At 40.1% G+C, this 115,343-nt stretch carries 117 protein-coding genes and 1 other RNA gene (1 of these 118 running past the window's edge); 98 read left to right on the plus strand and 20 right to left on the minus strand.

Features of this window, described 5'->3' with window-relative positions; all coding sequences use genetic code 11:
- Window positions 1-196 precede the first annotated feature (196 nt).
- The 3 genes from spoIVA to LBN07_01955 all read left to right on the plus strand — a co-directional run bounded on the left by spoIVA (window position 197) and on the right by LBN07_01955 (window position 2,793).
- Window positions 197-1,675 carry a stage IV sporulation protein A gene (gene spoIVA, locus LBN07_01945; GenBank protein MDR0850226.1) on the plus strand — a complete coding sequence of 493 codons (1,479 nt, stop codon included), beginning with the start codon at window positions 197-199 and terminating at the stop codon, window positions 1,673-1,675.
- A 169-nt stretch (window positions 1,676-1,844) separates the two neighbouring features.
- Window positions 1,845-2,195: a diacylglycerol kinase gene (locus LBN07_01950; protein ID MDR0850227.1), complete on the plus strand. Its 351-nt coding sequence runs from the start codon at window positions 1,845-1,847 to the stop codon at window positions 2,193-2,195.
- A 67-nt stretch (window positions 2,196-2,262) separates the two neighbouring features.
- Window positions 2,263-2,793 (plus strand): hydrogenase maturation nickel metallochaperone HypA, encoded by a 531-nt coding sequence (locus LBN07_01955; GenBank protein ID MDR0850228.1) that lies wholly within the window; start codon window positions 2,263-2,265, stop codon window positions 2,791-2,793.
- Window positions 2,794-2,858: 65 nt separating this feature from the next.
- Here LBN07_01955 and LBN07_01960 read toward each other — a convergent pair whose 3' ends face one another.
- Window positions 2,859-5,708 carry an MMPL family transporter gene (locus LBN07_01960; GenBank protein ID MDR0850229.1) on the minus strand — a complete coding sequence of 950 codons (2,850 nt, stop codon included), beginning with the start codon at window positions 5,706-5,708 and terminating at the stop codon, window positions 2,859-2,861.
- A gap of 297 nt (window positions 5,709-6,005) precedes the next feature.
- On the opposite strand from LBN07_01960, the gene LBN07_01965 reads away from it, so the two are divergent.
- Together LBN07_01965 and polA are read left to right on the plus strand one after the other, a co-directional pair.
- The gene (locus LBN07_01965; GenBank protein ID MDR0850230.1) at window positions 6,006-8,108 is read left to right on the plus strand and encodes a cation-translocating P-type ATPase; all 2,103 of its coding nucleotides are present in this window, start codon (window positions 6,006-6,008) and stop codon (window positions 8,106-8,108) included.
- A 193-nt stretch (window positions 8,109-8,301) separates the two neighbouring features.
- Window positions 8,302-10,896 carry a DNA polymerase I gene (polA, locus tag LBN07_01970; GenBank protein MDR0850231.1) on the plus strand — a complete coding sequence of 865 codons (2,595 nt, stop codon included), beginning with the start codon at window positions 8,302-8,304 and terminating at the stop codon, window positions 10,894-10,896.
- Between the two features lie 102 nt (window positions 10,897-10,998).
- On the opposite strand, the gene LBN07_01975 is transcribed toward polA, so the two are convergent.
- Together LBN07_01975 and LBN07_01980 are read right to left on the minus strand one after the other, a co-directional pair.
- On the minus strand, window positions 10,999-11,739 hold the full coding sequence (locus LBN07_01975) for a hypothetical protein (GenBank protein MDR0850232.1): 741 nt from the start codon (window positions 11,737-11,739) through the stop codon (window positions 10,999-11,001).
- Between the two features lie 11 nt (window positions 11,740-11,750).
- A complete protein-coding gene (locus tag LBN07_01980; GenBank protein ID MDR0850233.1) occupies window positions 11,751-12,464 on the minus strand; it encodes a hypothetical protein in 714 nt (237 codons plus the stop codon).
- A gap of 199 nt (window positions 12,465-12,663) precedes the next feature.
- Here LBN07_01980 and LBN07_01985 point away from each other — a divergent pair, with 199 nt between their 5' ends.
- The 6 genes from LBN07_01985 (at window position 12,664) to trmD (ending at window position 16,418) form a co-directional block, all read left to right on the plus strand.
- On the plus strand, window positions 12,664-13,002 hold the full coding sequence (locus LBN07_01985) for a DNA-binding protein (GenBank protein ID MDR0850234.1): 339 nt from the start codon (window positions 12,664-12,666) through the stop codon (window positions 13,000-13,002).
- Between the two features lie 15 nt (window positions 13,003-13,017).
- Window positions 13,018-14,343 carry a signal recognition particle protein gene (gene ffh / locus LBN07_01990; GenBank protein MDR0850235.1) on the plus strand — a complete coding sequence of 442 codons (1,326 nt, stop codon included), beginning with the start codon at window positions 13,018-13,020 and terminating at the stop codon, window positions 14,341-14,343.
- Window positions 14,344-14,559: 216 nt separating this feature from the next.
- The gene (gene rpsP / locus LBN07_01995; GenBank protein ID MDR0850236.1) at window positions 14,560-14,871 is read left to right on the plus strand and encodes a 30S ribosomal protein S16; all 312 of its coding nucleotides are present in this window, start codon (window positions 14,560-14,562) and stop codon (window positions 14,869-14,871) included.
- A gap of 33 nt (window positions 14,872-14,904) precedes the next feature.
- The gene (locus LBN07_02000) at window positions 14,905-15,132 is read left to right on the plus strand and encodes a KH domain-containing protein (protein MDR0850237.1); all 228 of its coding nucleotides are present in this window, start codon (window positions 14,905-14,907) and stop codon (window positions 15,130-15,132) included.
- Between the two features lie 135 nt (window positions 15,133-15,267).
- Window positions 15,268-15,759 (plus strand): ribosome maturation factor RimM, encoded by a 492-nt coding sequence (gene rimM / locus LBN07_02005; protein MDR0850238.1) that lies wholly within the window; start codon window positions 15,268-15,270, stop codon window positions 15,757-15,759.
- The gene (gene trmD / locus LBN07_02010) at window positions 15,750-16,418 is read left to right on the plus strand and encodes a tRNA (guanosine(37)-N1)-methyltransferase TrmD (GenBank protein ID MDR0850239.1); all 669 of its coding nucleotides are present in this window, start codon (window positions 15,750-15,752) and stop codon (window positions 16,416-16,418) included. Before rimM ends, trmD begins: the two co-directional genes overlap by 10 nt.
- Before the next feature lie 207 nt (window positions 16,419-16,625).
- Here trmD and LBN07_02015 read toward each other — a convergent pair whose 3' ends face one another.
- The 4 genes from LBN07_02015 to LBN07_02030 all read right to left on the minus strand — a co-directional run bounded on the left by LBN07_02015 (window position 16,626) and on the right by LBN07_02030 (window position 19,170).
- Window positions 16,626-17,684, minus strand: coding sequence for a site-specific integrase (locus LBN07_02015; GenBank protein MDR0850240.1), 1,059 nt, complete (start codon window positions 17,682-17,684; stop codon window positions 16,626-16,628).
- A 274-nt stretch (window positions 17,685-17,958) separates the two neighbouring features.
- On the minus strand, window positions 17,959-18,471 hold the full coding sequence (locus LBN07_02020) for a hypothetical protein (GenBank protein ID MDR0850241.1): 513 nt from the start codon (window positions 18,469-18,471) through the stop codon (window positions 17,959-17,961).
- A 2-nt stretch (window positions 18,472-18,473) separates the two neighbouring features.
- Entirely contained in the window at window positions 18,474-19,001 is a 528-nt protein-coding gene (locus LBN07_02025) for a hypothetical protein (protein ID MDR0850242.1), read from the minus strand.
- Window positions 18,979-19,170 (minus strand): hypothetical protein, encoded by a 192-nt coding sequence (locus tag LBN07_02030; protein ID MDR0850243.1) that lies wholly within the window; start codon window positions 19,168-19,170, stop codon window positions 18,979-18,981. Before LBN07_02030 ends, LBN07_02025 begins: the two co-directional genes overlap by 23 nt.
- 537 nt (window positions 19,171-19,707) lie before the next feature.
- On the opposite strand from LBN07_02030, the gene LBN07_02035 reads away from it, so the two are divergent.
- From LBN07_02035 to tyrS, 5 genes are all read left to right on the plus strand, one after another.
- Window positions 19,708-20,226 (plus strand): hypothetical protein, encoded by a 519-nt coding sequence (locus LBN07_02035; protein MDR0850244.1) that lies wholly within the window; start codon window positions 19,708-19,710, stop codon window positions 20,224-20,226.
- Between the two features lie 256 nt (window positions 20,227-20,482).
- Window positions 20,483-21,322, plus strand: a complete 840-nt coding sequence (ylqF, locus tag LBN07_02040) for a ribosome biogenesis GTPase YlqF (protein MDR0850245.1) — start codon at window positions 20,483-20,485, stop codon at window positions 21,320-21,322.
- A 145-nt stretch (window positions 21,323-21,467) separates the two neighbouring features.
- Window positions 21,468-22,073, plus strand: coding sequence for a ribonuclease HII (locus tag LBN07_02045; GenBank protein MDR0850246.1), 606 nt, complete (start codon window positions 21,468-21,470; stop codon window positions 22,071-22,073).
- Complete coding sequence (locus LBN07_02050) at window positions 22,066-22,497, plus strand: YraN family protein (protein MDR0850247.1); 432 nt, start codon at window positions 22,066-22,068, stop codon at window positions 22,495-22,497. The genes LBN07_02045 and LBN07_02050 overlap by 8 nt, the downstream gene beginning before the upstream one ends.
- Window positions 22,498-22,785: 288 nt before the next feature.
- Window positions 22,786-24,009 (plus strand): tyrosine--tRNA ligase, encoded by a 1,224-nt coding sequence (tyrS, locus tag LBN07_02055; protein MDR0850248.1) that lies wholly within the window; start codon window positions 22,786-22,788, stop codon window positions 24,007-24,009.
- Between the two features lie 34 nt (window positions 24,010-24,043).
- Here the strand turns inward: tyrS and LBN07_02060 are convergent, their stop codons facing one another.
- Window positions 24,044-24,223 carry a hypothetical protein gene (locus LBN07_02060; GenBank protein MDR0850249.1) on the minus strand — a complete coding sequence of 60 codons (180 nt, stop codon included), beginning with the start codon at window positions 24,221-24,223 and terminating at the stop codon, window positions 24,044-24,046.
- Between the two features lie 111 nt (window positions 24,224-24,334).
- Between LBN07_02060 and LBN07_02065 the strand changes: the two genes are divergently transcribed.
- Window positions 24,335-24,595, plus strand: coding sequence for a helix-turn-helix domain-containing protein (locus tag LBN07_02065; GenBank protein ID MDR0850250.1), 261 nt, complete (start codon window positions 24,335-24,337; stop codon window positions 24,593-24,595).
- Window positions 24,596-24,877: 282 nt separating this feature from the next.
- Window positions 24,878-25,255 (plus strand): 50S ribosomal protein L19, encoded by a 378-nt coding sequence (rplS, locus tag LBN07_02070; protein ID MDR0850251.1) that lies wholly within the window; start codon window positions 24,878-24,880, stop codon window positions 25,253-25,255.
- 25 nt (window positions 25,256-25,280) lie between these two features.
- Here rplS and LBN07_02075 read toward each other — a convergent pair whose 3' ends face one another.
- Window positions 25,281-25,835 carry a hypothetical protein gene (locus LBN07_02075; protein ID MDR0850252.1) on the minus strand — a complete coding sequence of 185 codons (555 nt, stop codon included), beginning with the start codon at window positions 25,833-25,835 and terminating at the stop codon, window positions 25,281-25,283.
- A gap of 203 nt (window positions 25,836-26,038) precedes the next feature.
- Here LBN07_02075 and LBN07_02080 point away from each other — a divergent pair, with 203 nt between their 5' ends.
- The 9 genes from LBN07_02080 (at window position 26,039) to LBN07_02120 (ending at window position 36,612) form a co-directional block, all read left to right on the plus strand.
- Window positions 26,039-27,568 (plus strand): YifB family Mg chelatase-like AAA ATPase, encoded by a 1,530-nt coding sequence (locus tag LBN07_02080; protein MDR0850253.1) that lies wholly within the window; start codon window positions 26,039-26,041, stop codon window positions 27,566-27,568.
- Window positions 27,569-27,576: 8 nt separating this feature from the next.
- Complete coding sequence (gene dprA / locus LBN07_02085) at window positions 27,577-28,659, plus strand: DNA-processing protein DprA (protein MDR0850254.1); 1,083 nt, start codon at window positions 27,577-27,579, stop codon at window positions 28,657-28,659.
- Window positions 28,660-28,770: 111 nt separating this feature from the next.
- Entirely contained in the window at window positions 28,771-30,870 is a 2,100-nt protein-coding gene (gene topA / locus LBN07_02090; protein MDR0850255.1) for a type I DNA topoisomerase, read from the plus strand.
- 96 nt (window positions 30,871-30,966) lie between these two features.
- Window positions 30,967-32,304 carry an ATP-dependent protease ATPase subunit HslU gene (gene hslU, locus LBN07_02095; protein ID MDR0850256.1) on the plus strand — a complete coding sequence of 446 codons (1,338 nt, stop codon included), beginning with the start codon at window positions 30,967-30,969 and terminating at the stop codon, window positions 32,302-32,304.
- Between the two features lie 306 nt (window positions 32,305-32,610).
- Window positions 32,611-33,861, plus strand: coding sequence for a histidine--tRNA ligase (gene hisS, locus LBN07_02100; protein ID MDR0850257.1), 1,251 nt, complete (start codon window positions 32,611-32,613; stop codon window positions 33,859-33,861).
- A 107-nt stretch (window positions 33,862-33,968) separates the two neighbouring features.
- Complete coding sequence (trxA, locus tag LBN07_02105) at window positions 33,969-34,298, plus strand: thioredoxin (protein ID MDR0850258.1); 330 nt, start codon at window positions 33,969-33,971, stop codon at window positions 34,296-34,298.
- A 182-nt stretch (window positions 34,299-34,480) separates the two neighbouring features.
- Window positions 34,481-34,960: an Rrf2 family transcriptional regulator gene (locus LBN07_02110; GenBank protein ID MDR0850259.1), complete on the plus strand. Its 480-nt coding sequence runs from the start codon at window positions 34,481-34,483 to the stop codon at window positions 34,958-34,960.
- Window positions 34,957-36,126: a cysteine desulfurase NifS gene (nifS, locus tag LBN07_02115; protein ID MDR0850260.1), complete on the plus strand. Its 1,170-nt coding sequence runs from the start codon at window positions 34,957-34,959 to the stop codon at window positions 36,124-36,126. The genes LBN07_02110 and nifS overlap by 4 nt, the downstream gene beginning before the upstream one ends.
- A gap of 90 nt (window positions 36,127-36,216) precedes the next feature.
- Complete coding sequence (locus LBN07_02120) at window positions 36,217-36,612, plus strand: iron-sulfur cluster assembly scaffold protein (protein MDR0850261.1); 396 nt, start codon at window positions 36,217-36,219, stop codon at window positions 36,610-36,612.
- Between the two features lie 57 nt (window positions 36,613-36,669).
- On the opposite strand, the gene tsf is transcribed toward LBN07_02120, so the two are convergent.
- Together tsf and rpsB are read right to left on the minus strand one after the other, a co-directional pair.
- Window positions 36,670-37,368: a translation elongation factor Ts gene (tsf, locus tag LBN07_02125; GenBank protein ID MDR0850262.1), complete on the minus strand. Its 699-nt coding sequence runs from the start codon at window positions 37,366-37,368 to the stop codon at window positions 36,670-36,672.
- Window positions 37,365-38,153, minus strand: coding sequence for a 30S ribosomal protein S2 (rpsB, locus tag LBN07_02130; GenBank protein MDR0850263.1), 789 nt, complete (start codon window positions 38,151-38,153; stop codon window positions 37,365-37,367). Before rpsB ends, tsf begins: the two co-directional genes overlap by 4 nt.
- Before the next feature lie 291 nt (window positions 38,154-38,444).
- Here rpsB and LBN07_02135 point away from each other — a divergent pair, with 291 nt between their 5' ends.
- Entirely contained in the window at window positions 38,445-39,545 is a 1,101-nt protein-coding gene (locus tag LBN07_02135; GenBank protein MDR0850264.1) for a radical SAM protein, read from the plus strand.
- A gap of 42 nt (window positions 39,546-39,587) precedes the next feature.
- Here LBN07_02135 and LBN07_02140 read toward each other — a convergent pair whose 3' ends face one another.
- Window positions 39,588-39,749, minus strand: coding sequence for a hypothetical protein (locus LBN07_02140; GenBank protein ID MDR0850265.1), 162 nt, complete (start codon window positions 39,747-39,749; stop codon window positions 39,588-39,590).
- 194 nt (window positions 39,750-39,943) lie between these two features.
- A complete protein-coding gene (locus tag LBN07_02145) occupies window positions 39,944-40,345 on the minus strand; it encodes a hypothetical protein (GenBank protein MDR0850266.1) in 402 nt (133 codons plus the stop codon).
- Window positions 40,346-40,464: 119 nt separating this feature from the next.
- On the opposite strand from LBN07_02145, the gene LBN07_02150 reads away from it, so the two are divergent.
- The 7 genes from LBN07_02150 to rseP all read left to right on the plus strand — a co-directional run bounded on the left by LBN07_02150 (window position 40,465) and on the right by rseP (window position 45,339).
- Complete coding sequence (locus tag LBN07_02150; GenBank protein MDR0850267.1) at window positions 40,465-40,659, plus strand: hypothetical protein; 195 nt, start codon at window positions 40,465-40,467, stop codon at window positions 40,657-40,659.
- An 88-nt stretch (window positions 40,660-40,747) separates the two neighbouring features.
- Window positions 40,748-41,158: a Holliday junction resolvase RuvX gene (gene ruvX, locus LBN07_02155; protein MDR0850268.1), complete on the plus strand. Its 411-nt coding sequence runs from the start codon at window positions 40,748-40,750 to the stop codon at window positions 41,156-41,158.
- 24 nt (window positions 41,159-41,182) lie between these two features.
- Window positions 41,183-41,518: a DUF1292 domain-containing protein gene (locus LBN07_02160; GenBank protein ID MDR0850269.1), complete on the plus strand. Its 336-nt coding sequence runs from the start codon at window positions 41,183-41,185 to the stop codon at window positions 41,516-41,518.
- Window positions 41,519-41,712: 194 nt separating this feature from the next.
- The gene (gene frr, locus LBN07_02165; protein ID MDR0850270.1) at window positions 41,713-42,279 is read left to right on the plus strand and encodes a ribosome recycling factor; all 567 of its coding nucleotides are present in this window, start codon (window positions 41,713-41,715) and stop codon (window positions 42,277-42,279) included.
- A 23-nt stretch (window positions 42,280-42,302) separates the two neighbouring features.
- Entirely contained in the window at window positions 42,303-43,025 is a 723-nt protein-coding gene (locus LBN07_02170) for an isoprenyl transferase (protein ID MDR0850271.1), read from the plus strand.
- A 10-nt stretch (window positions 43,026-43,035) separates the two neighbouring features.
- Window positions 43,036-43,986 carry a phosphatidate cytidylyltransferase gene (locus LBN07_02175; protein ID MDR0850272.1) on the plus strand — a complete coding sequence of 317 codons (951 nt, stop codon included), beginning with the start codon at window positions 43,036-43,038 and terminating at the stop codon, window positions 43,984-43,986.
- A gap of 48 nt (window positions 43,987-44,034) precedes the next feature.
- Window positions 44,035-45,339 (plus strand): RIP metalloprotease RseP, encoded by a 1,305-nt coding sequence (gene rseP, locus LBN07_02180; protein ID MDR0850273.1) that lies wholly within the window; start codon window positions 44,035-44,037, stop codon window positions 45,337-45,339.
- A gap of 29 nt (window positions 45,340-45,368) precedes the next feature.
- On the opposite strand, the gene LBN07_02185 is transcribed toward rseP, so the two are convergent.
- Window positions 45,369-46,937: a hypothetical protein gene (locus tag LBN07_02185; GenBank protein ID MDR0850274.1), complete on the minus strand. Its 1,569-nt coding sequence runs from the start codon at window positions 46,935-46,937 to the stop codon at window positions 45,369-45,371.
- Between the two features lie 174 nt (window positions 46,938-47,111).
- Between LBN07_02185 and LBN07_02190 the strand changes: the two genes are divergently transcribed.
- The 28 genes from LBN07_02190 (at window position 47,112) to LBN07_02325 (ending at window position 70,403) form a co-directional block, all read left to right on the plus strand.
- Window positions 47,112-47,657, plus strand: a complete 546-nt coding sequence (locus tag LBN07_02190) for a hypothetical protein (protein ID MDR0850275.1) — start codon at window positions 47,112-47,114, stop codon at window positions 47,655-47,657.
- Window positions 47,658-47,809: 152 nt separating this feature from the next.
- Entirely contained in the window at window positions 47,810-48,268 is a 459-nt protein-coding gene (locus LBN07_02195) for a ribosome maturation factor RimP (protein ID MDR0850276.1), read from the plus strand.
- A gap of 84 nt (window positions 48,269-48,352) precedes the next feature.
- Window positions 48,353-49,516 (plus strand): transcription termination factor NusA, encoded by a 1,164-nt coding sequence (nusA, locus tag LBN07_02200; GenBank protein ID MDR0850277.1) that lies wholly within the window; start codon window positions 48,353-48,355, stop codon window positions 49,514-49,516.
- Window position 49,517: 1 nt separating this feature from the next.
- Complete coding sequence (locus LBN07_02205) at window positions 49,518-49,778, plus strand: YlxR family protein (protein MDR0850278.1); 261 nt, start codon at window positions 49,518-49,520, stop codon at window positions 49,776-49,778.
- 99 nt (window positions 49,779-49,877) lie between these two features.
- Entirely contained in the window at window positions 49,878-52,499 is a 2,622-nt protein-coding gene (infB, locus tag LBN07_02210; protein MDR0850279.1) for a translation initiation factor IF-2, read from the plus strand.
- Between the two features lie 329 nt (window positions 52,500-52,828).
- Window positions 52,829-53,185: a 30S ribosome-binding factor RbfA gene (gene rbfA, locus LBN07_02215; GenBank protein ID MDR0850280.1), complete on the plus strand. Its 357-nt coding sequence runs from the start codon at window positions 52,829-52,831 to the stop codon at window positions 53,183-53,185.
- Entirely contained in the window at window positions 53,169-54,167 is a 999-nt protein-coding gene (locus LBN07_02220; protein ID MDR0850281.1) for a bifunctional oligoribonuclease/PAP phosphatase NrnA, read from the plus strand. Before rbfA ends, LBN07_02220 begins: the two co-directional genes overlap by 17 nt.
- On the plus strand, window positions 54,164-55,018 hold the full coding sequence (gene truB, locus LBN07_02225; protein ID MDR0850282.1) for a tRNA pseudouridine(55) synthase TruB: 855 nt from the start codon (window positions 54,164-54,166) through the stop codon (window positions 55,016-55,018). The genes LBN07_02220 and truB overlap by 4 nt, the downstream gene beginning before the upstream one ends.
- A gap of 2 nt (window positions 55,019-55,020) precedes the next feature.
- Window positions 55,021-55,869, plus strand: a complete 849-nt coding sequence (locus LBN07_02230; protein ID MDR0850283.1) for a TIM barrel protein — start codon at window positions 55,021-55,023, stop codon at window positions 55,867-55,869.
- Between the two features lie 45 nt (window positions 55,870-55,914).
- Window positions 55,915-56,472, plus strand: a complete 558-nt coding sequence (efp, locus tag LBN07_02235; GenBank protein MDR0850284.1) for an elongation factor P — start codon at window positions 55,915-55,917, stop codon at window positions 56,470-56,472.
- A gap of 378 nt (window positions 56,473-56,850) precedes the next feature.
- Window positions 56,851-57,108, plus strand: a complete 258-nt coding sequence (locus LBN07_02240; GenBank protein MDR0850285.1) for a hypothetical protein — start codon at window positions 56,851-56,853, stop codon at window positions 57,106-57,108.
- A 235-nt stretch (window positions 57,109-57,343) separates the two neighbouring features.
- On the plus strand, window positions 57,344-58,255 hold the full coding sequence (locus LBN07_02245) for a stage III sporulation protein AA (protein ID MDR0850286.1): 912 nt from the start codon (window positions 57,344-57,346) through the stop codon (window positions 58,253-58,255).
- The gene (locus LBN07_02250) at window positions 58,252-58,752 is read left to right on the plus strand and encodes a stage III sporulation protein AB (GenBank protein ID MDR0850287.1); all 501 of its coding nucleotides are present in this window, start codon (window positions 58,252-58,254) and stop codon (window positions 58,750-58,752) included. The genes LBN07_02245 and LBN07_02250 overlap by 4 nt, the downstream gene beginning before the upstream one ends.
- A gap of 129 nt (window positions 58,753-58,881) precedes the next feature.
- Window positions 58,882-59,079: a stage III sporulation protein AC gene (spoIIIAC, locus tag LBN07_02255; GenBank protein ID MDR0850288.1), complete on the plus strand. Its 198-nt coding sequence runs from the start codon at window positions 58,882-58,884 to the stop codon at window positions 59,077-59,079.
- A gap of 8 nt (window positions 59,080-59,087) precedes the next feature.
- Window positions 59,088-59,477, plus strand: coding sequence for a hypothetical protein (locus LBN07_02260; protein ID MDR0850289.1), 390 nt, complete (start codon window positions 59,088-59,090; stop codon window positions 59,475-59,477).
- Window positions 59,474-60,673, plus strand: a complete 1,200-nt coding sequence (locus LBN07_02265; protein ID MDR0850290.1) for a stage III sporulation protein AE — start codon at window positions 59,474-59,476, stop codon at window positions 60,671-60,673. The genes LBN07_02260 and LBN07_02265 overlap by 4 nt, the downstream gene beginning before the upstream one ends.
- Before the next feature lie 63 nt (window positions 60,674-60,736).
- Window positions 60,737-61,222 (plus strand): stage III sporulation protein AF, encoded by a 486-nt coding sequence (locus LBN07_02270; GenBank protein ID MDR0850291.1) that lies wholly within the window; start codon window positions 60,737-60,739, stop codon window positions 61,220-61,222.
- On the plus strand, window positions 61,215-61,766 hold the full coding sequence (locus tag LBN07_02275) for a hypothetical protein (GenBank protein MDR0850292.1): 552 nt from the start codon (window positions 61,215-61,217) through the stop codon (window positions 61,764-61,766). Before LBN07_02270 ends, LBN07_02275 begins: the two co-directional genes overlap by 8 nt.
- Window positions 61,767-62,077: 311 nt before the next feature.
- Window positions 62,078-62,563, plus strand: a complete 486-nt coding sequence (locus LBN07_02280; GenBank protein MDR0850293.1) for a SpoIIIAH-like family protein — start codon at window positions 62,078-62,080, stop codon at window positions 62,561-62,563.
- 63 nt (window positions 62,564-62,626) lie between these two features.
- Window positions 62,627-63,013 (plus strand): Asp23/Gls24 family envelope stress response protein, encoded by a 387-nt coding sequence (locus tag LBN07_02285; GenBank protein ID MDR0850294.1) that lies wholly within the window; start codon window positions 62,627-62,629, stop codon window positions 63,011-63,013.
- Between the two features lie 47 nt (window positions 63,014-63,060).
- Window positions 63,061-63,453 carry a transcription antitermination factor NusB gene (nusB, locus tag LBN07_02290; GenBank protein MDR0850295.1) on the plus strand — a complete coding sequence of 131 codons (393 nt, stop codon included), beginning with the start codon at window positions 63,061-63,063 and terminating at the stop codon, window positions 63,451-63,453.
- A 35-nt stretch (window positions 63,454-63,488) separates the two neighbouring features.
- Window positions 63,489-64,679, plus strand: coding sequence for an exodeoxyribonuclease VII large subunit (gene xseA / locus LBN07_02295; protein MDR0850296.1), 1,191 nt, complete (start codon window positions 63,489-63,491; stop codon window positions 64,677-64,679).
- A gap of 1 nt (window position 64,680) precedes the next feature.
- Window positions 64,681-64,899: an exodeoxyribonuclease VII small subunit gene (gene xseB / locus LBN07_02300; protein ID MDR0850297.1), complete on the plus strand. Its 219-nt coding sequence runs from the start codon at window positions 64,681-64,683 to the stop codon at window positions 64,897-64,899.
- Between the two features lie 175 nt (window positions 64,900-65,074).
- The gene (locus LBN07_02305) at window positions 65,075-65,671 is read left to right on the plus strand and encodes a hypothetical protein (GenBank protein ID MDR0850298.1); all 597 of its coding nucleotides are present in this window, start codon (window positions 65,075-65,077) and stop codon (window positions 65,669-65,671) included.
- A 224-nt stretch (window positions 65,672-65,895) separates the two neighbouring features.
- Window positions 65,896-66,354, plus strand: coding sequence for an arginine repressor (gene argR, locus LBN07_02310; GenBank protein ID MDR0850299.1), 459 nt, complete (start codon window positions 65,896-65,898; stop codon window positions 66,352-66,354).
- A gap of 93 nt (window positions 66,355-66,447) precedes the next feature.
- Entirely contained in the window at window positions 66,448-68,142 is a 1,695-nt protein-coding gene (gene recN, locus LBN07_02315; protein ID MDR0850300.1) for a DNA repair protein RecN, read from the plus strand.
- Between the two features lie 62 nt (window positions 68,143-68,204).
- Window positions 68,205-69,428 (plus strand): SpoIVB peptidase, encoded by a 1,224-nt coding sequence (gene spoIVB / locus LBN07_02320; GenBank protein ID MDR0850301.1) that lies wholly within the window; start codon window positions 68,205-68,207, stop codon window positions 69,426-69,428.
- Between the two features lie 267 nt (window positions 69,429-69,695).
- Window positions 69,696-70,403 carry a sporulation initiation factor Spo0A C-terminal domain-containing protein gene (locus LBN07_02325; GenBank protein ID MDR0850302.1) on the plus strand — a complete coding sequence of 236 codons (708 nt, stop codon included), beginning with the start codon at window positions 69,696-69,698 and terminating at the stop codon, window positions 70,401-70,403.
- Between the two features lie 70 nt (window positions 70,404-70,473).
- On the opposite strand, the gene LBN07_02330 is transcribed toward LBN07_02325, so the two are convergent.
- Window positions 70,474-71,283, minus strand: coding sequence for a hypothetical protein (locus LBN07_02330; protein ID MDR0850303.1), 810 nt, complete (start codon window positions 71,281-71,283; stop codon window positions 70,474-70,476).
- A gap of 158 nt (window positions 71,284-71,441) precedes the next feature.
- Between LBN07_02330 and rsfS the strand changes: the two genes are divergently transcribed.
- The 10 genes from rsfS (at window position 71,442) to LBN07_02380 (ending at window position 81,998) form a co-directional block, all read left to right on the plus strand.
- Window positions 71,442-72,053 (plus strand): ribosome silencing factor, encoded by a 612-nt coding sequence (rsfS, locus tag LBN07_02335; GenBank protein MDR0850304.1) that lies wholly within the window; start codon window positions 71,442-71,444, stop codon window positions 72,051-72,053.
- A gap of 14 nt (window positions 72,054-72,067) precedes the next feature.
- Complete coding sequence (locus LBN07_02340) at window positions 72,068-72,988, plus strand: phosphatase PAP2 family protein (protein ID MDR0850305.1); 921 nt, start codon at window positions 72,068-72,070, stop codon at window positions 72,986-72,988.
- Window positions 72,989-73,111: 123 nt separating this feature from the next.
- Window positions 73,112-73,531 (plus strand): tRNA (adenosine(37)-N6)-threonylcarbamoyltransferase complex ATPase subunit type 1 TsaE, encoded by a 420-nt coding sequence (gene tsaE, locus LBN07_02345; protein MDR0850306.1) that lies wholly within the window; start codon window positions 73,112-73,114, stop codon window positions 73,529-73,531.
- On the plus strand, window positions 73,528-74,154 hold the full coding sequence (gene tsaB / locus LBN07_02350; GenBank protein ID MDR0850307.1) for a tRNA (adenosine(37)-N6)-threonylcarbamoyltransferase complex dimerization subunit type 1 TsaB: 627 nt from the start codon (window positions 73,528-73,530) through the stop codon (window positions 74,152-74,154). Before tsaE ends, tsaB begins: the two co-directional genes overlap by 4 nt.
- On the plus strand, window positions 74,147-74,581 hold the full coding sequence (gene rimI / locus LBN07_02355; GenBank protein ID MDR0850308.1) for a ribosomal protein S18-alanine N-acetyltransferase: 435 nt from the start codon (window positions 74,147-74,149) through the stop codon (window positions 74,579-74,581). The genes tsaB and rimI overlap by 8 nt, the downstream gene beginning before the upstream one ends.
- 17 nt (window positions 74,582-74,598) lie before the next feature.
- On the plus strand, window positions 74,599-75,330 hold the full coding sequence (locus tag LBN07_02360; GenBank protein ID MDR0850309.1) for an alpha/beta hydrolase: 732 nt from the start codon (window positions 74,599-74,601) through the stop codon (window positions 75,328-75,330).
- Window position 75,331: 1 nt separating this feature from the next.
- Entirely contained in the window at window positions 75,332-76,954 is a 1,623-nt protein-coding gene (locus LBN07_02365) for a UDP-N-acetylmuramoyl-tripeptide--D-alanyl-D-alanine ligase (protein ID MDR0850310.1), read from the plus strand.
- Between the two features lie 117 nt (window positions 76,955-77,071).
- On the plus strand, window positions 77,072-78,187 hold the full coding sequence (locus LBN07_02370) for a hypothetical protein (protein ID MDR0850311.1): 1,116 nt from the start codon (window positions 77,072-77,074) through the stop codon (window positions 78,185-78,187).
- A gap of 95 nt (window positions 78,188-78,282) precedes the next feature.
- Complete coding sequence (locus LBN07_02375; GenBank protein ID MDR0850312.1) at window positions 78,283-79,422, plus strand: D-alanine--D-alanine ligase; 1,140 nt, start codon at window positions 78,283-78,285, stop codon at window positions 79,420-79,422.
- 179 nt (window positions 79,423-79,601) lie between these two features.
- The gene (locus LBN07_02380; GenBank protein MDR0850313.1) at window positions 79,602-81,998 is read left to right on the plus strand and encodes a glycoside hydrolase N-terminal domain-containing protein; all 2,397 of its coding nucleotides are present in this window, start codon (window positions 79,602-79,604) and stop codon (window positions 81,996-81,998) included.
- Window positions 81,999-82,181: 183 nt separating this feature from the next.
- On the opposite strand, the gene LBN07_02385 is transcribed toward LBN07_02380, so the two are convergent.
- Window positions 82,182-83,357: a hypothetical protein gene (locus LBN07_02385; GenBank protein ID MDR0850314.1), complete on the minus strand. Its 1,176-nt coding sequence runs from the start codon at window positions 83,355-83,357 to the stop codon at window positions 82,182-82,184.
- Between the two features lie 79 nt (window positions 83,358-83,436).
- Window positions 83,437-84,474, minus strand: coding sequence for a UDP-N-acetylglucosamine--N-acetylmuramyl-(pentapeptide) pyrophosphoryl-undecaprenol N-acetylglucosamine transferase (locus LBN07_02390; GenBank protein ID MDR0850315.1), 1,038 nt, complete (start codon window positions 84,472-84,474; stop codon window positions 83,437-83,439).
- A gap of 225 nt (window positions 84,475-84,699) precedes the next feature.
- Between LBN07_02390 and LBN07_02395 the strand changes: the two genes are divergently transcribed.
- From LBN07_02395 to LBN07_02410, 4 genes are all read left to right on the plus strand, one after another.
- Complete coding sequence (locus LBN07_02395; GenBank protein MDR0850316.1) at window positions 84,700-86,652, plus strand: DNA gyrase subunit B; 1,953 nt, start codon at window positions 84,700-84,702, stop codon at window positions 86,650-86,652.
- A 127-nt stretch (window positions 86,653-86,779) separates the two neighbouring features.
- Window positions 86,780-90,025 (plus strand): DNA topoisomerase 4 subunit A, encoded by a 3,246-nt coding sequence (locus tag LBN07_02400; protein ID MDR0850317.1) that lies wholly within the window; start codon window positions 86,780-86,782, stop codon window positions 90,023-90,025.
- A 376-nt stretch (window positions 90,026-90,401) separates the two neighbouring features.
- Window positions 90,402-91,163, plus strand: a complete 762-nt coding sequence (locus LBN07_02405) for a polysaccharide deacetylase family protein (protein ID MDR0850318.1) — start codon at window positions 90,402-90,404, stop codon at window positions 91,161-91,163.
- 21 nt (window positions 91,164-91,184) lie between these two features.
- Window positions 91,185-91,859, plus strand: coding sequence for a single-stranded DNA-binding protein (locus tag LBN07_02410; GenBank protein MDR0850319.1), 675 nt, complete (start codon window positions 91,185-91,187; stop codon window positions 91,857-91,859).
- Between the two features lie 119 nt (window positions 91,860-91,978).
- Here LBN07_02410 and LBN07_02415 read toward each other — a convergent pair whose 3' ends face one another.
- The gene (locus LBN07_02415; protein MDR0850320.1) at window positions 91,979-93,868 is read right to left on the minus strand and encodes a hypothetical protein; all 1,890 of its coding nucleotides are present in this window, start codon (window positions 93,866-93,868) and stop codon (window positions 91,979-91,981) included.
- Between the two features lie 280 nt (window positions 93,869-94,148).
- Here LBN07_02415 and LBN07_02420 point away from each other — a divergent pair, with 280 nt between their 5' ends.
- The gene (locus LBN07_02420; GenBank protein MDR0850321.1) at window positions 94,149-94,655 is read left to right on the plus strand and encodes a sigma-70 region 4 domain-containing protein; all 507 of its coding nucleotides are present in this window, start codon (window positions 94,149-94,151) and stop codon (window positions 94,653-94,655) included.
- Here the strand turns inward: LBN07_02420 and LBN07_02425 are convergent, their stop codons facing one another.
- Window positions 94,656-95,480 carry a hypothetical protein gene (locus tag LBN07_02425; GenBank protein MDR0850322.1) on the minus strand — a complete coding sequence of 275 codons (825 nt, stop codon included), beginning with the start codon at window positions 95,478-95,480 and terminating at the stop codon, window positions 94,656-94,658.
- A 76-nt stretch (window positions 95,481-95,556) separates the two neighbouring features.
- Here LBN07_02425 and LBN07_02430 point away from each other — a divergent pair, with 76 nt between their 5' ends.
- The 18 genes from LBN07_02430 (at window position 95,557) to LBN07_02515 (ending at window position 112,086) form a co-directional block, all read left to right on the plus strand.
- Entirely contained in the window at window positions 95,557-96,975 is a 1,419-nt protein-coding gene (locus tag LBN07_02430; GenBank protein ID MDR0850323.1) for a terminase family protein, read from the plus strand.
- 6 nt (window positions 96,976-96,981) lie between these two features.
- Window positions 96,982-97,359, plus strand: a complete 378-nt coding sequence (locus tag LBN07_02435) for a hypothetical protein (protein MDR0850324.1) — start codon at window positions 96,982-96,984, stop codon at window positions 97,357-97,359.
- Window positions 97,343-97,579, plus strand: a complete 237-nt coding sequence (locus LBN07_02440; protein ID MDR0850325.1) for a hypothetical protein — start codon at window positions 97,343-97,345, stop codon at window positions 97,577-97,579. Before LBN07_02435 ends, LBN07_02440 begins: the two co-directional genes overlap by 17 nt.
- 34 nt (window positions 97,580-97,613) lie before the next feature.
- Window positions 97,614-99,503 (plus strand): hypothetical protein, encoded by a 1,890-nt coding sequence (locus LBN07_02445; GenBank protein ID MDR0850326.1) that lies wholly within the window; start codon window positions 97,614-97,616, stop codon window positions 99,501-99,503.
- A 160-nt stretch (window positions 99,504-99,663) separates the two neighbouring features.
- Window positions 99,664-100,269 carry a hypothetical protein gene (locus LBN07_02450; GenBank protein MDR0850327.1) on the plus strand — a complete coding sequence of 202 codons (606 nt, stop codon included), beginning with the start codon at window positions 99,664-99,666 and terminating at the stop codon, window positions 100,267-100,269.
- A gap of 23 nt (window positions 100,270-100,292) precedes the next feature.
- The gene (locus tag LBN07_02455; protein MDR0850328.1) at window positions 100,293-101,474 is read left to right on the plus strand and encodes a phage major capsid protein; all 1,182 of its coding nucleotides are present in this window, start codon (window positions 100,293-100,295) and stop codon (window positions 101,472-101,474) included.
- Between the two features lie 26 nt (window positions 101,475-101,500).
- Window positions 101,501-101,851, plus strand: a complete 351-nt coding sequence (locus LBN07_02460; protein MDR0850329.1) for a hypothetical protein — start codon at window positions 101,501-101,503, stop codon at window positions 101,849-101,851.
- A gap of 18 nt (window positions 101,852-101,869) precedes the next feature.
- Window positions 101,870-102,427, plus strand: a complete 558-nt coding sequence (locus tag LBN07_02465) for a hypothetical protein (GenBank protein MDR0850330.1) — start codon at window positions 101,870-101,872, stop codon at window positions 102,425-102,427.
- A complete protein-coding gene (locus LBN07_02470) occupies window positions 102,427-103,860 on the plus strand; it encodes a hypothetical protein (protein MDR0850331.1) in 1,434 nt (477 codons plus the stop codon). Before LBN07_02465 ends, LBN07_02470 begins: the two co-directional genes overlap by 1 nt.
- A 157-nt stretch (window positions 103,861-104,017) precedes the next feature.
- Window positions 104,018-104,317, plus strand: coding sequence for a hypothetical protein (locus LBN07_02475; protein MDR0850332.1), 300 nt, complete (start codon window positions 104,018-104,020; stop codon window positions 104,315-104,317).
- Between the two features lie 162 nt (window positions 104,318-104,479).
- A complete protein-coding gene (locus tag LBN07_02480; protein MDR0850333.1) occupies window positions 104,480-105,421 on the plus strand; it encodes a hypothetical protein in 942 nt (313 codons plus the stop codon).
- Between the two features lie 353 nt (window positions 105,422-105,774).
- On the plus strand, window positions 105,775-107,538 hold the full coding sequence (locus LBN07_02485; protein MDR0850334.1) for a ribonuclease J: 1,764 nt from the start codon (window positions 105,775-105,777) through the stop codon (window positions 107,536-107,538).
- Window positions 107,539-107,724: 186 nt separating this feature from the next.
- Window positions 107,725-108,372: an O-methyltransferase gene (locus LBN07_02490; GenBank protein ID MDR0850335.1), complete on the plus strand. Its 648-nt coding sequence runs from the start codon at window positions 107,725-107,727 to the stop codon at window positions 108,370-108,372.
- An 84-nt stretch (window positions 108,373-108,456) separates the two neighbouring features.
- Complete coding sequence (locus LBN07_02495) at window positions 108,457-109,686, plus strand: U32 family peptidase (protein ID MDR0850336.1); 1,230 nt, start codon at window positions 108,457-108,459, stop codon at window positions 109,684-109,686.
- A 48-nt stretch (window positions 109,687-109,734) separates the two neighbouring features.
- Window positions 109,735-110,235, plus strand: coding sequence for a hypothetical protein (locus tag LBN07_02500; protein MDR0850337.1), 501 nt, complete (start codon window positions 109,735-109,737; stop codon window positions 110,233-110,235).
- A 209-nt stretch (window positions 110,236-110,444) separates the two neighbouring features.
- Window positions 110,445-111,146 (plus strand): RNA polymerase sporulation sigma factor SigK, encoded by a 702-nt coding sequence (gene sigK / locus LBN07_02505; protein MDR0850338.1) that lies wholly within the window; start codon window positions 110,445-110,447, stop codon window positions 111,144-111,146.
- Between the two features lie 108 nt (window positions 111,147-111,254).
- Complete coding sequence (locus tag LBN07_02510) at window positions 111,255-111,623, plus strand: hypothetical protein (protein ID MDR0850339.1); 369 nt, start codon at window positions 111,255-111,257, stop codon at window positions 111,621-111,623.
- Window positions 111,586-112,086: a nitroreductase family protein gene (locus tag LBN07_02515; protein ID MDR0850340.1), complete on the plus strand. Its 501-nt coding sequence runs from the start codon at window positions 111,586-111,588 to the stop codon at window positions 112,084-112,086. Before LBN07_02510 ends, LBN07_02515 begins: the two co-directional genes overlap by 38 nt.
- A gap of 68 nt (window positions 112,087-112,154) precedes the next feature.
- On the opposite strand, the gene rnpB is transcribed toward LBN07_02515, so the two are convergent.
- An RNA gene (rnpB, locus tag LBN07_02520) (RNase P RNA component class A) lies at window positions 112,155-112,702 on the minus strand.
- A gap of 184 nt (window positions 112,703-112,886) precedes the next feature.
- Between rnpB and LBN07_02525 the strand changes: the two genes are divergently transcribed.
- A complete protein-coding gene (locus tag LBN07_02525; GenBank protein MDR0850341.1) occupies window positions 112,887-114,467 on the plus strand; it encodes a hypothetical protein in 1,581 nt (526 codons plus the stop codon).
- Between the two features lie 300 nt (window positions 114,468-114,767).
- Window positions 114,768-115,343, plus strand: the 5' end (the start) of a protein-coding gene (locus LBN07_02530; protein MDR0850342.1) for a replication-associated recombination protein A. 753 nt of this gene lie beyond the right edge of the window; 576 of the gene's 1,329 nt are visible here — the first part of the coding sequence; its start codon is at window positions 114,768-114,770; its stop codon lies off the right edge, out of view.

Below are 115,343 nucleotides of genomic sequence, written 5' to 3' on the forward strand. Positions count from 1 at the left end.
GGCTTCGGCGCTACGCGCCTGCAGAAATGTTCATTGATAGCTACATAAACAATTCTGAATATAGAGAATAAGCGGGGGCTTCGAAACCTTTTTATGAAAAGAGATGAGTGACTGATGCTTGCCGCTTTTTTCATGTTTTGGCATAACTAAAATCGGCGCAACATATACATTTATTAGCTTTTATTAGGAGGAGAGTATGAAGTCATATAATGTATATGAAGATATAGCAAAACGGACAAACGGCGATATTTATGTGGGTGTAGTAGGACCTGTCAGGTGCGGTAAGTCCACATTTATTTCAAAGTTTGTAAATACATTGGTTTTGCCAAACATAAAGGATGAATTCAGCAAAACAAGAGCAATTGATGAATTGCCGCAGAGTGCTGACGGAAAAGCAATCATGACCACTCAGCCCAGATTTGTGCCCAACGAGGCGGTGGAGATAAGAGTAAAAGACAGTGTAGACCTAAAAGTTCGCCTGGTGGACTGCGTAGGTTATGTTGTGGCGGGAGCCACAGGACATACTGACGGCAGCAAACCAAGACTTGTCAAAACTCCGTGGAGTGATACGCCTATGCCTTTTGAACAGGCGGCAGAGATTGGCACCAAAAAAGTTATCACTGAGCACAGCACAATAGCGGTGGCTGTTACCTGTGACGGAAGTTTCACTGACATTGAGAGGCAGAGTTATATTCAGGCAGAAGAAAGGATAGTGAAAGAGCTTAAAGCCACTAAAAAACCATTTGTGCTTGTTTTGAATACCGTAAAACCCCAGCATCCCGATACGCTTAATCTTTTGGATACACTTAAAGCTAAGTATGAAGTACCCGTTCTGGCAATGGATATAGCCAACCTGAACACTGAAAACATAGATGAGGTTTTTGAAGGTATTTTGGGTGAGTTTCCACTGACATCTCTTCAGGTCAAAATGCCGCAGTGGATGCAGGCGCTTCCGTTTGATGATGAGATAATAAAAGAGGTGGTGCTTGAAGCTAAAAATCTGATTGGGAACGTTGGCAAAATTGGTGAAATTGATACTGCTAGGGTAGCGTTTGAGAGCAGCGGATCATTTGAACCTCTCAGCATATCACAAATCAGGATGGGTGAAGGAGTTGTGAGCATTGAGGTTGTACCCAAGCCCGACTTGTTTTATAAGGTGCTTTCTAAACAGTGCGGACAGGAAATTTTGAGCGACTTCCATCTGGTGAGTTTCTTAAAAAAGCTTTCGCACGCAAAGGTTGAGTATGACAAAATAAAGGACGCACTTTTGCAGGTGGAGGAACATGGCTATGGAGTGGTCAGCCCCAGACTTGACGAAATGAAGCTTGAGGAGCCTGAGATTGTGAAGCAGGGCTCAAGATATGGGGTTAGGCTTAAAGCTTCGGCGCCTAGCTTGCATATGATGAAGGTAGATGTTGAAACGGAGATAAGTCCGATTGTAGGCACTGAGCAACAGAGCGAGGATATAGTGCGTTTTTTGCTAAAAGAATTTGAAAGCGACCCTAAAGGGTTGTGGGAAACAAATATGTTTGGAAAAAGCTTACACACTCTCGTGAACGAAGGACTTAATAACAAGCTTGTTCAGATGCCGGTCGAGGCACAGAAAAAGATGCGCAGGACACTTGGACGCATCGTAAACGAAGGTAAAGGCGGAATTATTTGTATATTGTTATAACAAAAACGGGGAAGGAGCTTCCTCGTTTTTTTTGACGGGCGGCCTTACTGCGCACTCTGTGAGTGCGCCAGAGCGCCGAATGGCGCTCCGCCTCAAAACCGTGCCACGGTTTTGAGGCATAAGGCCGCAGCTTTTTCACCAATTCTTCTGAATTTTCATAAAATTATATATGAAAAACAAAAGATTTTTGATAAGTTTGCGCAATGCTCTAAGAGGTCTAATGCGGGTTTTTGCTCTTGAAAGAAACTTTAGAATACATACAATAATTACACTTATTATTTTAATTTTGGGAGTGTATTTTAATTTAAACGCCTTGGAATGGGGCGTATTGCTGGGCTTTGTCGGTTTGGTGGTTATAACCGAAATAATAAACTCATGTTTAGAGCGCTTTTTAGATGCTACGCTTGCCTTTAGAAACAATCGGACGAGAGACATAAAAGATATGGCGGCAGGGGCGGTTTTGGCGGCTTCTGTTTTGGCGGTTATAGTGGGGTTGCTTATATTTTTACCAAAATTTTAAGCTGTCAACAAATTATAAATTGTTGCCTTTTGCTGTGATTTTTGATATACTGCTTTTGAGGTTTTATATGAAAAGCAAAAATTTGGATAAGATTATAATGCTCCAGCTTGTGCTGTCACTCTTGTCTAGTATAGCGCTACCGGTCGGAGTGGTAGGCACGGTTTTGTGTGCTGTAAATCTTGGGTCAGTGTTAAGCATACTTGGAATGGCATTTTTTATAGCGTGCATTTTGGTTGGCTTTTATGGAACACCGCTGCTATGGACATCTTATGCAAAATATAAGGGCATGGAAAAGATAAAGCGCGCCATCATTGACGAAAAAATTTCTGACACGCTACAGCTTTCAACTCACTGCAACACAAGCCAGAAAGAAACAAACCGCAGGATTGCCGCGCTTATTTCAGGGGGATATCTTAAAGGATATACGGTAGACAGAGGGTATACTCAGATTATAAATCTGGCTGAACAAAGTAAGCAGCAGGAGGTAAAGGCCGCCAACAATATTTGTGTAGTAAAATGCAGCGGCTGCGGCGCTAAATATGAAGTTAGCGCAGAGAGCAGAAAGTGTCCTTATTGCGGAAGTGCTAATGTAAGCTAGAATAATAAAAATTTGCCAAGCAATAAGGCCGCACATTTTAAAGAAAAACAACAGCAATTATGCTGTTATTTTTTTGCTTTTTCTTTTCCGGACTTATTTTCATATTCATAGCTCAAATACAGAGGCTCAGCAGTTTTGTTTGCACTGAAGTCTGCCTTGTAGGTCGTCTTTTTTATTATTTTGTCACAGAGTATGAGTATTTGAGGAAGTGAGAATATTATAACCAGCATGGATATCAAACATCCCAGCCCCAGAAGCTTGCCGAAGGCTGATATCAAAGCAACCTCGCTCATAAATCCTACAACAAAACTTGAAAGAGTGATAATCAGTCCGCTTGTGAGGATTGTTGTGATGGAACGCTCCAGCGCAATAGCAGCGCTTTTATATTTGTTGTTTGTTTTGCGCGCTTCAATATATCGGTCGGAAATAAGAATTGCATAGTCTATGGTGGCACCCATCTGAATGCACATAACAAGCAGATAGCAGATGAAAAATATGGGAGAACCTAGTATTGCATTGCTGCCCATTGTTATGAAGATGGCCCCCTGAATGAGCAAAGTCAGCAGCAGCGCAATAGAAATTGAACGAAAACTCATCAACAATATAAGTAAAATTGCAAGAAAGGCAATCAGGTTGATAGTGATTATGTCACTGTTAAAGGTTTCGCTTATGTCAAGCATAGTGGGGCTGCCGCCTGCTATGTAATTTTCACCGTAAAGCTGGTCGGTATAAACCCTTAGGTCTTTAATAAACGCAAAAGCGTTGGGGTCAGTAACGGCAAGATTAATATTGAAAATCAATCTGGAGTAGCTGCCGTTTTCAAACATGCTGCGGGCTGTATTTGCTGCCATGTATGCAGCGTCTATTTCCTGCTGATAGTCTGCTGCGAGAGTTGTTACTGTTTGGTTTTGGCTTAAATATTCAAATAATTCATAGACAGTGTCAAGCGGAGGAATGTCAAGGCTGTTTATCATATCTGCAAGCATAAAAGCGTATTCGTTGGGTAAATAAGGAAAGCTTCCCTGTTCGAGCATATCCACAATATCCACAAGCTGAAGGTTGGAAATCTGATATAGTGAATATATTGCGATAAACTGTGCCTGAGCCATTGGGTTTTGAGTAATTTGTATAAACGAAATATTTTGCACGATATAACTGATTATTATATGTGTTTCTATCGGTGTGTTAAAACTTTGCCCGAGGTCTGTCCAAATTTCTTCGGCATGAGTAGGGTCTGTGTTGTAGACCGCTGCAAACTGATAGGCGTCAAGCGGAACGGTGAGTGCCGCAACATTTTGATAAAGGTTGTCGATGACTGTCTGAAGCGGCTGCAAATAGGTTATCGCAAACTGCGAGGTGCTGGCCGCCTCTAAAAAGTCAATTAACATCACGCTGTCGGTGTCAGGGTCTTTTTGCATTAGGGCAAATACTCCCATAACTATGGGGTTGGGTATATTAAATTCGCTGACAAATTCGTTTGCGGAATATTCTTTTAAAAGACCGGTATTTAGGAATGTAAAGCTGCTGTTGATTATGTTTTGGCCGTGAGCCTGATAGTTTAGGATATAATCCTCAAGGAGCTTTTCTTTTTCATAGTCGCCCTTAGGCACCATAACAACAAGCCCGTTTTGAAGTCCGAATCTTTCCTGTATTTTTTTGCTGTCAACGTTTACCGCTGCGTTTTTATCGGTTGCTGTATTAATGCTGTAGGTATACTGAAGATTTGTCTGCTGAAAGTATGTTCCGACAACGATAAGTACCAGAATTATGCACGGAATGATAACTTTGGTTGCCTTTTGAAAACTTCCGAAGGTAAGTACTTTTTTGGGTTTATAAACTTTAGGTTCCTGTCCATTTGACAGGGCAGTGGCAAAGTTCTGATCGGCATTTGTGTTAAGTGAGTGAATTTCGTTATATCTTTTGTTCACACCGTTGAGAATTAGCGCGTGCATGCTTCGGTGTTTGGTTTTTTCAAGCGGTTTAGCCATCAGTAGAAGCACTCCCGGCATAAATAGAAATACGCAGAGCATGCTGATTAAAACACCCTTTGCAAGCACTAATCCTACGTCAAGGCCTATGGTGAACTGCATAAACATAAGCGCTGTCAGACTTGCAATTGTGGTAAGGCTACTGGATGACACCAGCCCAAATGTGCGGGCAAGAGCTGTGCTGAGTGCTTCCTTCCGGTTTTTATTTTTTTGTTTTTCTTCGTTAAAGCGATGCAACAGCATGATTGAATAATCCATTGCAAGAGCCATCTGCATTATGACACATATTGAGTGTGTTATAAACGAAACATTCGGCAGCAGAGCGTTTGTGCCTAAGTTTATGGCAATAGCTCCGCCCAGAATAATTGCAAAGATGAGAGGGTCTATCCATGAAGTGGAAGTGAAAATAAGTATCAATAGAATTATTACACAGGAAATTGCCAGAATAATCGGCATATTTCTGCTAAGAACAGTGTCCATATAAGAAGAGGAGATTACGTCACCCGATAAGTATATGTCGTATAGGTTCAATATTTGCCTTATATTTTCAATCACGTCTTTGGCCTCAGAACTATAGCCGTCATAATCCATGTTTACAACAAATAAGGCTGAATTGTCTTTATAATTGTTGTTTTCGTCATATACAACTGAGTTTATGCCGTCTACGTTTGCAAGCTGTTCCTTTATTTGAATGGCCTCTTGCGGAGTTATATTTTCAATCATAATTTGGGTGCTTGTTTGGCCTCCGAAAGCATCCGTGAGTTTTTTTATGGCCTCAACCGAAGGTGAGCCCTGTGGCAGATATTTTGTTATGTCGTTGTTGATATTAACTTTTGGAATAAAAATGCACGCAACAATAATACTTGCTACAAAAAAGACGAGAAGAAAAAGATGGTATTTAACTATAAAATTACTTATTTTTTTCATATTTTCCTATTATACTCTTTGATGGTCCAAAAGTCAATATGTCAATTGTTTTGAGAATACAACTTTTATTTTATTAAATAATTTGCGTTTGCGGGCTGTTGGTGATATAATATATTTGTGACAGAGTTCACATAAAATAAATTTATAAGATTTAGACAAATTTTAAGAGGCCTTGATGTTTTGATATTTTTGTTTAATATCTTTTGATAATATTTTGTTTTATTTAAAAGGTATGATGGCGGCACAAAATTTGAGGCTGTGTATTGTCATAGTTTTTGTGTCGTCTAAAGGGTGTATATGGAAGATTTGTGTGACTGCCCCGAGTGTCAGAAGGCCAGGGAGCGGCAAAAACTTTTAGAATGCGGCTGTGAGCAGAAAAATAGTGCGTGCAGTTGCGGATGCGGACATGAACATAAAAGCAATCTAAAACGACGGCTTATATTTTTGAGCATATCTCTTGTATGCTTGGTTTTGGGTTTTATTGATATATGGCATTTGGTGGGAATTGGAAGCGTAAGCTTTTTAGATTTTTCATATGTTGCAATAATACTGTGCGGATATCCTATCATAATCAGTGCCGTTAAAGGGCTTAAAAAGAAAAAGATAAACTCCAGCCTTTTGGTGACTGTGGCTATAATTGCATGTCTAATTTTGGAAGGGCTGAGGCTTGGCGGAGTAATGAGTGGTACACATATGCACGGCTATGTGTTTGCCGCAGGTGAGATTGCATTTTTAATGTCGCTGGGAGGCCTTTTGGAGGCTTGGACGGTCAATAGGTCACGTAGAGGTATTGAGAAACTAATTAGTATGTCGCCCAAAACTGCAAACATAAGATTTGGCGATGAAATTAAAAAGGTTGATATAGCTGAAGTTAAGATAGGCGACATTATTGTGGTTATGCCGCATGAGATGGTGCCTGTTGACGGAGTTATTATAAAGGGCGAGAGTGCCATTGATGAGTCTAGCATGACAGGTGAGTTTGTGCCTGTTGACAAGTGTGAGGGTGACAGTGTTTGGGGCGCTACATGGAATAAAATGGGTGCGATTGAAATTAGGGTAACCAAAGAACCTCAGAATATGACAATAAACAAGCTTACTAAGCTTGTGAGTGAAGCAGAGGGGCAAAAGGCACCCATATCGCGTCTTGCCGACAAATGGGCCGGCTTTATTGTTCCGGGTGCTATGCTTTTGTCTGTGGTGGTATTTTTGATTTCTTTTTTTGGCTTTGGTGAAACATGGATAGAAAGTTTAATCAGAGGAGCTACCATTTTGGTGGTATTTTGTCCGTGCGCCTTGACGCTTGCTACCCCCACAGCAGTGGCGGCTGGAATTGGCAACGGCGCATTTAATGGAATTATCATCAAGAGCGGAGACGCTATTGAGCGTATGTCAAGTGTAAAAACCGTTGCGTTTGACAAAACAGGTACAATCACTACCGGATGTCTTATGGTGCAGGAAGTTATACCGTTTGGCAAGCTCACCGCTGACGGGGTTCTGCAGCTTGCCGGAAGTGCTGAAAAGTATTCTGAGCACCCTATAGGAAAGGCTATATATAGTTATGCTAAAGATAAGGTAGCATTGATAGAGCCCAACGGCACAAAGTCGCTTTTGGGGGTAGGAGTTTCGGCCAAAATTGACGGCAAGCTTGTTAAGGTTGTAAGCTTTAAGAATGCTGCCGAGGAATATAAAGACAAAAATCTCAGCGTTCTTACAGAATATATTGACAAAGGCTATTCGGTGGTTGTGATTATATCCGGCTTTGCTGTTGCGGGGGCGATAGTTTTAAGTGACACAATAAAAAGCGGGGCAAAAGAAGTCATCAGCAGCATTAACACACGATATAATACTGTTATGTTGACGGGTGACAATATAAATGCTGCAACCACGGTGGCTGCTGAGTGCGGAGTTAAGGAAATCAGAGCAGGTCTTATGCCTGAAGATAAGCTTAATGCTGTGTTAGGTATTAAAAACAATAATAACAAAGTGTGTATGGTGGGTGACGGTGTAAATGACGCTCCTGCGCTGGCCGCGGCCGACTGCAGTATTGCAATGGGAGCCCTTGGTAGCGATATAGCCATTGAAACTGCTGATGTTGCCGTTATGAACAGTGACTTAAAAAGTGTTGAAAATATGCTTAAGCTCAGCAAAACTGTTATGAGAAAAATTAAAGTTAACATAGCAATATCAATGACCATCAGCTTTGCAGCAATTATTATGAGCACTCTTGGATGGCTGGACCCTGTTTGGGGGGCTGTTGTTCACAATGCGTCCTCAGTTTTGGTGGTGGGTAACTCTGCGCTGATTTTGCGCAAAAGCTATGGCAAAAAACCGCCTAAGCGGCATAAAAACGCGCAAAAGCAAAAACTACATCATATTCACACCAAAGGCTGCTGTGAATGAACATAAAAATTTTATTGAAATCTTCAGGCTGGCGAGAAAAGGGTACAGGGCAAGGTTCAGCGAGGTGTAAGAGGAAGTTTACACAAACGTAAATAAATGATTTGCATCAATGACAGATATGGTATATGTGCCCTAATTGGTGGTATGAGCTTTTTTGTTTGTTAAAAAAACAAAATTAAGGTATAATTTAGATATGGAAAAATTATTGATTATTGACGGCAACAGCATAATTAACCGTGCTTTTTATGCTTTACCTCTTCTTTCAAACAAAAACGGTGAATATTCAAATGCGGTTTACGGATTTGTAAACATATTGCTGCGGGCCATAAATGATATTTCTCCCACCCGCATTGTGGTGGCTTTTGACTATGGCAAAAAAACTTTCAGAAACAATTTGTATTCAGAATATAAGGCCACGCGAAAGGCTACACCCGAGGAGCTTAAGGTGCAGTTTCCGATTTTAAAACGTATGCTTGGTGCCATGAACATAAAGCTTTTTGAAAAAGAGGGTGTTGAAGCAGATGATATTATCGGCACAATTGCAGCAAAAACTCAGGCAGAAAAGATTATTTTGACAGGGGATAAAGACAGCTTGCAGCTTATTGATGATGATACCTCGGTATATCTGACCAAAAAGGGCATAAGTGAGATTATGCTTATGAATAAACAGGCCATCAAACGCGAGATGAACTTGGAGCCATGGCAGGTGGTTGAATTAAAGGCCTTAATGGGGGATGCTAGTGATAACATTCCGGGGGTAAAGGGTATTGGTGAAAAAACGGCGCTTGCGCTGATTTCGGAATACGGCAACATTGACAGCATTTATCAAAACATTGACAATATTAAAGGTAAAGTTCACGAAAATCTCAAAGATGGCAAAGAAATGGCATATCTTTCAAAAACTCTTGCCACAATTGACAAAAATGTGAACATAAAATTTTGTCTTGACGACTTTAAGTTTGACCGTCCGTTTAATGAAAGTGTTTATGAGATATTCAGAGAGTATAACTTCAATAGTCTTTTAAAGCGGCAGGAGTTGTTTAGGCCGGATATAAAAATAGAAAAAACCAATAAAGCTAAAATAGAGCAGCTGAAAGAGTATGGTCAGATTGAGGATTTGCTACAAAAAATAAAGACTGCAGGAGCGGTTACTTTTGAAATTTCTAATAGTATAAATATGTCGTATGACGACAAAACCGAATTTGTGATAGCTTTTGAAGGCAATCTTTTGGATCAGGGGCTTGAAAATGAAAAGGTGATAGAAATTCTAAAGCCTGTTTTTGAGGACGAAAAGATAGTTAAATATTTATATGATTATAAAGAGCAGAAGCATATTTTGAGCAAATTTAAGACCAAGCTTGAAGGCTGTAAGTTTGATTGTATGCTGGCTCATTATCTGATTTATGCGGGAGACCGGCCTACGCCCAAGCATAATTTGTGTGAGTTTTATAATCTTGAAAAAGAGTTTGTTTCCACCAACATATGGCATCTTGAAAAGACTTTAAAAAATCAGCTGGAGGAGTATAGTCTTAATAAATTATATTATGAAGTGGAGTTTCCGCTGATTGAGGTTTTATTTGACATGGAAACACACGGCTTTAAGGTTGACAGAAAGCAGTTGGATGAGCTTTCAGACAGATATACTGCTGAGCTTTCTGATCTTACGAAAGTAATATATATGCAGGCGGGCGAGGAGTTTAATCTGAACTCGCCAAAGCAGTTGGGAGTTGTGCTGTTTGAAAAACTTAAACTTAAAGCCTTTAACAACAAAAAGAATTCGACGGGCATAGAGATTTTGGAGGAGTTGCAGGATGCTCATCCGATTGTGCCGCTTATTATGCGTTTTAGACAGGTGCAAAAGCTTAACTCCACTTATGTTGAGGCGTTTAAGAATATCAGTAGCGGCGGAGATGTTGTTACAAAGCAACAAAGTCAACCAACTCGCAACGACGCGGGCTTTATTCATACGATATTCAATCAGACGCTAACCGCCACCGGAAGGCTGAGTAGCAGCGAGCCTAATCTTCAGAATATTCCCATCCGCAGCGAAGAAGGCAAGTATCTTAGGAAGATATTTATTCCGAGTACTGACGACGGCTGGCTGGTTTCGGCTGACTATTCGCAGATTGAGCTGCGTCTGCTGGCACACATGAGCAACGACCCTAATCTTATTAATGCATATATTGTAGGAAAGGATATTCACACTCAAACGGCAAGTGAGGTGTTCAGGGTGCCGTTCAGTGAGGTTACTGCAGACATGAGGAGAAGCGCAAAGGCTGTTAACTTCGGTATAATTTATGGTATAAGTGATTTTGGCCTAAGTCGCGGCCTTGGTGTTCCGGTAAAGCGTGCCAAGGAGTATATTGACACCTATTTTGAAAGGTATCCGAGTGTAAAGCAATATATGGACGGCAATGTTGAATTTGCAAAAAAACATGGTTTTGTTGTATCGTTTTTGGGCAGGCGCCGAAAGATAAACGAAATTTTGTCGTCAAACTATAACTTGCGTCACTTTGGAGAGAGGGCAGCTATGAATATGCCGCTTCAGGGCTCAGCCAGCGACATAATAAAGATTGCTATGGTACGCGTGTCTCAGGCGCTAAAAGTTAAGAAGCTTAAGAGCCGTCTTATTTTGCAGGTGCATGATGAGCTTATTGTTGACACCTATAAAGATGAGCTCAACGCTGTGATAACAATCCTTAAAAAAGAGATGGAAGGAGCGCTTCATCTGAGTGTGCCACTAACTGTTGATGTAACCGCAGGGAAGAATCTGTTTGAGTGTAAGTGAGGACTGTGCACATATGTCTTTTCACTAAGATAGTATGGTGTAGTGAAGCATCCCTTACTCTTGATTAAAGGATAGTAGAAAAAAAGACCTTAATGGTCTTTTTTAGTCGATTATTTTATATTCAAATCCGTCGTCGCCAACATTGGGATTTGGGCCGTCACGCGCGGGAAGGGGATTTTCGAGAATATTATTTAGTGTTTCTATGGTTATTCCCGTGGTATCAGTTTCTTGAAGGGCGAGATAAGCTATTTCATACTTATCAAGTTTTTCAATTAGTATTCGCTGGGCGCCATAAGACATCAAAGGAGAAGGAGTGGACAGTTCTTTATTTTGGCGATACATTTGATAAAAGAGCTTACATATTTCATAAGATGGACTCATATCGCTTAATCTGTAGGCTACCCTAGCTTGCTGTTCTTGACTGAGGAGAGGAAGTATTCCGTGTATATAGTTGGGGTTGGTTATCAGAATATTTGAGTCAAGTTTTAGTATATGCTTCACAACTTCTTTTTCAAAGGTTGCAAAATTGTTTCCTACATGCATAAGAATTCCTGCATCATCATTTATTTCTGAAAGCTTAGAATACCTACATACATTTTTCAGATCTTCATAATGCCTATTGCATTTAATAAATTCGTTGTTCAGGACTATTTCTGCCAGAATGTCCAGCTTTTTGTCTATAATAATATCCAAAAACCAATCGCCTATTCCGTCCCATACTATGTCTGCGCCGCTTTGCAGTTTTTTGTAATATAAGAACTGTTCTTTTTGTTTAAACCAATCAAAAAGTCCGTAACCGGGCATATGTTTTTGAGCTTGATTAATTTCTATTGAGTCTAGCATTATGTTCTCCTTTATCCAAACATCGGGTCATGGCTGCTTGCAGATGCCGGACGTTTGGGCATCGGAACCTGACGGATATCGTCTATAATTTCTTTGTTTAGTCCAGCACCGATAAGATCTGTAATATCACTTTGTTCAAGGTCGCTTAGCAAAATACGCTGCGCACTTTTTTCGATTTTGAATGCTTCGGGCGGAGAGTCGGTGTTGTAATCATATATAAGCATAAGATAACCTTTAATAAATTCAGTTCCTTGACTCTTGACGCCCCACATAATTTTTTCCTGCTGCTGTTCTGTCAAAAGAGTAATGAAAGGCAGATATGCCATATATACATCGCTTCTGCCCAGCTGAGGAAGTGTTTCTACAAATGTATCCTGAAAGGTTTTTAACTCACTGCAGACTTGCTCAGTTAAAGCAGGTATGTTAGGGTGTTTACCCCTAAAATCAACAGGTATATTTTTGGCAACTGAAAGCATTTTGTCGGCGCATCCGAACATGATCAGCGTTTGCATGTTTTGTTTAAGCAGCTTGTTTGCAAGCACGCTAAGATTTTCATTCATAACAATGTCATAAGCAAAAATGCTGTTACACCCCAAAAGAGCTTCAAACAATCTGACGCCTTCAGTTGTTTCGATAGCTTCCAAAACCTCAATATCTTTTTTACTAAGAATGGGCTCGGCTGTTCCGAATATTTTTCTGAGGCTCTCCTTTAGTTTATCAAACATATTTTCCCCTTCTTTGTATTATAATTAAATTATAGCACGGTAGGTTGGCGGTGTCAATACTCATTGAAAAATAATAGTTTTGAAAGAGTATGAGGTCCAATGGTATGGGGCCGGGATTTTGCGTTTTTATGTTGACAGGACAGAATATTTCTGATATAATGTGACGTGTAAAGAAAAAAAACTTTACGAGGTGACAGATATGAACGTAAAAGAGAATTTGGAATGCGGATTGCTTTTTGAGATTTATAAGTCACTTCTGACAAACAAACAGCAGGAGATTTTGAGTTACTTTTTAAACAGGGATATTTCAATAAGTGAAATTGCAATAAGTGTGGACAGCACCCGTCAGGCAGTGAATGATATTATAAAAAGAACACTGAAGACTCTTGAACAATATGAAAAGAAACTGAAAATCTTGGAAAAATTTAAAAAAATGCAGCAGGAAATTGAAAAACTTGAGGTCATATCTAAAAAACATACCGAAATAAAAGACCTTGAACAGATTACAAAAAAGCTTGATAAAATAAATTTGATATAAAAAAGGAGGATAGATATGGCACTATTTGAAAGTTTAAGCCTGCGTTTAAATCATATATTCAGCAAACTTACCAAGCGCGGAAAGCTTACTGAGCTTGAGATTAAGGATGCTATGAGAGAAGTACGGGTAGCGCTTTTGGAGGCTGACGTAAACTTTGCTGTTGCTAAAAAGTTTGTCAATATTGTCAGTGAAAAGGCACTCGGAGAAAATATCTTAACAAGTCTTACGCCCGGCCAGCAGGTGATAAAAATAGTAAACGAAGAACTGACTGCGCTTATGGGTAGCAAAAACACCAAACTTGAGGTTTCGGACAAACCGCCGACAATCGTTATGATGTGCGGCTTGCAGGGTGCAGGAAAAACCACTATGTGCGGAAAGCTTGCAATGATGCTTAAAGGGCAGGGTAAAAAACCGCTTTTAGTGGCGGGAGACATATATCGACCTGCAGCAATAAGTCAGCTTCAGGTGGTGGGTAAAGCCGCAGGAGCGGAAGTTTTTGAAAAAGGTACGCAAAGCCCTGTGAAAACCGCCAAACAGGCCATTGAATATGCAAACAAAATGGCGTATGACACGGTTATTATCGACACAGCGGGTAGGCTTTCTATTAACGAAGAGCTTATGAATGAGCTAAAACAAATCAAAAAGGAAGTGGCTCCCACCGAAATACTGCTCACCGTTGATGCCATGCTGGGTCAGGAATCGGTTAATGTGGCTGAAAAGTTCAATCAAGACCTTGACATAACGGGGGTGATTGTAACCAAGCTTGACGGCGACACAAGAGGGGGAGCTGCGCTCAGCATAAGAGAAGTTACGGGTAAACCCATAAAGTTTTGCGGTGTGGGTGAAAAAATCGGTGACATAGAACCGTTTTATCCCGACCGCATGGCTTCGCGTATTTTGGGTATGGGGGATGTCTTGACCCTAATTGAAAAGGCACAGGTTGCGGTAAGCGAAGAGGACACCAAAAAGCTTGAAAAGAAGTTTAGAGAAAACAACTTTAACTTTGAGGATTATCTCAGTCAGATGGAAAATATGAAAAAGATGGGCAACATAAACGACATGCTGGCGATGATTCCGGGGGCGGCGAGCAAACTCAAGGGCATGCAGGTTGATGAAAAGGAGCTTTTAAAAAACAAGGCGATAATTCAGAGTATGACCCAAAGGGAGAGGCGAAATCCTGATATAATAAAAGCCTCTCAAAAAAAGAGGATAGCTGCCGGTAGCGGCACGCAGATTCAGGATGTTAATAGGTTGCTTAAACAGTTTGAACAGACCAAAGACCTTATGAGGCAGATGCAAGGCGGCAAGAACATGCATAAGCTTAAGGGATTATTTGGATAAATCGGTCGACAGGTGGTGCACAAATATCATTCAACTAAGTATTTAAGGTAAGCGTGTATATGTATCTTTTCATTAAGGCTTCGGCGGCTTTGCCGCTTGCAAAACCTTCAAAGACACATATACACGCTTGCCTAGCCAACATATGACTTACAAAATTGTTTGCGTGATATATGTGTGCCACCTTAAAATAAAAAAAGTAAAAAAGGAGAAGAAAACATGGCTGTAAAAATAAGACTGACAAGACTTGGAGACAAAAAATCACCATTCTATAGAGTGGTTGTTGCTGACTCTAGAGTGGCAAGAGACGGAAAGGTTATTGACAATCTCGGCACTTATAACCCGCTTAAAAATCCGGCTGAAATTGTTATTAACAAACAGAAGGCTGCTGAGTGGATTAAGAATGGCGCAGAGCCTACTGAGACTGCTAGAACTGTTTTGGTTAAGGCCGGCGTAATTTTGAAAAAAGACGCCAAACCTTTTGCGCCCAAAAGCGTAACTAAGGCCCGCAAAGATACCAAAGCAGAATAATTTTTGGTTGTATCTGAAAACAAGGAGAATATAATGGAAAACTTGGTAAAATATCTGGTTGAAAATTTGGTGGAAGACAAAAGTGCCATCAAGATTGAAACAACACTTGACGGCGATATGAACATAATTCATGTTGCCGTAGCCGAAGGAGACATTGGCAGAGTTGTGGGCAAAGGCGGAAAGATTGCCGGAGCGATTCGCACTATTGTGCGCTCGGCAAGTAAGCGCACCGGCAAAAAATATGTTGTTAAGATAAACTGAAAAATTCAGTCCTCAGCAAAAGGCACAGACAAAAAGTCTGAGCCTTTTTTTGATTTTTTAGTTTGAAATAACAGCCTTTGGGTATAGTTCTATTTTTTGTTTTTGTTTTTGTGTTTTTTGTGATAATATATAGGCATGATAGAGATAGGAAAGATTTTGAAGCCTTGGGGACTTAAGGGTGAGGTTAAGGTTAAGCCTTATAACGAAGAGGCTTTTCGGGACCTGAAAAAGATTTATATAGACCAAAAGACTTATCTTGTGAAAACGTCAGGTGTGCGAATGGGATATGCCTATCTTTTGCTTGAGGATTTTGACACGCCAGAAAAGTCGGAGATTTTTCGCGACAAAGAAATTTTTGCTGACAAAAGTGTTTTGGGCATTCTGGGTGCTGATGAATATCTTATTGGTGAAATGCTGGGGCTTTTGGTGGTGGATGACACAGGCGACGAGTGGGGCAGAATTGTAAGTGTTGAGCAATATGGCAGTGCTGATGTTTATACCGTTGTCGGACGTAAGGGCGAAAATAGATTTCCGTTTTTAAGTGACCTTGTCAAAAAGATAGATTTTGAAGAAAAGATTATGACAGTGTTTTTGGAAAAACTTGAAGAGGTTGTGGTATGCGGATAGATATTCTGACACTGTTTGTTGATATGTTTGAAAGTTTCAAGCATAGTATAATAAGCAGAGCCGTAAAAAAAGGCGCAATTGAAATAAACCTGATTGATATAAGAGCATTTAGCAATGACAAGCATAAAAAGTGCGATGATGCTCCTTTTGGCGGAGGCAGCGGTATGGTTATGACCCCGCAGCCGCTTTATGACGCTATAAAATCTGTCAAAAAAAGAAACTCGCATGTGATTTATCTCAGCCCCAAAGGTAGTGTGCTAAATCAGCAGAAGGTTCAGCAGCTCAGCAAGTTTAAGCATTTGGTTTTGGTTTGCGGGCATTATGAGGGCATCGACCAGCGTGTGATTGATTTACTGATTGACGAAGAAATTTCGGTAGGGGATTACGTTTTGACCGGCGGGGAGCTTGCCGCCGAAGTTTTGACGGACGCTGTAAGCCGTTATGTGGACGGAGTGATTGAGAAAGGCTCGATTGAGGAAGAGAGTTTTGTGAGCGGACTTTTGGAGTATCCGCACTACACAAGACCTGCGGAGTTTAAGAAACTGAAAGTACCTGAGGTTTTGCTAAGCGGTAATCATGCTGAGATAAAAAAATGGAGACAGGAGCAGAGCGAACAGATAACAAAGAAGAGACGGCCGGATTTATTGGATAGTAATTGATGGGGGCGGATTTGCAACGCCGCCATAGGCGGCGTCGGACAAGCTGGGGACATCCCCGCAAGGAGGAATAGATGGTAATTCAATGGTTTCCGGGGCATATTGATAAGTTTTAGCCACCAAATATGGGTGTTTTTAGGCTGTTTTGCCCCTATATTTAGTGTTTTTAGCCACCTGTTTTTAAGAAAAGTTGCAAATTTAAGTGGCATTTTAAGTGGCATTGCTAAATTTACTTGCCCATTTTTGTGATTCGCTCCTTTCAAAGTCTGTTACATGAGTGTAAACTTTGCGTGCCATTGTGTCATCGCTCCAACCAAACCAACGAAAATAAACACTTATTGGTATTCCGTTGTCCTTGCAATTCGTTACACAAGTGTGGCGGAGGTCTTTTAATGTAAACTTAATTTGTGATTTTTCTTTAATCAACTTAAAGAAGTTTCTTATTGTGTTTATTGTGTGCTTTGCAAAAAGTTTTTCTTCGCCGTTTCGGTTTGCAACCAATCTTTCAAGTATGGGTTTAAGCGGTGGCAATATTGGCATTGTTCGCCGTGAGCCTTTGGTTTTTGTTCCGTCAATATAAAACTCGTTATTTGCAAAGTCTATATGCTTTACAAGAACTCTATCTATTTCGCCAACTCTCATTCCTGTGTAAATGTAAACCATAATTATATCTTTTTCTGTTTGATTGTCGGCAACTTCAAGCAATTTTTCAATCTCTGCTTTTGTTAAGGCTCGCCCTCGTTTTCTTTCATGTTTCACTTTTTCCACCTGTTCCATTACGCTTCGTCCACCTGTTCGGCTCTTGGCTTTTTCAAGTGCCAATTTCAAAGCTGTGTAAACACCCTCGCAAGTTCTTGTTAATGGGTCATTGTTTAATTTCTCTTGGATATAGTCAGCGGTCAACTTGGACAAGGGCATATCGTCAAAGGTTTTCTTAATGCGTTTGATAAAAGATACATCAGTTATCAAAGTGTTTTTTGCCAATTCGCCTTTTTCGCATCTATCACCTTTGGCAAGTTTTGGCTCTCTAAAAGTTTTATACCAATGGTCAAGCCATGCAAATAAAGTAAACTCTTTTTCTTTTGTTTCCGCTTTTGTGGGTTTTAGTTTCTTCCTGTTCTTGTGTGCTTCTAAAAGCCTTTTGTGAGCTTCGGTTTTGTTCGCAAGACAGCAAATATACTTTTGTGTTCCGCAAGACAAGGTTATTCTTGCTTCCCACCCGTTGCGGTCAGGGCGATAAAAAAGTGAGCAATTTTTTGGTCTATGCATTGTGTCCTCCTTTTGAGAGGTGCAACTCACAACCAAATTATTTTTTGATATTAAGTTGTCATGGTTCATTGTGCCGTGATATTCAAGCACATTTAATTTTACCATCCTTTCAATAGATTCGACAAATGCATAAGGCAAAAAATTTAGCATTGTGCTAATCGTTTTTATAACTTCATTTTTGCTTTTTCGCCCCATTTTTACCCCGCTTGCGATAACTCGCTAATTCTGTATCCTCGCTGGGTTTTAAGGCGTGGGTGGTTCGCCTGTGGCTGTGCTATCCGCCACCAATTTTGAAAAAAAGATTGCCCCTAAAATCGCCCGACATAAAAAGGGCAATCGCATAGTTGCCGTCAATTTTTAGTTCAAAGAATTTGTCAATGATAGGGTAGTAATCATCGGGTTCAAGTGTGTGTTCAATTTCTCTCTCGCATCCGTCTGTTTGTGTGCAAGTGCCAAATGCCTGCAAGATATTTTTAATCGTTTGATTTTTCATGCGTGGGTGCTTGCCAATTCCAAACTTGGTTTCATGTTGCTTAATAAAATAATCAAAGATGCTAATTACTTCTTCAAGTGTAAAAGCACAATCGGCAGAGTTATAGCATTTTCGTATTTGCCCCACAAGATAGTTAAAATCAAACGGAGCAGGGAGCATAGACTTTATACTTAAATTACTAAATATATATTTATATAATATATCTAAATGCTTTTGTATTTCTTGCGAATTTTCTATCTCGGCAAGAAGACTTTTAATTTTAGTAAACTGCGTTTGTATTTCATTATTGTTCATAATCAGCAACCCCCAATTTTTTGGATAGTCGCCGCTTTGCCATAGTCAAAATTTTGACCACTCATGTTAATTTCGGGGCTTATTTGCTCGCAAGCATTTTGGTTCGTGTTTTGTCCTGCATTCTGCTCTTGCTTGCGTTGTGGGGCATTCTGTGGGGCGACGCAAGGTATTAAAAACAATTTGTGATAATTTTCACCAAACCTAAACCCTGTGTTTGTTCCGTTGCCATAGTGTTCTATCTCACGAATCAAAACACCTGCATCGGCAAGGCGTGCGAAGATAATTTTTGATAGCGTAGTCGGTTTGATATTCAAAATTGGCAAGTCGTGTAAAATCTCGGCATACAAGCCGCCACCATAAATAAAACAGCGGTATCCGTTTACAAGTCGTATATCAAACCTATTAGAGACAATATTGTCAGTTATCCAACGCAAAATAACAAGGTGGCTTGTCGTCAGTTTTAATTCAATGGCGGCGGCTTGCGAAAACCCTAAAAATAGTGTTTGTTCACTCACGGGCTTCACCCCCATGAGTTTCGCCACTTCCCCTTGGTGATACCTTTTCAAGCTCGGTGGCGGCTTTGCGTTCCCACCATGCCGCTTGATAATCTCGCACACGCTTGCAGTTCTTGGCGTAGTATTGGCGTTTATATGCTCGCCGCAACTCTTTCGCCTTTTCTTTGATTGTCTTGTTATCCATGATTCAGAACCCTCCTTGGTTCTTAATTCTCATGGTTCATTCCGCATCGTAGACAACAAGATTTGTCCTATGTCCTATTATAGTCTTTTTCCTAAAAATATGTCAGTGTGTTGTTTTTCGCTAAAAAGTTAAGTTTACAAAAATAGTATAATTATTTTAATGTGTGGGCTTTCAAAACTTCTGTTTTTGATTATTTGCAAACAAAAGATAGTATAACTATATTAAAGTTTGGCTGTTGTTAATTTTGTAATTTCGTATAATGTATTAAACAAAAAGCAGAAGTGAAAAGATAGTATAAACATATATAAGTATTGTTTGCGTTTTCGCCATTTTTATGGCATAATATAAATGCGACACAAATCTCATTTTAATTTCTCTCACGAGGAATAACTTTTGGCTTTCTGCCATAGTTCCAAACTCGTGAGAGTGAGGTTTGTGTCGCAACTTACCTTGGGAACATGGTGTTAGCACTTGTGCCGTTCCCTCGGGGGCGGCACATTTTATTTATAAAATGTCGCCAATATACAAGGAGGCGGCATGATAAAAGACAAAAAGCATATTGCGTGGTTTGTGTTGAGTATTGCGGGGTTCGTGTTGTTTGTGGCGGTCTTTGTTTTGTTTTCACTGAATTATTATGGAGTTATATGGCAATCTCATTGGGATGAAATTCTTAATCAAATTGTTATAACGGAATATTCGGCTCGCTCATACTATCAAGCAGAGCCATACACAATTTATATATTTGCTTTCTATCTTGTTTGGGCGATTGCTTCTTTTGTGTTGCATATTGTTGGGGCGATAAAGGGCGACAAGTATAAATATCTTAACCATCACATTTCACGCATGACGACGCTTGCATTTTCATTTTTTGCGTTTTACTTAATCCTTACAGAAAGCATCAAAATATTAGAATCTATTGCTTATTCGCCAATAAAATCTTATGAGTTATATAGCGGCTTTTGGGCTGTCTTGGCTACGATAATCGTTTTGGTTGCTGTGCAGGTTGCGGCGGCTTTCATGTTGAAATTAAAAGATAAAAAGATTGTAAAACAATAACAACGCAAAAAGCCCCAATGTTTGAGGCTGTTTGCAAAAAATAATTTGGACATGATATTACACCTATTTTTTAATTTTTATTGTGTTTGAAAATTTAAGATATTTTCAAGTGGCATAATTAGTGGCATGGTTTTTGCGGTTTCGGCTTTTTCTTTGATTCATAAGATTTATTCCGCACAAACCAAATTTTTAGTGGCGTTTTTGCCTAAAATAGTGTATAATTTCGGCGTATGAATGATTGTAAAGGTGGCGAAAAATGAAGATAAATTGGTTTCCCGGGCACATGACAAAGGCCCTGCGTATGATGGAAAAAGAAATAAAGGTTGTGGATACAGTTATCTATGTTTTAGACAGCCGTGCTCCCAAAAGCTGCGTTAATCCCGAGCTTACTAAGCTTGCCGGAAACAAGCCCATAATTTATGTTTTAAATAAAGCTGATATGGCACCAAAGGCCGAGCTAAGCAAATGGGTCAAATATTTTAAGTCACCAAATAGTGAGGCAGTAATGCTTAACAGTACATCCTCAAGCAGTGCTAAGATTATTATATCAATAATAAAAAAACTGCTTGCTCCAAAAATTGAGGCTAAAGCTCAAAAAGGGATAACAAAAATTATCCGAGCCATGGTGGTGGGTGTGCCCAACAGCGGAAAAAGTACGCTTATAAATAACCTTTGCGGCAAGGGTAAAACTATGACAGGAAATAAGCCCGGAGTCACCCGCGGCAAACAGTGGGTGATGGTTGACGGAATCGAAATTCTGGACACTCCCGGCACATTATGGCCTAGTTTTGAGGACCATAATACTGCACTTAATCTCGCCTATATCGGTAGTATAAAAGACGACGTTTTAGATGTTGCGGAGCTTGCCTTTTCGTTTTTGGGGCAAATAAAGGGTAAATTCAATACGGAGATTGGTGAAAGATATAAAATTAATATAGAAAATACCGATGAAACACTTGAAATTTTTGATAGTATTTGCAGGGCACGAAAAGCAATTCTTCGTGACGGAGATTTTGATTATGAGCGTGCCGCCAGAGTTATTATAGATGACTTCAGGCATGGCAAATTCGGCAAAATTATTTTGGATAATTTATGATTGACACAAGCAGAAGTTATAAAATTGTTCACTTGAAAAAATACAGCATTCTGAGAAGTTCCCGTAATGATTTTTTTGTTCGTTCAAAATTTTACAGCTTCCGCTTGTGTACTGAGAAGAGGAAAAAGGCAGATTGGATTTATTTATGACAAAAGATATGTTTGAATACGAAAATAAATACAAAGGAAAAATCATTGCGGGCGTTGACGAGGCTGGCAGAGGTCCGCTTTGCGGACCCGTTGTTTGTGCTGCTGTGATTATGCCGATGGATAATATAATAGAAGGAGTTGATGACAGCAAAAAGCTTAGCTCCAAAAAGCGTGAGGAATTGTTTGAAAAAATTTTAGCTATTGCTATGGATTATAATATAACAGAAATTGCGCATACCAAAATTGATGAGATAAACATTCTTAATGCCACTAAGCTTGGCATGAAGGAAGCTGTTTTGGGGCTGAAAACCAAGCTTGACATCGTGCTTACCGATTTTGTGCATATTGATATTCAAATTCCGCAGCAGAATATAGTGCACGGCGACAGCCTAAGTTATACTATTGCGGCAGCAAGTATTCTTGCAAAGGTTTATCGGGACAGGCTTATGACGGAGCACGCGAAAAAATATCCCAACTACGGATTTGAAAAGCATAAGGGCTACGGCACAAAGCAGCATATAGAAAGCCTTAAAAGGCACGGCCCGTGCGAAATTCACCGAAAGACTTTTATTAAAAAGTTTGTGGAGGCTCAAAATGTATAGCAGAGAAGATATAAACGAATATAACAAGCATCAGCAGTTTGATCAAGCGCTTGAAAAATTTTCCGGCAGCAGAAGCTTTAATAAACAAACCGGTAATATCGGTGAGGCAATTGCCGAAAAAATTCTGAAGGACAAAGGGTATAAAATAATTACTGTAAACTACACAAATAAAATCGGAGAAATTGACATAATAGCACAACAGAAAGACACCATTGTTTTTGTGGAAGTTAAGATGAGAGCAAGCCTTGGCAGGGGAACTCCCAGAGAAGCAGTCAATACTTTTAAGCAACGTAAAATAAGACAGGTTGCCGAGGCTTTTTTAAAATCTAAACGTATGCTTGATGTTGGTTGCCGATTTGACTGCATTGAAATTGTGGGAAGTGCAGATAAACATACAATTGAGCATCTTGAAGGGTGTTTTTAAAACGCATATTAAATATTTGACAAAAAGATTTGTTTTTGATATAATAAGTATATAATCAATATTTGCGCTAAGAAGCATAATAGTAGCGGACATTTTGGAATTTAGAGAAAAGTTGGCTGGTGAGAAACTTTCGGGGAATGTTTTGTGAATTACGATGCTGTCAGCAAACAAGCCTAAGGCAGTTGGCAAAAGAGGCAAAAGGTAACTTTTGTGAAATTAGGTGGTACCACGAAATTTTCGTCCTATGGAGTTTTTCATAGGATTTTGTTTTTTAAAGGAGAGAAAAAAATGAATAAATTACTAAGCGGAATTAAAAGAGTTGCGGTGCAGATAACCGAAGAAAAGTCGCTGGAAGAAAGACTAAATAGCGGCAAACAGCTTGTAATCAAGTTGGGGGCTGACCCGAGCCGGCCTGATCTTCATTTGGGTCACGCTGTGGTGTTGCGTCAAATCAAAAAGTTTCAGGATGCCGGACACAAAGTTGTGTTTATTGTGGGTGACTTTACTGCAATGGTGGGGGACCCTAGCGGGCGAAGCAAAACAAGGCCCGCTCTTACGTTAGAGCAGACCCGAGCCAGCGGAGCTACGTATTTTAAGCAAGTTACAAAAATTTTGGACCCCAAGAAAACGGAGATTGTATATAATTCAAAGTGGCTTGAAAGAATGGGTTTTAAGGATATTTTAGAGCTTTGCGCCAAATATACGGTGGCACGAATTTTAGAACGTGATGACTTTAGCAAAAGATTTAATTCCAACGCGCCCATTGGTGTTCATGAGCTTATGTATCCGCTTATGCAGGGTTTTGATTCGGTTCAGATTAAGGCTGATATTGAGGTTGGAGGCACCGACCAGACTTTTAATCTGCTTGTGGGCAGAGACCTTCAAAAGGACTATGGACAAATTCCGCAGGAGGTTATTACTTTTCCGCTTCTGGTGGGGCTTGACGGAAAAGAAAAAATGAGTAAGTCTTTGGATAACTATATCGGCATTGACGAGCCGCCGGCTGTTATGTTTGAAAAATGTATGAAGGTACCCGACAGTGTTCTGCTTGACTACTTCAGACTGACCACTGATATCCTGCTTGAAGAGGCTCGGGAGCTTTGTAAAAACATGAGAGAGGCGCATTTTGAATATGCTAAAACAATAGTTGAGATGTATCACAGCAAAAAGGATGCAACCCAAGCTAAAGAAAGGTATATTACTGTAGCCAGCAATAATATACCTGATGATATAAAAGAAGTGGTGCTTGATAGTAGTGGAGGACACCCGTTTGTTTCTTTTGTGGGTAAAAACACAGAAGGTCAAGCTACCGATGAAAGTGTAATTTATTTAATTAATGCCTTGGTAGAAGGGGGACTTGAAGATTCCACTTCCAACGCGCGCCGAATGATTGAAGGCGGTGGAATAAAGGTGAATGGTGAGGTTGTTAAGGATAAGGCTCTAAGATTGAGTAAAGGCGAATATGTAATCCAAAAAGGCAAAAACAAATTTGTTAAGGTCATAATTAAATAAAACCTGCAGTATTTTAGTTGTGGCTGATTACTTTTTATAAAACTCGTTCGTCATCTATAATTTGTTCATAAAGCTTAATAAGGTTGTCAAAATCGGATTGTAATTCCTTTGGCAGCCTGTTTTTTATTGATTCTTCTAAAACTCCAAGCTTTTTATATAATACAATTTTTGATGGTTCTTTATCTTTTGAAAAGAAAATATCACAGTTTTTCATATAAAAGCTCCCTTTGTTTGCATAAAAGACTTCTTTAATGTAAGAATATATTATAGGACTAAAATTTAGTCATGTCAACTAAAAATTAGTAGCGTATGTTAAAATTTTTACATGTTAAAAGACCAAATAAAGGAACTGAGAATAATAAGAGGTTTGTCGCAAACGCAAATGGCGACATTGTTGAATATGAGCCGAACGGGGTACGCAAGCTGGGAACAGGGACTTTCAGAGCCGAATTCAAGCGACCTAAGAAAATTATGCGTTATTTTTGACGTAACAGCCGATGAACTCTTAGAGATAGAAACACCGGAAGAGCGAAGAAGAGTTATTATAAACTATATGATGAACATAAAAGATAACAAAAAAGAATAAATGTATAATAAAAAGGGTCACATTGCAGCTGTGGCTTTTTTATTTTGTCATGGTTTTATATCTTTTGCAGTATACTTGATTGAGGCCGCAAAAATTAAATTGTTTTAAAAGCCATAAAAGTGCTTGTCAAAAGTGTTTTGTTATGTTATAATTCTCTCTAGACTTCGGGTGGTCCGCTATCCAAAATGTTATATGAGGCATATTTGCTTGCATCAACAGAGCTCTTTAACTGCTCAGGGTATGAACACTTAGGTATATTCTTTTATTAAGGAGGTATAAGTCATGAACCTGATAGACATTATTGAGAAAGAAAATCTTAAGGAGAACGTTCCGCAGTTTGATGTGGGCGACACCGTTAAAGTGTATGTTAAGATTATCGAAGGCAACAAAGAAAGACTGCAGGGCTATGAAGGCGTTGTAATCGCCAGACGTCACGGAAGTGTAAGAGAATCTTTTACTGTGAGACGGCTTTCATACGGTGTGGGAGTTGAGAGAACTTTTCCGCTGCACAGCCCAAAGGTTGACCGTGTTGAGGTGCTCAAAAAAGGTAAAGTCAGACGTGCTAAGTTGTTCTATTTGAGAGAGCGCACAGGAAACGCTGCCAAAATTCAAGAAAAAAGAGAAGGCAAAAACACTAAAGACATCAAAGAAGCAAAATAATAACAAAAATGATAGGTTGTTCCTATCATTTTTCTTTAGCTTCTGTAAAAATTTCAAGGTCTTGTTCGGTCAGATACCCTTCGCGTAGCAGGCCGTCTTCAAGATATTCGTCCTTGCTCAAAATTATTTTTTTATATGGCATAGAAAGCCTTTCATTTATTCGTTCTTCCCATTTTTCGGTTAACTGTTGTATGAAGGTCTCATTATTACCTCGCTGTTCGGCCCTCTCAATATATTCATATTTGCATTCAATGGCAGGAAACACTAGTATAGGTTCGTAACCAAGCTCTGTCAGAGGGGGGAGATATACAGGACTTGGAGCAAGCAGCACAAGTTTATATTTTTTTGCAGCCTCTATGACTGCATCTATATAATTTTGTGGGAATTGTGGATTCTGGGTTCTAACATCAGTTCCTTTTAATGCTTCAGCAGGAATTGCTCTTTGCTCATCGGTCAGCAAATATCTGTAGTTAGAGACCCCAAGGTCTTTGATAACATTATCAGCGTATTTTTTATCCCTGCCCAGAGTGGTTTTGCCTGTACATGAATAAGCACTTATTATATTACCGAATTTATCCATATCTCACCTCCGTTATTGCAAAGAAGTAAAGCCAAATTATCCTTTAATTACGCTGGCTTTATTTTTATTTTAACACAGGTGATAAAATAGTTCAATACCTTTATTTTTATATGCTTGGGGTTTGGTATCAAATTTATTTTGAAAAACTCCAAATTTTTAGTATACTTAAAAAGTAACAGTATGAGATTACGTAGGAGAAAGGTATGTTGTCTATAATAAACAGTTTTGCGCTTGACGGGCTTAAGGGTTATAGAGTTAAGGTTGAAGTTGATATCAATAAGGGGCTCCCGTCATATGATGTGGTGGGTCTTGCTGACACTGCCATCAAAGAAAGCAAGCAACGCGTGAGGTCGGCAATCAAAAACAGCGGGTATCAGTTTTCGGTTGATAAAATAACCATAAATCTTGCTCCTGCAGACACCAAAAAAGAGGGTTCTCTTTTGGACCTTGCCATTGCTATAGGTCTTCTTAGCGCTACCGGTCAGATTGAAACAGAAAACATAAAGGATATTGTTTTTATAGGGGAGCTTTCACTTGATGGCTCTATCCGCAAGGCAAACGGGGTTTTGCCTATTTTGATATCGGCCAGAAAGTCAGGTATAAAAAAAATAATAATTCCTAAAGAAAACGCCAAGGAGGCAAGCTTTACTCCTAATATGGAAATTTATGCCCTTGAAAAATTGGGCGATGTTGTAGACTTTTTAAATGGTGAGCAGCACTTTGAAAAGGTGACGACCTCAAGTTATGAGCAGGCTAAGCGGCAGTTTGTTTCAGAAAGCGATTTTTCTTGGGTCAAGGGCCAGAGCAGCGCCAAACGTGCTTTAGAGATAGCCGCCGCCGGCGGACACAACGTTTTGATGCTGGGCCCTCCCGGCAGCGGGAAAACTATGCTCGCGAAGTGCCTACCTACAATTCTGCCTGACATGACATTTGAAGAGGCTTTGGAAGTTACTAAAATCCACAGTATTGCGGGCTGCCTTGACGAAAAAACGGGCATAGTCTTGGAGCGGCCTTTCAGAGCACCGCATCACACAGCGACAACTGTGGCTCTTACCGGCGGCGGAGGCAAAGCTAAGCCCGGTGAGATAAGTCTTGCTCACAATGGCGTGTTGTTTTTGGATGAAATTCCTGAATATAACAGACACTCGATAGAAACACTGCGTCAGCCGCTTGAGGACGGCACGGTAGTGGTGGCGCGAAACCTTCGCAGTATAGAGTATCCCGCCAGCTTTATGCTGATTGCCAGCATGAACCCCTGCCCGTGCGGGAATTATGGAAGCAAGCTTAAGGAATGTAAATGCTCACCTGCGCAGATACACAAATATCTTAATAAGCTCAGCGGGCCGCTTATGGACAGAATTGACCTGCATGTTGAAGTGGACGCAGTGAGCTTTCAGGAGATTTCGGGGGACATAAATGAAGAAAGCTCTGAGAGTATAAAAAGTAGAGTAGACAGCGCCCGAAAAATTCAGCTTTTGAGATTTGACGACAAAAAGACTTTCAGCAACAGCAAAATGACAAGCGCTATGTGCAAAAAATATTGTACACTTGATGTTGAGACTACAAAACTTTTAGAGACAGCTTTTGTAAGTCTCAAGCTAAGCGCCAGAGCGCACAACCGCATTTTGAAGGTGGCGCGAACCATAGCTGACCTTGAAGGTAGCGAAAAGATAAATAGTGAGCATCTTTTGGAAGCTATAAGTTATCGCTCACTTGACAATAAATATTGGTAAGGAGAACTATGCTTAACGAAAATGATTTGTGTTTGGTGTGGCTGGATAGTTTTATGCAGCTGAGCTACAAAAAGAAACAGGCGCTGCTCTTGATGGTGGAGGAGCCTAAGGACTTGCGGAAAAACTTTGAGACGATGAAAGATGAGCTTGTTCCTGTTTTGTCTGCGTCTCTTTTTAATATAATGCTAAGCTCAATAAAACAAAACACACTTAGAAGTGTGCTTGATGATATAGACCAAAAAGACATAAAAGTTGTGACTATGACAGGCACTGACTATCCTGAAAGACTTAAACAGATTGGTGACCCTCCGCTTGTGCTTTATTGCAAGGGTGACACAAGACTTTTAAAGAGCAGATGTTTTGCTGTTGTGGGCACAAGGTATATCACTAACTACGGGAAAATTGTAACCGAAAAGTTTAGCAAAGATTTGTGTGATGCGGGTTTCACTATTGTCAGCGGGCTGGCCCCGGGTGTAGACTCAATTGCGCATCAAACAACTTTAGAGCGAAAAGGTAAAACCATTGCAGTGTTTGCAGGGGCCTATGACAATATCTATCCGGCAAGCAATCACGACCTTGCCCTAGACATAGAAATGAATGGACTTCTTATTTGGGAGTTTCAGCCGGGGCTAGCTTTGAGGAACTTTCACTTTCCGGTGCGCAACCGTATTATTGCCGGCCTCAGTGAGGGAGTGTTAATTACTGAGGCGGGCGCAAAGTCCGGGGCGTTGTATACTAAAAACTATGCTATAGAAAATAATATTGATGTGTTTGCAGTTCCCGGAAACATTACAAGTTCGGCGAGTATGGGCACAAACAGAGCAATTGCGTGTTCTCATGCAATTCCTGTTGTAGACATAACTGATATTCTGAATGTATATAATATGCAGCTTAAGATAAATATTCCGACGGTTTCAACACTAAGCGGGGACGAAAATACTATAATACATATGTTGAAATCGGGCGAAAAGAGTTTTCAGGAAATGATAGATATTTGTAAATTTGACGCGAAAAGTTTGAATACTTTGTTGACAACAATGTCAATTCGTGGTTTAATAAAAAAACTAGCAGGAAATTTATATACTATTTAATTGTGTAAGTGGCAGAGATATTTAGTTTTTCGCTAAAAAACTAAATATCTTTGCTACCCATAACCTAAGTATCGTACATGAAATTGTGGTTGAACATAAAAGGAGAAATTAATGAACTTAGTTGTCATAGAAGGACCGGGTAAAAGGGATACATTAAAAAAATATCTGGGCGAGGGTTTTGAGGTTGTGGCCACAAAAGGGCATATCAGAGATTTGCCCGAAAAGGGCTTTGGTATTGATATTAATAATAACTTTGAGCCCAAGTATACGCTTATGCCTGACAAGACCGATATTGTTGAGCAGTTAAAGGCCAAGAAAGACAGAGCAAGTAAAGTATATATCGCAACCGACCCTGACAGAGAGGGCGAGGCAATTGCTTGGCATGTGGGGCATATTTTGGGTATAAATGAAAGTGAACCCTGTCGTATTGAATTTAATGAAATATCAAAAAATGCTGTTAACAAGGCACTTTTGAGCCCGCGTGCGATAAACATGGATTTGGTGCATGCACAGCAGGGAAGGCGCGTACTTGACCGTATTGTGGGATATAAGGCTTCACCTGTGCTCAACAAAAAGATACAAAAAAACCTTAGCGCCGGAAGGGTGCAGTCGGTGGCACTCAAAATTGTGGTTGACCGCGAACGCGAGATAAAAAACTTTAAGCCCGAAGAATATTGGAACATAAACGCATTGCTCAGCAAGCTTAGCAGCCCACAGTTTAAGGCAGCCCTTGCACTTAAAGAGAGCAAAAAATATCAAAGCCACAGCGAAAAAGAAACGCTGGAGGTTGTGGATTATGCAAAAAAGCAAGATTTTATTGTCGCCGAAGTCAAAAAATCTATCGCCCGTTCAAATGCTCCGGCGCCTTTTGTTACAAGTACGCTTCAGCAGGATGCCCTCAATAAGCTGGGTATGCCGCTGAGACGCACTACTATGGCCGCGCAGCAGCTTTATGAAGGCGTTGAGATTAAGGGCGAAGGCAAGACGGCTCTCATAACATATATAAGGACAGATTCTACCAGAGTTTCGCCCGAAGCACAGGCGATAGCGAAGGAGTTTATAATAAATAAATTTGGAAAAGATTATGTGCCAGCGTCTTTTAATGTTTTTAAAACAAAAAAGAATGCTCAGGACGCCCACGAGGCGATAAGACCGATAAATTTGTTTATTACACCCGAAATTGCCAAAAATTCGCTCAGTCCGGATAACTTCAAGCTTTATAAATTAATATACGACAGATTTCTGGCCAGCCAAATGAGCGAAGCTACTTTTGATGCTCTGTCGGTTCTAATAAACGCAGGTATTTACGGCTTTAAGGTTACAGGTAAAACTCCGTTATTTTTGGGGTATACCGCTGTTTATAAAGTGTATGAGGACAACAAAGATGACCAAGACAGCGAGCAGATTCAGCTGCCAAACCTTGTGGTAGGCGATAAGCTGACGCTGCATGACATATTAAAGGAACAGAAGTTTACCAAGCCGCCGCCAAGATATACCGAAGCGAGTTTGGTTAAAACTATGGAAGAGAAGGGTATTGGTAGACCTGCGACATATGCGCCCACGATTTTGGTACTTTCAAAACGAAGATACACCGAAAAAGACGGAAAATATCTGCTTCCCACCGAGCTTGGCACAACCGTGGTTGAGTTTTTGGAGAAGTATTTTGACGACATTATGGACGTAACTTTTACCGCTCAGATGGAAACGCAGCTTGATGAGGTTGAAGAGGGGGCTATTCGGTGGCAGGATTTGGTGGCAAGTTTTTATGAAGGCTTTGAAAAAGAGGTGGCAAAAGCATTGGGCGGAGACGGCATAAAAGTGCCGGTTGAAGTAAGCAGCATACCTTGTGAAAAGTGCGGAGCTATGTTGGTGGTTCGTATGGGCAAATACGGAAAGTTTTTGGCTTGCCCCAACTTTCCAAACTGTAAGAATGTTAAGAGCCTGACCGATGTTGGACCCAAAATCCCTGTAGCTAAGTGCCCTGACTGCGGAAAAAATATATATGCCAGAAAGAGCAAGCGCGGCACACTGTTTTATGGCTGTGAAGGATATCCTGACTGTAAGTTTGCAAGTTGGGATATTCCGATAGAAGAAAAGTGCCCTGAGTGCAAGAGCTTTCTCACTAAAAAACCTATGAAAGAAGAAACAAAAATAAAGTGTTCAAACAAAGACTGTAAGTATACCCGAAGTGACCCTCCCGAACAAAAGTAAAGAATATATGCGGGACATCCCGCTACACCGATATCGGTGTGTAAGTGCGGCTATATTGCCGTAGCTGGCGGGGTTTGCCCGCAAAAGGAGTAAGATATGGATTTAGCACCTAAAGAAGTAGTAAAAGAGCTTGATAAGTATATTATAGGCCAGGCAGTGGCTAAAAAGGCGGTGGCGATAGCTCTTAGGAACCGTTATAGACGAAGCAAGCTTGACAAGACTATGAGGGATGAAATTACGCCCAAGAATATTATTTTAAAGGGCCCCACAGGTGTGGGAAAGACCGAAATAGCAAGGCGTCTTGCTAAGCTGGTCAGAGCTCCGTTTATTAAGGTTGAGGCCACAAAGTTTACTGAAGTGGGTTATGTGGGCAGAGATGTTGAAAGTATGATTAGAGACCTTGTAGAGGTTTCAATTCATCTTGTTAAGCATGAAAAGATTGAGGAGGTTGCTGCTAAGGTAAAGCCGCTGGTTGAAAAACGGCTGTTTGATATTATATATCCTCTCAAAAAGGCACAGGCGTCAACCGTGGCCGCCACCAGTGAAGAAGCACTGCTGAGCGAAACGGTAAAGTCGAAGCTCGAGCTTGGAGAGTATGACAATGAGGTTATTGAGTTAGACGTAAAGGACACCCCCAAGGATATTGAGGTTGTTCCTGGCATGGGCGGCGGAATAAACATAGGCAATATTTTTGAGGGAATTATACCTGTTAGAAAAAAGCGCCGCAAGATGGCCGTTAAGCAGGCAAGAGAAATTTTGACTATTGAAGAAAGCGACAAGCTTATTGACCTAGACGGCGTAAACAGTGAAGCCATAAAAAGAGCTGAGCAGGAAGGTATTATATTTATTGATGAAATTGATAAAATCGCTTCAAAGGGTGGCAGGGGTAACGGGCCCGAAGTGAGCCGTGAAGGTGTGCAGCGGGATATTCTTCCTATTGTTGAAGGCAGCACAGTAAACACAAAATATGGAATGATACGCACGGATTATATCTTGTTTATTGCAGCAGGTGCCTTTCATATAAGCAAGGTTGAGGATCTTATACCTGAGCTTCAGGGCAGGTTCCCAATTCTGGTGGAGCTTGACAGTCTTAAGGCTAAAGATTTTGAACGTATTTTGACTGAGCCTAAAAACGCTATAACAATTCAATATAGCGAACTGTTTAAGGTGGACAATATCAATCTGGTGTTTAAGAAAGAGGCGATCTCCACCATTGCTGAGTTTGCCGAAAAAGAAAACAACGACACCGAAAATCTTGGGGCAAGGCGGCTTCACACTGTTATGGAGCAACTGCTTGAGGATATTAGCTTTAATGCCGACGGCGGGCATCCTATGCTGGATGTTGTTATAGACAAGGAATATGTGCACAAAGTGCTTGAAAATGCAAGCCGTAAGAGAGACCCGAAGATGGTTGTGGGATTTAAGGGAAAGTAAGTTGTTAATTGAATAATTATTATGGTTTAAATGCTGCTTACTTTGGAGTTTTGAAATTATTCGTTTCAGAAATTTTACAGCAACAGGGAGTGGAAGAAGATATAAAATTTTTGTGCACTCACAATTTCAAAACTCCAGTCGCAGCAGGTAAGAACTTTTATTATGATTTGTGAGCATTAATTTATACTCACTTAACAACTTACCCTTTAAAGAAGAGAAGGAAGGCGGTTTATTGAACGGTATGGGTATTATATGAGTTTTAAGCGTTTTACGATAGCTTTTACGTCTTTTGAAAGGAGGAAGAACATGATAGAAAAACCCAAAGGGACAAAATCGATGCTGCCGCAGGATAGTTTCAGGTGGCAGTTTATTGCGGATAACATACGAAAGCTCATGACGCTGTATTGCGCCTCTGAAATACGTACGCCCACATTTGAATATACTGAATTGTTTTTGCGCGGAGTGGGTGACAGTACTGACATAGTAAACAAAGAAATGTATACCTTTTTGGATAAGGGCGGCAGGAGTATTACGCTTAAGCCCGAGGGCACGGCAGGAGTTGTGCGTGAATTTGTTGAAAGCGGAATGTTCAACGACCCGCAGCCCACAAAACTGTATTATATAATGCCGTCATTTCGGTATGAAAATCCTCAAGCAGGCAGGCTCAGAGAATTTCACCAATTTGGAGTGGAGTATTTTGGAGCGAGTTCACCCAAAGCTGATTTTGAAGGCATAAGCGTAGCTATAGATTTTTTGAAGGCTTTAAAGTTTAGGGACTTTAAGCTGCATCTTAATTCAATCGGGTGCCCAGAGTGCCGGAAAAAATATAACGAAGTGCTCACCAATTTTTTGGGAAGTAAGCTAAAAGTTATGTGTCCTGATTGCAATCGCAGATTTAAGACAAATCCGTTGCGTATTTTGGACTGTAAAAACGAGGACTGTAAAAAAATATTGAAGTGCGTACCTAAAGTTACTGATTTTTTGTGTGACGAATGTAAGATACACTTTACTCAGGTGCAAAAGCTTTTAAAAGACGCCAAAATTGATTTTATTGTGGACGGCGACCTTGTGAGAGGTCTTGATTACTATACCAAAACGGTATTTGAAATTATGACAGATATTAAAGGCGTGGGAACAATTACACTTGTCGGAGGCGGAAGGTATGACAATCTGGTTGAAAGCCTTGACGGACCTAAAACCCCTGCTTTTGGATTTGGCTGCGGTATTGAAAGACTGCTGTTTGCCCTTGAAAAGTCGGAGATAGAAATTTGTGAGCCCCAAAAGACTTTGGTATACATAACAAAGGCCACCGAGCTTAATACTAATCTTGATATTGAAATTGCAGTTAAACTTCGCGAAAAGGGTATTAGCTGTGAGGTTGACTTGTGTGACCGAAGCTTTAAGGCACAGTTTAAGTATGCTAATAAGCTGGGTGTGAAATATAATATTATAATAGGCGAAAAAGAGCTTGCCGGCGGAAAGATTACATTGAAAGATATGACTAGCGGTCAGGAACAGCAGGTGGAAGCAGACAAAGTTGCCGATTTGATAAAATAGTGTTAATTACATGTCGAAAAATGACAAAAATAGTCCGTTTGGGGTTGATTTTTGAAGAAGTTTATGGTATAGTAAAAATGTAACATTAAAAATTAAGGAGTGGTTATATGATTGAAATTGAACACGCAAATGAAAGTAATTTTGAAAAGGTGATAAAATCTAAATCGGTTGTGATGATTGACTTTTTTGCAACATGGTGCGGACCATGTAAAATGCTGAGCCCAATTCTGGAGCAGATTGCAAATGAAAATGAAGTGGATATTGGTATTGCAAAGCTTGACATTGACGAGTCACTTGAAATTGCCAAGCAGTTTGGAGTTATGAGTGTTCCGACCATGATAATCTTTAAGGATGGCGACGAGATAGAGCGCCTTGTGGGGCTAAAACAAAAAGCCCAGATAATTGAGACTCTGAAAAACTATATCGGAGAAGAATAAAAAAAACGGCAGTTGCCGTTTTTTTTTGTGTCCATTTGAAAAAAAGGTTTGTCTTGACTTTATGACAATGTATGCTATAATATTTATATAAATATTAAATAGAGTTGGTTGTTAAAATTATTGACAAACGCGCGGGAATGTGTTAGGATATAGCAAGTCAGACTAAAATGGTAGGAGTTGTTATGAAGTTTTCTGCAAAAGCGTTATATGGATTGAGAGCATCGTTTGTGCTGGGGCAAAACTTTGGTAAAGTTGCGCTTTCGGTCAGCAGGCTTTCGGCTCTTGCAGGGGTCAGTCCGGCATACTTAGAAAAGATTATGCACACCCTAAAAAAGGACGGTATAGTTACTTCACAGATGGGCTCAAGCGGGGGATATGTGCTAAGCCGTCCGCCGCCGCAGATTTCGATAGGGGAGATTTTGACAAGCCTTGAAGGAGATTTATTCTTAAGCTCATGCGTAGCAAATGACTGTAAATCTAAGAACTGTCCCAACAAAAATATTTTTGAAATCATCTATTTTAGCATAAACGATGTGCTTAGCCGCCTGACACTGCAGCAGATGATGGATGAGTATATTAACGGTAATAAAAACCAAAAATCACCGACGGAGGTTTCTTCGCGGGCAACGGGAAGAATTCCCATAAAGGAGAAAAAATTATGAGAAAAATTTATCTGGATAATTCGGCAACAACCTATGTTTCAAATGAGGTGCTCACTGAGATGTTGCCTGTTTTTAACACAGTATACGGCAACCCCAACAGTCTTCACGGTTTTGGACGCGAGGCTCTGGCTCTTCTTGATGCTGCCCGCGACAAGGTTGCAGCAGCCATTGGGGCAAGCAGGGGTGAGATATATTTTACCAGCGGCGGAACGGAAGCCAACAACTGGGCAATCAGAGGGCTGGCTATTGCTAACAGCGCAAAGGGCAATCATATTATTACCTCAAAAATTGAGCACCACAGTGTGCTTGAAGCCTGCAAGGCTCTTGAAAAAATTGGATTTAAGGTTACTTATCTTGATGTAGATAAATATGGTCTTGTAAGTATACCTGACTTGCTGCATTATATAAACGATAAAACTGTTTTGGTCAGCATAATGGCTGCCAACAACGAGATAGGAACTGTTCAGAACCTTCAGACCATTGCCAAAATTGCGCACGAAAAGGGAGTGGTTTTCCACACTGATGCGGTTCAGGCGATAGGCGCTGTAAACATTGACGTGGGAGCTATGAATCTGGACGCTTTAAGCTTGAGTGCTCACAAGATTTATGGGCCAAAGGGCATAGGCGTGCTGTATGTGAAAAAAGGCATAAAAATTGAACCGATAATCTATGGCGGAAGTCAGGAAAAGGGTAAGCGCGGCGGCACAAGCAATGTGGCAGGTGCGGTAGGACTTGGAAAGGCTATCGAAATCGCTGTGCGCGATCTGTCGGTAAACAGCCAAAAGCTCAAGGCTATGCGTGAATATTTTGTAAAGAAAGTCAGCGAGCAGATAGAGGACATTTCAATCAATGGTCACCCCGCTCAGAGACTTCCGGGTGTTGTTAATATATCCTTTCACTTTATTGAAGGCGAAAGCTTGATGCTTCTTTTGGATATGGACGGAATCGCTGTGTCAACAGGCTCTGCATGCTCATCGGGCAGCCTTGAGCCCTCGCATGTTCTTGTTGCAATCGGCACACCGCCTGAATATGCTCAGGGGTCAATAAGGTTTTCATTCGGAAAGTCTACCACTCGCGAGGAAGTGGACTATGTGGTTGAGAGTCTTAAGAAAAACGTGAAAAAGTTGCGTGAGATGTCGCCGCTTAACCGCAAGTCACCCAAATAAATTCATAGCTTATGAGTTTATTTATAAATTTAAAACAGATTTTAAAATTTAACAGCCCGCGGGGGCGTCCCCGCAAGGAGGAGAAAAGTTATGTATACCGAAAAATTGATGAAGAGATTTATGGCGCCTCAGAATGTTGGCCAGATAAAGGGAGCTAGCGGCATCGGCAAGGTTGGGAACCCTGTTTGCGGTGACATTATGAAAGTATATCTTAAAATTGAAAACAATATTGTAACCGACGCCAAAATGAAAACCTTTGGATGCGCAGCTGCCATTGTTTCGGCTGATATTGCGATGGACCTCATAAAAGGCAAAACTGTTGAAGAGGCCGGTAAGGTCACCAATCAGGATGTTTTGAACGTTGTGGGCGAGGTGCCGTCTCAGAAAATCCATTGTTCAATTTTGGCTAAAGAAGCTATTGAAGAGGCAATAAAGGACTATAAAAAGAAGCTTGAAAAAGAAGCTATGCTCAAAGCCAAGAAATAATAATTTCAGCTTAGAAAAACCACTCAGAATTTACTGAGTGGTTTTTTTGTTTTTAAATTATTTTTTTGCCGGAGTTTTAGCTGTTGATGGCTTTTTATCTTCGGTTTTTGCCATTTGTTTTTCGACTTCTTCGGCAAAGTTGTCTTCGCGCTTAGCAAGTCCTTCGCCCATTTCGTAACGCACAAATCTTCGCACGGATATTTTTTCACCAATCTTGAGAGTGGCTTCAGTCAAAATATCTTTGATTGTTTTTGACGGGTCTCTAATAAAGGCTTGTTCAAGCAGACATACGTCCTGATAATATTTTTTGATTTTGCCTTCCAGCATTTTTTCGATTATAGCAGCAGGCTTCTTTTCGTTGGCAGCCTGAACTTTAAAAATTTCTTTTTCTTTTTGAATGTTTTCGGCCGGAACTTCTTCGGGGCTCACAAACAGGGGATTGGCTGCCGCAATCTGCATGGTAATGTCTTTAGCCAGCTGCCCAAAGGCATCACTTCCGGCAGCAAAATCGGTTTCACAGTTGATTTCTGCAAGTACACCAATCTTTCCGCCCATGTGGATGTATGACACAACCTTTCCTTCAGCAGCAATTCTGCCTGATTTTTTAGCTACAGCGGCAAGACCTTTTTCGCGCAGTTCCTTGATTGCCTTTTCTTTGTCACCGTTTGCTTTTTCAAGCGCGTTTCTGCAATCCAGCATACCGGCGCCTGTTATTTCTCTCAGTTCTTTGATATCACTAGCGCTTACCATAATTATTCTCCTTGCTTTTCAGTTTTTTCTTTTTTGTCTATAATTTTGCCTTCTACCACTTCTTCCATTTTTACTTCGTCATCGTGGCTTTCAACATTACGCAACTGTACGCCTTCTTTTGCTTCAATAACGGCATCGGCCATAGCGCTGACAATTAGCTTAATTGACCTGATTGCGTCGTCGTTGGCAGGAATTACCAGGTCTACATCATCGGGGTCGCAGTTGGTGTCAACAATGCCCACAACGGGTATTTTCAGTCTGCGCGCTTCTTTAACTGCAATGTGCTCCTTTTTAGGGTCGATTATAAACAGTGCTCCCGGAAGCTCGGTCATGTCCTTTATTCCGCCCAGGTTTTTGTTGAGGTAATCACGCTCGCCCTTGAGTTTTATTACTTCTTTTTTGGGCAGGAGTTCGAATTCGCCGACCTTTTCCATTTGATTAAGTTTAGATAGTCTGTCTACGCGTGAGCGGATAGTTTTGAAGTTGGTAAGCGTTCCGCCCAGCCATCGGCTGTTGATATAATACATTCCGCAGCGTGTTGCGTCTTGTTGGGCGGCTTCCTGAGCCTGCTTTTTTGTTCCCACAAACAAAATTGATTTTCCGCTTGCAGCAACGTCCCTTATAAAGTAATAAGCCTTGTCAATGAGATTTGAAGTGTCCTCCAGATTGATAATGTGAATATCACTTCTGACTGTGAAGATATACTTCTTCATTTTTGGGTTCCACTTGCGGGCTTGATGACCGAAGTGAACACCTGCTTCGAGTAGTTGTTTCATCGAAATTACTGACATATTTTTTCCTCCTTGTTTTGTCCTCCCCAAGACCCATGTTTAAAGCCCAAACCGCAGTGCGGCAACAAAGGGCTGTTAGTCTTAGGTGTGAATTTTAAATCACGAGCATAAACCCGTGATTTAATGAAACTGTGGCTATTATATCACACCAAACAAAAAAACGCAAGCGAAAAAAATGATACCTTGATGGTTTTTATGGGTTTATGCACAAATAACAGCCCGCGGCGGCTTTGCCGCTGCAGGGGCGTCCTTGAGCTTGCTTATTATTGCTTTTTATGTTAATATAATTGTATGTTACAAGAGATAATGAAATTGGGTGAATTAACTTTGCTGTCGGGATACAAGAAAAAGCAGCTTGCAAAACACAAGTTGCAGGATTTGTTTTGGGAGTGTACTTTGACTTGTAACGCAAAATGCAAACATTGCGGTAGCAGTGCTGAAAATAGAAAATATGACGGTGAATTGACAACCGATGAGATTAAAAATGCTTTTGCGCAGATAGCAAAAGACATGAACCCGAAAAAGATTTTAATAAATGTGACGGGCGGGGAGCCTTTAATGAGAGAGGATTTGTCTGATGTCATGGCTTATGCAAGTAAGCTGGGTTTCAGGTGGGGTATGGCTACTAACGGAATGTTGCTCAGCGAAGAAAATATCAGCAAGCTTAAGAGTGCGAATATGGAAACTATTTCTATAAGTATTGACGGAATTGGCACAATACATGATGATTTTAGGGGTGTTAAAGGCTCTTATGAGCGAATACTTAAAAATATAGAAAATTTGAAAAAAGCACAATTTGTAAGACATTTGCAGGTAACAACTATTTTTCATAAGGGAAACATATCACAGCTTGAGCAGCTTTACGGTATTATGTCTAGCCTTGATTTGACCTCTTGGCGTGTTGGAGTAATGGACCCGATTGGCCGAGGCAAAGAAAACAAAGACTTGCTGCTTGACGGGCAGGAAATCAAGCATTTGTTGGATTTTGTTAAAAACAAAAACCGAAAAGGTAAACTGAAAATTACTTATGCGTGTCCGGGCTTTTTAGGTTTGGATTATGAAAAAACGGTGAGAGGGTATTATTTTAATTGTAGGACTGGTATAAATGTTGCAAGCATTTTGTATAACGGCGATTTATTTGTTTGTCCAAATGTTTCAAGACGGCCGGACCTCATACAAGGTAACATACGAACCGATAATTTTTTGGATGTTTGGAACAATAAATATAAGCAGTTCAGAACGCAGGACAGAACGAAGTGTGAGCATTGCTCTGAATGTGAAAATTGGAAATATTGTTTGGGCGGAGCGTATCACACTTGGGATTTTGAAAAGGGTTTGCAAAAAATGTGCACCTATGATATGATGTATAAGGGAGAACAAAAGAATGTTTAATTGGCTTTTTAACCTAAGAGCGGGACTTTTTTATGGTGTGCCTCAGGCAGAGTATGGTGTGAGTTTATATGGAGTGCCTTCAGGTCCCAGCGTAGGCGAAATTTTTATGGCTATATTAAAATTCGTAATAATTCCTTTTATTATTCCTCTTGTTCTTACTATTGGCATTTTGGTGTATTCAAGACGGAAAGCTTTGTCAGGCATCAAAACTTTATGGTTAATTTTAATTGCATTACTCATCTATTTTGCGGGGTTTTTCTCACATTATATTGTTTATTCGCTTTAACTCAAAAATTAAAAAACGCAAGCCAAATGTTTTGATAGCTTAGCGTTTTTTATTGAATATAGTGGCATTAGTTGGTAGTGACCTCAACGGTCAGCTTGCGGGGAATCTTTTTTTAGCAACCCAAAATTTTGCTTGGCGGCACATCATTAGAACCGTATGTTTCTTTAAAAGATATGGTGTCTTCATAAAAGATTTCTGTTTTCTCCTGTGCATATTTTGCAACAGCGGCAAATAAGTTTATTTCCTCATCAATAAGCGGTCTTATATCATGTCCGCAAAGCTTCAGTGCTGTTTGTTCATCAAGCTTTATAACATTGAAACCCCATTCAACCCATTGGTTATAAGTTTTCTTTGAGTCGTTGCACCATGGCTTATATCCTTGATCGGTTTTTTCACATATATAACATCGGGAGCTTATTTGGAATTTTGCTTCAGCACAGAGATTTCCGTTTTGGCATTGAAGAATATTTAAGGAGATCTCCTCGCTTTCTGTCTGCATAATTTTTTCCTCCATATTTTTACATTATATCATAAATTCAACAAAAGTGCAATTCTTCTGTAGATAGGGCACTTTTGTTGTCTGTTGCCTTCCAACATTTTCCAACATAAAGAGTGGCATGAGGTGACATACTAATGTTGGGGAGGTATATAGATATGATGAATGATGGTATGATGTTTGCGCTTTTAACAGGAGCTGTTTTGGGTGCGGTGATAACCACTATGTGTAAACCGGCCAGAGAAATGGTTCAAAAAAGTGCTGATGCCATAGAAGAAAAAGTTAAGGCTATTAGCAAAAAAGTAAGCAATCAGCAAAAATCAAACAATTAAGTTTGTTGGTGCGGGTTTAAAAACCTGCACCATTTTATTTGTAAAATCTTTAAAAATGTGTTAAAATAAAAACAGCGAGGTAAAAGTTTTGCGAAAGCTAGGTTTAGATTTGGGCGATGTAAGGATAGGTATTGCACTCAGTGACCCTATGGGTATAATTGCAAGTGCACTTGAGGTTTATAATAGAGTAGAAATGCAGAAGGACCTTGAATACATAGCACATCTAACTAAGCAGCATCAGGTTGACACTATTGTTGTTGGGCTGCCTAAGAATATGGACGGAACTGAGGGTCCAAGGGCACAGATAACACGACAGTTTGGTGAGGACCTAAAAAAGCTGGTGGACTGCAAGGTATCATATCTTGACGAGCGTCTCAGCTCAGTTAGCGCTGAGCGGCTTTTGATAGAGGCGGATATGAGACGTGACAAGCGTAAAACCGTTATTGATAAAGTGGCCGCATCAATCATTTTGCAAAATTATCTTGACATTCACAGATAACCTCGAAATTAAAGGAGAAAAATTATGGCTGAAAAAATGAACCCAATAGATGCTTTGTTTGACGAAAATAACAGCGACCCCATTAAATTGTTTAACGAAAAAGGTGAGGAAATAGCGTTTGACCAGATTGCCGTTATTCCAAAGGGCAAAAGGGTTTATGCAATTTTGAAGCCTATTGCGCCCATGGAAGGCCTTGCCGAAGATGAGGCTCTGGTTTTTCAGGTTGCTGACCCCAGCGATGTAGTCGGCGAGTATTTGACTTTGGTTACGGATATAGACCTGATAGACGAGGTGTTTGCTGTATACGACAAGCTTATGGATGAGGAAGATAAGAAAAGAGGGAACAAAGGAAGTAAATAATTCCGGTTTCTTTCAGATTTTTTTGCAGTTTTCTGTTACCTTTTTTAGGGCAACGGTTTAGTGTGTATAAAAAATGACAGCGTTTTGTGCTGTCATTTTTGTAAACACACACAAACAATCCCCATAAAAATGTTTGGCGGATTTATTTAATTATTGTATAATAGAATATTAAATTAAAATGTGAGGTAAATAATATGATAGAGAACTATAGCAAAGTGCTTGATGATTTTGAGGATAAATTAAACAAACGAACAGACAGACTAAGTCAGGAATATTCTATTATTAGAGCGGGTCGGGCAAATCCTAAAATTCTGGATAAAATTTTTGTGGATTATTACGGAACTCCAACGCCTATCGGACAGATGGCAAATATTACTGTGCCTGAGGCTCGTATGATTACCATATCGCCTTGGGATATTTCTTTGGTTAAAGAAGTTACAAAGGCTATTCAGTCAAGCGACCTTGGCGTTAATCCAAGTGATGACGGAAGGATTATAAGACTGACTTTTCCGGCGCTGACTGAGGAGCGACGAAAAGAAATTGTCAAAGAAGTAAAGAAGATTTGCGAGGACGCAAAAATCGGCATAAGAAATGACAGGCATGATGTTTTGGAGTTTTTTAAGAAAGCCGAAAAAGACAAGGAAATGTCAAAGGACGAAATTACTAAGGCTGAGGCGGATGTTAAGAAGCTGATGGACAAATATAACTCTGAGGCTGATGAGCTTTGCCTCAAAAAAGAAAAGGAAGTATTGTCTGTTTAAGACTATTTATCAGGAGAGATAACGTGGGAATTTTTGGCAGAATAAAGAAAAAAGTTATAGACATAAAAAACATGCCCGAGCATGTTGCTTTTATTATGGATGGCAATGGCAGATGGGCCAAAAAGCGTGGAATGGACCGCACTTTTGGACACAAAGTGGGTTTTGAAAAAATAGAAAAAATTGTGCGTCACGCAAGCAGGATGGGTGTAAAAATTGTATCGTTTTATGCGTTTTCAACCGAAAATTGGAAGAGACCTCAAGACGAGGTTGATGCAATATTTAAAATTTTGACCGACAACATTGACAGGTTTGCCGATGAGTTTTATACCTCCAACATTAAGTTTAGAGTGTCAGGCGACATAAGTCCGCTGCCTGAGGGGCTTCAAAAGCAAGTAATTAATGCAACCGAAAAAACAAAGGGTAATACTGGGCTTATAGTGAATATTGCGCTGAATTATGGAAGCAGAGTGGAAATAATAACTGCGATAAATAAGCTTATTGCAGACGGCGTAAAAAAGGTGGATGAAGCAACATTTAGAAGGTATCTTCAGACCGAAAATTTGCCTGACCCTGATTTGGTTGTGCGAACAAGCGGAGAGTTGAGGCTTAGCAATTTTATGCTCTATCAGTGTGCATACTCCGAGCTTTATTTCCCCAAGATTTTCTGGCCGGACTTTGGTGAAAAAGAGTTTGACAAGGCTATCTGTGTTTATCAAGCACGAACGAGACGCCTTGGCGGTATCTAAAAGGATTGTTATGGAAAGTAAATTAATGAAAAGAGTAATCACAAGTGCGCTTTTGATTGTGACGCTTGCGGTGTTTCTGGTTATGCATGTGGTGCATGCCATAGCGTTTGACTTTATGATTGTAGGTCTTAGCCTTTTGGGCACACATGAGGTGCTGAGACTTTTGAAGGGCATGGGCAGACCGACCTATTCGGTTGAAGCTTATATATATCCCGTTCTGTTGTTTTTGCTTGTATTGCTTAGTCAGATATGGGCGTTTACAGCGCTGACTGTGTTCCTTGTTGGACTTGGGCTTATGGCTTTGTTATATGTCATTACTCTTTTGTTTAATTTGTTTGTTGACCGGACAACCACTGAGCAGGACGGTTTTAGACAGGGCACGGGCATGAGCAAAAAAGAGTTTGTAATTTTTAAGACTAACAACACAGCGTTTACATTTTTGTATCCAAACTTTTTGTTAGTATTTTTATACATGATAAATCATATTAATAATTTAGGGTTTGGAAGAATTTCCGATACATATTCCGCGGGTTATATTGCGTTGTTTGGAATTATTCTGGTGTTTTTTATTACTATGTTCAGCGACAGTGCCGGTTACATTTTTGGAAGTCTTATAAAGGGCCCCAAGATATACCCGAAGCTCAGCCCCAAAAAAACATGGTCGGGCAGCGTATTCAGTTTGCTGGGCGGAATTGTGGGAGCGTTGACTGTATACTTTAGTTTTGCTGCAATCTTTCCGGAGGTTTATAGTATAATTGCTTGGTGGAAGATTATGCTTATAGGGCTGTTTGGTTCGGTAGTTTCTCAGGCTGGGGATGCATTTGAATCGTTTTTAAAGAGAAGAGCGGGCGTTGACGAAGCAGGAAATCTTCTTCCGGGTCACGGCGGCATGATGGACAGAATTGACGGACTTATTTTTAGTGTGCCGTTTGTATTTATCTGTTTATTGCTTATGCTATAAATATTCAAATCTATTTGGTTTTAAATTTTAAAAAAGGAACCGTAAAAATTGTCACAATTATTAAGCATATCATCATTTTTATCGTCCGCATTATATATACTTCTGGCCATTCTTGTGCTTTTGGTTATGGTAACAATTCACGAACTAGGGCACTATACGGCAGGCAAACTTCTGAAGTTTAAGATAAACGAGTTTGCTGTAGGCTTTGGAAAGGTACTGTGGAGTAAAGTAAACAAGGCGGGTGAAAAGATTTCGCTAAGGCTTTTTCCCCTTGGCGGATATTGTGCTTTTGAGGATGAAGAGGGTAAGGACGGGAAAGAAAATCCAGATTCTTTTATAAAGCAGAAACCATGGAAAAGATTGGTTGTGCTTTTTATGGGGCCGTTTTTCAATCTGATTTCGGCGGTGTTCTTTTCATTTATATTTTTGTTGGCTTACGGTTATGCTGACAGAGTTCAGGTAACAAAGGTAGATGCGGACTTCAGAGTTGCTGCCGGTATTGTTCAGGAAACTGATTGGTTTATGGAAGGCGATGTTATTTTGGCTGTTAACGGAGAGCGCACAAATTTTGTGTATGACAAATATTTTTCAAATCTTGCGGTGAGTTTTGACGAAGGTGAGACATATGAGGTTTTGGTAAAGCGTGATGGGCAGGAGCTTACGCTTGTAGTGAGTAATGCCTATAAACCCATTCAAAGCCGAGTTGAGACTGAAAGCAACAGCAGGTTTTATGCAATAAACGGCAGAGATTATATTTATAGAATTTATGCGGGTGCAGACGGAAAGCTGGTTTTGACCAACACTAAAAATACTGACGTAAATTATACCAGCGATGAAAACGGAATTTGGCTCATTGGTGACGTTAAAATTAAAGCAACGCTGACCCATGACAGCATTACAAGTGAGGATTATTACAGCCTTGGCTTGCTGTGGGGCGGAATTGAGCATGATTTTTATAAGTACGGATTTTTTGAGGCTATAGGGCAGTCGTTTGTGTTTGCCTTTGGCTGGGCGTGGAAGGTTTTGGTGATTTTGTGGGGGCTTATCACCGGCGGCATTGCTCTTAGCGGGGTGGGCGGTCCTATAACTACCATCACAACCATTGCAAGTGCTACGCAGATGAACTTTGCAAACTTCTTCTTGTTATTGCCTTTAATTTCGGCGAACTTGGCGGTATTCAATCTTTTGCCGTTCCCGGCTTTGGATGGTGCCCGAATGGTGTTTGTAGCCCTTGAAGGGATATTCCGGAAACCCGTTGTCAGCCGAAATGTTGAAGCATATATTCATTTTGGCGGACTGATAGTTTTATTTGCATTTGTTATCATAATTGATATCATACATTTCTTAGTATAAAAGAAGGCATAGTAAATAACTATGCCTTTTTAGTAGAGTTTCATGAACACATGAGCCGTAGCCACAGCATCTGCAACAGCTCTGTGAGCGCCGATAAGTGGAATATTCAGTTTGTCACACACGGTTTTTAATTTATGGTTGTGAATAGAAAGTTTCAGTCGAGACAGTGCCAGAGTATCTTCTATGGGATTATCGAAATTATAACCCGTACGCTTGCCTTGAACTGCTATAAATTTGCAGTCAAACTCAGCGTTGTGGGCCACAAGAGTTGCACCCCTTGTATACTTATAAAAATCGGGTAGCACTTGATTGATGGTGGGGGAGTTAATAACCATTTCGTCAGTTATGTTGTTGATGGCGGTGGCATCTTCGGGAATGTGCTTTGAGGGCTTTATCAATGTTCCAAAGGTGCTGACAATAACGCCGTTTTCAATTTTTACGGCGCCGATTTCGATAATTTCATCTCTTTCAGCCGTCATGCCGGTGGTTTCAAGGTCAAACACAACAAAGGTTTTGTCCAAAAGATTTTTGTTGACGGTCTTATTTTCAAAAAGACCTACCTGATGCTTATCCTCATAATTCCGGGGCTTTATAAAATAATAATCGCTGGCCTCACTCTTAAACTTTGGTGCTTCTTCGATTTCATCCAGAATTTTGCAAAGTGACAAATCCCTTACTTTAAGGCTCATTCTGTCACCGTATTTTTCTATATTTCCTTTTATTACCACTTCACAGTCCTTGTCAAGCAATAAGTTCATTTTGTGAACTGTGGCTTTGGTGGCAAAGTATACGCAGTTTATAAAGGTGTTTCCGTCTTTAAGAGTAAAACTAAACAGCTGTTTTTCAAGAGGGACTAAGTTGCCTTTTTCGTCTTTTGTTGTACGCTTTGATTTGAAGGTTCTCATTTTTAGATTGCTCATCTTGCCCGCTGCAATCACGCCCAAAGCTTCTTTTAGACTGATGTGTTCGGGCGGGGTAGTGATTGGGTCACCTACAATTTTTTGAATAACATCCACATTAAATCTTTTTTTACGGCCCGTCATCCATGAGGTGGCTATGCTTATCTCTTCAATTTTTTTCTGTTGTGTTTCAAGGTAACTGTCATAAAAGGCGTGGTCTATCTCAAGCTCCTTAATTTTTAAAAAGAACTTTCCGCAATAATTCTGACCAAGCTTTTGAAGCAAGTCGCTCTCAATTCCTACGCGCAAAAAATAATCCTTTACAAAGCTATCGATGGCAATTTCAAATGTGACGGTATCTTTTTCTTTTGTTACCCCCAGCGTATCCCTCTTTATGTAATCACTGATGCTGGCATGGTTTGTGCTGAAATAATCCATTACAAAATTTTGCAGCAGCTCCTGTTCAAGATAGCTCTTTCTTATACTTATTTCAAGCGCGGCGTTTATGCTGAGAAACTCGCGGGTGAGCTTTGATATGATTTCTTTTTGTTCTTCGGTGAGGTCATCTATCCATTCGGGATATATAAAATTGACCATACATTTGTTATCGCTTTTCTTATATACCGCCGAGTGCAGTTTTAAAAAGCTGAATGTATTGCCTGTTTTGTTATTAATAAAATCCACTACTGAATAGTTCATATTAAAATTATAAATGATTTAACTTTTTGTGTAAAGAGAATTTAGCAAAAGTATATTATATGAGTATCTCATTGTCAAATTACGAGAGGTAGTGTCAAAAGAAAAATGATAAATTTACTTGTAAAAGAATAGAGAATGTAATATAATATATATTATAATTAGGGAGGGTTTATTATGAAAAAAACTTTAGTTGCATCAATGGCTATGGTGATGTTTGTAGGAGTTGCTTTTTTGTTTACAGGCTGTTTTTGGGATGGCGACGACAATCAAACTTCAATTGCGGGGGAATATATCTGTGATCAGACAAACTTTTCTCAAACACAAATGGATAATTTATCAGTTAGAGTGTTATATAACAATGATGGTGATATTGTAAGTTCATGGGAAAATTCTTGGCATGCTCCGACAATAAACTCAACAATCAATTCTGTAAAGATGAAATTGAATGATGATGGAACAATTACACTTTCAGGACTTGCCGCTTATTTTGGAATTCCAACACCAACACTTAAATATACTTTTGAAAATAATGTTCTTACAATAAAAAATGCAAACGATACCAATTGGTCAGCTACATCCGGAATGTGGAAACGTACAATATTTAGTGCTTCATATAATGCAACACTTAAACAAATTACTATTTGTTATCAATTTGAAAATGTTAATCTTGAGGGCGAGCAGGGTATGTATATAACTTTAACCTTTACTTTACAGCAATAATTTTTGGAAGAGCGAATACCTTTTATTATTATTTTGCTTGTAATTTTGTGAGCAATGTGATATAATAAATATGCTTATAATAACGACTGGGAGTGGAGGACATTGTCCTTCACTCCCGTTGTTTACAAAGGCTGTTTAAAAGAGAGGAAGATATGTCAAAAGTGGCAGAAAAGGTATCAGAACACATAAAGCCAATCGTGGAGGATTTGGGCTATGAGCTGGTGGAGGTTGAGTATAAAAAGAGAAACGACGGAATGAATTTGACGGTTACGATTGCAAACGAGCGTGAAATCGGAATTGAGGACTGTGAAAAGGTGCATCTGGCGATTGACGGGGTTTTGGATGACCTAGATCCTACAAACGGTGAGACCTATAGGCTGAATGTATCCTCACCCGGTCTTGACCGAAAGTTTAAGACAACAAGAGACTATGAGCGGTCGCTGGGGCGAGAGATTGTAGTCAAGCTTTATACTCCGATAGAAGGCAGCAAGGAGTTTGTGGGAGTACTGAAGGAAGTTACAGGAATTGAGATTACTCTTGAAACAGAAAATAAAATAATGGTGTTTGAAAGGTCGCAGATAGCGAGCAGTCAGCCATATATTAAATTTTAACAATAATGCCCCTGCGGGCAACATGAAATTTAAACTATTATTTAGAAGTAAATAATTAAACTAGAAAAAATTTAGGAGATAGAAATGATAAACAAAGATTTTTTTAGTGCATTAGAGGACCTTGAGCAGGAAAAGAAGATAAATAAGGAATACTTTATAGAATCGCTGGAGATAGCACTGACTTCGGCATACAAAAAAAATTATGGTGAGGCAAAAAGCGCGCGTGTGAGGCTTGACCCGGAAAAAAGCACTATAAAAGTATATAGTTATAAAACAGTGGCGGAGGAAGTTGAAGACTCCGACAAGCAAATAAGCCTTGAAGAGGCAAAAGCTCTTAAAAAGAGCTATGAGGTGGGAGATACTATTACACAGGAAGAATCTCCCAAAGACTTTGGAAGAATTGCAGCTCAGATAGCTAAACAAGTTTTAATGCAGCGCCTCAGAGAAGCTGAGCATAAAGCGGCACTAGAGGAGATATCCGAAAAGCAGAATGAACTACTCACCGCTATTGTGCGCAGGGTTGATATGGGCCAGGTGTTTGTAGAAATCCCCGGCACTCAAACCGAAGGTATTTTGCAGGAAAAAGACCAAATTCCGGGTGAAAAATATGGCGTTGGTCAGCATATAAAGGTTTATGTAAAGACTATCCGTGACACCGAAAAAGCAAGTCATGTACAGGTTACAAGAAGCAACGCAAGTTTTGTAAAAAAGCTGTTTGAGCTGGAGGTGCCTGAAATATTAAGCGGCGAGGTTGAAATAAAGAACATTGTAAGAGAAGCCGGATATCGTACTAAAATGGCAGTTTTCAGTGCCAACCCAAATATAGACCCTGTGGGCTCATGTGTAGGAAACAAAGGGCTTAGAGTAAACAACATTGTGGCAGAGCTTAACGGCGAAAAAATTGATATCGTTGAGTGGAGCGAAAATCCGCTACAGTTTATTGCAAGGGCTCTCAGTCCCGCCAAGGTTGACACAGTATATTCGCTTGAAGGTGAAAAGACAGCCCGGGCAGTGGTGCCTGACGACAAACTGTCGCTGGCTATCGGCAAAAGCGGTCAGAACGTAAGACTAGCTGTTAGGCTGACAGGATGGAAGATTGACGTTAAGAGCCACAGTGCTGCCAAAGAGATTGACGGAGACTTGTTCCTTAGCAAGGACACCAACTTTGACATAGGCGACGACAGCTCGGAGTTGTCGGATATAAGTGACGAAGGACTGTTGGACAATATTGACGCAGAGGGCAAATAAAATGAAAAAGGTTCCATTAAGAATGTGCATAGTGTGCAGACAAATGAAAACCAAGGCGGAACTTGTTAGGGTCACAAAGACCCAGGACGGACAAATTTTTGTGGATGATACAAAGAAAGCCGATGGGCGGGGTGCTTATGTATGCAGCAATAATGAGTGCCTGCACAAATGTATTAAAACACATGCACTGAATAGAGCATATAAAAAGAATGTTGACAACAGCAGTTATGAGATGCTACAGGAACATATAAGGAAAAATTAAGAATTTTTTCTTGAGTATCTAAAAGAAATAAAGACTTTGGGTAAGTTGCCAGCGGGAACAGGCGATGAGTTACCCCACCACCGCATAAGGAGAATAAACTTGGCTATAGAAGAAAAAAGAGAACAGGATGATATGACCGCACTAAAGGTTGTGGACACGCTGACGCGCGAGAAAAAGATTTTCGCGTTGTTTAACAGTGCCGGAAAGCTTAGGCAAGATCTGACCGCATTTGGAGAGAGTGTCAAAAGTCATATCACTGCTACCAAAAAAGAGGCAGAGGCGCAGGTTATGCATGAGGCTCAAAAGCAAAAAGAAGAGCAGCAGAAGGCCCAAAAAGCGCTTGAAGCCAAGGTATTCTTGGAAGCTATTAATATTCAGGAGCCTAAAGAGACTCCAAAGGCGCCGGAGGTTGCACCGAGTACGTTGCCTATTAAGCCAGCACCTTCGCCACGTCAGGTTTATCAAAATGACGCACCTCAAAAGAGGTATAATCAAAATTATAGCCCAAACCAGCCACCAAGACCGCAGGGACAGGGAGGCTTTCAAAAGCCATATGAGAGAAAACCTTTTGATGGTCAGAGACCTGCGTTTGGTCAGCAGCGCCCCTTTACTCCGCGACCCGGAGCACCTGGTGCACCCGGGGCAAGGCCGCCGTTTAATAAGCCGTTTGGCCCAAGACCCATGGGTCCGAGACCTGCGGGTGCGGCAGGTGCTGTGGGCGATAAGAAGTTTTCAGCAAAAACTGCCAGAGCAGACCTTACGAGTGCAGCAAGTGTGTTTGTAAACAAAGAGCGCGATTTTGTTGGCAAGAAGAGAACAGGATTTGACAAGAGCAGTCAGGATGACAAACGAATTAACAAAAAGAGTTTACTTCGACGAGGGCTTCTTGAAGAGCACAACATTGAAGAGCGAATGGTCAGCCGTAAGGCTAGGCTTAAAAAAGACAGACAGCAGGAGACCGTTATTGCGGCCCCTGTTTCACATGCAATTATCACTACGCCAAACCTGACAGTTAAGGTTTTGTCTGAAAAGATAGGTAAGACCGCAACTGATATTATAAAAAAGTTTATGATGCTTGGAATTCCTACCACCATAAACAGCAGTATAGACTTTGCAGCGGCAGAGCTTGTTTCAAACGAGCTGGGTATTACGCTGGAGCTTAAGCTTGACAAGACCGCTGAAGAACGGCTGGCTTTGACCCGTAAGGTTTCAGACAGCTCTGCCACCGAAAAAAGAGCTCCGATTGTAACGGTTTTGGGTCACGTTGACCACGGAAAGACTTCGCTTCTTGATTACATACGAAATACTCAAGTTTCAAAGGGTGAGGCTGGAGGCATAACACAACACATAGGCGCTTATAAGATAGTGTGGAAAAAGGAACATATAACATTTATTGACACTCCGGGACACGCGGCTTTCTTTAATATGAGAGCAAGAGGTGCCAGCATAACAGATATAGCTATCTTGATTGTTGCAGCCGACGACGGAGTGAAACAGCAGACCATTGAAGCTATAAAGCATATTAAGAAAGCAAAGGTGCCCATGATTGTTGCTATTAACAAAATGGATAAACCTGACGCCAATATAGAACGTATTAAGCAGCAGCTTGTTGAGCATGATGTTATCCCTGAAGAGTGGGGAGGAGACGCCATTCTGGTGCCGGTTTCGGCCAAAACCGGAAATGGTATAGACAAACTTCTTGAAACGATTATCCTTCTTGCTGATGTGCAGGAGCTTAGAGCTAACAGCAAGCGTGACGCTGTGGGAACAGTTGTTGAAGCAAGACTTGACAAGGGGCTTGGGCCTGTGGCCAATATTGTTGTTCAAAACGGAACCTTGCGCATTGGTGACAATGTTGTTTCGGGGTTTGCGTTTGGGCGTGTTAGAGCCCTTATTGATGACAAAGGAAATAATATAACAAGTGCCGGACCTTCGGTTCCGGTGTCTATCCTTGGCTTTAACAGCGTGCCGGGTGTAGGGGACTTTGTGCAGGTGGTTGACGAAAAGCTTATTAAAAATGTTGTAAGTGAGCGAAAGTCTAAGCTTGCAATTGAAAAAACCGAGCGTGCCGGCGGTGTTACGCTGGATGACTTCCTGAACCGTAAGGTAGAGAGCAAAAAGGTGTATAAACTTATTGTAAAGGGTGATGTTCAGGGTTCGGTTGAGGCTTTGAGCGAGGCGCTGGGTGTTATTGAAAACGAAGAAGTTGTGGCGGAAGTAATCAGCGCGAGTGTAGGAAACATAAGTGAAAGAGACGTGACTTTAGCAGCTGTTTCGGGAGCTCGTATTATTGGATTTAACGTAAAAGCTGACAGCAAAGCTAATTCTCTTGCTGAAAAACAAAAGGTGAGCATTAAATATTATAACATTATTTATGATGTCACTGATGATGTTGAGGCTGCCATAAAGGCTATGCTGTCACCCAAGTATGAACAGCGGATTGTTGGTCATGCTGAGGTAAGGGCGCTATTCAAAATAAGCAAAGTGGGGACAATTGCGGGCTGTATGGTAACAGACGGCAAAATTGTAAGGGCCGGATTTGCAAGAGTTTTAAGAGATAAAAAAGAAATCTTTATGGGTGACATAGAGAGTGTTAAGGTTGTTAAAGACGAAGTGAAAGAAGTATTGAGCGGTTTTGAATGCGGCATAAAGCTTAAGGGCTTCAATGATTTTGTTGAGAGTGACGTAATAGAGTGCTGTGTTAACGAACGTATAAATTAGTGAGAGGGGAGTGTATATATCTCTTCACTAAGGCTTGATATTCTCCTCTATGTTGGCAGTAGTGCTAAATTTGTTCACTTACAAAATTTTGCTAAACCACTTTGCTTCAACGCACAAATTTTGCTGCGTTCACAAATTTAGCACTACTGCCGACTAAAATATTTCAATACAGAATATTGTAGTTTGCAGGATTGTTCAGAGAAATATAGGTATATCCCTTATTAGGGGAGAGAAGCGAGGCTTCAGCAGATTCTATATCTATGAAAATGTTTGAGACTAATTACTCTGTTAATTTGGGGAGATAAAAAGGAAAATATTGGAGGTGAAATATGTCATTGAGACTTGATAGATTAAATTCGCAGTTGAAAAAGGATATTGCATCAATAATTACTTATGAAATAGGTGACCCGAGGTTGGGGCTTGTCAGTGTGACGAGTGTAAAAATTACTCCGGACCTGAAATTTGCAAAGGTTTTTGTGAGTATATTCGGCAAGGAAAAGGATGAAAGTATGAAAATACTTAAGTCTGCTGCGGGGTTTATCAGAAATAAGCTGGCCCATTCTATGAAGATTAAAACTGTGCCGGAGTTGACTTTTGTACTTGACGAGGGCATGGAGCATGCTGAGAAAATAAATAAAATAATAGAAAGTTTTGAAGGGGGGAATAAAGATGCCCAGAAAGACTAAAAGTAATGTTATAAAATTGCAGGAAGCCGGCAAGTGCGCCGAAATTGTAGAAGCGATTTTTGACGCAAGCAGCGTAGGTTTGTTTGCTCATGTTTCCCCGGACGGCGATACGCTTGGCAGCTGTCAGGCGCTTAAGATTGCGCTGACAAACATGGGAAAGCGGGCTCATATTTATTGTGACGGTATAGTGCCTTTTAATTTCAGATTTTTAGACGTAAAACTTGAGGAGGATGACAGTCTTATTCCGACGCTTGACTTGTGTATTATTGTTGACAGCAATGTGAGAAGTCAGCTTGGTAAATATGCCGACATATTGGAGGACGCGCAAAAGCTTATGGGTATAGACCACCATGCTAATGTGGGTGACGAGTATAAGGTGGCAACAAAAGGTTATTTTGACGATAAAAGTGCTAGCTGTGCTGAGCTTGTATATGATATTATTGACGAAATCGGCTTGGGGCTTGACAAAAATATTGCAGCAAGTCTTTATGCCGGAGTTGCTGACGATACAGGAGGTTTTAGGCACCCCAACACTACGGGTAACTGCTTTAAGGTGGCAGGTATATGTGCTGATGCCGGAATTAACCTTGCTCAGATTAATCACAACATTTTTAAGATGAAACCGAGCGGGCAGATAGGGTATTATAAAAATATAGTCAAGAGAATGAAACTCTTTTTGGATGGCAAATTGATTGTAGTTGATATAAACAACAAGCTATACAACAGGTTTAAGTATAACTGTGAAGCAACCGAGATATTTGATTTGTTGGTGGGTGTTGCGGGTGTGGGTGTTGCGATTAAAGTTACCGAAAAGAAGCCGGGAGTGTGGAACATAGGGTTTAGGTCTACCAAGGTGAATGTGGCAAAGCTTGCTGCAAAATTTGGTGGCGGCGGGCACACACTTGCTGCGGGCGCCCGGTTTGAGGGTAAATATAAAGTCCTGCTTAAAAAAATTCTGTCTGAATGTAAGGCGGTTTTATGATAGGCATAGTAGTAATAAACAAAGACAAGGGTTTTACATCAAATGATGCGGTTGTCAAAATCAAAAAGTTGACAGGACAAAAGAGAGTGGGGCATCTGGGAACGCTTGACCCTATGGCGACAGGAGTTCTGCCTGTATGCTTAGGTAAAGCGACGCGATTATTTGACCGATACTTAAAAAAAACCAAGACATATGCAGCTCATTTTAGGTTTGGAATGCTCACCGATACGCTTGATAGTGAAGGGGTAGTTTTACAAAAAAACGGTAAAATTCCGGACAGGGCATCGATTTTGGAGGTCTTAGATAGCTTTAGAGGCAAAATAATGCAAATTCCGCCTAAGTATTCAGCAAAAAATATAGGCGGAGTTCGTGCATATAAGTTGGCTAGACTTGGAGAGGAAGTTGAGCTGGCACCCAGGCAAGTTGAGGTGTTTAAGCTTGAGCTGCTTGGTCAGATTGATGATGAAACTTTTGAGTTTGAGATTGAATGCAGTGCAGGAACGTATATTCGAAGCCTTGGAAGAGACATTGGCGAAGCGCTTGATACATGTGCCGTAATGACAAAACTAACGAGGACCCGCTGCGGCGAGTTTGAACTAAAAGATGCGCTTCCGCTTGAGGGGCTCACGAAACAAAAAATTGAAAACAACTTAGTTTCGCTTGAATCGGCGCTGAAGGATTTGCCGCAAATGACGTTGACGGGCGACGAATTTAAAAGATTAATGAGCGGACTGAAATTAATGAAATCTGACAGCGGTGAGTATCTAATTTTGTTTGAAAAAAAGGTTGTGGGTATAGGCAATGTCACAAATGGTGCAATTACACTTACTACAAATTTGTATGAGGATTGATTATGATAAGATTTGGCCCTGCGGGCAATAGCGAAATATTTTTTGAAGAGGGGCATAAAAGCAGCCTTGAAGCTCTTGCTTGGCTAAAAAAAAGAGGGCTTAGTGCCTATGAGTATCCATTTACACGCGGCATTAATATGAGTGAAGAACTTGCAAAAAAGCTGGGACAGGCAGCAAAAGAAAATGGGATAGAAATAAGCGTGCATGCACCGTATTATATAAATTTTGCGGGAAATAACCCAGATTTGCTTGAAAAAAGCTATGGTTATGTGATAAAATGTTTACATTACCTAAAACTTATCGGTGGCAAGAGGTGTGTTTTTCACCCCGGGACCTGCGGAAAAATGAAACGTGAGGATGCGCTCAAGCTTTTGAGAGAACGCATAACTGAGCTTGTTAAACGAGTGAGGGCAGCGGGGTTTGGTGACATGTATATTTGCCCCGAAACGATGGGTAAGCACGGGCAGCTGGGAACGTATCAAGAAATTGCTGAGCTTTGTGCAATTGACGAATGCTTGCTTCCTGCGGTTGACTTTGGGCATATAAATGCTTTTGAAGGGGGCAGTCTTAAAACCGAAGCGGATTTCAAGCGGGTGGTGGATGAATTTATAGCTAAAATCGGGCTCCATCGTACTCGCAAGATACATATACATTTTTCTAAGATTGAGTATGGCGGTAAGGGCGAGGTAAGACATTTGACGTTTGAAGATAAAATTTTTGGACCCGAATTTGAGCCGCTATCAGAAGTATTAAAGCAATATAACATGGAACCGGTAATTATTTGCGAGTCAAATGGCACACAGGCTGAGGATGCAATGCAGATGAAAAAGATTTATGAAGAACTCAGATAAAAGATATAAGCGAAGCTTGCCGCTTTGCATAAGGAGGAAATAAATATGATAGTAGCAGGAGATTTTAGGAAGGGTGCGACTTTTGAAATGGAGGGTAAAATTTATACCGTTGTTGATTTTCAGCATGTTAAGCCCGGCAAAGGGTCTGCGTTTGTGCGCACCAAAATTAAGAACATTGTAACAGGGCAGGTCCTTGAGCGCACTTTTAACCCGTCGGATAAATATCCGGTGGCGGTTATTGAAACCAAGGAGATGCAGTACCTTTATAATGAGGGAGGGCTTTATTACTTTATGGATACCGAAACTTATGATCAGGTTCCTTTTAATAAAGATCAGGTTGAGGACACTATGCAGTATATTGTTGAAAATATGACAGCCACTGTTCAGTTTTATAAGGGTGAGGCCTTCAGTGTGGTTCCGCCAAACTTTGTAGAGCTCACTATTGTGGAGTGTGAGCAAGGCGTTCAGGGAGACACTTCGAAGGCGGGCGAAAAACCGGCAAAACTTGAAACGGGGCTGAGTGTCCGCGTGCCTCTATTTGTAAACAACGGCGATAAAATCAGAGTAGATACGAGAACAGGAACATATATCGAAAGAGCATAAGCTCTTTTTTTGCGTCTATATGAAATATCCTTTCGGCTACGCTTGCTCCTTTGCCCATCAACAGTTATTACTTGCAAAGAAAATGATAAATATGCTATAATAAGTGCATGGATAAAATAATAAATGAGCGTAATAAAGTAAAAAAAACTATGGGGGGGGGGGAGCTGATAACTTATCTGAAAAGTTATTAGCCTTGAACGAAAACGGAGTATCAACGGGTGAATATTTTGACCGCGGATACATTCATGAAAATCATATTTTCCACAATGAAATTGCCTTATGGGTCATAAATCCTAAGACACAAGAGGTGTTGATGCAGCGGAGAAGCCCGCTTAAAAAACAAAATCCTAAACAAGCTCGGACTTTGTGCGGGGCCATGTGGTGGGAAGTGATACAATAGAAGAAACTTTGGTCACTGAAGCCAAAGAAGAGATAGGTCTGGAACTTTTGAAGAAAGAATTTACTATTCAATATGAAGAGCTTTCAGAGCTTTTATATATGAACTATAATGTGCTGCGCGAGCGTATGAAAAGCGGCTACAAGGAAATTGCGCCCAAGTGGGGCCCGCAGTATGAAGAGCTTTTTGCCAAATTTGATAAATTGTTTTTGAAGACAGAGTTTAAAACTTATGAATGACATATTTTAATTTGTCATTCTTTTTTATTTATCTATTGTAAGATTTTTTTTTTAGAGGCAGTTTTGTTAATTTTTAAAAGTGACAATGTTGGTTGCGCTTTTGTATAATGATAATTAAAATTTTGCGACATTTTGTGATGAATATTCGGACAGGCTGAGCAATAGAATGTATTAGGCAGATTTTGACTGATTTATTAGATTGGCCAGGTTTGCTCGGCAAGTTTTGAGAGGTGCTATGGAAAATCTGTTGACGGAAAACTTAAGCAGTGTTGTTAAAAACTTTTTGCCGCAAGATAAGCTCAATGAGCTACGGCTAAGAGTAAATTTACCGGTTGTGGCAGTCGTAGGGGGCAAGCCCTACTATTTGGGCCCCAAGGGCCTCAGCGGCAGTCAGACTGATGCTATAATTTGTGACAGCGACACGCTTCTTGAGATTGTAAAGCGGGCAAGTGAATATTCGCTTTATGCCGTCAACCATCAACTAAAGCAGGGGTTTATTACGGTTTTGGGTGGAATAAGGGTTGGAATATGCGGAGAGGTGGTGATTGAAAATCATCGGGTTAAGACCATAAAAAACTTTACGGGCCTAAATATTCGCATACCTCATCAGGTTAAGAACTGTTCACTTAATGTATTCGGGCTTCTGATGCAGGGAAAGTTTCTTAATACACTTGTGATTTCACCTCCTGGATGCGGAAAAACAACATTCATTAGAGACATTTTATGGCAGCTGAGCGAGCATAATTATTGCTATAATATTTTGCTGGTTGATGAGCGCTATGAAATTGCAAATTGCCTAAACGGCAAGCCTCAGCTGGATGTTGGCAAATTTACCGATGTCTATAGCGGATGCAACAAACTCTATGGTTTTGAAAATGGGGTAAGGAGCATGCGCCCCGACATTGTGGCAACAGACGAACTCGCGAACGAAGCGGATATAAACGCTCTGAGTTACGTTGCGTGTTGCGGTGTAGGAGTAATAAGCAGTGTACATGCAAATGGTATAGAAGACCTGAAAAATAAGCCCGCATTTGAAAAGCTACTTCAAAACAAGATTTTCAAACGGTTTGTGGTGCTGTCAAACAAAAAGGGGCCCGGCACCATTGAGGCTGTATATGATGAGAATCTGAGAGGGATAGCAGTTTGAAGATAATACTTTTGGCAGCGGTTTTTATTTGCACTACGATGATTGGGGTTGGAGTCTCAGCGTATTTTGGCAGGCGTGTCAGGTTCTATTCTAATATGATAAAGTTTTGTGAAATAATGCTGAGCGAAATAACTTTTTTGCATACCAAGCTGGGAAATTTAATTCAGACAAACATTGATAGGTTTAATAGCCCATTTAAAACCGTTTTAGAAGAATTCAAACAATATCTAGACCATAGCAAAACAATTGACGATTTCATAAAAACTTGTCAAACACAACTAGTTTTTTTACGTCCTGACGAACGAGCGGTGGTGAGCGATTTTTTCAAACACCTAGGTGAAATGGATGAAGAGGGTGAGAGCGGGAATATAAAAAATTATATCTCCGAGTTTAAACGAATAGCCGAAAACTGTGAAAAAGACAAGAGTAGGTTTGGAGGGCTATTTGTTAAACTTGGAATAGCGGCCGGAGCTGTGCTGGTGATAATATTATTATAAGTTTGCTATTATCGACCGACGGCGGGGGCACCCATGTTTGCATAATACTATGCAAACTTTTATGATATACACCATATCTTGGCACAGTATTATGCAAAAAACCACAATATGTATGGTATAGGGGGCATTATGGGATATGACATCATTTTTAAGATAGCGGCTGTAGGAATTTTGACGGCGGTTGTTGTGCAGGTCTTAAAGAACATAAATAAGGATGAAATTGCCACAGTTGTGTCGCTTGCGGGAGTTGTGGTTGTTTTACTTATGGTGGTGGGACTAATCAGCGAATTGTTTGAAACTGTTAAGAATTTATTTTTACTATACTGAGGTGGCCTATGCTTGACCTTTTCAAAATTCTGGGAGTGGGGATAGTTACTACTGTAGCTGTGCTCATCACAAGACAAATTAAAACCGAATATGCGGTGTTTGTAGGGCTTGCCGGCAGTATAATAATAGTGATATTAATCATAAATCAGCTCTCTTTTGTGGTGGGTTATTTTGGAGAGGTAATAAATCGTACGGGGCTTGACCCTACTTTATTTACAGCAATACTTAAAATTGTAGGAGTAGGATATATCACCGAATTTGTGGCCAACATTTGCTCCGACGCCGGAAGCAACAGCACAGGAGACAAGGTATTGCTCGCCGGTAAGGTTGTAATTTTATGCTTAGCTCTTCCTATAATAACGGCCCTGCTTGACATAGTGATAGGTATATTGCCATGAAGAAAAAAAATTTAAAACGCTTGTTTCTGGTGCTGATTATTTTAATCTTGTCACCGCTTGTTTTTAGCGGCGGACAAGCCATAGCTTATGCTGACGACGAAAATTCTGCCGAGGAAGAACTGCAACAAAATGTGGACAAGCAGCTGGATGGTTTTGACTTTGGTGGGCTTGACCAGATTTTGTCGCAGTTTGGAAATAGCGAGCAGGGAATTTTTGGCGGTGGGAGCTTTCTTGATAAAGTCAGAAAGCTTATTTCGGGAGAATTCGGTGCAAATTTCGGTGATTTTTTTTCCTATCTTTTTGCTCTTCTGTTTGATGACCTTCTGGGAGTTGTGCCGGTGCTTGCTACTATTGTTGCCATTGCCATTGTGTGTAGCTTTATCAGCCAGATAAATTCGCAGAAATCAAAATCAATCAGCAATGTAATTTACTTTGTGTGCTTTGGCGCCATTGTAGTGCTTACATTTTCGGTATGTCAGGAGCTTATAGGAATTACACAGCAGACCTTGTTTAGCATAAAAGCTCAGATGGAAATAGTCTTTCCAATTCTGCTTACGCTTATTGCTTCGATAGGCGGAGTGGTCACCGTTTCGGCATTTCAGCCGGCCATTGCGTTTTTGCTGGTAGCAATAATGGAGATTTTTACTGTAGTCATAATTCCGCTGTTTATTTTCACTCTTGCGTTTAATGTGGTGGGCAATCTATCGTCGAGCATAAAGCTTGAAAAGTTTGCAGGGTTTTGCAACAGCCTGTTTAAGTGGATTATCGGAATAGTCTTTACGATATTCATAGCCTTTATCACAATTCAGGGAATAACTGCATCGGCAGTGGACGGAGTGTCGATTAAAACAGCAAAGTTTGCGATAAAAAGCTATATACCTGTACTTGGGGGATATCTGTCGGACGGGCTTAATTTGATTATGGCAAGCAGTATTCTGATTAAAAATGCTGTAGGGGCTACAGGGTTGATACTGCTGATTGCCTCGGTTATTTCGCCGCTGGTCAAAATTCTGGTGTTTATGCTTGGCCTAAAGCTTGTTGCGGCAATAACCGAACCGCTTTGCGATGGCAGGATTTCAAACTTTTTAAGCGGGGTATCTAAGTGTTTGGTCATGCTTATTGTATGTATTATCGGGGTGAGCTTTATGTATCTGGTAACAGCGGGGCTTTTAATGTGTCTAGCCAACGTAGTTTAGTTTGGCACAAAATTTTAATAAAATCGGGCTGAAATGCTGTGTTAATTATGGCAGGAGGGCAGTGTGGGGGCGATTTCTATTTGGCTTTTGAGCATTGTCGGGGTGATTTTAATTACTGTTATGGTTGAAATTATTATCCCTGAGGGGCAAATGAATAAATATATCAAGGGCGTGCTTAGCATCATTACTGTTTTTGTTGTGGTTCTGCCGCTACCTTACTTGTCGGTTGACAAGCTGGACTTCGGTAGATTTTTCAACAGTTCGGTGGATGTTGACGACAGGTTTATTGAAAATCTGAATCGTCAGAAAATATTGGAGTATGAAAATATAATTGAGCGCACGCTTGCGCAAAATGGGTTTAATGGTGCGTCGGTTGAGGTTTTAGGAGACTTGACCAAGCCCAACATGAAGATAGATACGGTGAATGTCAATCTGGCTTTGCTTGTTCTGTCTGACCCGCAGCTGAATATAAATAGAAATGAAAAGATAGAGGCGATAATTCTTGCTGTGGTAGATATAAAAAAGGAGAATATAAATCTGTATGGATAGCGCAAAGCCTAAAAAGAACCTATTTTCGGGTAAATTGTTCAGTAAACTCAAAGCAGTTAAGCATATCGAAATTTATATTGCAATTCTTGCCTGCGCCGTTATTTTGCTTATTTATTTTTCCGGATTTGGGTCCAACCAAACTGCAGAGGATGTGGAGTATGTTTCTATAAATGCCTACGCTGCCGAAATGGAACAGAAGCTTCAGAGAACTCTCAGCGGGATTGCCGGAGCAGGAGATGTAAAAGTTATGATTACCTTTGAGTCGGGTCTGGAGCGGATTATTGCTTATTCAAGCGAGGAAAAGGAAACGACCACCACTAATTCAAATGGTACAACAACAACGGTGACTGTTGTTCAGACGCCCATAATTGTGGGTCAGGGGTCAAATTCGGGGCCTATACTTTTGGGTGAAAAGCTGCCTAAACCCTTGAGTGTGCTGGTTGTTGCCAGCGGGGCCTCTGACACAAAGGTGAAATTGAGTTTGCTGTTGGCAGTTGAAACGCTGCTTAAGGTGCCGGCAGGGAATATTCAGATATTGTGTTAAATTTGAATGTGCGGTTTTGTCCGGCGCACCGGCGCGCCGGAAGGTCGGCACCGCCGTAGGTGGTGGCTGGCCTTTAAAAAAGCCTGCAGGCTTTTTTGCGCAAAACCGCTCGTATTATATACACATGAAAATATAATTTTGTATCATTATAGATTGTCGTTTGGGGTTTATAAAATAGCCTGCTGCATTGCGGCACAAAAAAGCGCGGTTTTTGCAGTAGTTTGACGGATTGTTGCAATTTTTGCAGCTTTCATAAACATAGTCATACATTTGGATTTTGCTAAATAAATATATTGTAGGAGGATAAATAAATGTTATCTAAAAAGAAGAAGATTATAATTTTGTGCACCATGGTGGCGCTATTGGTGGTTACAGGATATTTAAATATTATGTTTAATAACCAAGCGATAAACACATCCACAGGCGGTGGTGACGAAACGCAGGCTGCAGGCTTTTTTATAACATACCGAGCTGACCGAACTCAGGCCAGAACCGAGGCTATTGCTTATTATGATGCTATTATTTCAAGTGCTTCAAGTTCGAGTGAGGCCAAGACTTTGGCTGAAACCAAGAAGGCTGAAATTGTGGCAACCATGACACTTGAGCTTAATATGGAAGGGCTTATTAAGGCCAAAGGTTTTGAGGATGTTATTGCAAGCTGCAGTGACAGCTATATAAATATTCTCGTCAAGAGTGCGGAGCTGACTGAGGTAGAAGTAGCTCAGATTGTTGAAGTTGTGCAGAGCCAAACACAAAAGGATATTGACTATATTAAAATAATTCCTGTTGAGACCTAAATTAACTTGTCAAAAGCGGGTGTAGTGTGTTATACTGACTCCGTCTAATGGAGAGTTTAAACTATGGCTTATAAGGGAAATTTTTATAACGGAAGTTCTGACGGCAAGGTAATGTATAACAAAAACATTATGCTTTCTATCATTAACCTTTCGGCAAAAGAAATAAGCGGCGTTTCATGCCTGTGTTCAAGGTTTGGCAGTCGTATAAAGAAACTGTTTTCTTCCAATTATTTTGAGGGTGTGAAAGTTAATTTTTCAAAAAATAACACCGTGGATGTTGATGTCTATATTAAAGTGTACTTTGGTTACAGTGTAAGTGACGTGGCATACCGTGTTCAGGAAAATATTAAAAACGGCATATCGTCTATGATGGACATAAAGATTGGTAGCATAAATGTGCATGTGCTTGGGGTGGATTTTTCAAAGGAGGAGCTGGTAAAAAGCGTATAACAGGTCTCTCAGCAGAGAGGCTTTTACGTTTTTTTATGTGAAGTGTCATGGGTCGAAGAAGTGAGCGTGAGGTTGCATTCAGATTAATATTTGAGAGGCTCTTTAATGAAGGGGCCGATTTTTTGACAGGTGTAAAACTTCTTGAAGAAGAGGACAACGCTAAGTATGACAGCGGATTTGCAAAGGAGGTTTTGGAAGGTGTAACCCAAAACCTTGGTGTTATAGAGCAGCAAATAAAAGATAACCTGGTTGGCTATAAATTTGAGAGGATATATAAAATAGATTTGAGTTTACTTATTCTTGCAATATACGAAATAAAATATCAGAACACCGACCCAAAGATTGTAATAAATGAAGTGGTGGAGCTTGGTAAAAAGTTTTCAACCGACAAAAGTCCGGCGTTTATCAATGGCATCCTTTCAAAGATAATTAACGGCTGATTTGGCACAGAAAATAAGCATTTTAGGAGTATAATTTGGCACTAAAAGAACTTAGCGTAAGTGAAATATCCAATATTATAACCCGTATATTTGATGCTGAGGAGATGCTTCATGATATTAAGATATACGGCGAAATTTCGGGCTTTCAGATTGTGAGGGGGCACGCTTATTTTTCGATTAAAGATGAAAATGCGCTGCTTAGCTGTGTTATGTTTGGTGTTGGGCATGCAGATATTAAAGACGGCGATCAGGTTCTTGTTACCGGCAGGCTCGGGTATTACGGCAAAAGCGGCAAGCTTCAGTTTTATGCCTCAGTTATTGTTCCTTATGGGCAGGGGATACTTTATCAAAAATTTTTGGCGCTTAAAGAAAGGCTTGAAAAAGAGGGGCTTTTTGATTCTTCTTCAAAAAAGCCAATTCCTAAGGTTGTTAAAAATATTGGTGTGGTTACAAGTGAGACCGGCGCAGTAATACAGGACATTATAAATATTGTGGGCCGCAGAAACCCCTGCGTGAATATATTCCTATATCCCGTGAGGGTGCAGGGTGTAGGGGCTGAAAACAGTATATGCGAGGGTGTGGAGTATTTTTCTCGGCATAAAAATGTGGATGTAATTGTAATAGCACGGGGCGGCGGCAGTTTTGAGGATTTAATGCCTTTTAACAGTGAAATTTTGGCGCGGACGATTTATGCTTCGGAGCTTCCGGTTGTATCGGCTGTAGGGCACGAAACGGACTTTACGATTTGTGATTTTGTCAGCAACCTGAGAGCTCCGACGCCTTCGGCCGCAGCTGAATTGCTTACGCAGGATCCGGGAGATGTTAAAAGCAGGTTAGCTCAAAATTTGACGAGGATGCTTAGTTTATATACTTATTTTTTGCAAAACAACACGGCATATCTGGACGATTTTATGCTTAAACTTGGCAGCGACGCACGGCATGTCATAGAACATAAAAAACAGCGGTTTGTGGATATAGTAAGACGACTGTTGCTGCTCTCGGGCAGTGCTGTGCAAAGGCACGAGGGAGCATTGGGGATTATAAATGAGAGGCTTTTGGGGCATAGTCCTGCAGCAATATTAGATAGGGGTTTTGTAAAGGTATTTAAGGATGGTAAGGCTGTTGTAGAGGCAGGGGCTGTAAATGTGGGGGATAAGCTCAGAATAAGCCTTAGGGACGGCGATATTGAAACGGTAACAGAAAAGATTGATAAAAAGGAGAACTGAAATGGCACAGATATTGAGTTTTGAAGAGAAGTGTAAAAGGCTTGAGCAGATTGTAAGCAAGCTTGAGGACCCAAACTTAAGTTTGAGTGAGGGCACAAAGATTTTTGAAGAAGGCGTAAAGCTGAGCAAAGAATGTTATGCCGAGCTTGAAGGCAGCAAAGGCAAGATTGTTGTTATAAAAAAAGAGCTGGATAAAATTGTAGACGACACAGATAATTAGTGTAAGCAAGCAGAAGTATTAAAAGATACTTATGGCACTTTGTTGGGCTGAGTATTGTTTGCCCATGTCTTATAAAGAAAAGAGGGAGAAAGATGGAATGTTTTAAGGGCGAGTTTTCGCTCTTTTTTGTTTTGGCCAAGGTCTATAAAAACTGCTTTTGACATAGTATATATAAATGGACGGTATAAAAAAGTTTCCTAAAAAAGCAAAACCTCGCAAGCGTGTGCATATACTGTTTGTAGGGCGGCGCAAATACAAATGGATAATCAAGATTACTATTCTCACGCTTTGTCTTGCGCTGTTTGCCGGGATTATTTCGGAGATGATTTTGTCGCGCACCAACATGGTTTTTGCGGTTATAATACTTCTGATATTTTTGTTTGTTAACATAGTTTTTGATATGATAGGCCTTGCTTTTGCAGCCTGTCCGCAGGATAAATTAATTGATCTTCGAAATCAAAATGTCAGCGGGAGCAGTGTGGCTCTGCGCTTGAGCGGGATTTCGGAAAAGGTCTCCTCGTTTTGCTCGGATGTGGTGGGAGATATTTGCGGAATTTTGAGTGGGGCCGCCGGCAGTGCTATTGCAATAAAAATTATTATCCGCTCAGACTCGCTTGAGGTTTTGCTGGCGGCGGGCATCAGTGCAACTGTGGCGGGGCTCACGGTTTTTGGCAAGGCGCTTTGCAAACGGCTGGCTATATATAAGTCATTAAGCGTAGTGCTTTTTGTTGGTAGATTTATTTCGATGTTTAAAAGAGAAAGGGGTAGGTAGAACACAACATATTGTGTTTACGTATACTTATGCATACAATATAGTATATTTATATACACTTCGCATAAATATAAAAAAATTGTTGAATATTTATGCAAAAACCTCTTGCATAAATATAAAAAATAGTGTATAATTATTTCACTTCCGATGAATAGATATACATGTATAGTTATGCAATCCCACTATTTTAGTGTGAGAGTTTAAACGACAAAGGAGAAAGGCTGATGGCACGAAGCGTTAGACAGAGTAAGATTCTGGATATAATTTCGGTAAACGAGATTGAGACACAGGAAGAACTTGTGGCGCATTTGAGGGCGGCGAATTTTGATATTACACAGGCAACCATAAGCCGTGACATTAAAGAGCTCGGGCTTATCAAAATTTTGTCGCAGGACAGCAACCGCTATAAATATGCTTTGGTAGACTCGGAGCAACAACAAGCTTCAAATAAGTTTTTGCTTTTGTTTAAAGAATCTGTCATTTCGGTTAAGACTGCGCAAAACCTAGTAGTAATCAAAACCTTGAAGGGCGTGGCGGATGCCATCATAAATATAATTGACAAGTTTAACATTGAAAACACTTTAGGCTCAGTTAGCGGCGACGATACGGTTATGATAATTTTTGAGACTAATGCCAGCGCCAAAGAAGCATGTGACAAGATACATAATATTTTAACTGAATAATAGGAGCGTTTGAGTGCGCTCTTTTTTTTGAATTGATAAGGGGCCGTTTTTAATTCCCTTGTCTTTTTTGATGAAATTTGATACAATGGCTATATGTTAAAGCACCTTAAGATAAAAAATATAGCGCTTATAAAAGACCTAACGATAGAGTTTAGCGGTGGGCTGAATGTTCTTACCGGTGAAACGGGAGCGGGAAAGAGTATTATAATAGACTCGCTTAATTTTGTTTTGGGGGATAAAGCAAACAAAAGCCTTATGCGAACGGGTGCCTACGGTATGAGTGCCGAGGCATTGTTTTGCGGTGTAACCGGCAAGGCTAAAGAAATTTTGAAGGAATATAATATACCCGATGATGACGATGTTTTGATTGTGCGCAGTTTCAGTGACACGTCACAGAGTATTAGGCTTAATGGTAATACCATAACTGCTGGCATGCTCAAAAACATAACTCCCTATTTGGTTGATATCCATGGTCAGCACGAGCACCAATCGCTGCTCAAACCAAGGTTTCATCTTGGAATTATTGACGGATTAAACAGCTCAAAGACTGATTTGCTCAGAGCGGAAGTTTCGGGGCAATATAAAAAACATAAAGATATTATTTCTCAGCTTGATGAGCTTGGCAGCAATAACCAGAATAGAGAACGCATGATAGACCTGCTTCAATATCAGATAAATGAAATTGAGAGGTTTTCACTTAAACAAAACGAAGACGAAACTCTGGCGGTTGAGCGTAGCAGAATGCTTAATAGCGGCAAGATATCGGCAAATCTTACGAATGCCTTAAATGAGATTGACGGCAATTTTTCGGTTGTGAGCAGCATTAAAAAGGCAATAAGTGCAATGAATTCTGTTGTTCAGTATGACGAGACGTTGCAGCCGCTGATAAACAGGCTTGATGGTGCAAGGTTGGAGTTGAGTGATATTGCGGGAGAGTTGAAAATTGTCACCGAAAGTGTGAATTTTGACGATGCGGCATTTGATAGAATTGACACCAGACTTGACGGCATTAAGGCGCTTAAAAAGAAGTATGGGGCTACTGTTGCTGAAGTTTTTAAGTTTTTAGAAAACGCCAAAGAGGAGTTGAACAAATATCAGAACAGCACGGCACTTATAGATAATCTGGAATATCAGAAGCAGCAGGTTTATAGCAGTCTTTATGATACGGCAAATAAATTATCGGATATCAGGCGTGGCATTGCTGAGGAGTTTTCGAGCAAAGTTATGAAAGAGCTTGGTGACCTTGGAATGAAAAACGCCAAGTTTGCTGTAATGTTTGACCCCAAACCTGACAAAAACACAGCAAATATAACTGCAAACGGATTTGATAATCCAATATTTATGTTCAGTGCTAATTTAGGTCAGCCTATGAAGCCGCTCAGTGAGATAATTTCAGGCGGGGAAATGAGCAGGTTTATGCTTGGTATAAAAAATATTATCGCTGATATTGATGATTTACAAACGCTTGTGTTTGACGAGATTGACACGGGTATCAGCGGTGCCATCGGATTTGTTATTGCTTGCAAAATGGCCAATATATCAAAAAAGCATCAGGTTATTTCGGTGTCGCACCTGCCGCAGATTGCTGCCATGGCAGACAATCATTTGTTTATTCAAAAGCAGGTTGAAGCCAACGAGACTATTACTAAAGTTTTTACATTGGATAAAAAGGGCTCACAGAGTGAGGTGGCAAGGCTTTCGGGAGGTGTTGACGGCAGCGGCGTTGCGCTTGAGCATGCCGATGAGCTGATGGGTAGGTGTGCTGCATATAAAAATTCAATCAAATAAAAACTCTTATTTTTGAAGTAATTTTTACATAAAACGGCTGCTGACCCCACACAATATATTATATGAAAGCGCGGTTATTTAAAAAACTTGGCATAGCTTTGGGTGCTGTTGCACTCGTTTTTTGTCTGCTTTATTTTGCCGTTTTACCGGCTTCGAGAGTGTTTGCGATGCCCGATAATATGATTATATATTCAAGCGATATAGGATATATCAATCAAAACAGGGTTTTTGGGCAGTTTGTGAACGTTGAGCTTAAAAAATCCAGCGTGCCGGTGGTAAAGGCTCCTGATGTGGGCGAAGTTGAGTTTAAGCTGTTTAATCTTATTCCCATAAAAACGCATAAGGTTGTTATAGGAGAAGATGAGGTTTTGGCGGGCGGAATGCCTGTGGGGTTGGTTATTTCGGCCGAAGGTGCGCTGATTGTGGGCAGCAGTGTGATTGAAACTGACGGTAATACTTTTGATATTACCAAGTCCGGCCTTAAGGTTGGAGATATAATCACGCATATTGAAGATGAAAAAGTGGAGAATACCGGCAGTATTTCTAAGTTTATCAACAAAAAGGAGAACGGGGGGCGCGAGCTTAAAATAACCGCTATGCGCAAAAATAAGGAATATGAATTTAGAGTAAAACCCGCTTATGATATAAAAAGCGACAGTTTTAAGCTGGGGGTTTGGGTGAGAGATGATGCTTCGGGGATAGGTACATTGACTTTTATTGATGATAAAAACCGTTTTGGTGCACTTGGCCATCCGATTTGCGATGGGGACACAGGAGTTATGATGGCTGTCAAAAGCGGGAATTTGTATGGATGCAATATTCTGGGCCTCAACAAGGGAGTAGCCGGTGACCCCGGCGAAATCAGGGGGTTGTTTTTGCAGGGCAAGAACAGTCAGGGACATATAGATAAAAACAGTGAATTTGGTGTTTTTGGTGAAATTTCACAGAATTCTTTACTTTTGGACCAAACGCTTAAACTGAAAGTGGGAGGGCGGCTGACGGTAAGCCCAGGAAAGGCCCAGATAAGAAGTGCTGTGGATGGTAACCTGAAGCTCTATGACATAGAAATTATCAAAACAAATTATCAGAATTATCAGAATGACCGAAGTATGGTCATTAGAATAATTGACCCTGAGCTTTTAGAAAAAACCGGAGGGATTATTCAAGGAATGAGCGGCAGTCCTATAATTCAGAACGGCAAGCTGGTGGGGGCAGTTACACATGTGTTTGTAAACGACCCAACAAAGGGGTTTGGTGTTTATATGGATTGGATGCTAGGGCAATAGATTTGTAGTGTTTTATACAAAATTGTAATATTATCGAGGTATTATTACAAAAGTGTCAAAAAATGATAGACTAAAATTTTTAAATATGCTATATTAAAAAAGTTAATAGTTTGATAAAGATTTTTTGGGCTGATCAGCGCTAATGTATATATGGCATTATTTTTTTGTCTGTTTTTTGAAAGTTGCTGAAATTCTTGAGTTAAAAAATCATCCTGAACGGATGTAAAACAGCACCATCCATAGCGGGTGGTGCAAAAGGAGTGGGCGATGACAAAAGGTAGGGCACCGGCGTTTTTATATTCCGGTGATAACGCGTGCTTGTGGCATAAATTGCAAAAAGAGTGTGAAAAAAACGAAATAAGTATATTTAAAGTAGCTGATTTAAGCGATTTTTTTATAAAACGCAAATCTTTAGGGCTGGTAATTTTATTTATAGACAAGTCTACAGTGAGCCCAAGTCCGGAGCTTATGGAGTTTATTCAAAAATGCAACGAGGGCTGGCAAAGCTCGATAGTAGTGTTTTTGGGGGATGCTGAAATAGAGCTTACAAAAAAATATTATAATATAATGAGTATTCCGATTGGAGCGATTGATGATATTTTTATGAGCAGCATGCTTAGCAAGCTTGAATCTGAGATGATGCGGCTGACAAATATGTGTTCTTGCAAGGTTTCTGCGTCAAGAATAGGCAAAGTACTTATGGATTTTGGATTTTCGCCTAAATACTTGGGTTCATCATATTTGGTAGAGGCAATAGAATATATAATTTTGAACGGTGGCATTGTAGGCAACCTTCAAACAAAATCATATTCGTATGTGGCGGCAAAATTTTTTACTACAACCATGAGCATTGAGCGCGATATCAGAATGGCAATAGCAAATGCTTATAAAAATGACTGCGACAAGTTTGGAGGGCGTAAGCCGTCTAATAAAGAGTTTATTGCGTTTGTTGTAAATAAGTTGAAATATGAATGAGGTAGAATGTATACATAATCGTTTAGTGATGATACCTACCTGTGAATAGAGGAAAGAAGAAGGAAAAGGATTATGTGCTGTCGGCCGTAAAAATATTTGTTGAGGATTTTTCCGGCCGCTTAAAGAGGCAGACGGCACTAAGCCCAAAGAGCAGGGTAGACATCAGTACATAATATATGTTATATCGCATAAATAGGCTACAGAATAATATAATCAGCCCGCTTAGCATATATTGCTTGAATTTTGCCCGTGCAAAACTGTATTCGAATATGTTTTTCGGTGTCATTTTTTTGCGTGATAGTGTAATTGTTTTTGGGGGATAGGTGTCATAAACCTTTAGCAGATTAAAATAAACACCTGATTTGTCAAGTATGGTTACGTTTATATTTTGAATATTCTTGCAAAGCATCAAAATGTCGGCAGGGGCAGACTGCGCACAGATTATTATTTTTTCGGCTCCAATGTTTTGCGCTGAAGAATATGCGTGTGACAGGTCATTTATTGTCAGTTTTTCAAGGTGCATAAAACTGAATAGCATAGTTTTATCTATTATAATATAATCCTTTTTTAGAGCTGCGCTATGTTTTTTTTGAAGCAGTTCACAAAAAAACTGCAGGCATTTTTGCTTATCCGTAAACATAAGGTCGGCGGAATATTGTTCAATTTCAGCTTTTTGGGCCTTGCTGACAGCCTGCCTGTCCTTATTTTTTTGAAGCAGAAATGAAATGAGGATATATGCTCCCAAAACAATAGTAGAACATAGTAGCAAAACTATATATATGTTTTCTATAAAAAACCGCAGCCACACAAATGATATGGCAAAGCCTATGATTATAAGCAAAATTCTATCCAAAATCAAAGATAATTTGAAATTTTTCATATAAAGATTATTGCCAAGTATGCAGTTTTTCAAAACAATATTAATATGTTTTGGCGTTTTTAAGGAAATTTGAAAGCTTAGCCTAAATTTATTTGACAAATCTTGGAGAATATTTGATTTTTTTTGGGGCTAAGGGTATAATGTATGAGAGGTGAAGTATGGAACTATCAAATAAGGTTATGATGGTATGCAAGGCGCTTGATGACAAAAAGGCCATGGATATAAGTATTATTAATATCAGCAAAAATTCATCAATTGCCGATGATTTTGTTTTGACTACAGCAAGCAGCATTACACACGCAAGAACGCTCAGTGATGTTGTGTGTGAAGTAGCAGACGTAATCGGTGAAAAAGTTTTTGGCATAGATGGTCACGGTCAGGCGAATTGGATTAGTCTTGACCTGGGGGATGTTATTGTGCATATATTTACAAAAGAGGTGAGAGATCATTATAGCCTTGAAAAAATGTGGGCAGACAGCAAAAATCACAAAAAGTTTACTGACATTAAAAAGGATATTGAAAAGAAGGATGCTAAAGCCGCCGAAAAGACGTCTGACGATAAAAAGAAAAAGGAAACTAAAAAAGAAGTAAAGCCGGCTGCTGACAAGAAAAAAACTAAAGAAGTTAAGGAAAACGCAAAAGCACCTAAAAAAACAGTGAAAGAAACGGTAAAAATCGAAAAAATAAGTAAAAAAGCTGTAAGTAAAGCAAAGCCTAAAGAAGATAAGAAAGAAACCAAAACAAAAATTGAAAAATCCGCCAAAAAGTGAGTGACGGAGTTTCGGTGGAAGTAAGTATAATAAAAGCAATACAGTCTGTGGCAAACGACTTTTGGGATATCGTTATGATGATATTCTCGTTTTTGGGCACCACGGGCTTTTTTACGGTGATGTTTGTGCTGCTGTTTTGGTGTTATGACAAGCGGTTTGCTTTTAGATTTGCCGCGATTTTTGGGGCAAGTTCGGTTATAAATTGGGGACTTAAAGAAGTTTTTATGCGCCCAAGACCCTTTATGGCGGATAGCGGTATTATAAATTATACAAACACGGTAGGGTATTCTATGCCCAGCGGGCACTCGACAGCTATTGCTTCTGTTGCTGGCACTCTTATATATGAGGTGCAAAAAACGCGTAAAAAATGGTTTAAAATCACTGCTATTATATCTTTGGTGCTGCTTTGTTTGTGTGTGGGGCTTTCAAGAATGTATTTGGGGCAGCATTATCTGAGCGACGTTTTAGCAGGTCTTGCACTTGGATTTACAGTAAGTCTGATTATGTGCAAGTTCATAAAATTTGGTGACAAGGAGCATATTTATGCACTGTTTTTGCTGCCGTTTTTAGTTTTGGGATATTTAATGTTTATAGATACGTTGGCTACTGACAATTTTAGGACGGGGGAGTATCCTATTATATTTATGTTGGGTATAGGAATTATTTTGGGCTACTTTTTTGAAAAGAGGTTTGTAAAGTATAGTTCTGCCAAAATTTTGTGGTTTGAAATAGTTAAGGTGATTGTTTTTGGTGGTGTTGCTTTAGGGTTATATTTTTTGCTTAATGCGGTTTTGCCAAACTTAGTTTTTTTTAGAAGTCTTATAATGCTTGTTGATATATTGTTTGTGATGGTTTTGTGTCCATGGTTATTTAAGATTATTGAAGGTATGATTATAAAAAGGCGGAATGATTTCTGTTTGAGAGCGAGGCCTTGAGTGCGGTTTTGCATGACGAGCACGCTCGCCATGGCCACCCGCCTTTGGCGGGTGGCCTGCAAAACCGCACCTAACCATGCAAAAATCATTGGAAGAGCTGCCATATTGTGCTAAAATATAGGAGTGAAGGTTATAATCAAAAAAGAAGATAAGATGCTTAAACTTGGCGCGGGTCTTATAAAAACCCTAAAGAGCGGCGATGTTGTTTTGCTTGAAGGTGACCTTGGCAGCGGTAAGTCGGTTTTGGCACGGGGTTTTTTGAACGCAGCAGGTGTAGCCGTTGTGCCGAGCCCCACTTTTACTATTGTCAACAAATACGACACCAAAGTCGGTATAGTTTATCATATGGATGCTTATAGGCTTGACGGCATTGAAGAGGCGAGGGCTTCGGGTCTGGATGAAATTATTGATGATAAAAATTCTATTAAATTTATAGAATGGCCCGGAAGACTCACTGAAATTCTGCCCAAAAAATATACAAAGATAGTCATAAAAAAGATTGACGATATGACCCGTGAAGTAACTATTGAGGTGAACAAATGAATATTTTGGTTTTGGACACAAGCAGTGACAAACTGCTTTTGGCTCTTTTAAAGGATAACGAAATAATAACTGCACAAAAACAAGATGGAAAATATATGGAAGTACTGCTTCCTATGATAGATGAACTGCTGCAAAGAGCCAAGGTTCGCCTAAAAGAGATTGATGTCATTGGTGTAGTTGTAGGCCCCGGCTCTTTTACAGGTGTGCGGATAGGTGTTTCTACTGTAAAAGGGTTTATTCACGTATTTAGAGACATAAAAATTGTGGCTATCAACTCACTTGAACTGATAGCATATACTACTATGGCCAAATTAAACAGGACTGATATGACAGTAGTAATACCTAGCACGGCAAACAAGCTTTATGTGGGCAGGTTTAAATCCGGAAATAAGCCACGGTATAGTTTGGAAGATACTGAAGGGTTTAATGAGTTTAATGCTGTGATAGAGCAACATTATAATCTTGACATAAATGCAGAAAGGGTAGAAGTCAGCGAAAAAGACTTGATTGATTTCTGCTGTGCACTTTTTAAGGACGGACGATTTGGCGAGTTTAAGCCATATTATTTGGCTCTCAGTCAGGCAGAGGAGGAGCTTTTAAAAAAGGAGGGCAGTAATGCTTAAGATTTTAAGAGCTCAGGATGAATATTTTGCTCGCATGTATGAAATACATAAGGAGTGTTTTGACGAAGCTATGAGCGAGCCGCTGTTTTTAGAAGAAATTACACATGACAGCCGCATGTATTTTGTAATTTTGGTTGAGGGGCAAGTTGAGGCTTATGCCGGAGCATGGAACACGGGCGAGGATTATTCGGTAATCAGTATTGCAACGTCCAAAGCCCATCAGCGGCAGGGGCTTGCCGGCAAGCTTCTGGAGCGGCTGATAACGGATGCTGAACGAAAAAAGATAAAGGCGCTTAGTCTTGAAGTTAATACTAAAAACAAGCCTGCTATAGATCTTTATCGTAAGATGGGCTTTATTATAACAAACACCCGTAAAAAATATTATAAAAATGGTGATGATGCTTATGTTATGTGGCTATATAAATAGCGAGGAGTGAATTTTATTTGTTTTTTATTTTTAAAGGTGTTAAAATTAACTATACCATCAAAGGAGACGGTCAAAACTTACTTTTTTTGCATGGCTGGGGCGGCAGCACACAAAGCTTTTTGGCATTTGAAAACAGACTGCAAACTAACAGGCGCATAAATATAGATTTTCCGCCGTTTGGCTTTTCTGACAAGATGGCTGAGCCGTGGACAGTTGAGACGTATGCCGAGATGGTAATGGCATTGCTGAAAGAACTTGGCGTAACTAAAGTTTTTGTAGTTGCTCACTCGTTTGGCGCAAGAGTAGCCATAATGCTGGCTCAGGATGTGAGTTTGGTGCAGAAATTGGTTTTGACGGGTGCTGCAGGGTTGAAACCTAAAAAAAGCATTAAAAAAAGTCTTAGTATAATGAGATACAAGCTATGCAAGCGCCTTGTCAAAATAAAGCTTATGAAAAAAGAGCGACTAAGTAAATTTGGCAGCAGTGATTATAGGGCAGCGGACGGTATGACGAAACAGACTATTATAAATATTACAAACTTTGACCAGACAGAAATGCTAAAAAATATAACAGCACCTACGCTCTTGCTGTGGGGAAAGGACGACACCGAAACTCCGCTTTATATGGCGCGTAAGCTTGAAAAGCTTATTAAAGACAGTGCGCTGATAGTTTTGAATGGAGGGCACTTTGCTTATATAGAAAATTTTGAACAGACTTTGAGGATAATAAACAGTTTTTTAGGAGAATAATATGGAGTTTTTTGCACCCGACAACGCACATTTATATATTGCGATAGTATTATCTGTTATAAACGGGCTGATGCTTTGTTTTGCGTCGTATAAGTTTTTTCAGATGATACAGATTGTGGGTTATAAAATAAAGGGCTATTATTTGTGGGTAAGAGACACCAAAGCCAAATATGTTTCAAGGCTTTTAATGCTTGGGCTTCTCAGCGCCGCGTGCGTGCTGGTTACAAATGCTCTGTTCTGGGAGTATGAGCCCAAAGGTTATTATTCGTATCTGGGTTTGGTGTTCTATTTCTATTTTACCATAGTTTTTATCATAAATATTTATTCCGCTCCCAAAAAAATACCTCTTAAACAAACTGCGCGTATGACAAGGCTCAATATTGCTATGGGTATTGTTATGGCGGGTGTTTCGTTCGGTCTTATGTCAGTGAGCATGGAATGGATACCGTTGCTACGCTATGGGGTGCTGTGTCTGACACCTATTTTAATTCCTCTTTTGGTGCCGCTTGTTCATATTTTGATGATACCGATTGAGGCCGCCATAACCAAAAAATATCTTATGTCTGCCAAGAATAAGCTAAAGAAGAGGGGAGACCTCATAAAAATCGGCATAACCGGCAGCTTTGGCAAGACCAGCACAAAATATATGCTAAACACCATATTGTCTCAAAAATATAATGTCTGCATGAGCCCGCACAGTTTTAATACTACAAAAGGCATAAGTAAGGTTGTTAATGACTTTCTTAAACCCGAAAATGAAATTTTGATTACCGAAATGGGTGCCTGCAACAGGGGGGACATTAAAGCTATTGCCAACTTCATAAATCCTAAATACGGCATAATCACCAGCGTAGGTACACAGCATCTTTATTCTTTTGGAAGTGTAGAAAATCTCAAGAATACCAAATATGAACTGATTGAAGCTCTTCCGAGTGACGGAATTGCCATATTTAATGGGTTTAACACAGGAGCAATGGAGCTTTATGAAAGGTGTTCAATCGAAAAATATGCCGTGGGCAAGGATAAAGATTTGACTGTCGGTGACATAAAGGTGGGCAAAGACGGCACGCAGTTTATGATTAAATATAACAAAAAGAGTATGAAATGCGAAACTCAGCTTTTGGGCAAGCATAACATAGAAAACATTATGCTGTGCGTGAGGATGGCTCTGCTTTTGGGGCTTGAAACTCAACAGATAAAAGAGGGCATTGCGGCTCTTAAACCCGTTCCGCACAGGCTTGAAGTGAAGAATGAGGGCAATGTTACAATTCTGGATGATTCATATAACGCAAGTGTGGAAGGCTGCGTAGTTGCGCTTGAAGTGCTGTCTAAGTTTGAAGGCAAAAAGATTGTGGTTACACCCGGACTTGTTGAGCTTGGCAGTCTTGAAAAAGAAGAGAATGAAAAATTCGGCGAAAAAATAGCGAAAGTTGCCGACAGTGTGATTGTCGTAAACAAAGTTAATCTGGAAAGCATAAAGCAGGGGCTTATGAATGTGGGGTTTAATATGGAACAGGTTTACGACGCCGAAACCCTTGAAAAAGCAAAACAGCTGCTTAGTGGCATAGTGGTTGAAGGGGCCGTGGTGCTGCTTGAAAATGACCTGCCGGATAATTATTTATAATATTTAAGAACACATCTGACAAGGGTGTGTTTTTTGTGATATTGCTATTTTTTATGAGATATGTTATAATATTAAGATGGAGAGCGTGCGTGATATTGCGCTGCGCTAAATAAAAACATGGAAAAAAAATATCGGCTTGCAGCTGGAATGAATTTGGGAAATAAGAATAGCAGTTTGATGGATACCGGTAATGTTCATGAACATTATTATTTAGGGGCACTTATGGGTGTTTTTGATGGAGATACTGCACTAAGGATTGCTGCAAAGAGGAACACGGACTTTGATAAGGTTTTGGAGGCAAGTCAAGAGTATCAAGAATGGTGGGCAGGCTTACTTAAATCTGATGAAGATCCCGGTTTTGAGGAAATGCAGAGAAAACATGATGAGTTTGTAAAAGGACAATTTGATGAAGAAATTGCAGGATTGCTGGAAAATACAAAACAAAAATATTCTAAGATGTTTAAGAAAATGGAAGAATTGTTTTCAAATGCATCAATAAACGGACAAGCAAAAAAACTTGAAATAAAAGATGGAGTTATTGATTTTGATGGCCGCACATTTTTATTGCACAATATTCCGATAGATTCGGATGAAGAAGCATTGCAGAGCAGAAAGGATTTGGGTTTAATTGCAACTGAATGGTTTGGAAAACTTGAAAAGTTTTCGGAGTCCAGATTTTGTACTTCTTTTATAAAATCTAATAGCGGAACAAATGGCAAGCCAATAAAGCATGGAAAGTCTATCACATTTGTTGTTGATACATCCTCTCCGGAGATTCGAAAGCTTTTGCATTTGGATTTCTTTGAATATATGAGAAACAAAAGCCAGGGTAAATTGGAAAAATATTCACAGGAAGATTTAGAAATTCTAGGTCAACTGGAAGAATGGAGTGACCATGATGCAACCACAGACCCGATTTTAAAACAGTTAAACGGAAATGGCGGAGCATCCCGACGTGTGGCTGAAGCAAATCCTACATGGGCGGCGATTCCCGCAGGGATACCATCAAAGTATATTGTTGCTGTTAGGATTAATGGATTGGAAGATAAAGTTTGTAAAGAAGATGACTTTTTCTTTGAATCAGAAGCAAAAGTTAAAGTATTTAAAAACAAAGAAGAGCAAGAGAAACTTGCTGCTTGTGTGGGTGAAATTTTTCAAGTTCCTGTTATTAACCCTGAATGTAAGGTTGTATGGCAACCTGCTCCTATAGAAACGGAAATTGCTGAAATGTAAACATTTATCTTTTGTTGATATATAAACGGCTCTCTTTCACAAGAGAGTCGCTTTTTTCATATATAAAACTAAGGTTTTTATTTAAAGGAGTTTTTATGAAAAAGAATGTGTTGGTAATTTTTGGCGGCAGAAGTGTTGAGCATGATATATCTGTTATAACAGGTGTGCAAATAATAAACAGTGTAGATGCCGCAAGGTATAATGTTTATCCTATATATACAACGGCCGAGGGAGAGTGGTTTTTCAGTGAAGATTTTTATGATATAAACAAACTGAAAGATTTTGACAAAACGGCCAAAAATGTAATCAGGGTGGGGCTTGTTTCAGGGCAGAAAGGGCTTTTTAAGCTAAAGCGTAAAACTCTCAAAAAACTATGCGAAATTGATTGCGCCTTGTTTGCCGTTCATGGCGGTTCGGGCGAAAATGGGGCACTTCAGGGCTTATTTGAGTGCTTGGATATTCCTTATACCAGCCCGGGGGTGCTTTTCAGCGCTGTTTGTATGGATAAAATCATCACTAAGAAAGTGCTTATTGCAAGCGGACTGAATACGATTGATTATTCATATATTTTGCCGTCGGATTTGACGACGGGAAGGAAACACTGTATTAAAAAGGTAAGGGATGTGCTTGAATTTCCCATTATAATAAAGCCATCCAACCTTGGTAGCAGTATTGGGATATCCGTTTGTGAAAATGATAATCAGCTGTGGGAAGGGATATCTGTTGCCGCAGAATTCGACAGGCGTATTTTGTGTGAAAGGGCGCTGGTTGATATGACTGAGGTTAATATTTCGGTGATGGGAGACGAAGAAAAGGTCAGGCTGTCAAAGCTTGAAAGCCCTGAACATTATTCAAAGTTTTTGACCTTTGAACAAAAGTACTTAGTTAACAAAAAGTCGCAAAGAAAGCCTGCTCAGGTGAGTGATGAACAAAAAGAATATATCGAAAGCTCGGCAAGAAAAATCTGGGAGCTACTTGGCGGAAGAGGAGTTATTCGGATAGATTATATGATAGACAACAGCTCAGGCAAAGTTTTTGTAAATGAGGTTAATACAATTCCGGGGTCTTTGAGCAACTATCTTTGGAAAAAAGACGGCATAAGCGGCTTTGAGCTGACCGGCAGCCTTATTGAAACGGCAATTTGCTCAAAACAGAAAGATAACGAACTGAACAAAGTGTTTTCATCCAATGTTTTGCAAAATTTCAGGGAAGGAGCGAAGGCACTTAAAAAATAACTCTTTTTAATTTACTTTTTTGTCTTAAATGTGATATTATATTATATAAGAGAAAGCTTTAGTTGTCACTTAAGTTTTTTCTTGAGTAAACTAAAGGAAAAACTTTAGTCAACCGAATTTTCTTGTGTTCTTAAATAATTGCAGGAATTTTTTGGTTTTTGATTTGGGAGGGAAGGATTATGTCAAAAAATAGTAATATTTTAAAGTTTAGAAAGCCCGCCGGCCTTTGGGGGGCTTTATGGCGTGAGGGTCTCGTAACAGGTTCGGGCACGGTGGGGGCCGTTGTTTTGGGCGGAGCTGGACGCGAAAAAATAACACTTAACCACAGCGATTTGTTTGTCGGAGGCTACACAGGCGTGCTGCCGGATGTTTCTGACAAGGTTAAGGCACTCAAAAACGCCATTGAAGGGGCCAACTATTCGGGAGCCGAAAAGATGCTGACTGAGGCACTTAGTGCAAAAAACTATCATCCCAAGCTGTCGTCTCCGTTTCCGCTTTGTGATTTTAACATAGACATGCCCATAAAAGAGGGTGTGAGGGAATACTTTAGGAGCATAGACCTTGAAAATGCTGAAGTTAATGTATCATTTAAGGATGATGGCACCAAGTTTGACAGAAACCTGTTTGTGTCAAGAGTAAATAACATTGTATGCTTTCAAATCACCAAAAGCGGCAGTAGAGATATTGACTGTACGCTGAGTTTGGGTTTGCATGACATTTTTAACAACCGGACAAAAGCGGGGCTTGTGGCTACTCCTGATTATTTTGAGGTTAAGGCTGAGCGCGGGAACATAATGTTCAGCGCCCGAAGTGAGGATGGCACTGACTATGGAGCGGTGGCAAGGGTTCAGCATTTTGGCGGTAGCATGGAAAGTGCGGGTGAAAAGATAGCGATAAGCGGCGCTGACAGGGTGCTTGTTTTTATAAAACTCTTTGTAAACAGCCAGAAAGAGAAGGAATTTGTAGAAATTAAAGAAGAGCTTGGCGCGATTAAACTTAATTATGACAAGCTGATGAAAGAGCACGCAAACCTACACTATAAGCTATATAGCGCAAGCGAACTGTCATTGCATTACCGCGAGGACGACGAGTTTGTTGACGATTTGGTTTTAAAGACTGTAAACGGTAATCTGACCGCTGCGCTGGCTCAAAAACTTTATAACTTTGGAAAATATCTGCTGATTTGTTCAACATCACCTGAGGGTAAGCCTTGTGCGCCTTATGGGTTGTTTAATGGCGACTATAAGGCGGAGGATAGTACGCGCAATAACTACTTACAGACCCAAAGACTGTATAACTTGGCGTTTGGGGCGGGAATTTCGCATATGCTGCTTCCGCTGTTTAACTATTATCAGACAAATATGGATGATTATAAAAAGAATGCCATGAGATTGTTTAACTGTAACGGTGTGTTTATTCCATCGCTTGAGTCTCCTGCATCAGGGCTTCCGGGAGCAACCGACTCAAAGGTTATACTTAACTTTAATGTGGCGGCGCTGATTTGTCAGATGATTTATGATTATTATATCCGCACTGAAAATAACAAGCTTATCAAAGACTTTGGAGCTGAGTTTATTATAGAAACTGCGAAATTTTATGAGGATTTGCTTAAAGTCAACAAAACTACCAATATGTTTGAGTCTCCCATAGGACTCTCGCCTTTTAGTGTTCCGCTTAATGTCAGCGGCAAAAACAACGAGCTTATGGTGGCCAGCAACTGTACTATAGATTTTGTATGCGCAAAGCAAGTGTTTGGTATATTGCTTGAACTTAAGAAAGTTGCAAACCTTAGCGAAGAGGATATCCAAAAATATGAGAACCTTCTTGCGAAGGTGCCGGATATCGCGGTTGACAATGAAGGTATTATAAAAGAGTATATTTCAAAAATATTTGAAACCAACAATAATAATCCGCATATTCCGCACTTGTTCCCGTATAATGTAGGTTCACTGTCACTTACTTCTAAGCGTGATTTTGAAAAGCTGGTTGCGGGCACAGCCAAACTTAGGTTTAATAATTCTAAATCTGACTGCACTGCGGGCACGCTTATCGATATTGCTGTGGCGCTTGCCACTGTAGGGGATGGCGGCGCAGCTTTTGAGGTGCTGGGTAGCCTCACTCAGAGTTTTGTGACCAACAACCTTGTTTTTGCCGAAACAGACACTCGTGGTATGGGTATTGGAAAGGCTGATAATTGGGCAACTTATTCAATTGACAAAAATACTGCCTTTACGCTGTCGCTTCAAAATATGTTTATAACTTCTAACAAATTGGGTATATCGTTGTTCCGAAATCTTCCGCATGAACTTAGCAAGGGCAGTCTTTCGGGGTTTGTTCTGGGGGAAGGTCTCAGGGCTGATATTGACTTTAATGTCAAACGCGGAAGCTTGAAACTGAAGTTAAAATCTTTGACAAAGGATGTTGACACGGAGCTGTCGCTGCCAGAGGGGGCAAAAAAGGTTAAGGGTGTGATACCCGAACAGCTGGATCTTGAGAACAAGCTGGTGAAGAACATTAAGATTGCTGCCGGAAAAACTGTTGCGTTTACCATTAAGTGGGCAAACAAAACAAAATAAAAGGCATCATTGCTACCCGTACTATGCACTGACTATGGCATTTTGCGGCTACTAACTTTAAACGCAACTTGTTTGGATATAAAAAAATAAAATACCGCTGTTTGGCGGTATTTTTTATTGAGTGTACTTCATTTGAGTGTTTATTTTATGCCACAGTCATATCAAGCACAGGGGGCTCCTCTTTTATAATTTAAGTGAAAATATAAATATATCACTCTCACCCTGTGACTTTACAAAGTCCAGGGTATTGCTATGGGTCTGAACAAACAAGATGTTGTCTGTGAGAAGAACCTTTTGTGGGACAGTGTCGCCAAATATGCTGGCAGTGGGAACAAGTGTATAAATATCCTGCAAAGTCACCATCGAAATAATACCTGAAAGGCTGATGAAGCGGTTTTGATATTCATCGGCCGTAATAATTGTCTGGGTTTTTGATATAATATCGCCATGTAAGCACAAAAAATAAAGATAATTTACAGTATCCTTTGTCAAAACGGCATAGCCTGTATCCGAACGCATTATTTCGATGTTGTTGTTTGCGGCGGGGATTATCGTTACAAAATCTATAGTGTTTGCGTTTATTTTTGTAATTACAAGCTCAACTGAGTTTCGTGTAATTAAAATTTCACCGTTAAGCGCAATTTTGACGAGGGTAGTGTCAAGAAACTGTAAGTCTAGAGTGAGCATACCGTTTATTAGAGTATATTTTGATATATCCTTGTTTTGTTTTGTAAAGAATACAACTTCGCCGCTGCACTCAAAGATATTAACAATATCTCCTTCAAATGTATATGTTTTTGTTGCGGGATAGGTGGTTATGTTGCGCTCGTCAAACAGATATAGCGTGTCGCTTGCAATGATATGTTTTATAGAATGCACAGGGTTTGTTGTTATGTTGAGGCTGACATCTATCAAAATAAGAAAACTGTCTCCGTTTGCGCTTGCTACCACTGCAATATTGCCTCCGGAAACTGTGCTGTCTGCATAAGTATAATTACCCAGATTTTTTATGTCGGTGATAATACCGGTTTTGCTGAGTCGGGCTATTATTAGTCCGTTTGTGTTGAGGTATTCAAAATCACCGTCTAGTGAAGTGGTTTTAAAAAGCACAAAATAATAAGTCCCAAGCGTATGGGCGGCAAGCAACGTTTCACTGCCGGTTGAACCTAGACTGTTTATAAAATTTATGTCGGGATTGCTTGTGTGCCATGGGGACTTGGGTTCAAAAACAGGTTCGCCCTGCTGAGAATCGGCAATGATGCTGTCTTGTTTAGTGAAGTTTATATATAAAAACGATAAAAATACCAGCACAAAAACAAAACCCATAAACAAACCGATTTTAAGAATTTGGTTTGGCATTCTAACACCTCCAAAGGGTAGAGGTATTATAGCACTGCTTAAAGCGTTTGTGAGTGGGTTTTCAAAACTAGTGAAAAACTTAGTTTTTTGTGCATTTTATTATCTCTTGGTATATCTTTTTACATGCGTCCTCATATTCCGGCATATTTTTGATGAGCTTGTCACGGTTCTTAACCAGATTATCTATTTCCACAAAAAATGTTTTTGGGGTAAGTTCCTGCTGCGGCAAAACATGGGCTACGCCCATCTGCTCACATCTTTTGGCGTTTTCAATTTGGTCGCCTCTTGAGGCATTTTTGCCAAGTGGGATAAGTAGCATTGGTTTTTTTAGAGCCAGAAACTCGGAAATAGCTCCGGCACCGGCACGGCTTATGACACATGAACTTATAGCAAAAAGGTCTTGAATATTCTGCACATACTCAAACTGAGTGTAGTTTTTGTGCGTTTTCTCTTCGTTCTTCTCTTTGCCGGTTATGTGGATTATATTATACTTTTCACAAAGAGTGTCAAGGGTCTGATATACTACGTCATTTAGACTTTTTGCTCCCATTGAGCCGCCTATAATAAGCAGGATAGGAAGACCTTTTTGAATATTACACATTTTATATCCCACCTCAGCACTGCCGCACAATATTTGAGCACGTATAGGCTGACCTGTGTAAACACACTTCTTTTTTGTGTGGCCTTCAAAGCTTAGACACATAGTCTTGCAATATCTGTATATTATTTTATTTCCAAGCCCCATAGTTATATCAGACTCATGACTTATGACGGGGATTTTAAGATGATGGGCTGCAATACATACAGGGACTGCCACAAAACCGCCCTTACTAAAAACTATATTAGGCTTTATTTGTTTGAGTATTTTTTTGGATACAGAAATGGCTTTTATGAGACCAAACGGCAGACAGAGATTTTTGAGAAGATTGCCTCTGTCAAGCTTGGGTGCATGGACAGTAAAGAACTCAACCTCAGGGTAATTTTTTAGAATATCCCGTTCAATTCCGCTGCCGCCGATATAATAAATTTTGGAAAATGCTTTTTTAATATATGGCAACAGACTTATGCTGGGTATTACGTGCCCGCCGCTTCCGCCGCCGGTCAAAACTATTTTCATAAATGCTCCTTTTTGAGTTAGTATATGCCCAATTTACTTAAGTTAAGCATGAGTTTTGGGTGTTATGGCTGCATATTAATGCGCATATATGCATACTTATACAATCATTTTTTATTATACGTCGTTTGAGCCCGAAAATACGCAGTTTTTATGCATAAAATTATTAGGAAAAATCTTTGAAATGTGCTAAAATAGATGTATAGAGAATAGTTTTGGAGGTGTGTCTTGGGTAAATCTTATGACGCTAAGGATATAGTGGTTTTGGAGGGTTTGGCAGCAGTGCGGCTGCGACCCGGAATGTATATAGGAGGCACGGGCAGCAAAGGGGTGCACCATATTCTGTGGGAAATCGTTGACAACAGTATGGATGAAATTGCCAACGGACACGGAAACCAAATATCTGTGACACTGCACAAAGATGGCAGTGCCACCGTTGAAGATGATGGGCGGGGTATCCCCGTTGACCCTCATCCCACGCTTAAAATTTCTGGTGCGGAGGTTGTATTTACGCAGCTTCATGCAGGCGGAAAGTTTGACAGTTCAAACTATAGTTATTCGGGCGGGCTTCACGGTGTGGGCGCATCTGTTACCAATGCACTTAGCTCATGGCTTAAGGCTACTGTATATCGCAACAAAAAGATTTATGAAATAGATTTTGCGTCAGTTGCTGATGCCAACGGTAATGTCAAGGGTGGAGTTGTTCAAAATCCTCTTCATGAGGTTGGCGTGTGTCCGGCAAACAAAACGGGCACAAGGGTTACGTTTATGCCTGACCCCACAATTTTTATGAACAGCGTTTTAAACTCGGACACAATAAGAAGAAGGCTTAGGGAGCTTGCCTTTTTAAACAAGGGTGTTGAAATAAACTTTATAGACGAAAAAGAAGGTCAGACTCACAACTACAAATTTGATGGTGGACTTGCTGACTTTGTTGAGTATTTAAATGAATCAAAGACCACGCTGTTTAGGCCTGCTGTGAGCATAGAGGGCGAGGCTCAGGGAATTAAGCTTTCCGCCGCTCTTCAATATACCGACAGTTATGCCGAAACGGTGATTTCGTATGTAAATAATATTCCTACAAGCGAGGGCGGAACTCACGAGGTGGGCTTTAAGACAGCTCTTACTAAGGTTATGAACGACTGCGCCCGAAAGTTGGGATTTTTGAAGGATAAAGAGCTTAACCTTATGGGTGAGGACTTCCGTGAGGGTATTACTCTCATTTTTGCAATAAAGATGCAGAATATTCAATTTGAAGGCCAGACAAAAACAAAGCTCGGCAACCCCGAGGTTAAGGCCAAGGTTGAAGTTATTGTAAATAACGAATTACCTAAAGCCTTTGAAAGCAAAGAAGGGCAGAAGATTTTTGAACAGATTATCGAAAAAGCCAAGGGTGCTGCCCGCGTGAGACTTGCCGCTAAAAAAGCTAAGGAAGTGGCCAGACAGAAGAACAGCATTGAAAGCTCCAGCCTTATAGGCAAGCTTGCAAACTGCTCCAGCCGAAAGCCTGAACAAAACGAATTATTTATTGTTGAGGGTGACAGTGCAGGCGGCAGCGCAAAACAGGCACGCGACCGAAGCTTTCAGGCGATACTTCCGCTTAAAGGAAAGCCGCTGAATGCTGAAAAGAAGCGTCTTGACCAAGTGCTTGCTAATGAGGAAATCCGAACAATTATAGCGGCCCTCGGCACCGGTGTGGGTGAGGATTTTGACATTGATTATCTGAAATATCATAAAATTATCATTTTGTCAGATGCCGACCAAGACGGCGCGCACATACGCGCTATTCTTCTTACCTTCTTTTATAGATATATGAAGGAGCTTTTATATAACGGAAATATATATATAGGCCTGCCTCCGCTTTATAAGGTCAGCAAGAAGGATACTATTGAATATGTTTATTCCGACAAGGAATTGCCCGAAGCTACCGAGAGAGTAGGTCGAGGATATGCTATTCAGCGGTATAAAGGGCTTGGTGAAATGAACCCCGATCAGTTGTGGGAAACGACTATGGACCCGAGCAGGCGTACGCTTGTGCGTGTAGGTGTTGATGACGCCGCTAATGCTGAGGAAATGGTAACCGTTCTTATGGGCGATGATATTGAAAGCCGAAAGGAATATATAAGTACATACGTAAACTTTAATAAGGTGGATATGCTTTCTAAGATTGTTGAAAAGTAAGTTGACGATTGAATAAATACCCGTTCACTAGGGCTTCGGCCACTGTGTGGCCTGCAGACTTGTTCACGGATATTTATTCAATCGCCTTGAAGAGAAAAAGGCGAGTATTTAATGTTGTAGGAGATATATGTCGGACGAAGAACTGCCAAAAAATAATGACCCGATTGACGGTCAGATAGGAATAGAAGAGATGGCCTTGCCCCCTTTAGATGAGGACGAGACCGGCTTTATGGAGCCTATCAGCGGACAGATAGGGTTGGAGGAGCTAACATATGCCGAGTTTGTGGACGACAAGGATGAGCAGCGGCAGATTGAAGAGGGGGCTTTTGAACAGGAAATAGAACAGACGCAAGAAGAGGAAGAGCTGGTTGAGGATATGCTTGAACAGCAGCAGGATAGAACTGATAGGGCAGAGGCAGAAGAGGCCGCCCAACAGCAAGAGATTTTGGAAGAAGAGGAGCCTTTTGAGGAAGAGCCCGCAGCAGAGTACATAGAACAAGTTACGAGGCAAGATGCTGATATCAAAGAAGAAACTGCTGTGGAACAGGAAAATATAGAAGAAACAGAAGAGCCTGAGCAGATGGCTAAACTTGAAGATGAGACAAGGGAAGAAACGGCTGAGAAAGCGGATGAACCTGAAAAGGTTATAGAAAAAGAAAAAATAGTAAGAAAAACGCAAATAAGTATATCGAAAGCAGTGAATACAATAAAAATAAGCGCACAAAAGCAAGAAGCTATAAACAAACCTATAGAACAGGGGGTTAGTGAGTTGACAGAAAAAGACGAAATTGAGATGAATAACGCCGAAGAAGGGGACAAAGTTTCACAGATGGAAGAGCTTGTTGGGGCTGACGAAGAAACAGCCGCAAATAACGAAGAAGTTGAACATCAGAGCTTTGACTTTGCCGAGGATGAGCCAACCGAAATCGCTGAAAAGATAGTAAGTGATCAGTCCGGCGAGGATGTGGTTGACGGTATGCTTTATCGAAGTCTAGACCAGGTTTTGCATGACTCTATGATACCATATTCGGAGCATGTTATACTTGATAGGGCCCTGCCCCGAGTTGAGGACGGACTTAAGCCCGTACAGAGACGCATACTTTATTCGATGCTGGAGCTTGGCGTCACCCCTGATAAGGCTTTTAGAAAATCTGCTCGTATAGTGGGGGACTGTATGGGTAAGTATCACCCTCACGGAGACTCTTCGGTTTATGATGCGATGGTGCGTATGGCTCAGCCTTATAATACCAATGGGCTTTTGATTGAAGGGCACGGAAATTTTGGAAGCATTGACGGTGACAGTGCTGCCGCCATGCGTTATACCGAAGCGCGTATGGCACCTCTTGCCATGGAACTTTTGCGTGACCTTGAAAAAGATACGGTAAAGTGGAATTTTAACTTTGACGATACTCTAAAAGAGCCGGATGTTTTGCCCGGAAGATTTCCTAATATATTGGTGAACGGCACTACGGGTATTGCGGTAGGGCTTGCAACAAACATACCTCCGCACAATTTGGCCGAAGTTATTGACGGTGTTTGTGCTTATATTGACCATCCTAAAATTACACTTAAAGAAATGATGAAAATCATAAAAGCGCCCGATTTTCCGACAGGCGGATATATTTTAAGCAACTCCGAAATTGAACAGGCTTATGCTACAGGAAGAGGCAGAATTATAATGCGGGCTAAAATTCATATTGAAACCGATGGCGCCGACAAGCGTAATATTGTAATAACTGAAATTCCTTATCAGACCAATAAGGCAGCAATCCTTCAAAAAATTGCAGTCTTGCGTGAGGACGGCAAAAATGTGCTGAGCGGCGTTGCTGACATAAGGGATGAATCGGACCGCAAGGGTATCAGAGCTGTGGTAAAAGTCAAAAAAGATGCCGATATCAAAGCGATTTGCGACTTTTTGTTTAAATACACCAACCTGCAAACCACCTTTGGCGTGAACATGGTGGCCATTGCCGGCGGGAAACCTAAGCAGATGAGCTTGCTTGAAATTTTGGAATATTACGTGGACTATCAGCGTGAGGTGGTGCTGAGGCGCAGCAAGTATGAGCTTGAAGAAGCCAAAGAGCGCGAGCATATTTTAAGCGGACTCTTGATTGCAATACGTAACATTGATGCTGTAATAAAGATTATAAAGACCTCGCCAAACACCACAACTGCAAGGCAGCGCCTCAGAGAAAAGTTTAATCTGAGTGAGCGTCAGGCTCAGGCGATTTTGGATATGAGGCTTGCTCGTCTTACCAGTCTTGAAGTATTTAAGCTTGAAGAAGAGATAAAGCAGCTTCAGGAGCTTATAAAAAAGCTTACGGCTATTGTGAATTCAAAGAAACTACAGTTCGATTTGGTAAAATCCGAAATGCTTGCAATAAAGAAGCAATATAAAAAAGAACGTCAGACGGTTGTCATGAAAAACGCCGAGGTGGCTATCCCCAGCGACCAGGACAAAAAAGCTACACAAGAGGTATATATTGCGGTAAACGCCATGGGCAACATAAAAATTATCAACCGAAAATTCTTTTTGACGTCAATCAGGGAGTTTAGAGAAACCTCAACGCTTGCTGAGGCGCACAATATTCTGGTGCCTTCTGACACCGACAAGTTTGCACTTGTGTTCACAAACCTTGGTAACTGTTATAAAATTCCTGTGCGCTCCATTCCTGAGAGCAGGTTTAAAGACAAGGGCACTCCGCCCAGCAAAGTGATTAAGGATATGAGCGAAAACGAGCGCGTTATATATATTTTAAGCACCGATGAAGAAACTTTGCCTAAGGGGAACTTGCTGTTTTTCACCAAGAGCGGGATGGTAAAACGCACTGATATAAAGGAATACGGACTGCTTAAATCGTCATTTGCTGCAGCAAAATTAAAAGATGATGATGAGATTATCGGTATGGATGTAGAGCGCGACGGAACTACACTGCTGTTTGTGACAAAAGATGGAATGGTGCTTAACGCAGGCAGAGATGATGTGCCGCTGCAGGGCCGAATTTCGGGTGGAGTCAAAGGTATAAATCTGGGAAGCGGCGACTACTGCGTATTTGCCGGGCAAACCTCTGACGAAGGTGAGGTTGTTATGCTTACCGACAAAGCATATGCCAAGCGGGTAGTGGTCAGCAGTATTGATGTCATGGCAAGATACCGCAAGGGTCTGAGGCTCATGCCTTTTGGTCCCAACGGCAGCAAGCTTGTGTTTGCTGACACCGTAACTGCGCCATATTATATTGTAGGTGAAGCTGAAAGCACACTTTATGGCAGAAACACTGACCTTGTTGTAATAGAAAGCCGCACGGGCAAGGGTAAGATTATTGAAAAAGGCGCCGGTGAAATTATAAATGGACATAAATATCTGATAGAGTAATGCATAATTAAAATCAGGAGGTTTTAAATGAAAGCAAAAACTATTATATTACCAGAAAGCAATTGTTTCCTCAGATTCAAGAAATGACTAAAGACAACTCTTTCTGAAAAGAAAATAGTATTAAAGCGAATAGACGTAAAGAAGCAAGGTGATATTGCTTCTTTTTGTTTTTTTCAAAACTAAAAGACTTTAGTTGGTAAACTGATTTGAAAAAGTCAGATTATTTTTTTATCATAGAAATAGCTGTAAAAACATATTTATATACAAAAGCTTAAAACAACATAACTAGTTATTAAACTCAAAATTTCGACAAGATACTACCATGGCTCCATTTTGTAAAAACCTTTAAAAAATATATCATAATAGCGAGGATAAAATGCATTTTCATGTTTTAAAATCAAATAACCTCAAACTTATTGCTGTGATGATTGTGGTCATAGCTCTTCTTAGCGTAAACTTTGGCGGCAAGACGCTGGCTTCGGCCTATTTTGGGCAAGAACGGAAAATTCCGGTTTATTCGGTGCAGACGGACGAAAAAAAGATAGCCATAAGCTTTGACGCAGCATGGGGTGCCGACAAAACCGAGAAGATTATGGATATACTTGACCGCCACAATGTTACGGCAACCTTCTTTTTGGTGGGCTTTTGGGTAGATAAGTATCCCGAAATGGTTGAGCTTATTGACGCAAGAGGCTTTGAGATTGGCACACATAGCAACACTCATCCGGATTTGGTAAAGCTTGACTCCAACCAAATTTTTCTTGAACTTAAAACTTCGATGGAGAAAATAACTGCTCGCACCAACAAGCCTGTAAAGCTTTTTAGGGCACCGTTTGGAAGTTATAGCAATCAAGTTTTGACCGAAGCCGAAAAGTTGGGGCTTATTACAATTCAGTGGGATGTAGATTCTCTCGATTGGCAGGGGATTGATGGAAACAGAATTACTTCAAATATAATTACCAAAGTAAAAAACGGCTCAATAATTCTGTGTCACAACAATTCTGACCACATACTTGAAGCTCTTGACGGTGTGATAGGAGCTTTGAAAGGGCGCGGGTATCAGTTTGTAAGCATAGGTGAACTGATTTATACACAAAATTATAGCATCAATTCTCAGGGAGTACAAATACAAAATTAACAAAAAACATAGGAGGTTTTTATGTACGAGCTAATGGAAAACAATAAAGTATTTTTGATGGGTAAAGTGGTGAGTGAGCCCAAATTCAGCCACGATGTTTATGGTGAAGGGTTTTATGAGCTTAATCTGGAAGTCCCGAGGCTGAGTGACCACAGTGATATAATCCCGATAACTGTGTCTGAGCGGTTGCTTGAAAATCAGTTTAAGCTGGGGAGTATGGTGGGAGTACGTGGACAGTTTAGGAGTTATAACAAAGTTGCTGACGACAAAAGCAAACTGATGCTTACTGTTTTTGTAAGAGAACTTGCAGAGTATGATGACAGTATCAATCCAAACATTATAGAACTAAGCGGATATCTGTGTAAAGCGCCTATATATCGCACAACACCTTTTAAACGGGAGATTTGTGATATGCTTCTTGCTGTTAACCGTGCCTATAACAAGTCGGACTATCTGCCTTGCATTGCATGGGGAAGAAATGCCAGATTTGCAAAGGCCATTGAAGTTGGAAGCCGAGTGTTTCTGGTGGGCAGAATTCAGAGCCGTGAATATCAAAAACGCCTAAATGATGATATGATGCTCACAAAAACCGCCTACGAAATATCAGTCAATAAGCTGTCAGTTGACGGAGGAGCGCAAAAACTTAGTGACACTTTTGATGGCTTTGATATAAAAACCGAGGCTAGCGGAAGTTGAAAATAATAAATTACAACATAAAACCTCTCACATGAGAGGTTTTATCATTTATTTCCGCCTTCTTTTTTTAGATGCGGTATATTATTACTGAATAACCCTGCAGACTGTAAATACACCTTTTATTTATTATTCTTTTTAGAGACTGCTATTAAAACTACAGCTAGTATGGCTGCTGCAATGGCGAGAATGATTGCAATGATGATTTCGGTTTTGATACCGTCCATCTCTATGTATTTGGTTTTGATATATCCCTGTGCCACATTATCGGTTTGGTCAAGGTATTCAATCAGGGTATATTCCTGATTTCGGTCAATGTTACCCACAACTTTTATGCGCGTGCCGTGCTGCAGAGAATATATTACTGTGCCTCCCGCCGCATCATATATTGCCGCTATGGCACTGCCGTCGGTTATGTTGACTGCGGCGTTTGAGCGGATGAATTCGGCAGTTGCATCCTTGTTATATGAGGTCAAAACCAAGGTGTTTACATAATAATATTTATGGTCGATAGTTTCAATTTCATAAAAAGATGCATTTAAAAAATCTTTGTAATCTTCAAGCAGACGCACAGCCTTAATTTTTGTGTTTGACGGAATATCGCCAAGCATCAGCGGTGAAATAATTGTTTCTCTTGTTTTTAGACTGCTTGGAAATTTGTATCTTTTTGCATTTATAAAAGTTATCATATTGGGGTTTGAAATTGTCTGCGTAGCTGCTGCGGTGAGATTGTTTTTGTGAATATAAGTGGTGAAGTTATAATTTTCTTGATTTGTGACAAGACAATACTTGAAATTGTTTTCTTCACCCAGCACAAAAACGAAGTCGTTTGTGTCAAAGTTCTGTTCAGGTGAAATTGCATAAGGATAGGCATAGCTTGTGGCAGTGTTTTTCAGCTTCATAATTTCTATGGGGCTATCCAGCATAACCTGCTGAGTATAGTCGGGCTTTTCAAAATTCCGAAGGTTGTCAACGATATCACTCAGGTCTATTGTGGCAATATTGCTGGCCATAAGAAAGTATCCGTCTGCCGTAACCTTGTCAAATGTAAAGCCATGCATTTGAATATTGTTGTCTATTTTATCGTTTGGAATTGTCGCATTACTTGAGCCTATATCAAAAACTTCAGGTAAGTTGTAGTTTGGGGCGGAAAGTTTGGTGAGAGTGTGAGTATAAGTGCCGCCGTACTCATAGAAGTATAAATTATCTTTATAATCGGTGTTTATGTCATCGAAAGGTATGTTGATGTCTATTTTATCTACAACTTCGCCTAGTGTTGTATCAATTGTTATTACCGTAGTATCTGTCACCACAATCAGATTGTTTGTGTCACTTGATGGAAATAGCCTGCTGTTTGATTGAATTAGTGGGACAGCACTAAGCAACGTTGTGTCTATATTTACCATTTCAAAACCAGCTAAGGTTTTCTTTATCAGTGCTCCATAGTCTGTCGCATTTTTGTTCCATGACATTGCGGCATAAATATTGCCGAAGCTGTCCACAGTCATATCGCTTATTGTCTTAAGGTTGTTATTGTCAATTTCAGTGCTGTTAAAATATTGGTTAAGGTTGTTCACTTCAGTGAAGCTTGTTGAGGTTGGGCTAGGTTTTATAACATTTCCCGCCATATCAAATTGTTTTATGTGATGAGGTCCTGCTGTTGTGTTGGTATAGTTGTAATATACATAAATGCTGTTGCTGTCGGTTAATGAGATAAGGGGATTAACAAGTCCATTATCAGCTGCTCCAAATACGCCTATATTATAAGCGCAATCAGATTGCTCAAGTTTGGTTTTGTCAATGATTTGAATTTGATTTGGTGTGGTTATATCGGTGCTTCCTCCATCAGTTACTACCAGAGTATCTCCATATATAGTTATGCGTTTTGCCGATGTAAATTCGCCCGCGGCAAAATTGCCCCCATAAGCCAAAGCAGTCAAACTTGGCGTGCTTTGAGAAGTAAATAGCAGGGCAGATATTAAAAATATGAAGAGTGTTTTGACAAATTTCATAATTATCTCCGTTAAAACTTGCTTAACACTCAAATTATATCACAAAAGACATTAAAAGTAAACTGCTGAAGATAAAGCCCTTAACAAAAACAATATGAAACATATGTTTTAATCATTGGCGGAAAATGTCGAATTTTGCGCATAAATAAGGCACCCGATAAAGATATTTACAAAATTATTCAAAAATATGTCACTAAAAATTGACTTTTGAAATATTTGTCATATATAATGACGAGGACAACACGACAAGTAAAGAATAAAAAACAAAGAGGAGGGAAATATGAATTATAGAGTATGGTGCAGAACAATGTTGACAGTGTATAAGTTTCTTGGAGTAATCACGGCCTCACTTGACAAATGTATAAACCGTATGGCCTGTAGTGCTGCTGCAGAATCGGGAAATCAAGCCGAAAAAATAATTGGTTATACCGAAAATAAGATTGATTTAATAAACTTGAAAGTAATAATAGAACAAATTTTTCTTAAAATACCCAAAGAGCATTCCGAACTTCTGATGCTGCGCTATGTAGACAATATGCAGAATAAGGATATTGCCGAGCTTAAGAATTGGGGTATGCGTACGTATTTTAGAAAGCTGAGCCGGGCTTTGACTGCGTTTGAAAACGAAGTTGAAACGGTAGCCTGTGAGCATAAAGATATTTTTGACAAGCTACTTGGGCAAAAGTGGATTGAAATGGCCTTTGACGAGCATCTGAAGAAAGTTGACAGCATGGTGTGTGGAGACAGTAGCTCTCTTGAAAAACTTGTAAGGTGCCCTATATTTTAATTATAGTTCATGGTCATCATATAAATATTGCGGTTTTATTGTTTTGACCTCTTTGAATTTTTGTGTGTTGCGTGTTTTGTTTTTTGGAGTGATTTTCATATATAACAGATAAAATATTGCAAAAGAAGGCAGCAAAACCGCAACTATTACAACAAATTTTACGTTGCTTGTTTTGAGATATTCAATATATGAAAGCACCGGAGTTATAAATGGATTCGGCGCATTTTCAAATATTTCCGTGTTTGGCAGAATTTCGCTGAGCATATCACTTAGCCCGCCATATACATAGCCTGAGGAGTTTCCGAATTTGCAGAAGTACCACACATTTCCTCGCCCAATAATCGCTTCTTCACCGCTTATTCTGCCTATGTATTGCAGAATATTTTGATTTTGGGGCAGAGCGGCCACGGCATTTGAAGCGTAGAAAGGCGCGTCTTTGAGCATTGCTCCGTCACTGCTAAAAACTCTGAATGTGGCAGAAACATATGGGTGTAGCGGGATACCGCTTATTGGCTGTACCTCTAGTTTTTTGACGTATCCGATTTGTTCCATATATTGTGCACGATAAAAATAGTCGTTTGCATCGCTGAGCAGTTTTACAAAATAGGTGTTAGGTATTTCAAAATACATATTTATATAACTTTCGTTTAGTGTGGGTGTTTTATATAAATAAACTCCTGCAAATTTTATTCTTGCAAATTGTTCGCCGTCACCTGTTGCAAAAACAGTTTTGTTTTGCGGAGCCAACAAAAGTGCATGAGAATAAATAAGCACTATAATTAGTGTCACCGGCACAAAAAACAATAATGAAAAAAGTTTTTTCATAGTTTCCCTCATCTTCATTCTAAAACAAAATCTGAACATAAAAAACACAAAAATTGTAAAAAATTGAGGAGTTTTGATGAATGAAATTATTTACAGACTTAGGCAGATTTATAATGAAACCCGGCGCAGATTTGAAAACAATAAAATTTTTAGATATAACACGGGTGAAATTGTTCACAAAAAACAGCTGGAGTTTCATAAATCCCCTGCGCGCAACCGTTGGGTGTTTGGCGGCAACAGAAGCGGAAAGACCGAATGCGGCGCAGTTGAAGCAATTTTTTTGGCGCGGGGTATTCATCCGTATAGGAAAAATAAGCCCTCAGTCAGCGGTTGGGTGGTGTCGCTCTCAACGCAGGTTCAGAGGGATGTTGCGCAAAAGAAAATTCTTGAATATCTCAATCCCGATTGGATAGAAGATATTGCTATGTTAAGCGGAAAAAAGGATAACCCTGAAGGAGGTGTAATAGATTATATAACCATAAAAAATATTTTTGGGAGTGTCAGCCGCATAGGGTTTAAGAGCTGTGATCAGGGCAGGGAAAAGTTTCAGGGGATGAGCCTTGACTTTGTGTGGTTTGATGAAGAGCCGCCTCAGGATGTTTATGTTGAATGCCGCATGCGTGTTATGGATAAATGTGGCGATATTTTTGCCACCATGACGCCGCTTAAGGGGCTGACATTTGTATATAACGAAATTTATATGAACACTCATGACCCCGAAATTTGGTGCATGTTTATGGAGTGGAATGATAATCCATACCTCGATAAAAACGAAATAATGCTGATGGAAAATGCACTCGGCGCTGATGAACTTGACACACGAAGAAGCGGCAAATTTAGCACCGCTCTTGGTCTCGTGTATAATGACTTTTCGCCCCTTGTGCACGTTGTGGAGCCTTTTGCGGTTCCACACGAGTGGTATGATAATATTTCTATCGACCCGGGGCTTAAAAATCCTCTGTCTTGTCACTTTTATGCAGTGGATTTTGATGATAATATTTATGTGATATATGAGCATTATGAGGCAGGCCGTGATGTAGCCTTTCATGCCGAAAAGATAAAACAAATTGCCGACAAACTGAATTGGCCGCGTCTTAGTAACGGCAGTCTTTCTGCGCTTATTGACAGTGCAGCAAATCAGCGTACTCTTGCTTCAACCAAAAGTGTGGTGGAGTTATTTTTAGAATACGGCATAACCGTCAATCCGAATGTCAACAAGGATTTGTTTAGCGGCATCAATCGTGTAAAGAGTTATCTTAAAACCGAAAATGGACCTAGACTTTTTATATTTAATAATTGTGTAAATCTAATAAGGGAATTTAAGGGCTATTTTTGGGGGTTGGGCGACAGTCCTGTTAAAAAGGATGACCATGCGCTTGATGAGCTTAGATATTATATAATGTCGCGACCTGAAAACAGAAAACAAAATATGAAAACCATGGTGCAAAAACATAAGGAGCAGTTGTATAGGAAAATAAAACGACAAAAATTGTGAGGCCATATGAAAGAAGAAGAATATGAGCAACTTAACATGGGTTTTGAAAAATTAGAGTCGCAAACAGAAGTTGTGATGACGGCAAATAGGCTTGATTTAAAGGAGGCATTGCTTAAGCGTGCGGTTGGGTATGTAAGTGAAGAGCAGGTGGATGAGTATGCCTTAGATGCTCTTGGCGGCAAACTTAAGCTCATTAAGCGTAAAGTTATTCATAAGGAAGTGCCTCCTGATGTGATGGCGGCAAAGGTTTTGATGGATGTGTATAACATAGATGCAATCAGGCGGATGAGTGACGAGGAGCTTGAACAGGAAAAAAATAGACTGCTTATACTTTTAAAACAGGAAGAGGAGATTAAAGGAGGGGAAAATGTTGATAGAGAATAATGTTAAGATAGTACGCTGCATGGGCAAGGAGTGCAATAAAATCGCTGCATATAAAATAACACTGAATAAGAAAAACATTTGTGTGTGCAAAAGCTGCTTAAATAATTTATATGACCGCATCGGAAAAGTGCTTATACCCAAAAGCCCATGCAACTTTTTAAATGATGAAAAAATGAAAAAAGCTGATTTTGACCATCCGCATACCTCCAAAAACGTTTAGTTGTAATTATATAACAAAAAGGAGAAGATAAAAAATGCAAGAGAGAATTAAGAAACATGAAGAAGAAGTCATCAAAAAGTTAGTAGAGGATATCTATACTGACTTCAAAAAAAGAAGGACTGAGCGCAAGCCTTTTGAGGCTCAGTGGCAGCTTAACAACAATTTTGTTATGGGTAATCAATACTGCTCAATTGTGGCAGGCCATGAAGTGGAGGATTATTCAAAACAATACTTTTGGCAGGAGCGTGAAGTTTTTAATCACATAGCACCTTTGATTGAAGCAAGACTTTCAAAGCTTGCTCGCATTAAACCTGCGCTCACAGTGCTTCCTGCAAGTGCTGAGGAAGGGGACATTAAAGTGGCCAAGCTTAGCCGTGATATAATAAATGCCACAAGTGAACGTATAAATATCTACGGCAAAATTCTTGATGCCACCAAATGGAGCGAAATTTGCGGCACAAGTTTTTATAAAATTATTTGGAACGCCGGTGCCGGAAAGAGTATAGCAACAGATGAAGCAAGAATTCCCATTCATGAAGGCGACGTTGAGGTTGCGGTAATTCCGCCATATGAAATCTTTCCTGAATCGTCATGCAGCGGCAGCATTGAGGAGTGCAGCAGTATAATTCACGCCAAGGCCTATAATGTTCAGGCAATAAAAAACATTTGGGGCGTTGACATTGAAGGAGGTTCGGTTGATGTCTTTGCTCTTGACAAGGTTCAGGTTTTGGGAGGCCTTGGTTATAGGGCCGCTGCAAGCGGTGTCATAAACAGTGTAAAGAATGACCATGCTATAGTTCTTGAAAAATATGAAGCGCCTACAGTAAAGTATCCAAACGGCAGGCTGATTATCGTATGTGAGGACAAGCTTCTTTATATGGGAGAGCTGCCTTATATAAATGCTACTGAACACAAAAGAGGATATCCTTTTATTCGTCAGGTTTCGGTGGGTCTTGCCGGTTGTTTTTGGGGAAGTAGCGTAATTGAGCGTACGATACCGGTTCAGCGGGCATATAACGCCGTAAAAAATCGCAAGCATGAATTTTTAAACAGGCTTTCTATGGGCGTGCTTATGGTTGAGGATGGCAGTGTAGATATAGAAAATCTTGAAGAAGAGGGGCTTAGTCCCGGTAAGGTATTGATATACAGGCAAGGCAGCACGCCGCCAAGCATTATGAGCGACAGAAGTCTTCCTATAGATTTTTCGGCCGAGGAAGAGCGGTTGATAGATGAGTTTACTGAAATCAGTGGTATAAGCTATTATACCCGTAACACCAACAGTTTGTTTAGCGGAAACATTAGCGGTGTAACGCTGCAATTACTTTTGGAGCAGGACGACGCAAGACTTAATGCCACCGTTGACAGCATAAAGGATGCTGTCAAAGATATTGCCAAGCAAATTCTCAGACTTTATAAGCAATATGCCAACACGCCGAGGCTTCTGCGACTCAATAATGACCGCGGAGAGGTTGAGGTTTTTTATTGGAGCCGAAGCGATATTAATAGTGAGGATGTTGTAATAGACAACAGCAGCGTAGCTTTCCAGACCCTCGCTCAGCGTCAGAGCAGAATTCTTGAACTGCTGCAGACGGGCTTGCTTAAGGATGATGAAGGAAAAATGTCTCCGTTTATGCGTGCAAAGGCTCTGGATATTTTGGGCCTTGGTGTTTGGGAAAACGGAGTTGATTTGAGCGCACTTCATATGAGACATGCCGAAAAAGAAAATCTTCTGTTTTTGACAAATCCCAGAGTGGTTGACATAAGCGAGATTGACGACCATCAAATTCATATAGATAAGCATATTGCCTTTTCACTCAGCCGTGAATTTGAACAAAAGCTTGCCCAAAACCCCAACCTTAAGGATAAGCTCATAGCACATATAAATTTACATAAAGAGTATTTAAAAGAGGGGACAAAAAAGTAATAGATGCGTCCGGTATATATATGGAAGCAGGTAATCACTCGTTAGGGCTTTGAAACGCATTGTGCAGTTGCACAGATATTGTGCACAAAACGTGAATTTGAATGTTTGAATATAATAAAAATCAACAAATAGCATATCAAAAAATTAGAAGGAGTAAAAAATGGAAGAAGAACAAATTATGGAACAACCTGAGGCACGCAGTCATAGTGCAGCGGCACAAAGTGAAGATGTTGGACAGGATGCCGGCGGCTCCATAGGAAAATTTAAGGATAGTGCAGCACTTTTTGATGCTTACAACAATCTGCAGAGTGAGTTTACCAAAAAGTGTCAGACACTAGCCGACCTCAAAAAGAAGAGTGAAGAAAGCTTGCAGACCGATACATTAAATCAAAAGTTGCAAGACTTTTTACAGACTCATCCTGAGGCGGATGATTTCAAGGATATGATTTTGCAGCAATTTTCAGATGACAAATCAGAAGAAAATTCTAATCCGTTTGAAATTGCGTGGAGTAAAATCGCTATGCAAAACTTTAAACTTCCTCAAAATTTAGTCAAAGATACAGGTTTTTTAGAGCAATTTATCTTTAACAACAACGAAATCAAGGATAAAATTCTGAATGATTATTTTAGTCAGTTGAATTTTGCCTCTTCGCCTACGCTCATTAGCAGTCACGCGGGCTCTGCTCCGAGTGTTACGCCAAGGGCGTCTGCCAAAAATATTGTTGAAGCGGGCAAAATGGCAAAGGCAATTTTTGACGGTAAATAAACATAAGACAAAAGGAGAAAAATATGGTAACGATAACTAGTGCACAAAATGCATTAAAAACAGTTTATTTGGATGTTGTGTCAAATCAGCTGAATGTTGGGGCAAACCCTCTTCTTGCAAAGATTAAACATACTTCCAGTGACATTTTGGGCAAAGAAATCAGAAAAATGACCACAGTCGGCCTTAACGGCGGAATTGGCGCCGGAAGTGAAGATGGGGCACTGCCTGCCTCTGCCGGCAATAACTATGTTCAATTTGTAACAACATTAAAGAATCTTTACGGCACCATTGAAATCAGCGACAAGGCGCTCAGGGCTTCGGCAAATGATGCCAGTGCTTTTGTAAACCTGCTTAATGATGAAATGGAAGGCCTGATTAAGGCAAGCACTTTCAACATTTCGCGTATGCTTTATGGTGACGGAACGGGCAAGCTTGCTGCGCTGACCGCATATAACAACACTACTAAAGCTTTGACTTTAGATAGTATTAAGAATGTTATGGAGGGTATGGTAGTTGACATTTATAACAATGACACTTTGGTTCAGGGCGGACTTAGAATTGCTAGCGTTCTGAGAGGCACTAAGCAGATTGTTTTGTCTCCGACTCCGACTACGGCTCCGGTTGCAGGCTACCATTTGTACGTTCAGAAGTCAAAAGGACAGGAATTAACCGGTCTTGGCACTTTGTTTAGAGAAATCGGGTCTATTTATGGCATAGACAAAGTTACGGCATATTGGATGACCCCATATGTTGCAAACTCTGTGGGTGAAATAAGTGACAATAAGATTCAGACTGCGATTGACTATCTTGAAGAAATCAGTGGCGGCCAGGTTGACTTTATAACCTGTTCATCAACAGTAAAAAGAGCATACCAGCAGTATTTATCTTTCTATAAGAGAAATTTTGATATTGTAGAGCTTGCAGGCGGTGTTAAAGCGCTTTCATTTGCGGGTATCCCTGTTGTGTCTGACCGTTTTGCACCGGATGACAGCATGTATTTGCTTGACACAAAAGAATTTGCTATGCACCAGCTGGGCGATTGGAATTGGCTTGAAGATGACAGCGGAAAGATTATCCGACAGGTTCCGGGTTTTGCCACATACAGTGCAACTTTGGTGAAGTATGCAGACCTTATCTGCAACAGACCTAATGCACAGGCAAAGCTTGCCGGAATTTCGGCTAGTGTCACCAACCCGTTTGCATAAATTTAAGCAAAATTTAGGAGAAAGGTATGTATATAAGGGTCATAAATGATATTTTTGATATATCACACAGGATAAAAGATATAGACGACGGTTATTTTGTGCTCTATAACACCGCCGCAAGAATATTTGAAGTGCACAACAGCAAGCAAAAAGATACTTTTTGTATAAGCTGCCAGTACCTTGATGCGAGGGTGCTAAATAAGCTGCACAAAACCAAAACCGTGAATCTTAACAAGATTTTGGGTGAAATTGAAGAAAATAATCAAAAAATCGCTAAAAAATCATATAGAAACAGCATGGATGCAGCAAAAGAGAAATTTGATGAAATTATGCAGTATTTGGACAGCGGCAAAAACTATGACCCAAAATATACATAATCAAATGGAGGTGATGATATGCTGGTTTCAAATGTTTTAAAAACAGCATCACTTATGCTGGGGCTGGAAGAAGAATTTGCGCCGATTTTTGTCTCAAGCGCGGTAAGTGCTGAAACTCAGAAGAAATTTAATAAACTGCTTGACAGTTTCAATCTGTGTCTTAGCGAAATTAGTACTGATTATATTCCGCTTCTTACTTCTCAAACTTTGACGCCGGTTGGCGGAAAGCTGTATTCAAACAGCACTGATATGAAGCGGATATATGAAATTCGCACAAAAAGCGGCAAAAAATTAAAATACAAGCTGTTTGAAGGGTTTGTTTCTATAGATTTTGCAGGTCCTGTTGAAGTCACGAGCTTTGTTGCCCCGCAGATATTAACGCTTAATAGTACATTCAGCAGCTTTGGTGGCAAAGTCAGCGAAAAATGTCTTGCTATGGGAACATCGGCAGAGTATTGCTTTTTAGCTGCGCTGTATAATGACGCTGAAATTTGGGACAATCGCTTTAGGCAGGCGCTGAACCGCGCGTGCTCAAAAAAGGATAGCTTAATTTTGCCTGAAAGAAGGTGGCTGTAATGTTTTATGAGAAGAAATTTTTGGGTAAGTCGATGAAATATCAAAAAATATGCTTTAATTTTGCCGGGAACTCAAATAAACTGCCTTTAAAAACACAGGGATATAATTTTATGATGGGCGATGGATTGTGTTCGGGGCTGGGACTGCATGAAATTGCCATTCCTGATGCTATCCCAATTACTTTTCCGGCTAACACAACAGTCATAAAAGCATGGAGTTATAAGTTTTTTAGTTATCTGGCTCAAGAAGAGCTGCACCTTCTTATATGTTATTGCAGTAACAATAAGCTTTATCGCATCAGCCTCAGCTCGTTAGACTTGTATGCTTTGGATTTAACAAACATTCAGCTGAGCAGTACTCCTGAAATGCTGGCTTATAGGATAGGCGGATTTGACAGAGCGATATTTTATAGTAAAGACGATATATTGTTCTGGACTTCAGCCGCTCCGCCGTATATTCCGTCAGTTGATTATAAAATAAAGTCGGCCGCAGTTTTTGGGAATAAAATTCTTGCAGCCCTATGGGAAGATGAATATAAGCTGCACTATTGCGACATTATGAGTGAGCCCGACTTTATTATAACCACTGCCCCTGATGAGGATGCAGGAGAGATTGGTATAAGAAAGGAGTTTGGACCTATAACGCGGTTGCTAAACTTTTTTGACTGCCTTGTGGTTATTACTGAATTTGGTGTGCTGAGGCTGGACTTAAACGAAAACGGTAAGTTTGTTTTAACGGAATGCTTTTTAAGTGATGCCAAAATTTATGCCGATACGGCAGCTGTCTGTGGCAGCAAAATTTTTATGCTGACCACTCTTGGGATATATATATTTGACGGACGCAGGGCAAAAAAGAGTGATGTGTTGGAGGTTCCTTCTTATGAAAGCCTTGGTCAGCCGGTTGCAGCTTTCTTTGATGGAAAATATTATCTAGCTCTCAAAGTGCATTTTGACAGCAATATTGTAGGTGATGAGGCGATATTGGGCTTTGTAAATAACGCACTTATCGTAATTAATGCTGACACCATGCACAAAGACACTATGCGCGGTTTTGATATATGTTCGTTTGCCACCGTTGTAGAAGATAGGTTTGCTAAGTTATTTGTCGGCACCAGAGGAAGCAGAAGTGATATCATGGGCGAATTTTGCGCCGATGGCACAAACTTTGGCATGCCTCTTAAAAAAGCATTTAAACTTTTGAGGTTTGGTGCTGATAGTGCCGAGAAAAAAACTATAAGAAGTATATGCATAAGAGGAACGCTTGACTGTATTCTTACTGTTAAGGATGAAGCGGACAAGCGAAATTTTTGTGTGGTAGGCGGCAGGATAAATAGGTTTATGGTGAACATGGTATCCGAGACCTTTGATATTGAGTTGACGGCTCAGACAAGCGGCAAAATTGATATATTAGAGATTGAATTTGCAAATATTTAGCATTTTTAACTATCAAAACACCATCAGAAACGGAAATATAATGCTCATTTTTTAAAATTTACAAGAAGCGGGCGTTTGGCGCCCTGTTTCTTTTTCCTCTTATCCTATGATTTTTGAAATTTAAGGAAGTGCAAAAGCACTTAAAGGAGGGTAGAAAATGAAAAGCACTTTAAAGTATGGTGTAACTATAACTATTGCCGCAATGGCTGTGAGTATAGTCCAGTTTGTTTGTGGTTTTTTGGGATTTGACATTGATGTCAATATTCTGATAGACATAGCATCAGTTATTATGGCGGTTTTAGTGGTGCTGGGCGTGGTGAAACGCGCCGAGACCATTGACACCGATGAACTTAAGGGTCAGATTAAAGATGACCTGAAAGACAAGCTGGATGGGTTCACTAAAGATGAGACGGGGGAAAAGGCTTCTGAGAAGAATCAAGACCATGACGAACAATAAAAAACATAACCGCTCTCCAAAAAAACAGTCAACCTTATAACTTCTTTAAAAAGCACTCCGTTTGGAGTGCTTTTTGTTTGCCAAAATATTGCAATTGTAGTATTATATATAAAGGAACCTCTTTAAAAAATGCTTTAAAATGCTTGGGTTCCGGGAGTATTCATGACGTTTTTAAACACAGTCAAAATAGTTATGGCAAACTTTTCGGCAGTATGGAAATTACTGCTTTATTATATTATTTGTGCTGCGGTGCTGTTTACGGTGCTTTATTTTGCTGTGTCCCCGGTCTTTGACGCACTTAAAAGTGCAGGTGTGTTTCAGGACCTGCTCAATATGATAAACTCAGTGTTTACGGGCTCGTCAGTGGCCACGCAGACCGACAACGCTTTTTCAAAGGCCTTTAGTGTGCTCAGCTCCAATGTTGACATGTTTGCTTTTCATTATGTTTTAATTATGCTCATGCTGTTTATTATCATACCGTTTTGCTTTGGCCTTGCCGAGCTTGCTATAGGTGAAGTGTTATATGGATATATGTCCAGCCAGACAAAATACGGCTTTACGCGCAGTTTTATAGGAAAGGTAGGTAAGTCCTGCCTGTTGCAGCTGACAAAACTTCTGCTTTTGCTGCCTGTTAATATAATAGTAATCCTCGAAGTATACGGCATATTACATTTGTTGGCTATAGGCGGAATAGGTCTCATTTTTGCGGCTTTCCTTATTATACTCATGACCATTGTTACGCTGGCTCTTAAAGATACGCTGTTCAGCTGTTGGATGCCTGCAATGCTAATTTTGGATATCGGGCCCTTTAAGGCACTTAGAAAAAGTATGGGGACTGTGTCAAGACGGTTTCTTAAAATCTTTTCAACCAATCTGGTGTTGGTACTTATTATGTTTTCGATAAACCTGTTTTTTGGTTTGTTTACTTTACTTATTGCAATGGTCATAACAATACCTCTGACTACATTTGTGTTTACTGTGTCTAATATGGTAGAATACTTTACGGGTCAGGGTATGAAGTTTTATGTTACCCAAGGGATTGTATGTGAGCCCAAACGTATGGAAGAGCAGGACGGAATTGTTCGGCTTAAAAAGATTGTCTAAGTGCTTGACTTTTTTGTAATTTGTGTTAAACTAAGTTAAATTGATTTTAACAACCATGAGGTTTTTTGTGGTTTTAAGATATATGATTTTATAAAAATCAGAAGATTCAAAAGATAAAAACGCCTCTTTAGGTGTTTTAGTGTCTTTTTGATGTTTTGGGATTATTGGCCTCAAGTAGCGTATTTTCGCTTTTTGAGCTCAAATTCCTATTATTATAATTTTAAATGGATATTTAATTGAGACAATCTTTTTTGACAATTAAATGGCCATGAAAATAATCTATGGCTGGCTATAAAAAATTTTGTTTATTGATTTAGTAAATAGGATAGCCATATAATTTTTAAGGAGAAAATATGACAAATGAACAAAGTGAGGGCATAATCACTCAAAACAATATGCTAAATAATGCTGTCGGCAGAAGAGGACAAAATAGAGGGCAGGATAATTTTAAAAGAAACGAACCCGCAAAGGATAATCTTAAGGTAATATTTCTGGGCGGTGTCGGCGAAGTGGGCAAGAACATGACTGCGCTGGAATATGGCGACGATATCATAATTATTGACAGCGGAATGGGCTTTCCTGACAATGATATGTTGGGTATAGACTGCGTTGTGCAGGATATATCCTACTTGGTTGAGCGTAAATCAAAGGTAAGAGGTATATTTATTACACACGGGCACGAGGACCACATCGGTTCACTGCCGTATATTTTGCCGCAGTTAAATGTACCGATTTACGGAAGCAGGCTAACTATGGGTCTTGCTGAAAGAAAGCTTAGGGAGCACCCCATAAAATATACCGCAAAAAGCGTTGAAGCGGGCTCGGTTATTGCCGCTGGCAAATTTAAGGTGGAGTTTATTCAAGTTACCCATTCAATTCCGGGTTCAATGATGTTGGCTGTTTTCACCCCGGTGGGCACAGTTATTCACTCGGGTGATTTTAAGATTGACCTGACCCCTGTGGGGCAGGAGCGCATGGATCTTGCGAGACTTGCTGAGCTAGGAAAGAAGGGAGTATTGCTGCTTTTGTGTGAAAGCACCAATGTTGAACGCGACGGATTTTCGATGAGCGAGCGCGAGATTGGCAAGACGTTTGAAACACTGTTTATGAAGCATAAGGACAAGCGTATTTTTATCACAGCATTTGCTTCAAATGTGCACCGAATGCAGCAGGCTATTGACCTTGCCACCAAAACCGGCCGAAAGATTTTTGTGCTGGGCCGAAGTATGATTGATACTCTGGATATTGCCACTAAAATCGGTGAAATGAAATATGATAAAAAACTTATCTGCGAAATAGAAAATATAGATAAGTATAAGGATAGCGAAGTGTTGGTTATTCTAACAGGCAGTCAGGGGCAGGAAACCAGTGCGCTTTATAGACTTTCGGTTGACAACTTCCCCAAAGCTAAGCTCGGCAGCGGAGACACTATTATAATTTCGGCGAGTGCTGTTCCGGGCAACGAAAAAGCTATAAATGATGTCATTAATAATCTTGTTATGATGGGCTGTGATGTAGTATATAATGAAATTGCCGATGTACATGTGTCGGGGCATGCCTATAGGGATGAGTTAAAGCTTATTCATGCCCTGACCAAACCCAAATTTTTTATGCCCGTGCATGGTGAACATAAGCATCTCAAGGTGCACAAAGAAATGGCCATAGAGCTTGGTATGCAAGAGCGCAACATTATTGTTCCTACAATCGGAGCATGTGTTGAGGTTAATCAAAATCTCTTGAAATTTGCAGGTCAAGTTCGTGCCGGTGAGCGTCTTGTTGACGGTTTTGGCTTAGGCGACACTGAAAGTGTGGTGTTACGCGACCGTAAGGTGCTCAGTGAAGAGGGTATTTGTGTGGTGTTTATGAGTATAGCCAGCCGTACGGGTGAAATTGAGAACGGACCTGAGATAATCTCGAGAGGGTTTATTTATCAGGAAGAAGCAGGTGAGCTTATAAGCGAAGCCAAGGAAGCACTGCGCAGTCAGCTTGAGAAAATGGAACTGAAAGGCTTAGACGTGGCAGAAGTTAAGGCGGCGGTGCGTAAAGTAGCGTCAGGGTATTTCTTTAAAAAGACAAAACGCCGTCCTATGATAATAACTATTGTGAATTATGTTTAAATGTGGTTTGGCTGCGATAGTATTTTAGATTGTTGCTCAGAAAGGGTCAAGTTAGTGTGAAGTTAATTAATTCTATTGTTCTGAGAGAAAAACATGAATTGTGCAGTGCTTGCATTTCACAAAAAACAAATATAGCTGTGGGCAGAATTGATTGACTAACTGATTGGTTTATAATAAAATATACGTATGACAAATGCTGAAGAGTATCTGAATAGTGTAAATAAGCGCGCGGAGGAGTTGAGGCCCCTGCGCCTTTTTGCCGCAGAGAATTATATTCCAATTATAAAGCAGTCGACTGAAAAGCTGCTTTTTGCTGTGACTGCTATGACAAAACCTAAGAAAATTTTGGAAATTGGCACAGCAATCGGATATTCGGGTCTGATTATGCTGAGAGCACATAAAGACGCTGAGCTTGTCACTATAGAAAAAGAAGAAGATTTCTATGAAATGGCCTATGATAATTTTGAGAAATTCGCAGGGGGGGGGGTACGGAGTATTATTCAGAAGATGGGTGATGCTATTGAAATATTGCCGACACTCAAAGATAAGTTTGATTTGATATTTTTAGACGGCCCCAAAGCGCAGTATATTAAGTTTTTGCCTTATTTGGTTGACCTTTTGACGGTGGGCGGAGTTCTGTTTGCTGATGACGTACTTTTTATGGGTATGGTACAGGGCAAGATTGAAACTCCTGTCAAGAAACGAAGTATCGTAAAAAACCTGCAAAGGTTTAATGAAGCGGTTGCGCAGCATCCACAGCTTGAAAGTGTCATGCTTGATATTGAGGACGGTATAAGTCTAAGCGTAAAAATGTTTGGTGGTGAAAATGTTTAATTTGTTCGTTTTCACTGTCAGGGTTCACAAAATAGCCCATAGGTGAAATGCGAATATTTAAGTTATAAAGGAGAAAGAGAGTAAATGTTGGAGCTTTTAAGTCCTGCTGGGAATGCTGAGAAATTGAAGACGGCCGTATATTTTGGAGCGGATGCCGTATATTTTGCCGGCAAAAAATATGGTTTGAGGGCCTCTTGTGATAATTTTGAGGCGGATGAGATTGAAGAATATATAAAATATTGTCACCGGCACGGGGTGAAGGCTTATATAACAATCAATATTATTGCTCACAATGATGATTTAAACGGGCTTGACGAATATATTAAATATCTTGAAAAAATCGGTGCCGATGCTGTGATTGCGGCTGATATCGGTGTTATTTGTCGCATTCGTGAGGCGGCGCCCGGTCTTGCTATTCATGTGAGTACTCAGGCCAACATAACCAATAAGTATGCGGCCAAGTTTTTTGCCGACCTTGGGGTTAAGCGTCTAATTTTGGCCAGAGAGCTCAGTATTACCGAAATTAAAGAGATTAGGGAGTATATTCCTAACGAGGTTGAACTCGAAGCCTTTGTTCATGGGGCTATGTGTATAAGTTATTCGGGCAGGTGTTTACTCAGCAATTATCTTTCGGGCAGAGACAGCAACCGAGGGCAGTGTGTGCAGGCGTGCAGATGGGAGTATAGTATATCCGAAAAATCACGCAGGGGCAGTTTTTATGATGTAATAGAGGATGAGCGGGGTACGTATATCCTCAATAGTAAAGACCTTAATATGCTTGAGCATTTGAGGGCTCTGATTGATGTGGGAGTGACCTCATTTAAGATTGAAGGCAGAATGAAGTCCCCTTATTATGTGGCTACGGTAACAAATGCCTACAGGCGGGTGCTTGATAAAATGAAAGAAGATATCAATTATAAACCCATAAAAACACTGAAAGATGAGTTATATAAAGCTAGTCACAGACAGTATACTACGGGATTTAATTTTAAAGACAGATTTAAAGAAGAAAGAGAATGTCTTGAAAGTTCTATGCCTGTTCAGACGCATGAGTTTATGGCGCTTGTTTTAGAGGACCGAAAAGACGGATTTGTTTTGGTTCAGCAACGCAACCGCTTTGAGGTTGGTGAAGAATTAGAAATACTCAGCCCTAATGATACTTTCAATAAAAAGTTTAAAGTGACAAAAATTAAAAATCTAAATGGCAAAGAAGTTGAAATGGCCAAACTTGTGCAAGAAAAACTGATGCTAAAAACCAAATTATCGCTTAAGGCAGGGGATATTTTGAGAAAAAGGGTAGCGGGAGGGGGTTGACAATTAGTCAATTTACGATTATACTCAATATAATGGGAGGGAAAAAACATGTATAGAACTACAAAACTTGAAAGACTTGACGAAAAAAATATAAAACCAATGCCGCTTGCATCTGAGGTTAAGGAGCGTATGGAAATAGAACTGCTGCTGAGAGAAGCATTTACTAATGCGGCTTATGATAACATTTCAAAAACCGCAAAAGAATTGGTTGAGAGCGGCGTGACTGTTGCTCAAATTGAAGCTCAGACAGAAAGGTTTGCAAAACAGCATGAGGGGTTTTATGAGCCGGAACGTTTTATGCATAAAGATAATCTTTCAGATGCTTTTCTTAGTTTGAGAATAAATTTATCTGATGTGTCAGGGATGTATCCCACTGCAGAACAGATAATTGAGGACGCACATTACCGTGACCTTTTTGGGAAAACTGACGATGTAATAGAAAGAGAAGAACCTGGATTCAAATGGGTTAATCCTGTAGAAGGGTATGGTTCAAATGTAAGCTCTCCCAAAGCTGCAATAGAAGAAAGCAAAAATATAGGCGGTCAATAAAAGCTTGGTAAGGTTTTTTAGTAAGCCCAAAACCCATATTTACAGATAAAAAAACACTCATAATTACGGGTGTTTTTTTGTGGTGATGTGTCAACATTTTAATGATAGAAGACGGAGTTTCTGATTTATTATCTCTGGACATGCAACAAGGAATGAATTTTGTCATATACATTCTGTATGCTTTTGAAAGGGCATATTTGGGGGTGTATATGATAGTTGAAAGTTTTATGACGTTCATGAACAGAATTATGCTTTTTTCGGCGTTTGTCAATAATGTATCATGTTTTCCAAAGCCTTTGAATCCCGAAGCAGAAAAGGAGAACTTTGAAAAGTTTTGGGCGGGCGACAAAAAGGCAAAAGAAATTTTGATAAGCCATAACTTGAGACTTGTAGCGCATATAGTAAAAAAATATAATACAGCGGGAGAGGCCGATGATTTGATATCGGTGGGCTCCATAGGTCTTATTAAGGCTATCAACAGTTTTCAATATGGAAAGAACACACAGTTCAGCACTTATGCTGCCAGATGTATTGAAAATGAAATCCTTATGCTCTTGAGGGTAAACAAAAAACATCAATCAACTTTGGCGCTTAATGAAGTGCTCAGCCGCGACAAAGAGGGAAATGAGGTGTGTCTTATGGATATCGTTCCCGACATTGAGCATGATGTTATTGAGGAGGTGGAAAATAACATTCTGACCGTTAAGCTCCTCGGCATCATAAAAGAAAGCTTAAGTGAACGGGAATATCAGATTATGGAGCTGCGCTTTGGTATTGGCGGCAAGCCTACATATACTCAACGCGAGGTTGCTGACCGGCTTGGTATATCAAGGTCATATATAAGCAGACTTGAAAAAAAGGCGCTTGCCACCATACGCGCTCAAATAAAGAAACAAGAGTTGTTTTTCTAAAAAACTGTCACATACTAACTTCGCCACAAAATTGGCGGAGTTTTTTAAGCCGCGTTTTACTTGCCAAAAACCGACAATTTGTGCTAATATATGGCTGAGGGATGAAATATGGCGATTTTCCTGTTTCTGGCCGCCGCAAGCATATGTCTAATCGGTATTATATACCTATTTAATCTTGGGTTTATGAAAGTAGTCAGAGAAGACCAGATTGACCGGATTGAAATGGAAAAGTTTGAGCATGACTATAATGTCAAAGCTCTAAGAGTCTGGTATGGCATAAATCTTATTGCGGCCGGCATTTATATGTTTATAATTGCGTTTGCAATCATATACAACATTTCCTTGCTGTTCTGGATTCCTACGGCAGTGGCTTTGGTTTTCTTTGCCGCATCGTTTTTGTTCCGATATCTTAGCACAAGTTTTAAAGGAGGCAGGAGTCATGGAAGTGATAGAGGCCATAAAACAGAGAAAGAGTGAACGTAAATATCTGTCAAAAAAGATAACAAAAGAAGTTTTGAACGATATTATTGATTGTGCCAGGCTTGCTCCGAGTGCGTGTAACACGCAGCCATGGCGCTTTATTGTAGTTACAGATAAAGCAATTAAAAATAAAATTGCCGAATTTAGCTCGTGGGGGAAGTTTCTTTCGCATTGCTCCGCAGCGGTTTTGGTTTTTGGAAAGACTTATCAATTTGTGGTGGAGGACTGTAGTGCCGCCACTCAAAATATTCTGCTGGCGGCAACAGGTCATGGAATAGGCTCCTGTTGGATAGCGGGATACAGATGTCCTTATTCGGCGGATATTGCTGAAATATTCAGCGTTCCCAAGGAGTATGAGCTTATGAGTATTATATCTCTGGGATATGCCGACACGTACTTGGAGCGTTCCAGAGCCCCCAAAAAATCACTTGAAGAAGTTTTGAGTTTTAATAAATTTTAAAAAACAAACCACCTGCGGAAGGCGGTTTGTTTTAACAACCAACGTATGTTGGTTGTTATTTATTTTTTATATTAGATTAGTCTATAAGCCGGGTTCTGTATTAAACGGTCATCTATCTAAGCCGTACGTTGCCATATGGCTTTAGCGATACTTTTAAGCACCAAGACGAACAGCCTTATGCGATGCTTTTAATCTTGCTTTAGGTGGGGTTTACAGAGCACCGATTGTCACCAACCGGCCGGTGGTCTCTTACACCGCCTTTCCATCCTTACCACGTTGCAACTCTACAACTTTGCTTATTTTGCTGTCGCAAAAGTTTCGCTTTTGTTGTCGACTGCTCCTTTTTCCCAAAAAGTTTCCGGCAGATACTTTTGGGGAACCACGCAGTGTGCTTTGCTGGCACTTTGTGGGAGCCCTGAGTTTTTTACTCTTACAGCTGAATTTCTTCTTCTCAAAAACTCTTGTATTTTTGAAAAACATATTCGTGGCGGTTTATTTCTGTTGCACTTTCCTTAAGGTCGCCCTCACTGGGAGTTACCCAGCACCCTGTTCTATAAAGCCCGGACTTTCCTCGTGATGGGCATCACACCCGCCACGCGACCGTCTGACTAACTAATGAATATATTATATACAAAAATGAGCAGTTTGTCAATGGGGAGAGGATATATATTGTTTTACTAAGGCTTCGACCACTTTGTGGTATGCAGAATCGTTTAGCAACGTACGTTGCCCAAAAGTGAAAAATGTGTATTTTTAATTGGTTTTGGTTTAAAAAAGCAGACTTTAGCAATAATTGGGTTATGATATATTTAATTTTAATAATTTCTGCCTGCTTTTATATAGCTTTGCTGGTATGGGTGTTTAGGCCGGAATATGTTTTGTGTGGGATAGTGAAAGAGGATAAAAGGTGTAGCAGGGGGAAGAGTGTCCCTAAGCTATTTAACGCCAGCGAGCTTTGTGTGCTTAATAAAATAATTTATAACATGCCGGTTTTGGGTGACGACACGCCTGCTCATATGGAGGCTCTGGCGAACGCCGGATTTAACATGATGCTGCCTGTTTATAAAATAGATATAGGGGGACATAAAAATCTGAAGGCGTTGTGCGGTGAGCTTAAAATTTTAAAGCGTCTGGAGGAATCGGGGTATTCTGCGAATATTGTGATAAATTTTGACGGACGAAGAAAGAGCGGTTCTAATATTATAAGGGAGAACTCCATTCATCAAAACTTTGGGCGGATTGTGTCGCGAACAAGGAATTTTTTCTATAATGATATATTAATTTTGGCGGCAAGCATGAACTTTGAAAAATGTGTGGTCAAAATTCATCAGGCGGAGTTTCTGAGCTCGGCGATTATGTTTGCCGTCAATGCATTTAATATAAATAAAATATATACCTCAGCAGCTGCCAATAAAAGAGAGGGCATCTGGTTTGAAATCGGCTCAAAGACTTTGGACTGCGACCGGGAGTATTATGACGACTTTATATATAAGGGGTCAGTGTCATCAGGGGATATAACTATAATCCGCAAGCGAACTGCGAGTTTTAAAAAGGGTTATATGATAGAACGGCTTGCAATATCTAATCTTGGCAAGGATAGTAAAGAGGTGACCTTTAATATATTTTTGGGGCTGGGCACAGGTGAAGATGAGGCGTGTTATACTAAAGTTGTGCCCCATAAGGGTGGCATAAAAGTTGTTGACTATAAAAATAAAGTGGAGTGCTATTATAGCACAAGCTGCGGGCTGCTCAGAAACCTGAATATCACCAAGCTTGGCATTGAGGGGCAAATGAAGGCCAAAATCAGGGGCGGCAGTGTTTTTTATGTCTATATTGTGAGCTCAAAGGAGTTTATGACCGTTCAAAATCTGGAGCGTGGAGAGGAGTTGTTTTTTGAAGCTAGGAACGAATATAAAAACCTCAAACCGCTAAGTGTGCAAAGTAATAATATAAGCTTTGACAGGCTGATAAATTTGCTGCTGCCACAACGGATTATCAGCAAATTTATTGATGACCCAAAGCTTGTGTCAGACTTTGACGGATTTAGAAATCTGGTTTATGTGGCAAAGTTTGAATATATAAATTCACTAAAAGGATTGTATGTTAAAAATAATAATTTGGTAGGCTCTTATTTTGATTTGCTTTGGCAATTTGCCGGAGTGTCGTTTTTGGAGCATGGTATAAAAATAAATTTGCAGCGTAGATGGTTGCTTGATGATTTAACCATCCGGTTTGAGGCCGAGGGAAACCCCATAACGCTGAAGATAAAAAAGCAGGGGATTGAGCAGGGATTTATTTATAATGGTGTGGAATATTATAATATAGGTTTTTTGCCTTATAAGCTGCTGGCCCAAAACAGCAATGCGGTTATAGATATGTAGTGATATGCATAAATATAAATAATTATTAATGATTATTTAAACAATATATATTTTTATTGTTCTATAAATTTAGAACAAAATAATTATAAGTATATAATTTTTACTATCCGCGTTCAATGAAAGTCAAATATAATATGTTGAAAAACCATAATTTGGTGTAATTTTGTTCGAAAAAGAATTAGGTCGTGTAGTCTCTATCTGTGTATATTTATGCTATAATAAGCATAAATATTTATCGTATAAAATTGATGATGACGGCAAACAGTTTGTTTTTTGCTTGAGTTGTGATATAATTATCATATGGAAATGACTACAGATTTCTTTGCGCGCCCCCCTTTGGCTGAACGTATGAGGCCCGACAGTCTTGAGGATTTTATTGGTCAACAGCATATTGTGGGCAAGAATAATTTATTGGATAGGGCTATCAGAGCGGGAGTTTTGGGCAGCTGTATTTTTTACGGCCCTCCCGGCACAGGCAAGACTACACTTGCTCATATTATTGCATCCACCTGCAAAGGGGAGTTTAGAAAACTCAATGCAGTATCATCAGGTGTTGCTGACGCCAAGGCCGTTATTGACAAGGCTAAGCATGATTTTAATCTTTATGGCAAGCAAACATATCTTTTGCTTGATGAGTGTCACCGCTGGAGCAAAGCACAGAGTGATTCGGTTTTGCAGGCGATTGAAGAGGGCAGTATAATTTTTATAGGCTCCACTACCGAAAATCCTTATACTTCAATGACAAGGGCTATTGTTTCAAGATGTCGCGTGTTTGAATTTAAGCCGCTGAGTGAGGCAGATTTGATAATCTCAATGCAGCGTGCGATAAGCGATAAAAAAAACGGGCTTGGAAATTTGCCGGTTGAGGTGGAGGAC

It is taken from the genome of Christensenellaceae bacterium (genome assembly GCA_031260975.1).
GTDB lineage: Bacteria > Bacillota > Clostridia > Christensenellales > UBA1242 > JAISKJ01.

Bases quoted from the DNA above. Each gene is read 5' to 3' on its own strand.
- ffh (MDR0850235.1), top strand. From the start codon at position 13,018: ATGGCACTATTTGAAAGTTTAAGCCTGCGTTTAAATCATATATTCAGC.
- trmD (MDR0850239.1), top strand. From the start codon at position 15,750: ATGCGGATAGATATTCTGACACTGTTTGTTGATATGTTTGAAAGTTTC.
- LBN07_02480 (MDR0850333.1), top strand. From the start codon at position 104,480: ATGACGTTTTTAAACACAGTCAAAATAGTTATGGCAAACTTTTCGGCA.
- LBN07_02470 (MDR0850331.1), top strand. From the start codon at position 102,427: ATGTTTTATGAGAAGAAATTTTTGGGTAAGTCGATGAAATATCAAAAA.
- tyrS (MDR0850248.1), top strand. From the start codon at position 22,786: ATGAATAAATTACTAAGCGGAATTAAAAGAGTTGCGGTGCAGATAACC.
- LBN07_02205 (MDR0850278.1), top strand. From the start codon at position 49,518: ATGAAAAAGGTTCCATTAAGAATGTGCATAGTGTGCAGACAAATGAAA.
- LBN07_02365 (MDR0850310.1), top strand. From the start codon at position 75,332: ATGGAGTTTTTTGCACCCGACAACGCACATTTATATATTGCGATAGTA.
- LBN07_02175 (MDR0850272.1), top strand. From the start codon at position 43,036: ATGGAAAGTAAATTAATGAAAAGAGTAATCACAAGTGCGCTTTTGATT.
- rimM (MDR0850238.1), top strand. From the start codon at position 15,268: ATGATAGAGATAGGAAAGATTTTGAAGCCTTGGGGACTTAAGGGTGAG.
- spoIVA (MDR0850226.1), top strand. From the start codon at position 197: ATGAAGTCATATAATGTATATGAAGATATAGCAAAACGGACAAACGGC.
- LBN07_02500 (MDR0850337.1), top strand. From the start codon at position 109,735: ATGTATAGAACTACAAAACTTGAAAGACTTGACGAAAAAAATATAAAA.
- LBN07_02045 (MDR0850246.1), top strand. From the start codon at position 21,468: ATGACAAAAGATATGTTTGAATACGAAAATAAATACAAAGGAAAAATC.
- LBN07_02510 (MDR0850339.1), top strand. From the start codon at position 111,255: ATGGCGATTTTCCTGTTTCTGGCCGCCGCAAGCATATGTCTAATCGGT.
- LBN07_02110 (MDR0850259.1), top strand. From the start codon at position 34,481: ATGAAGTTTTCTGCAAAAGCGTTATATGGATTGAGAGCATCGTTTGTG.
- LBN07_02405 (MDR0850318.1), top strand. From the start codon at position 90,402: ATGCATTTTCATGTTTTAAAATCAAATAACCTCAAACTTATTGCTGTG.
- rimI (MDR0850308.1), top strand. From the start codon at position 74,147: ATGCTTAAGATTTTAAGAGCTCAGGATGAATATTTTGCTCGCATGTAT.
- LBN07_02230 (MDR0850283.1), top strand. From the start codon at position 55,021: ATGATAAGATTTGGCCCTGCGGGCAATAGCGAAATATTTTTTGAAGAG.
- LBN07_01980 (MDR0850233.1), bottom strand. From the start codon at position 12,464: ATGTTTGATAAACTAAAGGAGAGCCTCAGAAAAATATTCGGAACAGCC.
- ylqF (MDR0850245.1), top strand. From the start codon at position 20,483: ATGAAGATAAATTGGTTTCCCGGGCACATGACAAAGGCCCTGCGTATG.
- LBN07_02140 (MDR0850265.1), bottom strand. From the start codon at position 39,749: ATGCCTGACAAAGCTTTCCGTCTTGAATACACCAAAATGCCAATAGTA.
- rplS (MDR0850251.1), top strand. From the start codon at position 24,878: ATGAACCTGATAGACATTATTGAGAAAGAAAATCTTAAGGAGAACGTT.
- sigK (MDR0850338.1), top strand. From the start codon at position 110,445: ATGATAGTTGAAAGTTTTATGACGTTCATGAACAGAATTATGCTTTTT.
- LBN07_02275 (MDR0850292.1), top strand. From the start codon at position 61,215: ATGGATAGCGCAAAGCCTAAAAAGAACCTATTTTCGGGTAAATTGTTC.
- LBN07_02375 (MDR0850312.1), top strand. From the start codon at position 78,283: ATGAAAAAGAATGTGTTGGTAATTTTTGGCGGCAGAAGTGTTGAGCAT.
- LBN07_02485 (MDR0850334.1), top strand. From the start codon at position 105,775: ATGACAAATGAACAAAGTGAGGGCATAATCACTCAAAACAATATGCTA.
- LBN07_02025 (MDR0850242.1), bottom strand. From the start codon at position 19,001: ATGGGGGTGAAGCCCGTGAGTGAACAAACACTATTTTTAGGGTTTTCG.
- dprA (MDR0850254.1), top strand. From the start codon at position 27,577: ATGCTTAACGAAAATGATTTGTGTTTGGTGTGGCTGGATAGTTTTATG.
- LBN07_02440 (MDR0850325.1), top strand. From the start codon at position 97,343: ATGTTGATAGAGAATAATGTTAAGATAGTACGCTGCATGGGCAAGGAG.
- polA (MDR0850231.1), top strand. From the start codon at position 8,302: ATGGAAAAATTATTGATTATTGACGGCAACAGCATAATTAACCGTGCT.
- LBN07_01955 (MDR0850228.1), top strand. From the start codon at position 2,263: ATGAAAAGCAAAAATTTGGATAAGATTATAATGCTCCAGCTTGTGCTG.
- LBN07_02015 (MDR0850240.1), bottom strand. From the start codon at position 17,684: ATGCATAGACCAAAAAATTGCTCACTTTTTTATCGCCCTGACCGCAAC.
- LBN07_02080 (MDR0850253.1), top strand. From the start codon at position 26,039: ATGTTGTCTATAATAAACAGTTTTGCGCTTGACGGGCTTAAGGGTTAT.
- LBN07_02305 (MDR0850298.1), top strand. From the start codon at position 65,075: ATGGACGGTATAAAAAAGTTTCCTAAAAAAGCAAAACCTCGCAAGCGT.
- spoIIIAC (MDR0850288.1), top strand. From the start codon at position 58,882: ATGGGATATGACATCATTTTTAAGATAGCGGCTGTAGGAATTTTGACG.
- LBN07_02160 (MDR0850269.1), top strand. From the start codon at position 41,183: ATGGCTGAAAAAATGAACCCAATAGATGCTTTGTTTGACGAAAATAAC.
- LBN07_02135 (MDR0850264.1), top strand. From the start codon at position 38,445: ATGTTACAAGAGATAATGAAATTGGGTGAATTAACTTTGCTGTCGGGA.
- LBN07_01950 (MDR0850227.1), top strand. From the start codon at position 1,845: ATGAAAAACAAAAGATTTTTGATAAGTTTGCGCAATGCTCTAAGAGGT.
- LBN07_02525 (MDR0850341.1), top strand. From the start codon at position 112,887: ATGATATATTTAATTTTAATAATTTCTGCCTGCTTTTATATAGCTTTG.
- argR (MDR0850299.1), top strand. From the start codon at position 65,896: ATGGCACGAAGCGTTAGACAGAGTAAGATTCTGGATATAATTTCGGTA.
- LBN07_01965 (MDR0850230.1), top strand. From the start codon at position 6,006: ATGGAAGATTTGTGTGACTGCCCCGAGTGTCAGAAGGCCAGGGAGCGG.
- LBN07_02325 (MDR0850302.1), top strand. From the start codon at position 69,696: ATGACAAAAGGTAGGGCACCGGCGTTTTTATATTCCGGTGATAACGCG.
- spoIVB (MDR0850301.1), top strand. From the start codon at position 68,205: ATGAAAGCGCGGTTATTTAAAAAACTTGGCATAGCTTTGGGTGCTGTT.
- truB (MDR0850282.1), top strand. From the start codon at position 54,164: ATGATAGGCATAGTAGTAATAAACAAAGACAAGGGTTTTACATCAAAT.
- LBN07_02430 (MDR0850323.1), top strand. From the start codon at position 95,557: ATGAATGAAATTATTTACAGACTTAGGCAGATTTATAATGAAACCCGG.
- hisS (MDR0850257.1), top strand. From the start codon at position 32,611: ATGATAGAAAAACCCAAAGGGACAAAATCGATGCTGCCGCAGGATAGT.
- LBN07_02400 (MDR0850317.1), top strand. From the start codon at position 86,780: ATGTCGGACGAAGAACTGCCAAAAAATAATGACCCGATTGACGGTCAG.
- LBN07_02465 (MDR0850330.1), top strand. From the start codon at position 101,870: ATGCTGGTTTCAAATGTTTTAAAAACAGCATCACTTATGCTGGGGCTG.
- topA (MDR0850255.1), top strand. From the start codon at position 28,771: ATGAACTTAGTTGTCATAGAAGGACCGGGTAAAAGGGATACATTAAAA.
- LBN07_01985 (MDR0850234.1), top strand. From the start codon at position 12,664: ATGAACGTAAAAGAGAATTTGGAATGCGGATTGCTTTTTGAGATTTAT.
- LBN07_02265 (MDR0850290.1), top strand. From the start codon at position 59,474: ATGAAGAAAAAAAATTTAAAACGCTTGTTTCTGGTGCTGATTATTTTA.
- LBN07_02450 (MDR0850327.1), top strand. From the start codon at position 99,664: ATGGAAGAAGAACAAATTATGGAACAACCTGAGGCACGCAGTCATAGT.
- LBN07_02445 (MDR0850326.1), top strand. From the start codon at position 97,614: ATGCAAGAGAGAATTAAGAAACATGAAGAAGAAGTCATCAAAAAGTTA.
- LBN07_02185 (MDR0850274.1), bottom strand. From the start codon at position 46,937: ATGAACTATTCAGTAGTGGATTTTATTAATAACAAAACAGGCAATACA.
- rsfS (MDR0850304.1), top strand. From the start codon at position 71,442: ATGGAACTATCAAATAAGGTTATGATGGTATGCAAGGCGCTTGATGAC.
- LBN07_02285 (MDR0850294.1), top strand. From the start codon at position 62,627: ATGGCTTATAAGGGAAATTTTTATAACGGAAGTTCTGACGGCAAGGTA.
- LBN07_02145 (MDR0850266.1), bottom strand. From the start codon at position 40,345: ATGGAGGAAAAAATTATGCAGACAGAAAGCGAGGAGATCTCCTTAAAT.
- frr (MDR0850270.1), top strand. From the start codon at position 41,713: ATGATAGAGAACTATAGCAAAGTGCTTGATGATTTTGAGGATAAATTA.
- LBN07_02060 (MDR0850249.1), bottom strand. From the start codon at position 24,223: ATGAAAAACTGTGATATTTTCTTTTCAAAAGATAAAGAACCATCAAAA.
- efp (MDR0850284.1), top strand. From the start codon at position 55,915: ATGATAGTAGCAGGAGATTTTAGGAAGGGTGCGACTTTTGAAATGGAG.
- LBN07_02455 (MDR0850328.1), top strand. From the start codon at position 100,293: ATGGTAACGATAACTAGTGCACAAAATGCATTAAAAACAGTTTATTTG.
- LBN07_02000 (MDR0850237.1), top strand. From the start codon at position 14,905: ATGGAAAACTTGGTAAAATATCTGGTTGAAAATTTGGTGGAAGACAAA.
- LBN07_02150 (MDR0850267.1), top strand. From the start codon at position 40,465: ATGTTGGGGAGGTATATAGATATGATGAATGATGGTATGATGTTTGCG.
- LBN07_02420 (MDR0850321.1), top strand. From the start codon at position 94,149: ATGAATTATAGAGTATGGTGCAGAACAATGTTGACAGTGTATAAGTTT.
- LBN07_02415 (MDR0850320.1), bottom strand. From the start codon at position 93,868: ATGAAATTTGTCAAAACACTCTTCATATTTTTAATATCTGCCCTGCTA.
- nusB (MDR0850295.1), top strand. From the start codon at position 63,061: ATGGGTCGAAGAAGTGAGCGTGAGGTTGCATTCAGATTAATATTTGAG.
- rbfA (MDR0850280.1), top strand. From the start codon at position 52,829: ATGTCATTGAGACTTGATAGATTAAATTCGCAGTTGAAAAAGGATATT.
- LBN07_02370 (MDR0850311.1), top strand. From the start codon at position 77,072: ATGGAAAAAAAATATCGGCTTGCAGCTGGAATGAATTTGGGAAATAAG.
- LBN07_02190 (MDR0850275.1), top strand. From the start codon at position 47,112: ATGAAAAAAACTTTAGTTGCATCAATGGCTATGGTGATGTTTGTAGGA.
- LBN07_02065 (MDR0850250.1), top strand. From the start codon at position 24,335: ATGTTAAAAGACCAAATAAAGGAACTGAGAATAATAAGAGGTTTGTCG.
- LBN07_02030 (MDR0850243.1), bottom strand. From the start codon at position 19,170: ATGGATAACAAGACAATCAAAGAAAAGGCGAAAGAGTTGCGGCGAGCA.
- LBN07_02460 (MDR0850329.1), top strand. From the start codon at position 101,501: ATGTATATAAGGGTCATAAATGATATTTTTGATATATCACACAGGATA.
- LBN07_02245 (MDR0850286.1), top strand. From the start codon at position 57,344: ATGGAAAATCTGTTGACGGAAAACTTAAGCAGTGTTGTTAAAAACTTT.
- LBN07_02475 (MDR0850332.1), top strand. From the start codon at position 104,018: ATGAAAAGCACTTTAAAGTATGGTGTAACTATAACTATTGCCGCAATG.
- LBN07_02220 (MDR0850281.1), top strand. From the start codon at position 53,169: ATGCCCAGAAAGACTAAAAGTAATGTTATAAAATTGCAGGAAGCCGGC.
- LBN07_02515 (MDR0850340.1), top strand. From the start codon at position 111,586: ATGGAAGTGATAGAGGCCATAAAACAGAGAAAGAGTGAACGTAAATAT.
- LBN07_02390 (MDR0850315.1), bottom strand. From the start codon at position 84,474: ATGAAAATAGTTTTGACCGGCGGCGGAAGCGGCGGGCACGTAATACCC.
- LBN07_01960 (MDR0850229.1), bottom strand. From the start codon at position 5,708: ATGAAAAAAATAAGTAATTTTATAGTTAAATACCATCTTTTTCTTCTC.
- LBN07_02435 (MDR0850324.1), top strand. From the start codon at position 96,982: ATGAAAGAAGAAGAATATGAGCAACTTAACATGGGTTTTGAAAAATTA.
- LBN07_02035 (MDR0850244.1), top strand. From the start codon at position 19,708: ATGATAAAAGACAAAAAGCATATTGCGTGGTTTGTGTTGAGTATTGCG.
- rpsP (MDR0850236.1), top strand. From the start codon at position 14,560: ATGGCTGTAAAAATAAGACTGACAAGACTTGGAGACAAAAAATCACCA.
- LBN07_02385 (MDR0850314.1), bottom strand. From the start codon at position 83,357: ATGCCAAACCAAATTCTTAAAATCGGTTTGTTTATGGGTTTTGTTTTT.
- LBN07_02075 (MDR0850252.1), bottom strand. From the start codon at position 25,835: ATGGATAAATTCGGTAATATAATAAGTGCTTATTCATGTACAGGCAAA.
- LBN07_02380 (MDR0850313.1), top strand. From the start codon at position 79,602: ATGTCAAAAAATAGTAATATTTTAAAGTTTAGAAAGCCCGCCGGCCTT.
- LBN07_02195 (MDR0850276.1), top strand. From the start codon at position 47,810: ATGTCAAAAGTGGCAGAAAAGGTATCAGAACACATAAAGCCAATCGTG.
- LBN07_02425 (MDR0850322.1), bottom strand. From the start codon at position 95,480: ATGAAAAAACTTTTTTCATTATTGTTTTTTGTGCCGGTGACACTAATT.
- tsaB (MDR0850307.1), top strand. From the start codon at position 73,528: ATGAATATTTTGGTTTTGGACACAAGCAGTGACAAACTGCTTTTGGCT.
- LBN07_01975 (MDR0850232.1), bottom strand. From the start codon at position 11,739: ATGCTAGACTCAATAGAAATTAATCAAGCTCAAAAACATATGCCCGGT.
- trxA (MDR0850258.1), top strand. From the start codon at position 33,969: ATGATTGAAATTGAACACGCAAATGAAAGTAATTTTGAAAAGGTGATA.
- LBN07_02280 (MDR0850293.1), top strand. From the start codon at position 62,078: ATGTTATCTAAAAAGAAGAAGATTATAATTTTGTGCACCATGGTGGCG.
- LBN07_02120 (MDR0850261.1), top strand. From the start codon at position 36,217: ATGTATACCGAAAAATTGATGAAGAGATTTATGGCGCCTCAGAATGTT.
- hslU (MDR0850256.1), top strand. From the start codon at position 30,967: ATGGATTTAGCACCTAAAGAAGTAGTAAAAGAGCTTGATAAGTATATT.
- LBN07_02410 (MDR0850319.1), top strand. From the start codon at position 91,185: ATGTACGAGCTAATGGAAAACAATAAAGTATTTTTGATGGGTAAAGTG.
- LBN07_02020 (MDR0850241.1), bottom strand. From the start codon at position 18,471: ATGAACAATAATGAAATACAAACGCAGTTTACTAAAATTAAAAGTCTT.
- LBN07_02330 (MDR0850303.1), bottom strand. From the start codon at position 71,283: ATGAAAAATTTCAAATTATCTTTGATTTTGGATAGAATTTTGCTTATA.
- LBN07_02260 (MDR0850289.1), top strand. From the start codon at position 59,088: ATGCTTGACCTTTTCAAAATTCTGGGAGTGGGGATAGTTACTACTGTA.
- LBN07_02490 (MDR0850335.1), top strand. From the start codon at position 107,725: ATGACAAATGCTGAAGAGTATCTGAATAGTGTAAATAAGCGCGCGGAG.
- LBN07_02495 (MDR0850336.1), top strand. From the start codon at position 108,457: ATGTTGGAGCTTTTAAGTCCTGCTGGGAATGCTGAGAAATTGAAGACG.
- rpsB (MDR0850263.1), bottom strand. From the start codon at position 38,153: ATGTCAGTAATTTCGATGAAACAACTACTCGAAGCAGGTGTTCACTTC.
- nusA (MDR0850277.1), top strand. From the start codon at position 48,353: ATGATAAACAAAGATTTTTTTAGTGCATTAGAGGACCTTGAGCAGGAA.
- nifS (MDR0850260.1), top strand. From the start codon at position 34,957: ATGAGAAAAATTTATCTGGATAATTCGGCAACAACCTATGTTTCAAAT.
- recN (MDR0850300.1), top strand. From the start codon at position 66,448: ATGTTAAAGCACCTTAAGATAAAAAATATAGCGCTTATAAAAGACCTA.
- LBN07_02050 (MDR0850247.1), top strand. From the start codon at position 22,066: ATGTATAGCAGAGAAGATATAAACGAATATAACAAGCATCAGCAGTTT.
- xseB (MDR0850297.1), top strand. From the start codon at position 64,681: ATGGCACAGATATTGAGTTTTGAAGAGAAGTGTAAAAGGCTTGAGCAG.